Annotated in this window: 100 protein-coding genes and 7 pseudogenes (2 of these 107 running past the window's edge); 62 read left to right on the top strand and 45 right to left on the bottom strand. The window is 32.6% G+C overall.

Annotated features, from left to right (window positions below):
• Nucleotides 1-448: the 3' portion of a haloacid dehalogenase type II gene (locus FYJ81_RS06560; RefSeq protein ID WP_107384229.1), read on the top strand. 227 nt of this gene lie to the left of the window's left edge; the window shows 448 of its 675 coding nt (coding positions 228-675); its start codon lies beyond the left edge, outside the window; its stop codon occupies nucleotides 446-448.
• Nucleotides 449-697: 249 nt separating this feature from the next.
• Here FYJ81_RS06560 and FYJ81_RS06555 read toward each other — a convergent pair whose 3' ends face one another.
• A complete protein-coding gene (locus FYJ81_RS06555) occupies nucleotides 698-1,867 on the bottom strand; it encodes an ArgE/DapE family deacylase (protein WP_154409484.1) in 1,170 nt (389 codons plus the stop codon).
• A 160-nt stretch (nucleotides 1,868-2,027) separates the two neighbouring features.
• On the opposite strand from FYJ81_RS06555, the gene srtA reads away from it, so the two are divergent.
• Nucleotides 2,028-2,627 carry a class A sortase SrtA gene (srtA, locus tag FYJ81_RS06550; protein WP_107384227.1) on the top strand — a complete coding sequence of 200 codons (600 nt, stop codon included), beginning with the start codon at nucleotides 2,028-2,030 and terminating at the stop codon, nucleotides 2,625-2,627.
• Nucleotides 2,628-2,710: 83 nt separating this feature from the next.
• On the opposite strand, the gene FYJ81_RS06545 is transcribed toward srtA, so the two are convergent.
• Nucleotides 2,711-3,379: an N-acetylmannosamine-6-phosphate 2-epimerase gene (locus FYJ81_RS06545; RefSeq protein WP_107384226.1), complete on the bottom strand. Its 669-nt coding sequence runs from the start codon at nucleotides 3,377-3,379 to the stop codon at nucleotides 2,711-2,713.
• A gap of 165 nt (nucleotides 3,380-3,544) precedes the next feature.
• On the opposite strand from FYJ81_RS06545, the gene FYJ81_RS06540 reads away from it, so the two are divergent.
• The gene (locus tag FYJ81_RS06540) at nucleotides 3,545-4,342 is read left to right on the top strand and encodes a MurR/RpiR family transcriptional regulator (RefSeq protein ID WP_107384225.1); all 798 of its coding nucleotides are present in this window, start codon (nucleotides 3,545-3,547) and stop codon (nucleotides 4,340-4,342) included.
• A gap of 146 nt (nucleotides 4,343-4,488) precedes the next feature.
• Here FYJ81_RS06540 and FYJ81_RS06535 read toward each other — a convergent pair whose 3' ends face one another.
• The gene (locus FYJ81_RS06535; RefSeq protein ID WP_154409483.1) at nucleotides 4,489-5,361 is read right to left on the bottom strand and encodes an ROK family protein; all 873 of its coding nucleotides are present in this window, start codon (nucleotides 5,359-5,361) and stop codon (nucleotides 4,489-4,491) included.
• Between the two features lie 225 nt (nucleotides 5,362-5,586).
• Between FYJ81_RS06535 and FYJ81_RS06530 the strand changes: the two genes are divergently transcribed.
• The 4 genes and pseudogenes from FYJ81_RS06530 to FYJ81_RS06515 all read left to right on the top strand — a co-directional run bounded on the left by FYJ81_RS06530 (nucleotide 5,587) and on the right by FYJ81_RS06515 (nucleotide 9,904).
• Nucleotides 5,587-6,468 (top strand): N-acetylneuraminate lyase, encoded by an 882-nt coding sequence (locus FYJ81_RS06530; RefSeq protein ID WP_107384223.1) that lies wholly within the window; start codon nucleotides 5,587-5,589, stop codon nucleotides 6,466-6,468.
• A gap of 25 nt (nucleotides 6,469-6,493) precedes the next feature.
• Nucleotides 6,494-8,037 (top strand): annotated as a pseudogene (locus FYJ81_RS06525) (sodium:solute symporter).
• A 288-nt stretch (nucleotides 8,038-8,325) separates the two neighbouring features.
• Nucleotides 8,326-9,132: a Cof-type HAD-IIB family hydrolase gene (locus tag FYJ81_RS06520; protein WP_107384221.1), complete on the top strand. Its 807-nt coding sequence runs from the start codon at nucleotides 8,326-8,328 to the stop codon at nucleotides 9,130-9,132.
• A 112-nt stretch (nucleotides 9,133-9,244) separates the two neighbouring features.
• Complete coding sequence (locus FYJ81_RS06515; RefSeq protein ID WP_107386190.1) at nucleotides 9,245-9,904, top strand: NAD(P)H-dependent oxidoreductase; 660 nt, start codon at nucleotides 9,245-9,247, stop codon at nucleotides 9,902-9,904.
• A 175-nt stretch (nucleotides 9,905-10,079) separates the two neighbouring features.
• Here FYJ81_RS06515 and FYJ81_RS06510 read toward each other — a convergent pair whose 3' ends face one another.
• Nucleotides 10,080-10,889, bottom strand: a complete 810-nt coding sequence (locus FYJ81_RS06510; protein ID WP_107384219.1) for a VOC family protein — start codon at nucleotides 10,887-10,889, stop codon at nucleotides 10,080-10,082.
• A 185-nt stretch (nucleotides 10,890-11,074) separates the two neighbouring features.
• On the opposite strand from FYJ81_RS06510, the gene FYJ81_RS06505 reads away from it, so the two are divergent.
• Together FYJ81_RS06505 and FYJ81_RS06500 are read left to right on the top strand one after the other, a co-directional pair.
• Complete coding sequence (locus FYJ81_RS06505; RefSeq protein ID WP_107504917.1) at nucleotides 11,075-12,856, top strand: ABC transporter ATP-binding protein; 1,782 nt, start codon at nucleotides 11,075-11,077, stop codon at nucleotides 12,854-12,856.
• Nucleotides 12,849-14,612: an ABC transporter ATP-binding protein gene (locus FYJ81_RS06500; RefSeq protein WP_154409482.1), complete on the top strand. Its 1,764-nt coding sequence runs from the start codon at nucleotides 12,849-12,851 to the stop codon at nucleotides 14,610-14,612. The genes FYJ81_RS06505 and FYJ81_RS06500 overlap by 8 nt, the downstream gene beginning before the upstream one ends.
• 303 nt (nucleotides 14,613-14,915) lie before the next feature.
• On the opposite strand, the gene FYJ81_RS06495 is transcribed toward FYJ81_RS06500, so the two are convergent.
• A complete protein-coding gene (locus FYJ81_RS06495) occupies nucleotides 14,916-15,194 on the bottom strand; it encodes a GNAT family N-acetyltransferase (protein WP_107384216.1) in 279 nt (92 codons plus the stop codon).
• 198 nt (nucleotides 15,195-15,392) lie between these two features.
• Here FYJ81_RS06495 and FYJ81_RS06490 point away from each other — a divergent pair, with 198 nt between their 5' ends.
• Both FYJ81_RS06490 and FYJ81_RS06485 read left to right on the top strand, forming a co-directional pair.
• On the top strand, nucleotides 15,393-16,355 hold the full coding sequence (locus tag FYJ81_RS06490) for a metal ABC transporter solute-binding protein, Zn/Mn family (RefSeq protein ID WP_192942940.1): 963 nt from the start codon (nucleotides 15,393-15,395) through the stop codon (nucleotides 16,353-16,355).
• Nucleotides 16,356-16,644: 289 nt separating this feature from the next.
• Nucleotides 16,645-16,866, top strand: a pseudogene (locus FYJ81_RS06485) (transposase); the annotation flags it as partial.
• Between the two features lie 161 nt (nucleotides 16,867-17,027).
• Here the strand turns inward: FYJ81_RS06485 and aldA are convergent.
• On the bottom strand, nucleotides 17,028-18,455 hold the full coding sequence (gene aldA / locus FYJ81_RS06480) for an aldehyde dehydrogenase (protein ID WP_192942951.1): 1,428 nt from the start codon (nucleotides 18,453-18,455) through the stop codon (nucleotides 17,028-17,030).
• Nucleotides 18,456-18,646: 191 nt separating this feature from the next.
• Here aldA and FYJ81_RS06475 point away from each other — a divergent pair, with 191 nt between their 5' ends.
• From FYJ81_RS06475 to mhqD, 4 genes are all read left to right on the top strand, one after another.
• Complete coding sequence (locus FYJ81_RS06475) at nucleotides 18,647-19,084, top strand: MarR family winged helix-turn-helix transcriptional regulator (RefSeq protein WP_107384233.1); 438 nt, start codon at nucleotides 18,647-18,649, stop codon at nucleotides 19,082-19,084.
• Nucleotides 19,085-19,150: 66 nt separating this feature from the next.
• A complete protein-coding gene (mhqE, locus tag FYJ81_RS06470) occupies nucleotides 19,151-20,113 on the top strand; it encodes a ring-cleaving dioxygenase MhqE (protein WP_107384214.1) in 963 nt (320 codons plus the stop codon).
• Nucleotides 20,114-20,166: 53 nt separating this feature from the next.
• Complete coding sequence (locus tag FYJ81_RS06465) at nucleotides 20,167-21,072, top strand: VOC family protein (protein WP_107384213.1); 906 nt, start codon at nucleotides 20,167-20,169, stop codon at nucleotides 21,070-21,072.
• Nucleotides 21,073-21,097: 25 nt separating this feature from the next.
• Complete coding sequence (mhqD, locus tag FYJ81_RS06460) at nucleotides 21,098-21,691, top strand: methylhydroquinone degradation carboxylesterase MhqD (RefSeq protein WP_107386198.1); 594 nt, start codon at nucleotides 21,098-21,100, stop codon at nucleotides 21,689-21,691.
• 133 nt (nucleotides 21,692-21,824) lie between these two features.
• On the opposite strand, the gene FYJ81_RS06455 is transcribed toward mhqD, so the two are convergent.
• Nucleotides 21,825-22,886, bottom strand: coding sequence for a YkvI family membrane protein (locus FYJ81_RS06455; RefSeq protein WP_154409480.1), 1,062 nt, complete (start codon nucleotides 22,884-22,886; stop codon nucleotides 21,825-21,827).
• A 424-nt stretch (nucleotides 22,887-23,310) separates the two neighbouring features.
• Nucleotides 23,311-25,263 carry a fructose-1,6-bisphosphatase gene (locus tag FYJ81_RS06450; RefSeq protein WP_107384210.1) on the bottom strand — a complete coding sequence of 651 codons (1,953 nt, stop codon included), beginning with the start codon at nucleotides 25,261-25,263 and terminating at the stop codon, nucleotides 23,311-23,313.
• Between the two features lie 468 nt (nucleotides 25,264-25,731).
• Between FYJ81_RS06450 and putP the strand changes: the two genes are divergently transcribed.
• Complete coding sequence (gene putP, locus FYJ81_RS06445) at nucleotides 25,732-27,273, top strand: sodium/proline symporter PutP (RefSeq protein WP_107384256.1); 1,542 nt, start codon at nucleotides 25,732-25,734, stop codon at nucleotides 27,271-27,273.
• A 251-nt stretch (nucleotides 27,274-27,524) separates the two neighbouring features.
• On the opposite strand, the gene FYJ81_RS06440 is transcribed toward putP, so the two are convergent.
• Nucleotides 27,525-28,148, bottom strand: coding sequence for a DedA family protein (locus tag FYJ81_RS06440; protein ID WP_107384257.1), 624 nt, complete (start codon nucleotides 28,146-28,148; stop codon nucleotides 27,525-27,527).
• A 389-nt stretch (nucleotides 28,149-28,537) separates the two neighbouring features.
• Between FYJ81_RS06440 and FYJ81_RS06435 the strand changes: the two genes are divergently transcribed.
• The 4 genes from FYJ81_RS06435 to FYJ81_RS06420 all read left to right on the top strand — a co-directional run bounded on the left by FYJ81_RS06435 (nucleotide 28,538) and on the right by FYJ81_RS06420 (nucleotide 33,588).
• The gene (locus FYJ81_RS06435) at nucleotides 28,538-29,815 is read left to right on the top strand and encodes an MFS transporter (RefSeq protein ID WP_107384258.1); all 1,278 of its coding nucleotides are present in this window, start codon (nucleotides 28,538-28,540) and stop codon (nucleotides 29,813-29,815) included.
• A 49-nt stretch (nucleotides 29,816-29,864) separates the two neighbouring features.
• Nucleotides 29,865-30,149 (top strand): putative quinol monooxygenase, encoded by a 285-nt coding sequence (locus FYJ81_RS06430; RefSeq protein ID WP_107384259.1) that lies wholly within the window; start codon nucleotides 29,865-29,867, stop codon nucleotides 30,147-30,149.
• 388 nt (nucleotides 30,150-30,537) lie between these two features.
• The gene (budA, locus tag FYJ81_RS06425) at nucleotides 30,538-31,236 is read left to right on the top strand and encodes an acetolactate decarboxylase (RefSeq protein ID WP_107384260.1); all 699 of its coding nucleotides are present in this window, start codon (nucleotides 30,538-30,540) and stop codon (nucleotides 31,234-31,236) included.
• Nucleotides 31,237-31,671: 435 nt separating this feature from the next.
• On the top strand, nucleotides 31,672-33,588 hold the full coding sequence (locus FYJ81_RS06420; protein WP_107385962.1) for an FUSC family protein: 1,917 nt from the start codon (nucleotides 31,672-31,674) through the stop codon (nucleotides 33,586-33,588).
• A gap of 147 nt (nucleotides 33,589-33,735) precedes the next feature.
• On the opposite strand, the gene FYJ81_RS06415 is transcribed toward FYJ81_RS06420, so the two are convergent.
• Together FYJ81_RS06415 and FYJ81_RS06410 are read right to left on the bottom strand one after the other, a co-directional pair.
• Nucleotides 33,736-34,947 (bottom strand): 5,10-methylene-tetrahydrofolate dehydrogenase, encoded by a 1,212-nt coding sequence (locus FYJ81_RS06415; protein WP_154409479.1) that lies wholly within the window; start codon nucleotides 34,945-34,947, stop codon nucleotides 33,736-33,738.
• Nucleotides 34,928-36,103 carry a hypothetical protein gene (locus FYJ81_RS06410; protein ID WP_154409478.1) on the bottom strand — a complete coding sequence of 392 codons (1,176 nt, stop codon included), beginning with the start codon at nucleotides 36,101-36,103 and terminating at the stop codon, nucleotides 34,928-34,930. The genes FYJ81_RS06415 and FYJ81_RS06410 overlap by 20 nt, the downstream gene beginning before the upstream one ends.
• Nucleotides 36,104-36,282: 179 nt before the next feature.
• On the opposite strand from FYJ81_RS06410, the gene FYJ81_RS06405 reads away from it, so the two are divergent.
• The 10 genes from FYJ81_RS06405 to uidA all read left to right on the top strand — a co-directional run bounded on the left by FYJ81_RS06405 (nucleotide 36,283) and on the right by uidA (nucleotide 49,138).
• Complete coding sequence (locus tag FYJ81_RS06405; protein ID WP_154409477.1) at nucleotides 36,283-36,696, top strand: DUF2188 domain-containing protein; 414 nt, start codon at nucleotides 36,283-36,285, stop codon at nucleotides 36,694-36,696.
• Nucleotides 36,697-36,962: 266 nt separating this feature from the next.
• Nucleotides 36,963-37,658: a GTP pyrophosphokinase gene (locus FYJ81_RS06400; RefSeq protein WP_107384265.1), complete on the top strand. Its 696-nt coding sequence runs from the start codon at nucleotides 36,963-36,965 to the stop codon at nucleotides 37,656-37,658.
• A 93-nt stretch (nucleotides 37,659-37,751) separates the two neighbouring features.
• Nucleotides 37,752-38,468 (top strand): MerR family transcriptional regulator, encoded by a 717-nt coding sequence (locus FYJ81_RS06395; RefSeq protein WP_107504595.1) that lies wholly within the window; start codon nucleotides 37,752-37,754, stop codon nucleotides 38,466-38,468.
• A 166-nt stretch (nucleotides 38,469-38,634) separates the two neighbouring features.
• Nucleotides 38,635-39,315: a GntR family transcriptional regulator gene (locus FYJ81_RS06390; protein ID WP_154409476.1), complete on the top strand. Its 681-nt coding sequence runs from the start codon at nucleotides 38,635-38,637 to the stop codon at nucleotides 39,313-39,315.
• A gap of 38 nt (nucleotides 39,316-39,353) precedes the next feature.
• Nucleotides 39,354-40,904, top strand: a complete 1,551-nt coding sequence (gene gntK, locus FYJ81_RS06385; RefSeq protein WP_107385957.1) for a gluconokinase — start codon at nucleotides 39,354-39,356, stop codon at nucleotides 40,902-40,904.
• A 188-nt stretch (nucleotides 40,905-41,092) separates the two neighbouring features.
• Nucleotides 41,093-42,451, top strand: a complete 1,359-nt coding sequence (locus FYJ81_RS06380; RefSeq protein ID WP_107384269.1) for a gluconate:H+ symporter — start codon at nucleotides 41,093-41,095, stop codon at nucleotides 42,449-42,451.
• A 503-nt stretch (nucleotides 42,452-42,954) separates the two neighbouring features.
• Nucleotides 42,955-44,031 carry a YkvI family membrane protein gene (locus FYJ81_RS06375; protein ID WP_107384270.1) on the top strand — a complete coding sequence of 359 codons (1,077 nt, stop codon included), beginning with the start codon at nucleotides 42,955-42,957 and terminating at the stop codon, nucleotides 44,029-44,031.
• 136 nt (nucleotides 44,032-44,167) lie between these two features.
• The gene (locus FYJ81_RS06370; protein WP_154409475.1) at nucleotides 44,168-45,382 is read left to right on the top strand and encodes a helix-turn-helix domain-containing protein; all 1,215 of its coding nucleotides are present in this window, start codon (nucleotides 44,168-44,170) and stop codon (nucleotides 45,380-45,382) included.
• A gap of 522 nt (nucleotides 45,383-45,904) precedes the next feature.
• Nucleotides 45,905-47,308, top strand: a complete 1,404-nt coding sequence (locus FYJ81_RS06365) for an MFS transporter (protein ID WP_107384271.1) — start codon at nucleotides 45,905-45,907, stop codon at nucleotides 47,306-47,308.
• A 36-nt stretch (nucleotides 47,309-47,344) separates the two neighbouring features.
• Nucleotides 47,345-49,138, top strand: coding sequence for a beta-glucuronidase (uidA, locus tag FYJ81_RS06360; protein ID WP_154409474.1), 1,794 nt, complete (start codon nucleotides 47,345-47,347; stop codon nucleotides 49,136-49,138).
• A gap of 428 nt (nucleotides 49,139-49,566) precedes the next feature.
• Here the strand turns inward: uidA and FYJ81_RS06355 are convergent, their stop codons facing one another.
• Both FYJ81_RS06355 and FYJ81_RS06350 read right to left on the bottom strand, forming a co-directional pair.
• Nucleotides 49,567-51,291 carry a glycoside hydrolase family 3 protein gene (locus FYJ81_RS06355; protein WP_154409473.1) on the bottom strand — a complete coding sequence of 575 codons (1,725 nt, stop codon included), beginning with the start codon at nucleotides 51,289-51,291 and terminating at the stop codon, nucleotides 49,567-49,569.
• 3 nt (nucleotides 51,292-51,294) lie between these two features.
• Complete coding sequence (locus FYJ81_RS06350; protein ID WP_107504598.1) at nucleotides 51,295-52,140, bottom strand: HAD hydrolase-like protein; 846 nt, start codon at nucleotides 52,138-52,140, stop codon at nucleotides 51,295-51,297.
• Nucleotides 52,141-52,621: 481 nt separating this feature from the next.
• Between FYJ81_RS06350 and FYJ81_RS06345 the strand changes: the two genes are divergently transcribed.
• Nucleotides 52,622-53,263, top strand: coding sequence for a 2-dehydro-3-deoxyphosphogluconate aldolase (locus FYJ81_RS06345; RefSeq protein ID WP_154409472.1), 642 nt, complete (start codon nucleotides 52,622-52,624; stop codon nucleotides 53,261-53,263).
• 301 nt (nucleotides 53,264-53,564) lie between these two features.
• On the top strand, nucleotides 53,565-53,756 hold the full coding sequence (locus FYJ81_RS06340; RefSeq protein ID WP_019470083.1) for a hypothetical protein: 192 nt from the start codon (nucleotides 53,565-53,567) through the stop codon (nucleotides 53,754-53,756).
• Between the two features lie 181 nt (nucleotides 53,757-53,937).
• Here FYJ81_RS06340 and FYJ81_RS06335 read toward each other — a convergent pair whose 3' ends face one another.
• On the bottom strand, nucleotides 53,938-54,207 hold the full coding sequence (locus FYJ81_RS06335; RefSeq protein ID WP_154409471.1) for a DUF1413 domain-containing protein: 270 nt from the start codon (nucleotides 54,205-54,207) through the stop codon (nucleotides 53,938-53,940).
• A 189-nt stretch (nucleotides 54,208-54,396) separates the two neighbouring features.
• Between FYJ81_RS06335 and FYJ81_RS06330 the strand changes: the two genes are divergently transcribed.
• The gene (locus tag FYJ81_RS06330) at nucleotides 54,397-55,104 is read left to right on the top strand and encodes an SDR family oxidoreductase (RefSeq protein ID WP_107504599.1); all 708 of its coding nucleotides are present in this window, start codon (nucleotides 54,397-54,399) and stop codon (nucleotides 55,102-55,104) included.
• 73 nt (nucleotides 55,105-55,177) lie between these two features.
• Nucleotides 55,178-55,678 carry a GNAT family N-acetyltransferase gene (locus FYJ81_RS06325; protein ID WP_154409470.1) on the top strand — a complete coding sequence of 167 codons (501 nt, stop codon included), beginning with the start codon at nucleotides 55,178-55,180 and terminating at the stop codon, nucleotides 55,676-55,678.
• Between the two features lie 129 nt (nucleotides 55,679-55,807).
• Here FYJ81_RS06325 and hisIE read toward each other — a convergent pair whose 3' ends face one another.
• The 13 genes and pseudogenes from hisIE to FYJ81_RS06260 all read right to left on the bottom strand — a co-directional run bounded on the left by hisIE (nucleotide 55,808) and on the right by FYJ81_RS06260 (nucleotide 70,329).
• A complete protein-coding gene (gene hisIE / locus FYJ81_RS06320; RefSeq protein ID WP_154409469.1) occupies nucleotides 55,808-56,437 on the bottom strand; it encodes a bifunctional phosphoribosyl-AMP cyclohydrolase/phosphoribosyl-ATP diphosphatase HisIE in 630 nt (209 codons plus the stop codon).
• Nucleotides 56,434-57,192, bottom strand: coding sequence for an imidazole glycerol phosphate synthase subunit HisF (gene hisF / locus FYJ81_RS06315; RefSeq protein ID WP_154409468.1), 759 nt, complete (start codon nucleotides 57,190-57,192; stop codon nucleotides 56,434-56,436). Before hisF ends, hisIE begins: the two co-directional genes overlap by 4 nt.
• Nucleotides 57,189-57,893 (bottom strand): 1-(5-phosphoribosyl)-5-((5-phosphoribosylamino)methylideneamino)imidazole-4-carboxamide isomerase, encoded by a 705-nt coding sequence (hisA, locus tag FYJ81_RS06310; RefSeq protein ID WP_107384114.1) that lies wholly within the window; start codon nucleotides 57,891-57,893, stop codon nucleotides 57,189-57,191. Before hisA ends, hisF begins: the two co-directional genes overlap by 4 nt.
• Nucleotides 57,886-58,464 (bottom strand): imidazole glycerol phosphate synthase subunit HisH, encoded by a 579-nt coding sequence (hisH, locus tag FYJ81_RS06305; RefSeq protein WP_154409467.1) that lies wholly within the window; start codon nucleotides 58,462-58,464, stop codon nucleotides 57,886-57,888. The genes hisA and hisH overlap by 8 nt, the downstream gene beginning before the upstream one ends.
• Entirely contained in the window at nucleotides 58,461-59,039 is a 579-nt protein-coding gene (gene hisB, locus FYJ81_RS06300; protein WP_154409466.1) for an imidazoleglycerol-phosphate dehydratase HisB, read from the bottom strand. The genes hisH and hisB overlap by 4 nt, the downstream gene beginning before the upstream one ends.
• A complete protein-coding gene (locus FYJ81_RS06295; RefSeq protein ID WP_107384111.1) occupies nucleotides 59,026-60,021 on the bottom strand; it encodes a pyridoxal phosphate-dependent aminotransferase in 996 nt (331 codons plus the stop codon). Before FYJ81_RS06295 ends, hisB begins: the two co-directional genes overlap by 14 nt.
• A complete protein-coding gene (hisD, locus tag FYJ81_RS06290) occupies nucleotides 60,014-61,276 on the bottom strand; it encodes a histidinol dehydrogenase (protein WP_233422628.1) in 1,263 nt (420 codons plus the stop codon). The genes FYJ81_RS06295 and hisD overlap by 8 nt, the downstream gene beginning before the upstream one ends.
• Entirely contained in the window at nucleotides 61,266-61,883 is a 618-nt protein-coding gene (gene hisG / locus FYJ81_RS06285; protein WP_107384109.1) for an ATP phosphoribosyltransferase, read from the bottom strand. The genes hisD and hisG overlap by 11 nt, the downstream gene beginning before the upstream one ends.
• A gap of 16 nt (nucleotides 61,884-61,899) precedes the next feature.
• On the bottom strand, nucleotides 61,900-62,715 hold the full coding sequence (locus FYJ81_RS06280; RefSeq protein WP_107384108.1) for an ATP phosphoribosyltransferase regulatory subunit: 816 nt from the start codon (nucleotides 62,713-62,715) through the stop codon (nucleotides 61,900-61,902).
• A gap of 417 nt (nucleotides 62,716-63,132) precedes the next feature.
• A pseudogene (locus tag FYJ81_RS06275) lies at nucleotides 63,133-64,431 on the bottom strand (D-serine ammonia-lyase).
• A 437-nt stretch (nucleotides 64,432-64,868) separates the two neighbouring features.
• Complete coding sequence (locus FYJ81_RS06270) at nucleotides 64,869-67,028, bottom strand: RNA degradosome polyphosphate kinase (RefSeq protein ID WP_107386254.1); 2,160 nt, start codon at nucleotides 67,026-67,028, stop codon at nucleotides 64,869-64,871.
• A 67-nt stretch (nucleotides 67,029-67,095) separates the two neighbouring features.
• A complete protein-coding gene (gene ppx, locus FYJ81_RS06265; RefSeq protein WP_182478551.1) occupies nucleotides 67,096-68,625 on the bottom strand; it encodes an exopolyphosphatase in 1,530 nt (509 codons plus the stop codon).
• Nucleotides 68,626-68,790: 165 nt separating this feature from the next.
• Nucleotides 68,791-70,329: an AbgT family transporter gene (locus tag FYJ81_RS06260; protein ID WP_154409465.1), complete on the bottom strand. Its 1,539-nt coding sequence runs from the start codon at nucleotides 70,327-70,329 to the stop codon at nucleotides 68,791-68,793.
• A gap of 192 nt (nucleotides 70,330-70,521) precedes the next feature.
• Between FYJ81_RS06260 and FYJ81_RS06255 the strand changes: the two genes are divergently transcribed.
• Complete coding sequence (locus FYJ81_RS06255; protein WP_119535464.1) at nucleotides 70,522-71,340, top strand: SDR family oxidoreductase; 819 nt, start codon at nucleotides 70,522-70,524, stop codon at nucleotides 71,338-71,340.
• Nucleotides 71,341-71,456: 116 nt separating this feature from the next.
• Here FYJ81_RS06255 and FYJ81_RS06250 read toward each other — a convergent pair whose 3' ends face one another.
• The gene (locus FYJ81_RS06250) at nucleotides 71,457-72,533 is read right to left on the bottom strand and encodes a M42 family metallopeptidase (protein ID WP_154409464.1); all 1,077 of its coding nucleotides are present in this window, start codon (nucleotides 72,531-72,533) and stop codon (nucleotides 71,457-71,459) included.
• Nucleotides 72,534-72,732: 199 nt separating this feature from the next.
• Between FYJ81_RS06250 and FYJ81_RS06245 the strand changes: the two genes are divergently transcribed.
• Nucleotides 72,733-73,248 carry a thioredoxin domain-containing protein gene (locus FYJ81_RS06245; protein WP_107384101.1) on the top strand — a complete coding sequence of 172 codons (516 nt, stop codon included), beginning with the start codon at nucleotides 72,733-72,735 and terminating at the stop codon, nucleotides 73,246-73,248.
• Nucleotides 73,249-73,505: 257 nt separating this feature from the next.
• Here the strand turns inward: FYJ81_RS06245 and FYJ81_RS06240 are convergent.
• Nucleotides 73,506-75,088: pseudogene (locus FYJ81_RS06240) on the bottom strand (FMN-binding glutamate synthase family protein).
• A gap of 179 nt (nucleotides 75,089-75,267) precedes the next feature.
• Between FYJ81_RS06240 and FYJ81_RS06235 the strand changes: the two are divergent.
• The 4 genes and pseudogenes from FYJ81_RS06235 to FYJ81_RS06220 all read left to right on the top strand — a co-directional run bounded on the left by FYJ81_RS06235 (nucleotide 75,268) and on the right by FYJ81_RS06220 (nucleotide 79,011).
• The gene (locus tag FYJ81_RS06235; protein ID WP_154409463.1) at nucleotides 75,268-76,041 is read left to right on the top strand and encodes a CPBP family intramembrane glutamic endopeptidase; all 774 of its coding nucleotides are present in this window, start codon (nucleotides 75,268-75,270) and stop codon (nucleotides 76,039-76,041) included.
• A gap of 115 nt (nucleotides 76,042-76,156) precedes the next feature.
• Nucleotides 76,157-76,804 carry an ABC transporter ATP-binding protein gene (locus FYJ81_RS06230; protein ID WP_107384098.1) on the top strand — a complete coding sequence of 216 codons (648 nt, stop codon included), beginning with the start codon at nucleotides 76,157-76,159 and terminating at the stop codon, nucleotides 76,802-76,804.
• Nucleotides 76,804-77,576: pseudogene (locus tag FYJ81_RS06225) on the top strand (ABC transporter permease). Before FYJ81_RS06230 ends, FYJ81_RS06225 begins: the two are co-directional and overlap by 1 nt.
• A 256-nt stretch (nucleotides 77,577-77,832) precedes the next feature.
• Complete coding sequence (locus FYJ81_RS06220; protein ID WP_107384097.1) at nucleotides 77,833-79,011, top strand: MFS transporter; 1,179 nt, start codon at nucleotides 77,833-77,835, stop codon at nucleotides 79,009-79,011.
• 154 nt (nucleotides 79,012-79,165) lie between these two features.
• Here the strand turns inward: FYJ81_RS06220 and FYJ81_RS06215 are convergent, their stop codons facing one another.
• Nucleotides 79,166-80,536, bottom strand: a complete 1,371-nt coding sequence (locus FYJ81_RS06215) for a CitMHS family transporter (RefSeq protein WP_107384096.1) — start codon at nucleotides 80,534-80,536, stop codon at nucleotides 79,166-79,168.
• 397 nt (nucleotides 80,537-80,933) lie between these two features.
• Between FYJ81_RS06215 and FYJ81_RS06210 the strand changes: the two genes are divergently transcribed.
• The 10 genes and pseudogenes from FYJ81_RS06210 to FYJ81_RS06165 all read left to right on the top strand — a co-directional run bounded on the left by FYJ81_RS06210 (nucleotide 80,934) and on the right by FYJ81_RS06165 (nucleotide 89,382).
• On the top strand, nucleotides 80,934-81,530 hold the full coding sequence (locus FYJ81_RS06210) for a YdeI/OmpD-associated family protein (RefSeq protein ID WP_154409462.1): 597 nt from the start codon (nucleotides 80,934-80,936) through the stop codon (nucleotides 81,528-81,530).
• 259 nt (nucleotides 81,531-81,789) lie between these two features.
• Nucleotides 81,790-82,350, top strand: a complete 561-nt coding sequence (locus FYJ81_RS06205; RefSeq protein WP_154409461.1) for a TetR/AcrR family transcriptional regulator — start codon at nucleotides 81,790-81,792, stop codon at nucleotides 82,348-82,350.
• Between the two features lie 180 nt (nucleotides 82,351-82,530).
• Complete coding sequence (locus FYJ81_RS06200) at nucleotides 82,531-83,418, top strand: 3-keto-5-aminohexanoate cleavage protein (protein WP_107384093.1); 888 nt, start codon at nucleotides 82,531-82,533, stop codon at nucleotides 83,416-83,418.
• The gene (locus FYJ81_RS06195) at nucleotides 83,418-84,371 is read left to right on the top strand and encodes a 3-hydroxyacyl-CoA dehydrogenase NAD-binding domain-containing protein (RefSeq protein ID WP_154409460.1); all 954 of its coding nucleotides are present in this window, start codon (nucleotides 83,418-83,420) and stop codon (nucleotides 84,369-84,371) included. Before FYJ81_RS06200 ends, FYJ81_RS06195 begins: the two co-directional genes overlap by 1 nt.
• A gap of 12 nt (nucleotides 84,372-84,383) precedes the next feature.
• Entirely contained in the window at nucleotides 84,384-84,851 is a 468-nt protein-coding gene (locus FYJ81_RS06190) for a thioesterase family protein (RefSeq protein WP_119535460.1), read from the top strand.
• Between the two features lie 286 nt (nucleotides 84,852-85,137).
• Nucleotides 85,138-86,321: pseudogene (locus tag FYJ81_RS06185) on the top strand (betaine/proline/choline family ABC transporter ATP-binding protein).
• The gene (locus FYJ81_RS06180) at nucleotides 86,321-86,956 is read left to right on the top strand and encodes an ABC transporter permease (RefSeq protein WP_107386342.1); all 636 of its coding nucleotides are present in this window, start codon (nucleotides 86,321-86,323) and stop codon (nucleotides 86,954-86,956) included. Before FYJ81_RS06185 ends, FYJ81_RS06180 begins: the two are co-directional and overlap by 1 nt.
• Before the next feature lie 15 nt (nucleotides 86,957-86,971).
• Entirely contained in the window at nucleotides 86,972-87,913 is a 942-nt protein-coding gene (locus FYJ81_RS06175) for an osmoprotectant ABC transporter substrate-binding protein (RefSeq protein ID WP_107386343.1), read from the top strand.
• Nucleotides 87,913-88,605, top strand: coding sequence for an ABC transporter permease (locus FYJ81_RS06170; RefSeq protein ID WP_107504613.1), 693 nt, complete (start codon nucleotides 87,913-87,915; stop codon nucleotides 88,603-88,605). Before FYJ81_RS06175 ends, FYJ81_RS06170 begins: the two co-directional genes overlap by 1 nt.
• A gap of 15 nt (nucleotides 88,606-88,620) precedes the next feature.
• The gene (locus FYJ81_RS06165) at nucleotides 88,621-89,382 is read left to right on the top strand and encodes an alpha/beta hydrolase (protein WP_154409459.1); all 762 of its coding nucleotides are present in this window, start codon (nucleotides 88,621-88,623) and stop codon (nucleotides 89,380-89,382) included.
• Nucleotides 89,383-89,607: 225 nt separating this feature from the next.
• On the opposite strand, the gene FYJ81_RS06160 is transcribed toward FYJ81_RS06165, so the two are convergent.
• From FYJ81_RS06160 to FYJ81_RS06120, 9 genes are all read right to left on the bottom strand, one after another.
• Entirely contained in the window at nucleotides 89,608-90,648 is a 1,041-nt protein-coding gene (locus FYJ81_RS06160) for an acyl-CoA dehydrogenase family protein (protein ID WP_154409458.1), read from the bottom strand.
• Nucleotides 90,649-90,661: 13 nt separating this feature from the next.
• The gene (locus FYJ81_RS06155; protein WP_154409457.1) at nucleotides 90,662-91,423 is read right to left on the bottom strand and encodes an ABC transporter permease; all 762 of its coding nucleotides are present in this window, start codon (nucleotides 91,421-91,423) and stop codon (nucleotides 90,662-90,664) included.
• 5 nt (nucleotides 91,424-91,428) lie between these two features.
• The gene (locus tag FYJ81_RS06150; protein WP_154409456.1) at nucleotides 91,429-92,388 is read right to left on the bottom strand and encodes an ABC transporter substrate-binding protein; all 960 of its coding nucleotides are present in this window, start codon (nucleotides 92,386-92,388) and stop codon (nucleotides 91,429-91,431) included.
• A gap of 13 nt (nucleotides 92,389-92,401) precedes the next feature.
• Nucleotides 92,402-93,142 (bottom strand): ABC transporter ATP-binding protein, encoded by a 741-nt coding sequence (locus tag FYJ81_RS06145; protein WP_107384082.1) that lies wholly within the window; start codon nucleotides 93,140-93,142, stop codon nucleotides 92,402-92,404.
• A gap of 241 nt (nucleotides 93,143-93,383) precedes the next feature.
• Nucleotides 93,384-93,896, bottom strand: coding sequence for a DUF4242 domain-containing protein (locus FYJ81_RS06140; protein WP_107384788.1), 513 nt, complete (start codon nucleotides 93,894-93,896; stop codon nucleotides 93,384-93,386).
• A gap of 324 nt (nucleotides 93,897-94,220) precedes the next feature.
• A complete protein-coding gene (lrgB, locus tag FYJ81_RS06135; RefSeq protein WP_107384789.1) occupies nucleotides 94,221-94,922 on the bottom strand; it encodes an antiholin-like protein LrgB in 702 nt (233 codons plus the stop codon).
• Nucleotides 94,919-95,362, bottom strand: a complete 444-nt coding sequence (gene lrgA / locus FYJ81_RS06130) for an antiholin-like murein hydrolase modulator LrgA (RefSeq protein WP_107384790.1) — start codon at nucleotides 95,360-95,362, stop codon at nucleotides 94,919-94,921. Before lrgA ends, lrgB begins: the two co-directional genes overlap by 4 nt.
• Nucleotides 95,363-95,482: 120 nt before the next feature.
• Entirely contained in the window at nucleotides 95,483-96,247 is a 765-nt protein-coding gene (locus FYJ81_RS06125) for a response regulator transcription factor LytR (RefSeq protein WP_107384791.1), read from the bottom strand.
• Nucleotides 96,244-98,001 (bottom strand): sensor histidine kinase, encoded by a 1,758-nt coding sequence (locus FYJ81_RS06120; RefSeq protein ID WP_107384792.1) that lies wholly within the window; start codon nucleotides 97,999-98,001, stop codon nucleotides 96,244-96,246. The genes FYJ81_RS06125 and FYJ81_RS06120 overlap by 4 nt, the downstream gene beginning before the upstream one ends.
• A 349-nt stretch (nucleotides 98,002-98,350) precedes the next feature.
• On the opposite strand from FYJ81_RS06120, the gene FYJ81_RS06115 reads away from it, so the two are divergent.
• From FYJ81_RS06115 to pcp, 6 genes and pseudogenes are all read left to right on the top strand, one after another.
• Complete coding sequence (locus tag FYJ81_RS06115; RefSeq protein WP_107504936.1) at nucleotides 98,351-99,742, top strand: MFS transporter; 1,392 nt, start codon at nucleotides 98,351-98,353, stop codon at nucleotides 99,740-99,742.
• Nucleotides 99,743-99,973: 231 nt separating this feature from the next.
• On the top strand, nucleotides 99,974-101,569 hold the full coding sequence (locus tag FYJ81_RS06110; RefSeq protein ID WP_182474458.1) for a M20/M25/M40 family metallo-hydrolase: 1,596 nt from the start codon (nucleotides 99,974-99,976) through the stop codon (nucleotides 101,567-101,569).
• Nucleotides 101,570-101,668: 99 nt separating this feature from the next.
• Nucleotides 101,669-102,109 carry a DUF805 domain-containing protein gene (locus FYJ81_RS06105; RefSeq protein WP_107384795.1) on the top strand — a complete coding sequence of 147 codons (441 nt, stop codon included), beginning with the start codon at nucleotides 101,669-101,671 and terminating at the stop codon, nucleotides 102,107-102,109.
• Between the two features lie 306 nt (nucleotides 102,110-102,415).
• Nucleotides 102,416-103,120, top strand: a complete 705-nt coding sequence (locus FYJ81_RS06100; RefSeq protein ID WP_107384796.1) for a DUF969 domain-containing protein — start codon at nucleotides 102,416-102,418, stop codon at nucleotides 103,118-103,120.
• Nucleotides 103,113-104,039: pseudogene (locus FYJ81_RS06095) on the top strand (DUF979 domain-containing protein). Before FYJ81_RS06100 ends, FYJ81_RS06095 begins: the two are co-directional and overlap by 8 nt.
• A gap of 46 nt (nucleotides 104,040-104,085) precedes the next feature.
• Nucleotides 104,086-104,727 (top strand): pyroglutamyl-peptidase I, encoded by a 642-nt coding sequence (pcp, locus tag FYJ81_RS06090; protein ID WP_154409455.1) that lies wholly within the window; start codon nucleotides 104,086-104,088, stop codon nucleotides 104,725-104,727.
• A gap of 110 nt (nucleotides 104,728-104,837) precedes the next feature.
• Here pcp and FYJ81_RS06085 read toward each other — a convergent pair whose 3' ends face one another.
• Together FYJ81_RS06085 and yidC are read right to left on the bottom strand one after the other, a co-directional pair.
• Entirely contained in the window at nucleotides 104,838-105,338 is a 501-nt protein-coding gene (locus FYJ81_RS06085) for a GNAT family N-acetyltransferase (RefSeq protein ID WP_107384799.1), read from the bottom strand.
• A gap of 120 nt (nucleotides 105,339-105,458) precedes the next feature.
• Nucleotides 105,459-106,277 carry a membrane protein insertase YidC gene (gene yidC, locus FYJ81_RS06080; protein ID WP_154409454.1) on the bottom strand — a complete coding sequence of 273 codons (819 nt, stop codon included), beginning with the start codon at nucleotides 106,275-106,277 and terminating at the stop codon, nucleotides 105,459-105,461.
• Nucleotides 106,278-106,506: 229 nt separating this feature from the next.
• Here yidC and FYJ81_RS06075 point away from each other — a divergent pair, with 229 nt between their 5' ends.
• Nucleotides 106,507-107,319, top strand: a complete 813-nt coding sequence (locus tag FYJ81_RS06075; protein WP_154409522.1) for a metallophosphoesterase — start codon at nucleotides 106,507-106,509, stop codon at nucleotides 107,317-107,319.
• Here FYJ81_RS06075 and FYJ81_RS06070 read toward each other — a convergent pair whose 3' ends face one another.
• Nucleotides 107,320-107,931, bottom strand: coding sequence for a C39 family peptidase (locus tag FYJ81_RS06070; protein WP_119517890.1), 612 nt, complete (start codon nucleotides 107,929-107,931; stop codon nucleotides 107,320-107,322).
• 162 nt (nucleotides 107,932-108,093) lie between these two features.
• Between FYJ81_RS06070 and FYJ81_RS06065 the strand changes: the two genes are divergently transcribed.
• A complete protein-coding gene (locus tag FYJ81_RS06065; RefSeq protein ID WP_107384803.1) occupies nucleotides 108,094-108,564 on the top strand; it encodes a GyrI-like domain-containing protein in 471 nt (156 codons plus the stop codon).
• A gap of 273 nt (nucleotides 108,565-108,837) precedes the next feature.
• On the opposite strand, the gene FYJ81_RS06060 is transcribed toward FYJ81_RS06065, so the two are convergent.
• Nucleotides 108,838-110,043 (bottom strand): multidrug effflux MFS transporter, encoded by a 1,206-nt coding sequence (locus tag FYJ81_RS06060; protein WP_107384804.1) that lies wholly within the window; start codon nucleotides 110,041-110,043, stop codon nucleotides 108,838-108,840.
• Between the two features lie 260 nt (nucleotides 110,044-110,303).
• Here FYJ81_RS06060 and FYJ81_RS06055 point away from each other — a divergent pair, with 260 nt between their 5' ends.
• Together FYJ81_RS06055 and FYJ81_RS06050 are read left to right on the top strand one after the other, a co-directional pair.
• A complete protein-coding gene (locus tag FYJ81_RS06055) occupies nucleotides 110,304-110,684 on the top strand; it encodes a GtrA family protein (RefSeq protein ID WP_107504931.1) in 381 nt (126 codons plus the stop codon).
• Nucleotides 110,685-110,927: 243 nt separating this feature from the next.
• Entirely contained in the window at nucleotides 110,928-111,797 is an 870-nt protein-coding gene (locus FYJ81_RS06050) for a cation diffusion facilitator family transporter (protein WP_107385373.1), read from the top strand.
• A gap of 365 nt (nucleotides 111,798-112,162) precedes the next feature.
• On the opposite strand, the gene FYJ81_RS06045 is transcribed toward FYJ81_RS06050, so the two are convergent.
• Nucleotides 112,163-112,525 (bottom strand): hypothetical protein, encoded by a 363-nt coding sequence (locus FYJ81_RS06045; protein WP_107384366.1) that lies wholly within the window; start codon nucleotides 112,523-112,525, stop codon nucleotides 112,163-112,165.
• Between the two features lie 358 nt (nucleotides 112,526-112,883).
• On the opposite strand from FYJ81_RS06045, the gene FYJ81_RS06040 reads away from it, so the two are divergent.
• Entirely contained in the window at nucleotides 112,884-113,570 is a 687-nt protein-coding gene (locus FYJ81_RS06040; RefSeq protein ID WP_107384365.1) for a 2,3-diphosphoglycerate-dependent phosphoglycerate mutase, read from the top strand.
• 179 nt (nucleotides 113,571-113,749) lie between these two features.
• Here the strand turns inward: FYJ81_RS06040 and FYJ81_RS06035 are convergent, their stop codons facing one another.
• Nucleotides 113,750-113,854: a putative metal homeostasis protein gene (locus tag FYJ81_RS06035; protein ID WP_017722768.1), complete on the bottom strand. Its 105-nt coding sequence runs from the start codon at nucleotides 113,852-113,854 to the stop codon at nucleotides 113,750-113,752.
• Nucleotides 113,855-114,073: 219 nt separating this feature from the next.
• Between FYJ81_RS06035 and FYJ81_RS06030 the strand changes: the two genes are divergently transcribed.
• A protein-coding gene (locus FYJ81_RS06030; protein ID WP_107384364.1) for an MDR family MFS transporter crosses the window boundary here: on the top strand, nucleotides 114,074-115,343 show its 5' portion. 179 nt of this gene lie beyond the right edge of the window; the window shows 1,270 of its 1,449 coding nt (coding positions 1-1,270); the start codon lies at nucleotides 114,074-114,076; its stop codon lies beyond the right edge, outside the window.

Here is a 115,343-nt window from a genome sequence, read left to right as displayed (position 1 = left end):
ATATGATCGAGAAGATATAAATCGTTTGTTTGATGCTTTTTTAAATTTAGAATATTTTCACGAAGTACCTAAAGTACTTGCCCAGCTGAACAGCATGAATATCAATGTAGGTATACTATCCAATGGAAACGATAATATGCTTAGACCATTGATTGATAACTCTGAATTAAGTGAAGATATCAATACGGTTATGAGTGTTAATGAAATTAAGCAATATAAACCAAGCCCTGCAAGTTATGCATTGATTTTGAAATATAATCATTTGAAAAGAGAAGAAATATTGTTTGTTTCTTCTAATTCTTGGGATGTAACTGGAGCAACAAATTTTGGCTTTGATACGGTTTGGGTGAATAGACAAAAAGAACATTTTGATTATAATGGACAGAATCCTACAATAACAGTTAATAATTTAAATGAATTAATTAATTGGTTAGAGATGAAAAAATAAATATTCATGTTCATCCATAATGATTACAAGAAATCAAAAGTCTTAGTGACTTAGATGAAAAGATGGCGTACACGCTCGGATTATCATACATCATATTTCAAGCAAGCATGCTACGGTCAAATTTGTAAGGCGTTAAATCTAAAAGGACGAATCCACTTCATATGGATTCGTCCTTTATTTGAGTATGAGGTTTATATTTTAGCCTTTACTTATTGAGCTCATGGTAGTTATATTATGTGTTTTGTTATTTTATTTAGAAGTATTTAAATATTGTGGTAATAATTGGCAATATAAATCTATAAAAGCTAGATAAGTATCTTTATAAACATATTCATCAACTTGATGTGCTTGGCCAGTTTCGCCTGGACCATACATTACAAATGAGAAACGTTCATCTTTATCCTTCATTAAATATGATGCGTCTGTAGTTGCAGTAGAAGAAGTTACTTCTAGGTTTCTATCAAAATAAGAATCACCTAAAGATTTAGCCAATTTTAAGAATTCATTATCCCCTTTAGTATATACAGGGTCACGATTTACATAAGGATTAACAGTAATATCAGCGTCACTTTCTTGTTTAACTTGATCTTTTATACTGTTAAATAGTGCTTCAAATTTATTATTATCGTAATCTGGTATAGTACGCATATTAAACAATGATTCAGCATAAGCTGGTATTGAGTTGACTTGATCACCACCGGAGATAATTGTTGAATTCATTGTTGGGGTACCGAGTAATTCACTTTTAACATCTACTTTGTTATAAGCTTTGTTTAAATAATGAATAAAATCAACCAAAGGATTAATTGCATTATAACCTAATTCAGGCATTGAGCTGTGTGAAGATTTACCTTTGGATATAACTTGAATATCCATTGTACCTTTATGTGTATAAACAATGCCATCTTGTGAAGGTTCTGCAATTAATAAAGCTTCGACGTCATCCATATAACCTTTTTCATGTAATAAAGCAGCGCCATCACTCGTTACTTCTTCTCCAGCAGTCGCCATAAATCTGATTGTACCTTGATTTAATGTACCAGCTTCTTTAATTTCTATTAAACTAATTGCTAAAGCAGCTAATCCAGATTTCATATCTGCAGCGCCACGTCCATGTAATCTACCTTGATCATCTTCTGTGAGCTTAAATGGATCATAATTCCATAAATTTTCATCACCCGTAGTGACAACATCCATATGTCCTGAAACACCAACAACAGGTTTGCCATCACCAATTTCTGCCACTAAGTTAGCTCTCGTAGTTTCACCTTCAAGTTTTTCAATGTTGGTTTGAATTCCGTATTTATTAAATAAATCCTGTAAATAATGTGCGACATCAAGTTCATTTTCATTCACAGATTGAATTTCAATAATGTCAGATAATATTTTTACACGTTCATCATCTGAAAATACTGACATACAAACACATCCTTTATATATATTGAATACTTTAGTATCTACCACATTATGAAATTTTTAAAACTATAAAAGGTTTTATGGAGAAATTAACGTTGTTAGATAATGAGTTGTGCTATACTTACAATGAATATTTTGATTTAGAAAAAGGAGTATTCGTTACATGAAAAAATGGGGAAGTAGGCTTGTCACACTAATTGGTGTAGCACTCATCATAATAGCGATTTATTTATTTATAAAACCAAAAATTGATAATTACTTTGCACAAAAAGACAATGAAAATAAAATAGAACATTATGACAAACAATCTAAAACCTCTGAAAATGAGAAAGTAGAAATACCTAAAGATAAGACAAAAATGGCAGGATATTTATCAATCCCTGATGCAGATATTAAAACACCTGTTTATCCAGGACCTGCCACGCCCAAACAATTAGATAGAGGCGTAAGTTTTGTGGAATCAAACGAAACATTAGAGGATCAAAATATCGCAATTGCAGGTCATACATTAACGGGTCATTCGGATTATCAGTTTTCTAAGTTACCTGAAACAAAAAAAGGAAGTAAAGTTTATTTTAAAGTTGGAGATGAACGAAGAACGTATAAGATTACTAAAATTTATGATGTGAAACCAGATGAAGTCGAAGTGCTAGATGAACAAGCATCGAATAAGAAGCAGTTAACATTAATTACATGTGATAATTACAATGAGCAAACAGGTGAGTGGGAAGATAGAAAAATATTTGTTGCCGAGGAACTATAGCATACTAAATAAAAAATTATATAAAAACCCATATTCATTAACCATGTAGGAACCATGTATTTGAATACGGGTTTTTTAAATTATTAATTTTCAATTGCTTGAATAAATCTTTTAGTGATTTCTTTAGGGCGTGTAATCGCACCGCCGACGACTGTACAGTGAACATTTAATTCTGTAACTTGTTTAAACATTTCAGGTGTGATGACATTTCCTTCAGCTATGACTTTCGCATGAACATGTGATAGCACATCTTTTAAAAATTGGAAATTATCTTCATACAAAATATGTCCTTTTGTATAACCAGTATAGCCACGAAGGGTAGTTCCTATGTAATCAAAACCTAATTTATCAGCATATTGTGCTTCTTCAAGTGTAGAAATATCAGCCATGATTTCTATATTTGGTGCATGCTGACGTATATATGAAACAAGTTCTTTAAGTGATTCTTTAGGACGTGCTTGCTTTGTGGCATCAAGAGCAATGACTTCACATTTACTTTCTAGTAATTCATCGACTTCTTTACGTGTTGCAGTGATAAAAACATCAGAATTTGCATAATCTCTTTTTACAATACCGATGACAGGTAAATTCACTTCTTGTTTTATAGCAATAATATCTTCTTTAGAATTTGCTCTAATGCCTACAGCCCCACCTTCGTATGCAGCTAAAGCCATTTTTGACATGATAAAAGATGAATGTAATGGCTCATTTTCCAAGGCTTGACATGAGACAATTAATCCTTGTGGTAACATAATTATACACTCCGTAACTTTAGTAGATTTAATAAAATACTTTATTATCTAATAGATTTATATTTTTAATATAACACCAAGAAAATAATAATCAATATATTTCATTGTTATGAAAAACATTTTCATTTATAATATAGCTAATATTGGGATGGGAGGATGCACAAAATGAAATTCGAAAATCGCGTTCAACGTTATCATCATTTATTTACCAAAACAGATAAACAAATCGTAGCATATATTCAAAACAATGACTTTGACGACACATTTTCAACAATTAATTCATTAGCATATGCGATTGGTACTTCACCTGCAACAATCACAAGGTTTAGTAATAAATTAAATTACGAGAACTTTCAAGATTTGAAGTTTAATTTACAGCAAGAAATGTCAGAAAGAGTAATAGAAAATAGTCCATTAATTCAACGTATTCATAAATATCATCAAAATATTATTCAACAAACAGGAGAATTTATTTCTGATGAAAAAATTCAAAGTTTTGTAAACCAAATTATTCGTAGTCGGCAAATTATTTATGCAGGACTTGGTAGTTCTGGATTATCAGCTACTGAATTTTACTATCGTATGATGAGAATGGGATTGAAAGGGAATGTGTCTACAGATGCACATCAAATGAAAATATTTGCTTCTTTATTATCAACTTCCGATACATTTGTTGCAATTTCAAATAGTGGCGAAACTACAGAGCTTATCGCTGCAGCTAAAGTTGCACATGAACGTGGTGCATATGTCGTAGTGATAACAAATTATGAAGGAAGTCCAATTACAGCGTGTGCGGATTTAGTGCTTATTACTACTGATCAATCTAGGAATAAAGACACCCAATTTATCAATACTCAAATAGCTACATTATTTTTAATAGATATCGTCAGTTACTTATTATTGGACGATACGTATATGCATAATGTATATCAACATACTAAAAAAGTAGTATTAAATGAATAGAATCATTGTGAAAATAAATATTTTTGATTAAAACATAAACGCCAAATTCTATTGGGATAATTTAGAATTTGGCGTTTTTTATAGTTTTGCCTTTTAAAACGGAGTAACTTTCATTATTATGACAACAAAATGATGACAAAAACTTTTTAAAATCTAGAGACTGCTCCGTATAGTGCAGCGTGATTCTGTGTACTTGTTGTTTGTATTTGAGCATGACCGTATTGTTCAGGTAAATAACATTCGACTTTTGGTATGATGTATTTTAATAAATTTTGACCTTGTGACGAAACACCGCCACCGATCAGTATTAACCCAGGATCATAAATGATTTGTATTTGAGCGATGCCTTCTGCGATGGAATCACTCCATTGATTGAGTATGGCTAGTGCAAGCGTATCTTGTTGATCTGCTAGTTCAAATAATTTTGGCACATTGTCTTGATGAATAAACCCTTTTTCTAACATGAGTGCTTTTAAGGCAGTTGTTGAGGCACGTTGTTCAAAGGTTTTGTTTGTTTTTCTATCATAAAGCAAATAACCAATTTCATTAGCGCGATTTCTTTCGCCATTGTATAGTTGCGCGTATTTGTTATAAAAAGCGCCACCAATTCCTGTTCCCAGAGTTAAGCAAAAAATATTTTGTGAGCTGTAATCATGGAAAGCCAGTTCTCCTAATAATGCTGCATTGACATCATTAAATACATTCACCTGAGCATTTAACGGTTCAAGCAAAGATTTGAAGTCAGTTCCCTTATAATTGGGAATCGTTGGCCCAGCGTATTCAACTATACCGCGCTGTTCATCTATAACGCCTGCGCTAGAAATACCAACATAAAGTGGGTCGATTTGATAAGATTTCTGCAACATCATTACAAGCTCATAAACTTTATCCCTAATAAGCGTATCGATGTTATTTGGGGTAGGTGTTTTGATGTACTCTATAAAATTTAATGATTGATCTACCACAGCAGCCTTAATTTCTGTTCCCCCAATATCAATAGCAATCTTATATTGATGCATATTTGCACCCTCCTTAATTTCTACAAGAAAATCAATATTGAAAAAATTTTTCACGTATATCATTATAAAATGATGCATTTTTTCAAAAAGCTATTGCCACACTCTATGATAGCGTTTACAATTTGAACTGTAAATAGAATAAATAAAAGATATTTTTTAAAGCATTATATGTTTATATAAATGATTAAAAATAATAACTTAAATATATAGATGGAGGGTTATAAAATGGAAGAGAATTTAAAAGGTTTATATGCAGCATTATTAGTACCATTTGATGAGGATGGTCAGGTTAAAGAGGAAGGATTGGCGCAAATTGCACAAAATGCCATTGAAACTGAAGGATTAGATGGACTTTATGTTAATGGCAGCTCAGGCGAAAACTTCTTATTAAATAAAGAGCAAAAGAAACAAGTTTTTAAAGTTGCTAAAGAGGCAGTGAATGAGAATGTAAAATTGATCGCTCAAGTTGGATCATTAGATTTAAATGAAGCAATAGAGCTAGGTAAATATGCAACTGAATTAGGGTATGATGCAATTTCTGCAGTTACACCATTCTATTATCCATTTTCATTTGAAGAAATCAAAGATTACTATTTTGAATTAATTGAAGCGACACAAAATAATTTGATTATTTATGCAATTCCAGATTTAACTGGCGTTAACATTTCTATAGAACAATTTGGTGAATTATTTAATCATGAAAAAGTGGTCGGTGTGAAATATACTGCTCCTAACTTTTTCTTATTAGAACGTATTCGCAAAGCGTATCCAGATAAATTAATACTTTCTGGTTTTGATGAAATGTTAGTACAAGCGGCTATTTCTGGTGTAGATGGCGCAATTGGCTCTACATATAATGTCAATGGTAGACGCGCAAGACAAATTTTTGAAAAAGCTAAAAGTGGTCAAATTGATGAAGCTTATCAAATTCAGCATGATACTAACGACATTATTGAAAATGTGCTGTCTATGGGCATTTATTCTACATTGAAAGAAATTTTAGCGACACGTGGTATTGATGGTGGATTACCAAAACGTCCGTTCAAACCGTTCAATGAAAACAACAGAGCTAAATTAGAATCATTAATTAACAAATACGATTTATAGGTTACCGTATAAGGGGATGAATTAAATGGAACAAGTTGGTTTTGGTATATGGAACTGGGTGGCAGTAGTTATTTACCTTTTAGTTATGCTTTTAGTCGGTGCATATTTTACCAAACGCGCAAGCCAAAGTACAGATAGCTTCTTTACGGCTAGTGGTCGTTTGCCTTCATGGGCAGTAGGGTTCTCTATTTATGCCACAACTTTAAGTGCGATAACTTTTATGTCTACGCCAGAAAAGGCTTTTTTGACAGACTGGTCATATATTGCAGGTAATATTGCGATTGTAGCAATTATTCCTTTACTTATATACTTTTATGTACCTTTTTTTAAAAAATTAAAGGTGACGTCTGCTTATGAATATTTAGAGGCGCGTTTTGGACCTAGTATTCGTGTTATCGGTTCATTGTTATTTGTGTTATTCCATATTGGGAGAGTAGCCATTGTTATCTATTTACCTACATTAGCGATAACTTCTGTATCAGATATGAATCCATATGTAGTGGCAAGTTTGGTTGGTATTTTGTGTATTCTTTATACATTCCTTGGCGGTTTTGAAGGTGTTGTATGGAGTGATTTCATTCAAGGCGTCATTCTATTAGGTGGCGCAGCAGCAATCATTATTTTAGTGTAGTCCACATTCAAGGGGGAATGGGGACTGTTGTAAGTGATGCATTAGAACATAAAAAAATCATTAGTGCTGATAACTGGAAATTTAATACTGCAGCCGCAGCAATTCCTATCATCTTTTTAGGGAACATTTTTAACAACTTGCATCAATATACAGCAAGTCAAGATGTGGTACAACGTTATCAAGCATCAGATTCTATATCAGAAACAAAAAAATCTTTATGGACGAATGGGGCCTTAGCTTTAATATCGGCGCCGTTATTCTACGGTATGGGAACAATGATGTACTCATTTTATAGTCATGAAAGTGCATTGCCTAAAGGGTTTAATACTTCTTCTGTAGTACCATACTTTATACTTACTGAAATGCCACCATTTGTTGCTGGACTATTAATAGCAGCCATATTTGCAGCGGCACAATCAACCATTTCTTCAAGTTTGAATTCAATTTCGGCTTGTATTTCTGTTGATATTAAGCACAGATTCTTTGGCAAGAAAGATGAAAAAAGTGAAGTTGGATTTGCTAGATGGATAATTATCCTTTCGGGATTATTTGGATTCGGTATGTCTATTTATCTAATTGCAGCAGATTCTAACGACCTTTGGGATTTATTCTTGTTAATTACTGGTTTAGTAGGAGTACCATTGGCTGGTGTATTTGCGGTTGGTATATTCACACGTCGTACCAATACGTTCGGTGTACTGATGGGATTAATATTTGGAATTATTTTTGCTTATATCTTTAACGGAATGGGTGGCGGCAATTCACCATTCTATGTATCTATTATTTCGTTTATAGTAGCATTTATTTTCTCTTATATCATAAGTATTATCGTGCCAGGTAAACCAAAAGATATTACAGGTTTAACAATCTATGATATTAAAGAAAAATCTAATTATGTTTCTATTGTTCGTATGAAAGAAGACAATCAAGAAGGCTAAAGCTTTATAAAGTTAGGTAAAATGAATCGTACATTGAACTGTCATAGAACAGATTTTTTCCAATGTTAAGCTAAGATAATTTTTAGAAAATGAATACGTTATTCAAGGCAGATAGAATCAAGCATATTGCGTATGTGCTTTCTATTCTGCCTATTTTTATTTAAAACTTTAAAAATTAGATTATTCACAACTTAAAGGATATAATTCAATTTATTTATTTTAATTTAGCGATGAATATGGATATAATGAATTACAGATATAAGCAGAGCATTTGAGGGGATGATAAGTATGATAAAAGCAATCGCAGTAGATATGGATGGTACATTTTTAGATTCAAAAAAACAATATGATCAAGAAAGATTTAATCGGATATTTCAACAATTGAAAAATGAAAATATTAAATTTATAGCAGCAAGTGGTAATCAATACGCAAAATTAAAATCTATTTTCGGAGATAAAGCTATGTTTTTTGTTGCTGAAAATGGCGCGGTTATTTATGAAGGCAATACGTTATATGATTACCAAGCATTTGAAAAAGATGTTTTCCGTAATATTGTTAATTATTTAAATATCACCCGTGGTATCAACGAAATAATTGTTTGTGGATTGAAAAGTGCTTACATATTAAAAGACAATGAGCAATCATTTAAAAAAGATGCACATTTTTATTATCGACAATTAAAAGAAATTGAATCCTTACAAAATTTACCAGAAGACGAATATGTAAAAATCGCTTTAAATATAGATAGAGCAACACATCCTACACTTGATAAGGATTTGTCAAAACGCTTTTCACAAGATTTGTCACTTGTATCAAGTGGTCGAGATAGTATCGATATTATCATTCCAGGTATGACCAAAGGAAATGCATTAGCTAGATTATTAAAAAAATGGGGATTAACGGAAGACGAGCTCATGGCATTTGGAGACGCAAATAATGATTTAGATATGTTGCAATTAGCAACATATAGTTATGTGATGGAAAATTGTGAAGATGAAACATTATTCGAAATTGCAAATTATGTAGCACCATCAAATGATAAGCAAGGTGTTTTATCTATTATTGAAGATCAAGTGCTTAAAATGAATAAGTAATATCTTATATCTTAATTCGGTATTAAGCTTAAACATTTTATTTTAATCCATGTAACAACCTATCCTATACTAAAAGGTATAAGATACAAATGGAAAGGATGGCAAACAAGAAATGAATGATATGCAACAAACAATTATAAATGCGTTTAATTTTAGACATGCAACAAAAAGGTTTGATTCAAATAAAAAGATAAATGAAAGTGAATTTGACACTATCTTAGAAGCGGGTAGACTGTCCCCGAGCTCTCTGGGATTAGAACCTTGGAAATTTATCGTAATACAAAATTCAGAAATTAGAAATAAGTTAAAAGAAATAAGTTGGGGTGCAAAAGGGCAGTTAGATACAGCAAGCCATTTCGTAATTATATTGGCACGTAAAAATGTAACTTCTAAATCACCATTTGTACAACATATGATTCGAGATATTAAGCAATACAGCGAAGATAGTATACCTGCTACGGAAGAAAAATTCGATAATTTCCAAACAAGTTTCCATATTAATGATAATGCACAAACATTGTTGGAATGGGCTAAAAAACAAACATACATTGCATTAGGTAATATGATGACGAGTGCGGCATTATTAAATATTGATTCTTGTCCGATGGAAGGATTTGATTTAGATGCTGTAACGCAATTTTTAATTGATGAAGGCTTGATGGATGAAACGCATTTTGCACCATCCGTAATGGTTGCATTTGGTTATAGAGAAACTGAAGCAAAAGAAAAAGTGCGTCAACCTCAATCTCATGTTGTAGAATGGGTTGAATAATAAGAACGACCATGACTAAAATATTTAAAGTTCGTACAAAAGAAAACCATGACATTAATGTCTTGACTTAAATAAAAAAACGTCAATTTCTATAATTATAATAGAAATTGACGTTTTTATTATTATAAACTTTAATAGCATGTTGAGTTATTATACTGTGCGTGATGTTTTAGCTTTATACTTTATCAGCTATTAATGACATTTGATTGTGTAAAGTAATATTTAAACCGTCTATTAAAAAAGTTTCTTCAACTTCATTGTTTGGTTTATAAATATCGATGTGGGCTAATCCATAGCTGTTATCATTTTCAATTCTCGGTAAGCTGGATTGCCAAGTATTTACTGCAATATGATGGTGATAATATTTAGATGACATAAACAGAGCTTGAGGAAAATCGGAAATATGTTGAAGCCCTAACTTATCAATGTAAAAATGTCTAGCTACTGCTAAGTCAGATGTTTTCAAATGCATATGCCCAATCTTTGCATTATTTGGTATTTTATCCCAACCTATCTCTGTTCTTTGATTAAGTAAATCAGCTGTATCTACTTGTAACGTATCCATTTTCACTTTGTCATTTTCCCACAACCATTCAGATTCAGGTCTGTCGTAATAAACTTCAATGCCATTTCCTTCTGGATCATTAAGGTATAAAGCTTCACTCACAAGATGGTCACCGCCACCAATCGGAATGTTTGATTGTGAAATATGAAATAAGAAATTAGCTAAATCTACGCGTTCAGGTAGTAGAATTGCTATGTGAAATAAGCCTGCTTCTCTTAAGGAAGGCTGACGTCCCTCTTGAATTTCATTTAATGTAATAGTATGGTCGCTCAAACCAACTTGTAAAATAGCAGAAGTATCATCTTTTGATACAACTTTAAGTCCTAAAATGTGTGAATAGAATTCCAACATTGTTTTTAAATTTTTAACATTTAAGGTGATATTTGTTACTTGAATTGCTGCTTTATCGTGAAAAGTCATCATTTTGCTCCTTTATAGTCAGTTGTGATTTATAACTATAAGTTAATATAAAAAGTATACCAAGTCAATTTACTTGTCTCGCTATTTAGAATTACACAACGTTTAAAATCACTACTATATTTACATTTAACAACATGTGGTAATATGTGAACATAAACAATTTGGATGATGAAGTGGGTGAGTGTATGCAAGTCTTTTGGAAATTAGGGTGGTTTTTCAGACAGCATAAAGGTAGTTATATTATAGGTTTGAGCACATTATTTTTGATTGCTGTGATTGAAATTTTACCACCACAGATTATCGGTAAGACGATTGACTATATGGTGGCTAATAAATTAACACCGAAATTATTAATAATTTATCTTTCTATATTAGTGTTGGTCGCGATTTTGACTTATGTATTAAGATATATTTGGAGATTATCGATATTTGGGACAAGTCAAAAACTAGGCCAAACATTAAGAACGTATTTATATAAAAAATATACAGTTATGAGTGCTATCTTTTATCAAAATAGAAGAACTGGTGATTTGATGGCACATGCAACCAATGATATCAGAGCAGTGCAAAATGCTGCAGGCGCAGGGATATTAATGATTGCAGATTCTTTGATAACTGGTGGAACCGTAGTTATCACAATGGCTGTAACAGTAAGCTGGAAATTAACACTGATTGCAATGATACCACTGCCTTTTATGGTGTTGTTAACAAGTTTTTATGGTTCATTACTTAGTAAAGGATTTAAAAAAGCTCAAGCAGCGTTTAGTAGATTGAATGATAAGACACAAGAAAGCGTGGCTGGTATTAAAGTCACTAAGACATTTGGTTATGAGGCTAGTGATCAACAGGATTTTAAAGATTTAAGTGATGATGTAGTAAATAAAAATTTAAAAGTTTCAAAAATTGATGCATTGTTTGACCCAACAATTACATTAGTTATAGGAATGAGTTACTTTTTATCAATTTTATTTGGTGCAAAATTAGTTTTCAATAATACAATCACACTTGGTCAACTGATTACATTTACGACTTATTTAGGCATGCTTGTTTGGCCATTACTAGCACTAGGATTATTTTTTAATATCGTTCAAAGGGCAAAGGCATCTTATGAACGAATTGAAGAAATTGGAAACACCCCTAATGATATAGATACAGATTATAAACTTAATACAAGACCATATGGGGATATTGAATTTAATATTAAACAATTTAATTTCCCGGGAAATTCGGAAGAAGGCATTTATGATGTGCATTTTGAAGTGAGTAAAGGTTCTACTGTTGGCATAGTTGGTAGAACTGGATCAGGGAAAAGCACATTAATTAGATTGTTACTTAGAGAGTTTGATACAAAGGAACCGAATGAAATCAAATATGGTGACCATCCTATTCGAGATTATAATGTACAATATTTAAGAGATCAGTTTGGGTATGTACCACAGGAACACTTTCTATTTTCTACTACCATTCGAAATAATATTGCATTTAGTAATGAAAAAATAGATGACAATCAGATATTTGCAGCAAGTAAAGCAAGTTATATTCATGAGGATATTTTATCTTTCCCTTATCAATATCAAACTGTTGTAGGTGAAAGAGGCGTATCATTGTCAGGCGGACAAAAACAAAGAATATCAATTGCGAGAGCGTTATTAATAAATCCAGAAGTATTAATACTTGATGACTCTCTTTCTGCAGTGGATGCTCAAACCGAAGAAGTGATACTAAACAATTTAGAAAAATTAAGAAAAGGAAAAACGAATATCATTACTGCACATCGGATGAGCGCTGTGAAACAAGCGGATAAAATAATTGTGATGGATCAAGGAACAATTGTTGAAAAAGGTACACATACTACTTTGATGAACCAAAAAGGATGGTATTACGAAACATATCGAGCTCAAGCTTTACAACAAAAGCTCACGCGTAATTTAGATGACTTAACGAAAGGGGACGATACTAATGGCTGAAAAAGTTAATTTAACTGCGAAAGACCAAGCCCAGTCTTTGATTAGGTTATTTAAGTATACGACCCCTTATAAAGGGATTATTGCTTTAGCGTTTTTAACATTAACAATATCTACCATAGCAAGTATGTTAACACCCTATTTGGTAAAGGTATTTATCGATGATTACCTTACGCCACGTATCTTTCCTCAGCAAGCAATGATTTGGCTTATTATAATCTTTATCAGCATTCAAATAATAGGTGCAGTAACAATGTATTTAAGTCAATATCTTTTTCAATATCTTGCTTTTAAAGTGATACAACAATTAAGGATTGACGCTTTTAATAAATTAGGGAAATTGGGAATGAAGTATTTTGATAAGGTGTCAGGCGGCAGTATTGTATCTAGGTTAACAAATGATACAGAGACAATTGTTGATATGATTATAGGCGTTTTTTCAACATTTCTTATAGCTATTTTCATGATGATCTCTAGTTATATTATGATGTTTATTTTAGAGATGAAATTAGCTTTAATTTCATTGGTGTTTTTACCAGTTATCATACTCATACTTGCGAGTTATCGAAAATACTCAGCTGTTTTATTTACAAAGTCGAGACAAAAATTGTCCGATTTAAATACAAAGTTAGCAGAATCTATAGAAGGTATGAAGATAATACAGGCATTTAATCAAGAAAAAAGGTTAAACAAAGAATTCAATCATATCAATGATGAACATTATCAATATATGTTAAAAACAGTGAAACTTGATAGCTTATTATTGAGACCTGCAATAAGTTCACTAGCTATTTTTGCTCTAGTTATGATTTTAGGTTATTTTGGTATCATCAGTTTTACAACAGGTATTACAGCTGGTGTTGTATTTGCATTTGTGCAATATATGGAACGATTTTTTGAACCAATCAACCAAGTAAGTCAAAATTTAAATATTTTACAACAAGCTTTGGTTTCAGCGAGTAGGGTATTTACTTTAATTGACGATGAAACGTATGAGCCTGAACAACAACCTGAGCCATCAAATACAATTGACAAAGGAAAGATTGAATTTAAAGAAGTGAGTTTTAGCTATGATGGTGAGACAGACGTACTTAAAAACATTAATTTTACCGTTAATCCGGGGGAAATGGTAGCGCTTGTTGGTCATACAGGTTCAGGAAAGAGTTCCATCATCAATTTGTTTATGCGTTTTTATGAATTTGAGCGAGGTAGTATTGAAGTGGATGGGCATTCAATTAAAACAATACCGAAACTAGAATTAAAGCAGAAAATAGGACTCGTACTTCAAGATGCATTTATATTTTATGGCACTGTAGCATCTAATATTAAATTGTACCACCCAACGATGACATTTGAACAAGTAAAGAAAGCTGCAGAATTTGTTCATGCACACCATTTTATTGAAAAGTTGTCAGATCAATATCAACATAGAGTAATTGAAAAAGGAAGTTCATTTTCAAGTGGTGAGCGACAATTGATAGCATTTGCAAGAACAATTGCGACCAATCCCAAAATACTTATTTTAGATGAAGCGACAGCAAATATTGATTCTGAAACGGAAAAACAAATACAACAATCTTTGAATACAATGAGAAAAGGAAGAACAACTTTAGCCATTGCGCACAGACTATCTACGATTCAAGATGCTGATAAAATACTTGTATTAAATCATGGAGAAATTGTAGAGCAAGGGACACATGAAACACTAATTCAAAAAAATGGTATTTATTATAATATGTATGTATTGCAAAATGGATAAATCATGTATTTTAGTACAAAAATAATAAAGTGCGCGAATTGCTATTATTTTAAGGTTTAAATGCAGCTAAACAATCAAAACTAAAGGTCTTCAGTCAAAGAACAATTGATGTAGATTCAATTGCTATATTTATAAAAGCGGGTTTGAATTTCATTAGAATAGAATATGGATCCGAAAAATAAAAAGAAAAAAAGAGTCTGGGACATCATTGATTCGTCCCAGACTCATTCATATTTGTGATTTAGCTTGAGCTGTTTATATCCAAATTTATTTTGGAACTTAAAGAAGTTTGTAGGCAAGCAATTAACCTGCATAAACATCTTGGAATTCTGGTTTTTTCTCAATGACTGATTTAGCAAAAGGACATGTCGCAGAGACTTTTAAATTGTTGTCTCGTGCATAGTCAACAACTGATTTTACAAGTTGAGAACCTAAACCTTGGCCACCAAGCTCATCTGGTACGCCTGTATGATCAATAGTTATTTGATTATCACCTTGAGGTTGAAATGTAATCTCTGCTTGTGGATTGTCTTCGTTATCGCCTATATAAAACTTATTCGTACCTTGTTTAATTTCCGCCATTCTAACACCTCCATGTTATTAACGTCATATATATTAAATATCACATTTCACCTTAAGTTAAACAAATATTAAAAATAAGCACGTATTTTAATCATCAATGATGTCATTAAATATTGTCGAATAACAAAAAACCATTGAAAAAATGTGAAAATAAGTTTATAGTTTTAACGGAATAATTTCGATTTGGAGGGGCGTTTTTTGAAAAAAATTATGTTACTTATTCTGACCTGTATATTTATCGTATTGTTAAGTGCATGCGGAAATATAAATTCTGAAAAAAAAGACGTCAGTTCGAATAATAAATTAAAAATATATACGACAGCATTTGCATTCCAAAGTTTTACTGATCAAATCGGGGGCAAATATGTAGATGTTGATTCGATTTATCCCCCCGGTGCTGACATGCATTCTTTTGAACCTACACAAAAAGAAATGATTAATATCGCTAAAAGTGATTTGTTTATCTATTCAAATGAAGAAATGGATCCCGTGGCTAAGAAAATTGCACGTTCAATTAATAATGATAACTTGAAATTACCTGTTGCTGCACATCTTAGTCACCATGATTTAATTGCAAATCACGAAGAACATGATGAACATGACAATCACGATCATCATGAAGGTCATGATCATGGGGAACAAGACCCACATGTATGGCTAGATCCTGTGTTGAATAAAAAATTTGCTAAGGTGATTAAAAATGATTTAATCGAGAAGGATCCTAAACACAAAACGTATTACACGCGTAACTACAATCATTTGATCAAAGATATCGACGAAATTGATAATGAGATGAAGCGGATTACACAACATCCTAAACGTGATACAGTCGTAATTTCTCATGACTCTATAGGTTATCTAGCAAATCGCTATCAGTTTAATCAGCGAGGTGTTAGTGGCATGAATAATGAAGAACCTAGTCAACGTGAACTAATGAATATCGTTCAGAATATAGATAAAACTAAACAACCTTATGTATTATATGAACAAAATATCACTTCTAAAGTTACAGATGTTATTCAAAAGGAATCTAATACAACCCCGCTAAAATTTCATAATATGGCAACCTTATCAAAAGAAGAAGTAAAGGATAAACAGATTACTTATCAATCTTTAATGAAAGAAAATATGAAATCATTAAATAGAGCACTTAATCAGTAATTACAATCATATTGATGTCAGGATAACAATATTTTGTACTAAATCCTAAACGTCAGATAACATATTTGATGAAAAATTTCGAACTATCCATATAATGATTAAAGAGATTGGGACATAAATACCAGAAAAATAGCAATCAGATGATTTAATTTAATCCATCTGATTGCTTCTTTTTTATTTAATACTTCATATTGTTGGCTCGCTTTCTTAGAGAACAGCTCAACCTGTAGACTTCAGGTTGTCCTGTTCCCTCAAGCGTCTCGCCAAAATACGTCGCATTTATATGTATTTGTCACGACATGTTAATGAAATCGTTGAAGCAATCTCTGAAAATGTATTCGATGAATTCAAACATCATCGTGGTGTTACATCATATCATCCTAAAATGATATTAAAAATTATGCTATATGCCTACACACTATCCGTATGCTCTGGTCGTAAAATAGAAAAGCTGCTTAATCATCGTATCCGAATGATGTGGCTGTCACAAAAACAAACACAAAATGAAAAAGGCAATTTCTATATTATTTCGATAGAAATGCCTTTTTTAACTTGTCCAAGAACTTAATGTCCCAGACTATTTTATTTTTGTAAAAGAAATTGCTGTTACAGTTTGCTTAACATGCATTTAGTCATTTAAACATGTTGTGTATTTTTAAACATTTAACACTTTTAATCATATCTAATGTAAGACACTGTTGTATTGTAATATTCTTCAAGTCCACGAATACCGTCAGCGCCTCCGAGACCTGATTCTCTCCAACCAGCATGATATCCATTCACAACTTCTTCTGCTTCACAATTTGCATAAACTTCACCAAATTTAAGACGTTCAGTGGCTATCATTACTTCTTTTAAATCTTCTGAAAATATATAAGAAGATAAACCAGCGTTTGTATGATTGGCTTGTTCAATAGTTTCTTCAAAGTCAGAATATTGTACGATAGGTAGTACAGGTCCGAAAATTTCTTCTTTGAAAGCTTCGTCGTCTGGACTTACTTGATCTAAAATCGTTGGTTCATAAAAATAACCGGAACGATCAATTATGTTACCACCTGTAATTAATTTAGCACCGCTATGAATTGCATTTTGAACTTTTTCATCGATGCTATCTAATTGTTTTTGGTTGATAATTGCACCGAAATCAGTTTGATCATCAAATGGATTTCCTACATTTAAAGTTTCCATTTTGTCTTTTAGCTTATTAATGAACGTTTCATGGATATCATGGTGTACAAAGATTCGTTCAGGGCAAGTACATACTTGTCCTGCGTTATTAATTCTAGCAGTAACAATGTAATCAACGGCCTTATCTAAATTCGCATTTGGTGTCACTATTACAGGCGCATTGCCGCCGAGTTCAAGATTAACTTTTTTAACCGTTTGAGCACTCTTGGCATAAACAGATTTACCAGCACGCATACTACCTGTAATTGATATTAATTGTATATCTGGATGCTCTGCTAATTGTGTACCGACAGTTTCTCCTTTACCAGGGATAATTTGAATGAGACCTGCAGGGATTGTTGATTGGCGAAACAACTCTGCAATTTTTAGAGTGACTAATGATGTTTCCTCACTTGGTTTAATTACTACAGAACAACCTGTGATTACAGCAGGAATGACTTTTCTCATTAAGACCATGATAGGTGCATTCCATGGAACGATACCTGCAGTTACGCCAATAGGTTTTTTTGTTAATTGTATCGTTTCATTTTCGCGACTATTTTGAATGACTTCACCTTTGCTATTCATACTTTGACTTGTCATATAGTCTATAAAGTGTATTGCCTTGTCTATTTCACCGATTGCAGAAATGAGAGTTTTCCCTTGTTCTTGAACATATAATTTTGCAATTTCATCTTTATGTTCTTCTAATAAAGGGATTAACATTTTCACATGGTCTGCCCGTGTTGGCTGAGGGACTTTTTCCCATTCTAATTGTGCTTGTTTAGATTTTTCCACAGCCGAATTAACTTCATTTTCCGTCGCAAATGTAATTGTGTCTATGATTTCTTCTGTCGCAGGATTAATGACATTCATTGTGTCATTAGACTCACTTTCTACAAATTGATTGTTAATAAATAATTTATTCATTATGACACCTCCACATTATGATATATACCACTTATAAGAGAGAAAGAAACTGGTTGAGAAATAATGTTAAGTACTTTTAATGTTGTTGCCATTTTAATAATAAGTATATTTTTTATACCTTATTTGTTGACTTATGTCTGAAGAGATATTATAATTTATCTCGAATTCGAAATAAATTGGAAGTTGGTGATGCAATGAATCGTACTAAAGAGTCGTTGAATACTTTTATTGGTTTAAATCGAACCGTAGATCATTTAGAACAAATCGTAAGAAATGATATCCAACGTTACGGCTTGAATATAACGGAGTTTGCAGTTTTAGAGTTATTATATAATAAAGGCGACCAGCCGATACAGCGTATTGGTGACAGAGTTTTAATTGCGAGTAGCAGTATCACATATGTCGTTGATAAGTTAGAAGCCAAAGGATATGTAGTAAGAATTCGAAATGTACAAGATAAACGCGTAACCAATGCTTCAATAACTGACGAAGGTCAAGCATTAATGAATGATATATTTCCAGAACATGCGGCTACGTTACAATCAACTTTCTCAATACTTTCAAACGAAGAATTAACAATATTACAACTAGCTTTAAAAAAATTAAGTGCTCAACCTATTAATAAGTCGTAGCACTTAAAAATTTTACTCAAAATTACTTCGAAATCGAGATAAATATAATGAAAAAGGAGTTTTATTATGACAAACAATCAATTATTAGGAATACACCATGTAACAGCAATCACAGATGATGCTGAACGAAATTATAAATTTTTTACTGAAGTATTAGGAATGAGACTTGTTAAAAAGACTGTAAATCAAGATGATATATATACTTATCATACATTCTTTGCAGATGATGTAGGTTCTCCTGGTACTGATATGACATTTTTTGATTTTCCTAATGTTCCCAAAGGGCATTCTGGTACCAATTCAATTACACGTCCGTCATTTCGTGTGCCTGATGATGCAGCGTTAGCATATTATGAACAAAGATTTAATGAATATAATATTAAACATGAAGGCATTCAAACACTATTTGGTAAAAAAGTATTACCATTTGAAGAATCAGATGGACAAAGTTACCAATTAATTTCGGATGAAAATAATAAAGGCGTGGCACCTGGACAACCTTGGAAAGAAGGTCCAGTACCAACAGATAAAGCAATTTATGGTTTAGGTCCGATTGAAATAACAGTTAGTTATTTTGAAGATTTTAAAAAGATTTTAGAAAATATATTTGATATGACAACGATTATAGAGGAAGAAAACGTTGCAGTATTAGAAGTAGGCGAAGGTGGCAATGGAGGTCAAGTATTTTTAAGAAAAGATACAACTGGTCCAGAAGCGAGACAAGGTTATGGAGAGGTGCATCATGTTTCATTCAGATTAAAAGATCATGAGGCAATATCTAAGTGGTTAGAAAAATATGAACAGTATGGTATAGGGAATTCTGGGTTAGTAGACAGATTTTATTTTGAAGCATTATATGCACGTATTGGCCATATTTTGATTGAAGTTTCTACTGACGGCCCTGGATTTATGGGAGATGAGCCATATGAAACATTGGGCGAAAGTCTTGCATTACCACCATTCTTAGAAGAACAACGTGATTATATTGAATCAGAAATACGTCCGTTTGACACAAAACGTTCGCATTAAAAATGAAAGATTGTTTAAACCTTGAAATTACAAAATGAGAAGGTGGTTATTTTATGGAAGATATCAGTCATATTCATCACATTTCGGCGATTGTAGGTAATCCAGAAGAGAATATTCAATTTTATAGAGATATACTCAATTTAAAATTAATTAAGAAAACAGTGAATTTTGATGATCCTTCCACGTATCATCTATATTTTGCAAATGGCAATGTAGATAATGGAACGATACTGACATTTTTTAATTGGCCTAACAATTATAAAGGACGGATAGGTTCTGGTCAGGTTCAACGTATAGCATTTCGGGTGCCTAATGGATCATTGGAACATTGGGAAACACATTTACAATCACATGGGATAGAGACAGTGAGAACACAATTATTTGATAAAGCTACGGTCGAATTTTCAGATATACATGAGTTGCCATTAGCACTTGTGGAAGCCGATGAAGGGCATTCATATGATAATGGAGGAAATATTTTAGGTTTTCATGGTGTTAGCATGTTATCAACTGAGCCACATCAAACAGTACGAACATTGAATGAGGATATGGGTATAGAGCTAGTAAGTGAAAACGATCATCATGTTCACCTAAAAACTAAGGGTGAATGGCAACATCACGTGATAGTTAGAAAAGAGGTAGCCAATGTCCGTGTACGATGGGGCGTCGGTGTAGTACATCATATTGCGTGGTCAGTACCTAATGATGATGCTCACAAAGCTTGGCAAATGAAAATGAAAGACAAAGGCTATCATGTAACTGACATTAAAGATCGTAATTATTTCAATGCTATTTACATGAAAGAACGTGGCGGCATTATTTTTGAGTTTGCTACTGAAGGACCTGGATTCACGATAGATGAACGATTTGAAGATTTGGGTACACATCTTATGTTACCACCACAATATGAAGAACGCAGAGAAGCATTATTGAATTTATTACCACCCATTCGAATATAACTATTTTAAAAGGAGATGATGAATAATGGAACACATCTTTAAAAAAGGTGATTTAAACGGACCAACTTTTATCCTATTGCATGGTACTGGTGGCGATGAAAATGATCTTTTACCTTTAGCGCAAGCGTTAAACCCTAGCTATAATGTATTAAGTGTAAGAGGTGAAGTATCGGAAAATGGTATGAATCGTTTCTTCAAGAGATATGGTGAAGGTCAATATGATGTTGAAGATTTGAAATATAGAACAAACAATTTAATTCAATTTTTAAAAGAAGCGGCTGCAACTTATCATTTTGATTTAGCTAAGGCTGTCCCAGTAGGTTTCTCTAATGGTTCTAATATAGCTATAAGCATGATGTTACACCCTGATATTTCATTTAACAAAGCGTTACTGTATGCACCTTTATATCCTTTAGATTCAATAAATGATAAAGATTTATCTTATACCAAGGTATTATTATCAATGGGTGAAAATGACCCAATTGTTTCTGTTCAGGATAGTCAAAATGTTATTGATATATTTAAACAAAGAGGTGCAACAGTTAAGGAACTATGGGTAAACAGTCATGAACTCACACGAGAAGGTATCATTGCGGGCCAATCATTATTAGAAGATTAACCAATATCAGTTTGCTTAGCGTTTTATATAAAAGGCGTTGCTAACAAAATAGAATACCCCTAGACTCATTCAATATTTTGATCACATCTGATTAAATGAACATAATATTGAAACACTTGTCTAGGGGTTTTTATTATGATGAATGAGATTTATAAAAGATGCCTTTAATTAATATAGGTATTAACAAAATGAAACCGAAGAGTCCCATTAATGGAAATACTTTTCCAATTAACTCAATAAAGCCGATAAATGTAGTAGCAAATGTAATGATTGCGATAATTATAATTAATATATAATAGTTTTGTTGGTATGGTTCTGTGAAACGAGAAGCAAATGCATACATTAAGCCCACAACCGTATTATAAATAACTAATATCATGATAATTGCCATAAAATGACCAATCACAGGTGAAATATGGTTTGCCAATAATAATGACGGTAATGATACGTTTATTATGTTTGTGAATTCTGTTACCATTCCAAGGTTCAACATTAATAATAAAAACGTTATAATGATGCCACCTAAAATACCGCCCAAATATGTTGCCTTCTCAGATTTCATGCGTCCTCCCATTACAGAAAGAAAACTAAACGCAGCTGCAATTTGTAAACTGCCATAGTTAATTGCATCAAACCACCACCATCTATCTGTCCGATTGCCACTATTGGCGTATTGTGATGCTGAGTTAAAATCAAAGCTTCCAGTAGTGAAATAATAAATAGCAATCAATGAGACAATAATGACTAAAAATGGTGTGACCATGCCTAAAACAGTTATTAAACGGTCGAATTTTAAGAACAAAGTAGCCAATATAATAATCACTAAAATTAAAGCGCTAATGGCATATGGTATACCAAAACTTTCATGAATCGTTGAAACTCCACCAGCTGTCATAATCATTGCTAATGCAAGTAAAAACAGAGTTAATATAATATCAAAAATTGTTGCAATTGTTCGAGGAAGATAATACTTTATGGGCTCGGTATGGCTGTGAGAACGCAATCGATATCCTGTATTTAATACAAGTACACCGGCGATAGTAATTATAAGTCCGGTTATAATAACGCCTAAAACACTGTATATACCATTACTCGTAAAAAATTGAAAAATTTCTTGTCCAGTTGCAAAGCCAGCGCCCACAACAACACCTACAAACGCAAAAGCGACCGCGATACTTTCTTTTAAATTAGACATATAGTTGGAATCCTTTCTTGCCATTCATATGGTGAACATACTTATTTAATAAACATCACAATGATTTATTTTATCTTAAAAGAAAATAGAAATAAATGGAAAAGTTTATATCGAATATACATATGTATTTTTTGAAAGAACGAAAACGATAATATGGTTGAACAAGTGAAGTGAAAATAATTAAACGGTTAGCATTTAATAAAAATTAGGCTGCTAATTCCCTGTGGAATTTAGGGAGTTAGCAGCCTAGAAAATAGCATTTTTATTAGGTCTACAATTTTAGGGGACGGTGCCCATAAAAATTGACGTTTCTTTTATTTTTATGAAACATAGTAGTGTTTGCTGAGCTATTGTTTTTTGAATTTTAAGTCACACGATAATAGCATCACGTGAATAGCACCTTATGAAAAAGTGATTGATAAAATTAATTGACGAAGCGATCATGCATTAATACTTTTAAAACATCAATTTTTTCTTGTATGTCTTTGCCAGTATTGGTATCACGTATTTTTTTACGTTTTAATTCTTTGTCTACTACACGGCGTATAGAAAGCTCGTCTGCCCCATTCAGTAAGACGTGTTTTTTCGAATTAAAGTGTTGGTGTGCCACAAGCTGCATTCCAAAAGAATTATAGAGTAAAGTATAGCCAGCAATTCCAGTTGTAGATTGGTAGGCTTTTGAAAATCCACCGTCGATAACAATCATTTTTCCTTCCGCTTTGATTGGATTTTCACCATCAATTTCTTTGACTGGTGTATGACCATTGATGATATGTCCTTCTTCTGGGTCTAAACCGAAATCTTTCAACATTTTTTTGCACATATTTACGTCTTCGCGTAAATAATAATAAGGGTTTTTAGTTTCTTTGTGTGCTGATTTATCATTAATATAATAACGTTCAAATGTTGTCATTGCTCTTTTTCCAAATAATGATGAATATTTACCTGTCCATAAATACCAGACGAGATCAGTTGCTAAATCATCATGTATATCTTTATGGTCAAATGCTTCTCTTACAAAGTGTTCAAAATGATCAAGTAAATCTCTGCCATAGCATTTTTCACCATCAATAATCATAGATTCCATTTCGCCATTTTCATCCACAGGTATACAACCATGTATAAGTAGATTGCCATTATAAGGGAGATAAAGTTTGCCTTTTTGCATTAAAAATGTCATATGTCGTTTTAATTTTTCTGATTGTTGTACTGACAATAATAATTTTTCTATTACCTCGTGTTCGTCTTCAGTTAATGCGTTAGGGTTGTTTGGATCGATAGTTTGGAAGCAAGTATTTTCTAAAGTGTAAGTTTTACCATAAAGTGTTGCTGTATTATTTTCATAGTCGATACTCTCTAATACTAAGCGTTCTTCCATTTCAAAATTAGGTCTGCGCTTAATGATAGGCGCTTCCAATTTAAATTGAATGATGGCGATTGCCTGATGGATTTTAGTGATTTGCTCTATTTCAGATTGAGACAGTCCTTCAGCATTTTTAGGTTTGAAAGCGGGATTGTCACCTGAATAATACTTTTCAGCAAGTGTCAATAAAGGACGTAAATTAATACCATAAGCATCTTCTATAATATCTAAATTATCATAACGTGCACAAATTCTGAGTAAATTTGCTAAACAAACTTTAGAACCAGCATAGGCACCAATCCACAAGACATCGTGATTTCCCCATTGCACATCAACGGAAGGATAGTCAATTAAAGTGTCCATGATTTTATCAGGTTCTGGACCACGATCATAAATATCGCCTACAACATGTAAGTGGTTCACTACAAGATGTTGAATTGTAAAGGACAGGCCGATAATCAGGTCATCTGATTGTTCGAGTTCAATAATTTGATTCATTAAAGTTTGATAATACGAATGTTTATTATTATATTTATTACTTTTATATAACAGTTCTTCTATTATAAAAATATAATTTTTAGGTAAAGTTTTGCGTAATTTCGTGCGTGTATATTTAGAAGAAGCATAAGTTACTAATTTGATAAGACGATTAATCGTTGTGATATACCATTCATCTAAACGCTCTTTTGAGGTGAAACTATTTTTAATTAATTTTAATTTTTCCTCTGGATAATATACAAGTGCTGAAAACTCATTTATTTCTTGGCGTGTTAATGTATCTTGAAATATATCACTGATTTTAGATCGAACATTTCCTGAACCATTCCTTAATACATGCTGAAATGCATGGAATTCACCATGTAGGTCACTGACGAAATGTTCCGTGCCTTTAGGAAGTTCTAAAATAGATTCAAGATTTATAATTTCAGTTGCTAATTCCTCTCTGTTATTAAATTGTTGAGATAATAAATCTAAATATTTTTCTTTTACGCTTTTTTCTGTTGCATCATGCATTATTTATGTCACTCCAATTAGGTAGTTTTGTTACTCATTATATTTAGTAAAACGTTTCCATTGTATGTGTAATATTGTAGCATTAATTTTGGGGTGGGTGTCTAGTATTGATTATATTATTTAGACTATATGTTAATTAATATAAATGACTTCATTTTTTTGTCAAAAAAGCGATAAAATTCTTAAAAATAATGATGTTACTCAAATACATTAAATCGCATATAAATGTAAATATTGCAGGAAACATACATTTTTTTGAATTTAAAAAATGATTATTTAACCCTGTAATTGTAAAAATACACATATTATTTCAAACGGTAAAAATAGCTTAATAACAATTGTTCAAAGCGTGTTATAGGCGTTTTGAAATACATTTATAAAAATTATTTTTAAAATAGCAGTTTAAAAAATTTTTAACTTTTGTATAATAAGTGCATGTAACAAAATTATATAAAGGGAGTTTATTTTATGTTTACATTGGGAGCATCGTTATCGAGTCAAGTAAATCCAAACTGGCAGACATATATTATGCTTGGTGCTTATTTTGTTGTGTTATTAGTCATTGGATATTACGGCTATAAACAAGCGACAGGTAATATCAGTGAATATATGTTAGGCGGTAGAAGCATAGGACCATATGTTACAGCATTATCAGCTGGGGCCTCGGATATGAGTGGTTGGATGATTATGGGGCTGCCTGGTGAAGTTTATACGACAGGATTATCAGCTGCTTGGTTGGCAATTGGTCTGACAATTGGTGCATACATAAATTATCTCGTTGTGGCTCCACGGTTACGTGTGTATACAGAAAAAGCTGGAGATGCTATAACATTACCTGATTTCTTTAGAAATCGTTTAGATGATCAATCGAATGTGATCAAAATTATATCAGGTGGTATTATTGTCGTGTTCTTTACACTTTATACACATTCCGGAATGGTCGCAGGCGGTAAATTATTTGATAGTGCATTTGGCTTAAACTATCATTTTGGATTATTATTAGTTGCTATTATTGTAATTGCATATACTTTCTTTGGCGGCTATTTAGCCGTGTCCTTAACAGACTTTTTCCAAGGGGTAATCATGTTAATTGCTATGGTAATGGTACCAGTAGTAGCAATGATGCAATTAAGTGGGTTGGATACTTTATCGCAAGCGGCAGATTTGAAACCGACAAACCTTGATTTATTTAAAGGTACAACAGTCATTGGTATCATATCATTCTTTGCTTGGGGCTTAGGTTATTTTGGACAGCCACATATTATTGTACGTTTTATGTCTATTAAATCAGTGAAGCAATTACCGACAGCAAGACGTTTTGGTATAGGTTGGATGGCAATTAGCTTGCTAGGTGCAGTTGGAGTTGGCCTTGTAGGTATTACATTTGTCAATCGCGGTGGAGTAACACTTGAGGATCCAGAAACATTGTTTATATTAATGGGTCAAATATTGTTCCATCCACTTGTTGGTGGTTTCTTACTTGCAGCTATTTTAGCGGCTATTATGAGTACGATTTCGTCACAACTATTGGTGACATCAAGTTCACTAACCGAAGATTTTTATAAATTGTTCCGTGGTGAGGAAGCAGCAAAAAAACATGAAAAAGAATTCGTTTTTGTTGGACGTATGTCAGTTATTTTAGTTGCAATTGTATCAATTATAATTGCATGGTCACCTAATGATACAATTTTGAATCTTGTAGGTAACGCTTGGGCAGGTTTTGGTGCTGCATTTGGACCACTTGTATTAATGAGTTTATATTGGAAAGGTTTAAGTCGTACTGGTGCAGTCAGCGGAATGGTATCAGGTGCAATTGTTGTAATTGTTTGGATTGCGTTTGTTAAACCATTAGGTGAAATTAATGATTTCTTTAATTTATATGAGATTGTTCCAGGATTTTTAACAAGTTTAATTGTTACAATTTTAGTTAGTAAAATGACGAAGAAACCTCAAATTGATGTAGAAGGCGATTTAGAAGAAGTTCGTCAAATAGTAAAAGGTAATAATTAATCGTTATCAGTGTAGTTTGATAAAGGGGTAGTATTTTAATTATATAAATATTCAATGAGCACATAAATAATAGAAAATTTTCTGCTCAAAAGTTTAGGGAGAAATTAAAGTTCGTGAAAGGCTAACTTCGAAGGGGGAAGTTAGTCTTTTTTTTATAAAAAAAATCAGACAAAAACCCGTTTGGATTTTGTCTGATTGCTAAGATAGATATAAGTCATATGAGCATGTGTTGTAAAAGTTTTCTAACTACTTCAAAGCATACATTTATTGATGTGTGCGGTTTTTTTGTAGATTCGAATAAAGAGATATATCACAGCTATAGCGATGATGACATACATAATATATGAATAAGTGTGTAAGCCATTCATTAACATATCAAAACTGTTGCTCAACATGCTACCTAAGAAAATGAGTGCAATGTTCCAAATTGTAGTACCTATCAACGAAAGGATGGTAAATACAAAAATATTCATTCTATTAATGCCTGCTGGTATAGTGATTAATACACGTAAAACAGGAATAAAACGACAAACAAAGACTGCAACTGCACCATATTTTTTAAACCATTCATTGGCGCGAGCGATATCTTTTCCTTTGAGTTTGATCCATTTTCCATATTTATCTACAAAACGATATAAACGTGCTTCGGAGACAATGCTACTGATGTAATAAAGTATGATTAAACCGATTAATGATGAAATGGTAGATATGATAAAAAGTAAAGGTATAGATAAATCAGATTTAACTGTCATAAGCCCAGCAAATGTCAAAATAATTTCAGATGGAATAAAAGGTAATATATTTTCTAATAGGATTAATATTGCGATTGCAGTATAACCCCAAGCATTTATAAAGTTTGTCAGTATTTGTTCCATAGTGATAAATGTTGCTCCTTTTCATAATAAAACGTGATGATATTTTATAATTACTTCTGTATTATAATCTAAATTAATGCTTAATGCATATTTTAAGGTGGCACAAAAGTAATTAAATGATTTATTGCGGTAAAGTCACACTAAACTAGATGCCTATGAGGAACATAGTTTAACTAATGTGATAGCTAATATCGAAGATTTTTAAAAGTAGAAATGGAAGTGCTCCCAATATTTGTCACATAAACGCTATATGTTGATCACACGAATTTACAGCGTGTTATAAAAAAATGAAAAAAGTTATTGTAAGCGATTTCATATTGTGGTAATATCTAGAAACACAATAGGTCATATGATGACTAGTGATATAGGGAGAGAGTGTGGGTAAAAAAATGGAACAAAAAAGAACAAATATAAGATGGTATTTTGCTATTGCGTTTTTTATTATAGGTGTAATTGCTTATATGGATAGATCGAATATTTCAATTATTGCAGGACCTATGATGGAAGATTTACATTTGACAAAAACACAGTTTGGTTTATTAGCATCATTTTTCTCGTTAGGTTATGCGTTGATGCAAGTACCTTCAGGCTTTTTGGCAGAAAAGTTTGGCTCTAAAAAAATGTTGACAGTCGCGCTCGTATGGTGGAGTGCTTTCACGATTTTAACTGGTGTTGTTAAAAATCATGGTTTATTGTATGCTGTACGTTTTTTATTTGGTATAGGTGAAGCACCTATGTATCCTTCGAATGCAGTGTTTAACTCATTTTGGTTTGCGAAAGGTGAAAAGGGGCGTGCTTCGAGTGCATTGTTGGCAGGTTCATATTTTGGGCCAGTGATTGCACCTGTAGTTACGATTGCTATCGTTAATATGTTTGGATGGCAAGCTGTATTTTATATTTTTGGTGCTATTGGTATCGTCATTGCATTATTATGGATTATTATTTCAAAAGATTTACCGGAACAACATAAAATGGTTAATGAAGCAGAAAAAAGATATATTATGGAAAATCGTGATATCATTAAAACAGAAAAAAGTAACGCTCCGTGGAATATTTTCCTAAGAAGATTTAGCTTTTATGCATTGGCAGCACAATATTTTGTTGTTCAATTTGTTGTGTCACTATTCTTAATATGGTTACCTACATATCTAACCGAACAATATAATGTTAAATTAACTGATCCTGATATGGCTTGGGCAGCGGGCGCACCTTGGATTGCTATGTTCTTGTTAATATTATGTGGCGGTGCTATCTCTGATAAATTATTACAAAATGGAAAATCAAGATTTGTTGCGAGAGCGTCTATTGCGATTATTGGGTTTGTGGTATTTTGTATCTCATTATTCATGTCAATTCAAACAAACAATTTAGTAACAAATGTGCTATGGCTGTCATTATGTTTAGGCGGAATAGGAATTGCTACAGGAATGAGTTGGGCAGCAGCTACAGATTTAGGACGTAATTTCTCTGGTTCAGTATCTGGATGGATGAATTTATGGGGAAATATCGGTGCATTACTGAGTCCTTTATTAGCAGGTATGATGGTTGATATTGTTGGCTGGACAGTGACGTTAGAATTAGTTATTATCCCAGTAGTATTTGCAATAATTATGTGGTTTTTTGTTAAACCAGATCAACCGCTAATCATTGAAAAAGAAGAACTTTAATATCTCTAAAAATTAGTTTTGCAAAAACGATTATCACAGGAGGTTATACATGATTCTAGTAACTGCAGTAATGAAGATTAAAGTGGAGCATAGAGAAAATTATTTAGCAGAGGTTGAACGTTTAGTCATTGCAGCAAATAAAGAAGAAGGCGCATTATATTATGATCACTTTGAAAATACGAATGAACCTCAAACTTTTGCTTTTATAGAAAAATATAAAGATGAAGCTGCTTTGGAAGCACATAATCAATCTGAACATTTTCAAACATTTTTTAAAGAAATAGAAAATTATTTACTTGAAGCGCCTAAAATAGAAGTTGCTTCAATTAAATAATTATGAAAATAAGCCAATAGAAGATAATCATCTGTGAATAACGCATAAGCGTCCATTTCTAATTCAATTGAATAGAAAAGGACGCTTTCATTTTTTTGAAATATTGTAGCGTAAGGATTGAACTTGTGGGCATCATCTTGGCGAATCGAAGTTTGTGTTTACTTATTTAGTATTTGAATGTATATAATTAGTGAAATCAAAGTTTATTTTTATCATAATTTTAAAATAAGCATATAAGATTGATATCGATAAATATTCAGGGTTCACATAACACTATGTGAGCACAAAGATATTGAAAAATGCAATTATATTGTATAACAATATGTTGTGAATAATTGTAAAGAGCGAAATATTTAAAATTAATATTGATATAAGGAGAGAAAATATCATGCTATATCAACATGGCACGCTTGGTACTTTGATGGCTGGATTATTAGAAGGCACTATGGAAATGAATGAAATTTTAAAACATGGTGATTTAGGTATCGGCACGTTAACAGGATCAGACGGTGAAGTTATTATATTAGATGGTGTCGCTTATCATGCTGATGCTCATGGTAATTTCAAACAGTTGGATGGTAGTGAAATGACACCTTTTTCTACTGTGACACCATTCAAACCAGATGTAAGCTTTGATGTGAGACACATTACCGATTCTGAAAATTTATTAAATAAAACAAAAAGCCACGCTGCCAGTGAAAATTTATTTTTTGCAGTTAAAATATCTGGGAAATTTGAAAATGTACATGTCAGAATGATGCCAAAGCAAGAAAAGCCATATACTAAATTAATTGAATCTGCTAAACAACAACCTGAATATCATTATGACCAAATTGACGGTACAATAGTAGGTTTTTATGCACCAACACTTTTTCATGGCATAGCTGCTGGAGGTTTCCATTTGCATTTTGTAGATAGAGATAAAACAGTAGGCGGGCATGTTTTAGATTTTGAAATGAATCATGGCGATGTAGAAATAAGCAATATTGAAACACTTGAACAACATTTCCCAGTAAATAACGCAACATTTTTAGAATCTGATATTGATTATTCTACAGTGCATGAAGATATCAAACAATCAGAATAAAAATACGAGTTATAGCAGAATATAGTCATGATTTAACATTTTCATTTAAACGATTTGTAGGAAATGCTCTAGCAGAATTCAATAAAAGTGTTAAAATAGTTTAGTAATCGTTAAATAAAATGTATATGATTTCTCAACCAAAATTTGTGAAATGAACAATTTTACAATTAACTTCCCCATTTGTAGATACATGTATTCGTTAAAGTGAGCTGAAGGATAAATTAAATATCTATAATATTGTATAGCAACAGTGTATTCATATTTAAATCTATGTATAATAAGCTTTTCACAAAATAAAATGACCTTAACGGGGACGGGACTATGAAATCGAAATATAAATTTTAGATTTCTAACACCCGTCTTTTTTATGTTTTGCTATTATTTCATACGCTATATCATTGCTAAAATAAAATGAAAAGGAGATGTGAACCGCCATTGATTAAATATTTAAAGTCACTCACAAAATTTAATGCAATGAAAATCGATGTTGCTAAAGGTATTAGACAGGCTATATTAATGTTTTTGCCTTTAATGATTGGCTATTTAGTCGGTTATTTTTCAATCGGTCTATTAATTTCAACAGGTACGTTAGCACATATTTATGTGTTTGGCGGTACGGCAAAATCTAAACTTCGTACGGTATTCTTTACATCAATCGTATTTGCAATATCGATGATGTTAGGTACGTTGACTGTCAATCAACCAATCATATTTGGAATTTTGTTATTGATTGTAGCAGTAGTACCATATTATGTATTTAGTTCATTAAATATTCCTGGACCTTCGTCAACTTTTTTCATTGTGGCATTCAGTTTGCCAATCAATTTACCAGTTGCTCCAGATGAAGCAATAACAAGAGGTATTGCAGTATTTATTGGAGGTTTATTAGCAACATTTGTAGTAATTGTTGTGATTTTACTTTCAAAAGAATCAGCTGAAGTTAAATCAATTAAAAATGACTATAATATTATAAAACAGTTAGTTTATAATTTTGATGATCCAAAAGCATTTTCAAAAGCATCTCGGTTTGCGGTGACGGCTTTTAGAAATACAGATAACCAGCTCATCACTGCAAGTTCTGCCAAATCTCAAAAGTCACCGCAATTCCAGCGGTTAATCTTGTTACATAATATTGCGCAAGGTATACATTCAGAATTACTGGAATTAAATGAAAAAAATGTGCGCCCTTTACCTCAAGATATTAAATTGATGGTGGACTATGTTATCAATTTAGTATATACGCAAGGTAAGACAAATAAAACATGGACACAACAAGTTGATATTGATGAAGCTTATCAAAAACTTGTAGATAATATATTTAAAGTTGATGCTATTATGAATGCAAATGATGCACAGCTGGAACACGAAGTAGATATACGTGTACCTATTTACGGTCATCGCTTAGTTACAAATTTGACAATAGATTCATTTGTCTTTAGAAATACAATCCGCTATATCGTTATCATGGCAATTGCAATTTTTATCGCATTGATGTTTGATTTTGACAAAGCATATTGGATTCCGCTTAGTACACATACAGTATTATTGGGCTCAACAACATTACACAGCTTTGAACGTGCAGGATCAAGAGGCATTGGTACGATTATTGGTGTGCTTGTACTGTCATTAATATTATTATCTACGCCACCTGTACCTATCGCTATCATACTCCTTGCGGTTGCAGCAGGGGTAACAGAAATGTTTGTAGGTGCAAATTATTCATTTGCAGTTATATTTATCACAATCCAAGTTATATTATTAAATGGCTTAGCATCAAACCATCTTTCAATTTTAATAGCACTTCCAAGAATTATCGATGTGATTGTTGGTATTATTATTGCCGTTATTTTGTTACTTGTAATAGGTAGAAAGACTGCATCTTCAATGTTACCGGGCACGCTTGCCACAGTGGCACGTAATGAAGCGGTGTTATTTCATTACTTGTTTTCAAGCAACAAATACTCATCCAGAGAACGTGATAAAACAAAAATGTTGCATTTAAGTGTCCAACTAAATAATATGAAACAAATATATAACAGTGCGAATGGTGAAGTATTTAGTAATAAAATGGTTATACAATATTATTATCCTAGTATATATGCATTAGAAGAAATTAGCTTTATGCTGACGAGAGCGTTAAGTAATGAGAAACGTTACCATATTGATGATGAAACCATGGGAGAATATTTATTAGTATTTGAAAATATAGCAAAACATTTTGAAATTGGTTCTAATATCAATGTTCAAGAAATTACAACTTTACCACAATACACGCACATTAGAACTTCTTTAATGAGTATTCAACATAATTGTCAAAATGCTAGACAAGCAATTAAATTATCTTATGAATAATACAATATAAGCCAATGTCACGATAGTTAAAATCGATGACATTGGCTTGTTTTATATTTAAATCTTATAATTTAATGTAGTTTTTGTGAAGTCGCTATAAATTTGAAAAATTAATAGTAGCATAATAAATATTTCTACTTTTTATATCTAGTTGGAATCTTGTTGTTTTCTAACTTTTTGTTCTTCTTCTTGTCTTTTTTCCTGTATATCTGCTTGCGCTTTTCTTTGTTGTTGTTCTTGTTGCTGTTGTTCTTTGTGTAATTGCTTGTATCGTTGTTTTTGTCTATATCCATAAGTACTTTCAAGTATGAGTGTTTCATTATTTAGACCAACACCTATTGCACCTGCTACTGTCGAAATTGATGCAGCAAACCAAGCTAAATTTATGTAAGTTATTAAGCTTGCAGATGTCTTAAATTGTAATGCTTGGCCTAAATAGTCCGATGGGAGTACGATTAAACTTGCGACCAAAAAGAGCGAGAATAAGATGACATAATAAATCATAACAGAAACAGTTAAAGTCATCGTTGTAGTTAAGTTATATAAGGTGGTAATCTGCTTATTCGTGCTCTCTTTTTTGGACTCCCATAAATTATGTGCAATAATCATCCAAATCATCATACCAAATATGGCTACAAGCATCATTAATAACAAGCGCCACTCAGAATATACAAAGCTTAAATTCCACATAGTCGTAAAGATAATTCCGAAAGCACCAGTAGTGAATGCAATTGCCACAACATTACTTAAGCTTTTTAACATATTAAATGGGTTATTCGCAAATGTCATGCCACTAACCAGACGAAATATACCTTTTGATCTTGAAGACACATAGTATTGTGTATGTTGAGAGGTAGTATTTTCAAAATAAACAGTTCGAGATTGTAAATTGGTTAAAGGAAACTGTGCATTCATCAGTGACATTGCATGATTGTTATTGTTACTTTTTTCTGAACGCTTAAATTCATCTATTGCTGTTAAAATAGCCAATATAGAGTTTTGAATTCTTTTTTTAATTGGGCGCCATCCATAAGCAGGGATAGAAATTAAACTAGCACCATTTTGTCTATTGATATCAAAGGCAACTACTTTTTGTTGTTCAATCATCGGTAGGTCAGTGAGTCCGATTGTAAAATGCCAATGATTATGTTCTTGATAATCAGCTATTTTACTAAAAATTTGTTGGACGCTTTCAGCTGAACCAGTTAAAGGGTCAATAATTGTATCAATTTCCCATTTAACTGAATGATCATATCGCTCACTAAGAATATTAGGTAACTCAATTTCAAGGTTACGAGCAATTTTTTCAGTTACTCCCGGTGCAGCAATGATACCTATTTTAGCTGTTGTTGTGTTCATTTAATCCCTCCTCGTGATGTGATTGTTTTTCGCCTTCGTAGTAATCAGCTTTAGCATAGGCACTAGAGCTGTCTTCATCTTCTTGTTCCAATGATTTAGATCTATAGTATTGTCTGAAAGAATAAGTCACGCGTTTAATTTTTTCAGCGTTTTCAACAGTGGATCCCATAGCTCCAGCAAGAATACCTAATGATGTAATAAACCAAATTAAATTAATATAGTTTAAAATAGTTGGATGCTTACTGTTTAACGATGTCCAATTTGAAAATAACTCCGGCGGTACAAATAGTATTGTACTTAAAGATAGTAAAATATATAGTACTATAAAATTTAAAAAGGTAATGGTCAATAAGGTTGTAAAAGTCGTAATGTTATAAATAAAGCGATAAAGTTTTTGTGTATTAGCACTAGGTCTTTCCCATAATTTATAAGAATAAATTAACCAACCAACCATGCCTAATACAGAGAGTAGCATCAGTAAAATAAACCGCCAATAACTATAATCTAGACTGATATCCCAAGGTGTAGAAAATATTGCAATATAAGTTCCTGTGGCAAATGAAACAGAAATGATTTTTTTGAAATCAAAAATTGCAGACCAAGGTTCATTGGCAAAAGTCATGCCGCAAATTAAATGGAGCCAACCTAAAAATGTAGATTTGGCGATAATGCGAGATCTATGATTTTCATTATGGTCCTTAGGAATAACTTCTTTAAATTGAGTTAATTTAAAATGTTTAAAGTTTAAAGTGCTTTTGTTTCTACCAGAAGAATGCAAGTATTCAACAATAAATATTAAGCATTGTCTTAATTTCTCTTTTAACTTAACTGTTCCTAACGCTGGTAATGATAAAAGCGCTGTTTTAGTATCAAAATCAATATCACATAATGCACTTTTATTTTTAGAAAAGTTAGGTAAATCCGTAATACAAATTGTATAATCCCAATTTTTTTGCTGTTTCATATTGGATGCAATATCCAAAACTTTATCCATATGTTCTGCAGTCCCAATCATAGATGCAACATGTATGTCGAATTGCCATTCCACGCCATTATCTACATGTTTTGTGAAATCTTTTGGAAGTTCTGAATAAATTTTATTAATTAATTTATGAGGCATATCAGGAGAAGGGATTAATCCAATAGATAGATTCATGTTAGTTAAACCTCCTTTTACTTAACACTGATTCTTACTCATCATTCCCTTTCAATTAAAGAACAAATCATGGTTAACTTAAATAATTATATTATTTTTTGTGAATTTATTTAGTTTGTTAAAGGGAAAAGGTGGTAAAAGAGAATTAATATAAGTTATGAAGATGGAGGTTTTATCACATGCCTTGGACAATGGAAGATTATCCGCAAAGTTGGAAAAATATGGAAAAATTGGAAAGAAAAAAAGCAATCGACATTGGAAATGCGATGCTTAAAGATGGATATCAAGAGGAAAATGCGATTCCAATCGCTACCAAACAAGCTGAAAATTGGTATGAGAATGCGACTGAAGATGAATTGAAAGCGCTAAAAAATAAAAAAATCACGATACATGAACGTGATCAATCTGCGAACCCACAATTAAATCACAAAGATGTTCATGTCTATTATGAGAATGAAGAATGGAAAATAAAATCTGATGGTGCCAAACAAGCTACAGATAGCTTTGATAAAAAAGCAGATGCTATGAAGCGGGCGCGTAATATTGCTGATAATAGAAGGACTCAAATTATTGAACATAAAATGGATGAATAGCGTAGAAAATCATTGTGAAGACGAAGTTAAAAGTTTTTTATATAAATAAAAAAGTGGCACGCAATTGAAATAGTTGCCTATTCCCTAATGTTAGGCAACTATGGATTTTTGTGAGCTGAAATAACCAAAACCAAAAATGTCATTGCCATCACACAAATAACTTCTGAATCGTGTAATGCATTGTAAATATCTACTGTATTATTTCAAGTATCCTTTTAATTTAGCTATAATGTTTGAAGAGAGAAGAATTATTGGAGGTACGATTTATGTACATTGAACGTAAACCAACGCTGAATATGGATGATTTGAAAGAAGAATTTAAAGAGAGTTTATCTTATATAAATAATTACGAAGAAGCATTCGAAATGGTCATTGATTTTGTTGCTTTAGAGCAACTCTATTCTTCTGCACTAAAAGAAATTAGCACTAAGCTCGATATTTTAGACGATCATTTTCAACAATTATATAAACACAATCCAATTCATCACATGGAACGTCGTGTTAAGGAAATGAGAAGTCTGATTAAAAAATTAGATAGAAAAGGTTACCAAATCAACACAGCATCAGCGAAAACATATATATACGATATTGCAGGTATAAGAGTTATTTGTAATTATATAGATGATATTTATGTCATTGAAGAATTATTGTTAAAACAAGCAGATGTGCAGTTATTAAAACGAAAAGATTATATTATGAATCCGAAAGATAACGGTTATAGAAGTTTGCATATTGTAGTGTCAATACCAGTATTTTTAGCGAATTCTGTAGAAAAAGTACCAGTAGAAATTCAAATTAGGACAATAGGTATGGATATGTGGGCGAGTTTAGAACACAAAATACGTTACAAAAATAATAAAAATACAGAGGACTATAGAGAAGTTTTAAAACAATGTGCCAATGAAATTACAACTGTTGAAAGTAAAATGCAAAATATTCATTCCGAAATTTTTGATAATTAGAGGCACGAACAAATATCCCGCACTAAAAACGATTGTTATACTTGCTCGTTACGTTAGGTCACCATGTATGATTAACGTCAAGGAGGTTATTTTATGACACTATATCAAACAGGAGAACTAGCTAAACATTGCAATGTAACAGTAAGAACAATTCAGTATTATGATAAGAAAGGATTGTTACAATCGGTACCATCATCAAGTAATGGTAGACGTCTATTTGATGAACAAAGCAAAGTAAATTTAGAAATTATCTTAATATTGAAATCGATGGGATTTTCGTTAAAAGATATAAAAAAGCTATTAACTGAAGACAAAAAATTACAAGCAGTAAAATTCATGTTACATCAAAAGAGATCTGAGATTACTGAAGAAATTGATAAAATGAAGCTTACTGCTTATGAAATCAAACAACTGGAAAACAGTATCAGTGACAATACGCAAGCGCCGATTGAAAAGTTGGTTAACACACATAAATATACCATTCAAAATCAGCGTGGCACGGCGTTATACATGTCGCTACTATATAAATTAAGTCCAGCCATCATAATACAGTATACATCAATCATGGCTAGTATATTACTAAAAAAATGGGTTCCATTTTTAGTAACATTACCTATTTTAGTGGCTTATGCTGGGGTTATGACAAAAGCGATATATCAACGCGTGAATTATTTATGCCCGAATTGTCAACAAATATTCAAACCTAAATTGGCGACGTGGATGTTTGCAACACATACACCTAAAACCAGAAAATTACAATGTCCGTATTGTCATCAAACACATCATTGTGTATCGACGGTAAAAATATAAAACCATTAAAATAAAAAATTTCGGTATGTCTAGTGAAAACTTGGCATGCCGCTTTTTTATGGAATTAAAAGGATATCTATACAATTGCAAGCGCTTGCAATTAAGCGGAATGTATATTACTATACTTGTATACAAGTATATCGATTAAGTGGAGAGGTGAAGTCGGTTGGAATATATTTATCCAGAACAATGGCTTGAAGGTGTTTCTAAAGGTGAAATGATTGCTTCAGAAATACGCTTAAGGATTGTTGATGGGATGATTACACCAGACACATTGTTAACTGAAAACCAAATTGCTCAAGAATTTAATGTGAGTCGTTCTCCAGTAAGAGATGCATTTAAATTATTAAAACAAGATCAGTTAATTCATTTAGAACGTATGGGTGCCTATGTCTTACCTTTTAAAGATAATGAAAAAAAAGAACTGTATGATTTAAGAATTATGTTAGAATCATTCGCTTTTAATAAGATAAAAAAAGATAATCATAAGCAAATAGTTAAAGAAATGCGAAAACAACTAGAAATGATGAAAGTTGCTGTTAAATTTGAAGACGCTGAGGCATTTACAGAACACGACATGAAATTTCATGAAGTGACGATATTAGCTTCAAAACATCAATATTTAAAAACATTTTGGAATAATTTAAGGCCAGTAATGGAAGCGCTTATTTTATTATCTATGCGCAAGCGCATGAATGAAAACCCAGTGGATTTTGAACGAATCCATCATAATCATGAAGTGTTTATCGATGCAGTTGCAGAGCAAAATGCAACAAAACTAAGAGAAGCATTTCATTTGAACTTTGACGATGTTGGCGAAGATATAGATAGTTTTTGGATGAAATAATAACTGTCAAGCAAGAGGTATAAATAGGAGGCAAAACCATGAAATACATGATAGGCGTTGATATAGGTACGACAAGTACGAAAGCTGTGCTTTATGATGAAAAAGGGCAGTTTATTATGAAACATAATATTGGTTATCCTTTGCATACACCAAATGTAGAAGTGTCAGAAGAAAACCCTGATGAGTTATTTGATGCAGTACTGATGACAATTAAATATGTTATGAGAGAAGCGAATATTCATAAAAATGATTTGAAATTAATTTCATTTAGCGCTCAGATGCATAGTTTGATTTCAATGAATGCTAGTCATCAACGATTAACTGAGAATTTGACATGGGCAGATAATCGCGCGACTAAATATGCAGAAATGATTAAAGACAAGTATGACGGTGATGCGATATACAGTAGAACAGGTACACCGATTCATCCAATGTCACCTTTATCTAAAATATTTTGGATGAAACATGAACAACAAGAAATATACAATCAAACAGCGATGTTTGCAGACATTAAAACGTATATTTTTTATCAGTTATTTGAGACATATGTAATTGATCAATCGATGGCTTCATCTACCGGTATGTTCAATCTAGAAAATCTAGACTGGGATCAAGAAGCATTAGCATTGTTAGGTATTCAATCATCTCAATTGCCTGAAATTGTGCCGACAACACATATATTAAAAGGGATGAAACGTCGCTATGCAACATTAATGGGTATAGACGAAAATACACCAATTGTGGTAGGCGCTAGTGATGGCGTATTGTCAAACCTAGGTGTAAATGCGTTTAAAAAAGGTGAAGTTGCTGTAACAATTGGAACTTCTGGTGCAATAAGAACCGTAATAGATAAGCCACGAACAGATTATAAGGGAAGAATTTTCTGTTATGTTTTGACTGAAGATCATTATGTCATTGGAGGACCAGTGAATAATGGTGGTGTGGTATTACGATGGTTGCGTGATGAATTGTTGGCAAGTGAAGTGGAAACAGCAAAACGTTTGGGCGTTGATCCTTATGATGTACTGACTAAAATTGCTAATCGTGTCAAACCAGGTGCAGATGGGTTGATATTCCATCCGTATTTAGCAGGTGAACGTGCACCATTGTGGAATGCAGATGCAAGAGGCTCATTCTTTGGATTAACCTTAGCTCACCAGAAAGAACATATGATTCGAGCAGCATTAGAAGGCGTGCTATATAACCTTTATACAGTCTATCTCGCATTAATTGAAGTAATGAATGAAACACCGTCAACAATTAAAGCAACGGGTGGTTTTGCTAAGAGTGAAATGTGGCGCCAAATGATGGCGGATATCTTTGATACGGATTTAATCGTCCCAGAGAGTTATGAAAGCTCATGTTTAGGTGCTTGTGTACTTGGTATGAAAGCACTTGGTGAAATTGAAGATTTTTCCATTATTGAAGAGATGGTAGGTACAACAAATCAACACCATCCAAATCCAGATAATGTGAATGTTTATCAAAAACTAATATCAATTTTCATCAATTTAAGTCGTTCTTTAGAAGAGCGCTATGCTGAAATCGCTACGTTTCAGCGTGAACATATGGTTAAAGATAAAGCATAGATACTGTTGATACAAATTGAGTGAATGACAAGCTATAAATAAAAATATGCAATTTTCATTTATAGCTGTATATTCATTCAAGTTAAAAAAATTAAATTTTTAGACATTTAAGTAAGCGTTATCATGATGAAGGTAATACCTTTTGAAATTATGAACGGTTATGCTAAATGTTGAAGGGGAGAACAATTATGTTTGAAACAATTTGGCCGTTAATTACAGTGGTTATAGGTATCGTCGTATTACTATCACTGATTATTTTCTTGAAGTTAAATACATTTATATCATTGATTATTACATCTATTGTCACTGCTATTTTACTAGGTATGCCTTTAGATAAAATTATAGAAACCATTGAAAACGGTATGGGAAGTACTTTAGGTCATATCGCTTTAATTTTTGGCTTAGGTGCGATTTTAGGTAAACTATTGGCAGATGGTGGAGGCGCTACACGTATTGCTGATACACTTATTAAAAAGTTTGGACATAAACATGTCCAATGGGCAATGCTAATTGCAGCCTTTATTGTAGGTATAGCGTTATTCTTTGAAGTAGGATTAGTACTATTAATCCCATTAGTATTTACGATTGCAAAACGTGCTAATGTCTCACAATTAAAACTAGGACTTCCTATGGTTGTAGCACTATCTGTGACTCATGGTTTCTTACCGCCACATCCAGGACCAGTTGTCATTGCTAAAGAACTACAAGCTAATTTAGGTCATGTGTTACTTTACGGTATTATCATAGCCATACCTGTTACTATTATTGCAGGTCCATTATTTAATAAAGTGGCACAAAAGCTTACGCCAACTGCTTATCAACGCGAAGGGGATATATCAGCTTTAGGCGCACAAAAAGAATTTTCAGAGTCTGAAATGCCTGGATTTGGCATCAGTTTACTCACAGCAATTTCACCAGTTATTCTTATGTTACTTTCTACAATTGTTCAGTTAGTGACAGGTAATGAAGAAGCGACGAATGGCTTTGAATCATTCATTTACTTTATTGGTACTGCTGGTACAGCGATGTTAATTGCTGTGCTATTTGCGATTATAACAATGGGTGTAAGACAAGGTAGAAAAAATGCTGAAATCATGGATTCTGTATCAAACGCGATCTATCCTATTGGAATGATGATTTTGATTATAGGTGGTGGCGGTACGTTCAAACAAGTACTTATAGATGGTGGTGTTGGTGACACTATAGCTAAATTGTTTGAAGGCACTGAAATGTCTCCTATATTACTAGCATGGGTAGTTGCAGCTGTTTTAAGAATTGCATTAGGCTCATCTACAGTAGCAGCTATTTCGTCAACAGGTATTGTATTACCATTACTACAATCATCAGATGTAAATGTTGCATTAGTAGTATTAGCTATTGGAGCAGGAAGTGTTATCTTGTCTCACGTGAATGATGCAGGTTTCTGGATGTTTAAAGAATACTTTGGATTAACTGTTAAAGAAACATTTCTAACATGGTCATTACTTGAAACGGTTATTTCAGTTTCAGGATTAGTATTCATCCTTATACTAAGTATCTTTGTATAATAAAATAACATAGAAGCATATATATCATTGAGTGTGACTCAATGGCATATGATTATAAAGAGGCTGAGACATAATGGATTCGCCCAACCTCATTTCATATTGTCAGTAGATGGCTTTTAATTATTAATTTTAAAAATATATGTCATTTATATCTATATAATTGTTAGTAAAAGACTAGCTTAAAGGTAATAATAATAATTCGTTATCAATCATATGTGCAACAAACTGTATGCTTAATAGACAGGTAGATGAAATCAAACGGAATATATTTGATTTCAACTACCTGTCTTTTTTATTTACTACTTAATACAATCAATCAAAATATGAGCTAGCGCTATAATACTTCTTTAAGGTATTTCAACATAACTTATGGATAAAATGATAAAATTAAGTAACTATAATGGTTTTAAGTATTTCATATAACAAATGTAAAGTAATCATAGATATTATGATTGAAATTTTACTTGAGTTGTATATAGTAGATTCAATAAGGGGGTAAAATGATGAAAAGAATATTACTGATTGCTAGTGCTTTTATCGGTGTCATCGTTGGGGCTGGCTTTGCTTCTGGACAAGAAGTGCTGCAATATTTTACTAGTTTTGGTATTTTGGGTACTTTGGGTGCTATCATTACCACGGCATTGTTTGCTTATGTTGGGATGATGTTAGTTTGGTTAGGGAGCAAGTTTGATACAGACTCACATAAAGTAGTTATACATAATATTACTGGTGAATCACTATTTGGAAAATTATTGGGATGGATTATTGATTTAGTCATTATCTTTACTTTGTTTGGTGTTGGTGTAGTGATGATTGCAGGCGCTGGGTCAAATTTAAATCAACAATTCGGCGTACCATCGATCGTTGGTACATTACTAATGACCATACTAATCATACTTGCAGGTATGTTGAAGGTAGAAGGTGTAGTGAAAGTTATTGGTAATATCACGCCATTTTTAATTGTGTTTATATTAATTATTTCGGTTTATAGTTTCATGACTACGAATGTACCTTTTTCAGAATTAAATACAATTTCAGATGCAAAACCTTCAACATTGCCTAATTGGTTTGTTGCAGGCATCAATTATGCTTCGTTTAATACTGCAGTAGGTGCATCAATGGCTATTGTTATGGGGGGAGCAGAAAAAAATTCGAAAGTGGCAGCAATTGGTGGTTTATTAGGTGGTCTGATTTTAGGCGCTATGATTGTGTTAAGTCATTTAGCAATTTTTACACAAATCAATATTGTCGGTAATATGGAAATGCCAATGTTAGGTATTGTAAATCATATATCACCAATCCTAGGTATCATCATGGCACTTGTGATCTTTGGCATGATTTTCAATACAGGGTTGGGCATGTTTTATGCCTTTGCCACACGTTTCACCGTAGTTGATTCTATACGTTTTAAAATATTTTATACGCTTGCAATCCTAGTAGGGCTTTGCTTAAGTTTTGTTGGATTTACGGATCTAGTAGCAATCTTTTATCCTTTAATCGGTTATTTAGGTTTGGTACTTATCTTTGTCCTATTTTATGCACCGTTTAAATTAAAATTCGGTAAGAAACATAAACAATAGATATATGGCCATGAAGCGTCTTGTAGGTCTAAATATATAAAATCTAAAAAACAAATTAAATATTTTTTATTCATTTGATACTCTATTCCTTAATATTTAGATATAATAAAAATATAAGGAATGGGGTGTTTTTTTTATGAAAAATGAAACGCTAGAAATATTGCAAATGCATGCTATACAATTATTAGGTATTCAGTTGGAAGGTTATGATATGGACGACATAAAAGCAATTAGTAACCATATTAAGACACCGTTTATGAATACTACTAGAAAACAATATAAAAATGAGTTAAAACATTTTATTGTGCATATGCAGAGTAACAAAATTTACCATTATAAAAATAGTTTTAATGTTAGCTTTTTGATTTTTAAATTTAAAAAATATAGAAAGATTTATATTATTGGGCCTTATATGGATAAACGACCCAATGAGCGACAATGTAATGAGATGTTACTTAATTTAAATATTAAAATTTCTAAGTTGCCCACATTGAAACAATATTTACTTAAAATTCCGGTATGTCATCATGTTAAAGCGCAAAAAATGTGTCGTTTAGCAATTCGTTTTTTGAAGAATAGAAACATCGTCTATGAAACGGTGGATATTGACTTCAGTTTTCATGCAAATGAAGCATTTTTAGCTGATTCTAAGCTTCAAAGTGATTACACACTACAAGAAATAGAGTATAGATATAATTTAGAAAATCAATTGTTGACTGCGGTAGAAAACGGAAATGTTGAAGAAGCATTATCTATTTTAAAAAAGATGAGTTTGTCTGTGACTGGTTTACGTCGAGTGAAGGATGATCTATCAAATGAGCAATATAAAGCATATTTAATCAATACTTTATGCCGCAAAGCTGGAGAAAAAGCTGGTGTGAGTCTCATACATATTGATGAAATATCCGCTAAATATGCTGCGATGATTGATCGGACACTGGATGTAGAAGTACTAGAAGAATTAACGTATGCAATCGTTAAGGAATACGCAGAAAGAGCTATGAAAATAAAAGCGAATGCCTTTAGCCCTAAAGTAAGTAAAGTGATTCAATATATTGAAAGAAACTTAGATAGTAATTTAACATTAGAAGAGTTAGCGAATTATGTTGATTTGGCACCTAGCTACCTATCAAGAATTTTTAATCAAGAATGTCATCAATCTTTATCTCAATTTATTACATCGTTAAGAATAAAAAAAGGACGTGACTTAATAGCACGGACAAAAATGACTGTAGCGGAAGTTGCAAAATATGTCGGTTTCAGGGAACAGAGTTATTTCGCACAATGCTTTAAAAAGCAATATGGTAAGACACCATTGAAATATCGGACTGAACATAAAGAATTTTATTAGTTGATATAGTATAAAAAATCAGAAAATTAAATATTCAATATAAAAATTGTAAATAAAATTAGGAAAATATCAAAAAAATCATAATATCCTCTAAAATTAATTGAAATATTACCAATTCACATTAAATTTAGACTGAATTTGTGATTTTTAGCTAAATCGTATGTAGTAAAGTATTGTATCAATTTGAATTGGCGTTATTACAGACTTTAGCAATAGTTGAAAAAGAATAACATAAAAGAGAAAAGTGCTTTGTTTTTTAACAACGTTGTTATTTTTTGTTGACTGTTGCTATTATAAAAATATAATAAAAGTAAGAGCTCTATCAAAAGTGTTAAGGGTGTATGCACGTGAAAATAATAAGCGAATCTATTTTATAGGGTAAAAATTTTTATGCATGGAAGAAAACGCTTTCAATTCTATGGATAATGTAATGATTGATGGCCACATTCAATAAAACATACTATGAAACTACAAAGATGAGGTGCACAAATGTTGTTTCGATAGTGGAAAGAGGTAATCCTTATGGTTACAGCCAGATTAAAACCGGCAAATACGAAATTGAAAAAGTTTAATGAAATTGAATCACCGAAATTGAAATTTAAAGAAAAATTAGCTTATGGTTTTGGGGATTTAGGGAACGGATTAATGTTTGATATGGGGCAAATTTATTTATTGCTTTTTTATACAGATATTTTAGGAATTCCCTCTGCTATAGGTGGGCTAGTATTTTTAGTTGCTAAATTTTTCGATGCATTTGTAGACACGGGTGTAGGTACCCTTGTTGATAATCAGAAAAATTTTTCAAAACGAGGCAAATTTAGACCATTTATATTATATGGAAGTATTCCTTTGGCAATATTGACTGTCTTAACCTTTATTTCACCTGATATCAGTGAGACTGGTAAAATTATATGGGCATTTGGAACATATTTACTCTTTAATGCTGCTTATTCTGTCGTTAATATACCTTATGGTTCATTGTCTGCTTCAATGACAATTAATGCAGATGATCGTACGCAACTATCAGTATTCCGTAATTTAGGTTCACAAGGTGCTATGTTTATTTCGGGTATAGTTATTATTCCTTTAGTAAGTTTATTTCCGAATCATGCGATTGGCTATCCGATTGCAGTAGGTATACTTGCAATTGCAGGTGTGACACTACATATGTTGTGCTATAAAGGAGTTAAAGAGCGTCATACAATAGAACGTCCACAAGTAAAAGGTTTGGGACGTAAAGCGTTTTTTAATTTACTGAAAAATAGACCATTTATTATTTTAGCAATTTATACATTGTTAACGATTACTGCTTTATTTTTACAACAAGGTGCACAACTTTACTATTACAAAAATGTACTTGGTTTCGATAATTTAATAGGTATTGTAAGTACATTGAATTTTATTGTTTTAATACCAGCATTATTCCTTACTACTTTCTTAAGTAAAAAAGTAGGTAAAAAAATGACGGCAGTCATAGGCGTAAGTGGTTTTATTATTTTCCAAATCGTAAACTTTTCATTATTTTCAGAGCAAATTATTCCGTTCTTAATCATTAACACGATTGCACAATTATTCTTGGTTATTCCTAATACAGTAACATGGGCATTTATAGCTGATGTTGTAGAATACGGACAATGGCAATCAGGACTTAGATCTGAAGGTATTATTTATGCAAGTTATAGCTTCACTAGAAAAATATCACAAGGCTTAGCAGGTTTTATACCAGGTATGGCATTAACAATTATTGGTTATGTACCTAATGCGGCACAAACGCCTGATACAATATTCGGTTTAAAAATATTATTCTTTGTGGTACCCGCAGTCATTTGTTTAATTGCGGTGATACTTTTCTTCTTTGCATACCCATTAACAGATCAGAAACATAAACAAATTGTTAAAGAGTTGGCACTTAGAGAGGAATTATAATTATTTTGTATTTCATTTTATCAGAGGAGCATTTATATGCTATATCCAGTAACAAACGAACAGAGAAGTATTATAGACTTAAACGGTGTCTGGCAATTCAAACTAGAAGAGAACCATGATCAAATCGATGTAACGAAACCTTTAGACACTGATTTAGTTATGGCAGTGCCAGGTTCATATAATGATCAAGGCGTAACTGCTAACATACGTAATCATGTAGGGAACGTATGGTATGAAAGAATGTTTACGATACCTAAAGTACTATCAGATGAACGAATTGTATTGAGATTTGGTTCTGCTACACATAAAGCAACAGTATATATCGATGGTCAAGAAGTCACATCACATCAAGGGGGATTTTTACCGTTTGAAGTGGAATTAGGGGAAAAATTCAGTTCAGGACAACATCGCTTAACTGTATGTGTAAATAATATATTAGACGAAACGACGTTACCTGTTGGTAATTATAGCGAAACAACGGACAAAGAAGGCAATTTGATTAAAAGAAATAAACCTAATTTTGACTTTTTTAATTATGCTGGTTTGCATAGACCTGTAAAAATTTACACAACACCACAAATATTTATTGAAGATATTGAAATTGTTCCGGAGGTTAAAAATGATGTAGCAGACATCAATTATAATATTTCTATCAATGAGTCGGTGGATGATATTTTAGTTAAATTGATAGATGAAGCGGGAGAGGTTGTAGCAGAAACTTCTGGTGCTAATGGTTCTATCAAGATAGAACAGCCTCATTTATGGCAACCATTGAATGCTTATTTATACCATTTAGAAGTAACGTTAATAGATAATAACCAAGTTGTAGACAGCTATGCTGAACGTTTTGGTGTACGTTCTGTAGAAGTGAAGCAAGGACAATTTTTAATCAATGAACAACCATTTTATTTTAAAGGTTTTGGTAAGCATGAAGATACCTACTATAATGGCCGAGGATTAAACGAAGTAACGAATGTTATGGATTTCAATCTTATTAAATGGATTGGCGGTAACTCATTCAGAACTTCACATTACCCTTATTCTGAAGAAATGATGCGATTGGCAGATGAACAAGGTATTGTTGTCATAGATGAAACAACTGCTGTTGGTGTGCACTTAAACTTTAGTACAATATTATCTGGAGTTGAGGCAAGAAATACATTTAAAGAAATTGGCACGAAAAAAGCACATGAATCTGTGATCAAAGATTTGATTGCTCGAGATAAAAACCATGCCTGTGTAGTTATGTGGTCAATAGCTAATGAACCAGCTTCTACTGAAGAAGGCGCAAAGGAATACTTTGAGCCATTAATCAACTTAGCACGTTCTTGCGATCCACAAAACAGACCTGTAACCATCGTAACTATTTTAATGTCACAACCAGATAATTGCCAAGTTCAAGATTTAGTAGATGTATTATGTCTGAACAGATATTATGGTTGGTATACACAAACAGGTGACTTGGAAGCTGCTAAAGAAGCTTTACGAGCTGAGTTAGATGGTTGGAGTGAAAAACAGCCGCACAAGCCAATTATGTTTACAGAATATGGTGCAGACACTGTAGCTGGCATGCATTCATTAAATGACGAATTATTTACAGAAGAGTACCAAATTCGTTATTATGAAGCAAATCATGAAGTCATTGATCAATATCCGCAATTTATTGGTGAACAGACATGGAATTTTGCAGATTTTGAAACTTCTACCGATATTATACGTGTTCAAGGAAACAAAAAAGGAATATTCACGCGTGAACGTCGTCCTAAAGCGGTAGCACATTACTTTAAGAAACGTTGGGAAAATATTCCTAATTTTGGTTATAAATCATAATTATATAAGAACAATGACAAGTATATTCACCCTGAAGCCCATACCAAGCTTTAGGGTTATTTTTAATTTGTAGAAAGTGATATTAACCTATACCAACTTTAATATAAAAATTTTCTTGTAATGGTAAGCGAGTTATATTATAAATTAGTTCCTTTATTTGGCTTAAGGGCAGATATTAAATAAGACGAAAGTGTTTAATGATGCTATTCTAAACATTTCTATTCATTACGATTTTGTATCATGTTAACACCATAACAATGAAGTATGTGAGAGACAACAAGCTCAACCATGCATCTCCAAGTAAATACATACGATTTAAAACAAAAGCACTGCAAAATAAAAAGGACTAATCCTTATTTGATAAGGATTAGTCCTTTGTTTGAGCATGGGTTTTATAACGATAGATTATATTGTAAAACGTGGTTCATTTATAATTTTGCTTGCCATTTATCTGTCCAAACTAAATCATTATATTGCCCTTTAAATTCACTTTCTCCCATGATTTTATCAATGGTCTGTTTAATTGTTTCTTTATTAGAATGATAAGCGTTTATATAAGCTTTAACCATTGTTGCATCATGCAAATGAGTGGTGAAATTGGTAGAAATAAATACGGTTGGTACTTCATGTACATACCATGGTATTTCATTACTCATGGCAGTACCCCATTTAATACGATAGTTATTTTCTGCAGCATAACCGATAATGTTTGCAAATACTAACGCGGCATCTACTTTTTCACGATATTCTAATGTTTTACCTTTAATACGTGTTGAACCATCATTCAATGTGACATTGAATCCACGTGATTCAAGTTCATTTATAATATCATCTGTGACGTTATTAGCAGATTTATAGATACCATCTTTTTCACCTTCTATCACATAAAGCATAATATTTTTATGTGTTTCAGGTCGGATAGGTAACTGATTTAAAGTGTTTTTCACAAGTGTGATCCCCATATCGGCTGCTTCTGCACGCATTTCTAAATGTTCTGTACAACCGATGATATCTAATGCTTCTTGTGGTTGAATAATTGAACCATCTTCTTGTTTAATGTGTAGATTGAGTTGTGCTTTTAAACCTAAGATACGTCTTACGGCATCATTTAATCTCTCTTCTGTTATGACGCCGTTTTTATAACCATCGAGCATAAATTGGTAATCTTCTTCTAAATCATTAAAGAACAAGAACATATCACAGCCAGATGCAATGGCTAATGGAACATAATCTTCACGACGCATAGAAGCAGTCATACCTAACATATGACTAGCGTCGGTAACGACTAAACCGTTAAAATGCATATCATCTTTTAGTAAATCAGTTATAAGTTCAGAAGAAAGTGTTGCAGGCAAAATGTCTTTATCTTCCAGACTAGGATTTAATTTTTTAGAATAAGCAGGTTGTGCAATATGTCCTGCCATTATCATTTGTACACCACGATCGATATGATGTTGATAAACTTTACGGAAGCTATCGTCCCATTCTTCGGTAGATAGTTCATTTACGCCGAGCACTAAATGTTGGTCACGTTCTTCCGTACCATCACCGGGGAAATGTTTGATACATGTAATCATATCGCGTTCTGCATTAAAGCCGTCAATAAATGCACTTGAATATTTAATAACTGTTTCAGCATCTGTGCCATATGCACGTGTATTAACGATTGTGTTGCGCCAATTTTTAAGTATATCTACACAAGGATCGAAATTAATATGAACACCTAGTGCGAATGATTCACGTGCTGATACAAGACCAGCATTATATGAAACTTTTGTATCTTGAGCAGCTTCACATTGTGCAGCACTTGCGATATAAGTGCCATCTTTACATGCACCATTTCCACCAGAATCACAGTTTGCTGCTACAAGTACGGGAACTTTAGTATGTCTTTGTAAATCATTGAGTAAGTTTTGAACATCTTCTTTGTTCCCACCTTCATATCGTGCGCCTCCAATGTGATAACGTTCAAGTATATCTTTATTAGTTAAGTCTGCATCAAAGAATTTTTTACCACCCTCTAAGGAAAATAAGTTGAAAAATAATTGACCAATTTTTTCTTCGTCTGTTAATTTGCCAAGTGTTTCTTCTACCCATGTTATTTGATTGTCATTTAAATGATATGGTGATGCTGTCAAATCTACTTTAACCATAGTTTATGCCTCTCCTTCAAAATTATTAAAAAATATTTGTTTTAAAGTGTCGTGTGTGTATTGGTTGAATTTACCATCTTTAAACAATTTTAAATATTTATTGTTAAAGTCTAGCCATGATTGATTTTCATGGCCTGCTAATATTGGATAAAAGTACATATTATGCGATTCTGCTGCTTCTAAGTCTCCTTTGGCATCTCCTAACATGATGATGTCTTCTAAATTGTAATATTGTTTTAAGTGCTCTAAACAGTGCTCTTTTGTACCTGCTTCTTGCGCAAACATGCCACTTAAATAGTCTGTTAATTTGTATGTGTTCCATTCATATTCAACTGCTGCCAAATTTGCTGATGACACTATTGCGATATCAGCAAAAGTTGAAGCGTTTTTTAGAGATGCTTGTACATATTTAAATGGTCCAATACTTGGTAAGGTTTTGATAATATCATTCACACGGTGTGACCAAGATAATGCTTTTTGTAATCCAATTTGTTGTGGATAGTTTGATATGGCTTTTTCCAGTGCTGGGTTAGAGAAAGCATCTGTTGTTTGTACCCAATGCTTAATATGTTCATAGCCCTCAATTTGAATGCCTTGTTCAACAAGTTCACTTAACATACGTTCTAACCCTTTAAAGCGATTAATGCCTCTAGTGATTTCATATAAGTTTATATCATTCCAGCGCTTTAATAGCTTGGACTCTATATTTTGTAATTGCCATTCTTCAACAATAGCTGGACCAAACGCACGCTCATGCTTTATAGTCATCGAATCGATGGCACACCCGTCAGAATCAACACAAATTAATTTTTTAAATCTAGGTTTATAAAGTGATAAAGAATCAATCATTTAATCTGTTCCTCTCAAGTTAAATTACAATCTTAATGATTATTTAATTAAAAATATGTGTGCTTTATCATAACCATCGCTTTACTTAGGATTGTATTTTAAGCAAAGTTTACGAATATAATAAAGCGCTTTCTTTATACTATTAAAGTTAGCATTCATAATAGAAAAAAACTAGCACATTTCGTGTAACTTTGTGAGTTTAATCACAAAGTTAATGTTTTATGTCATTTTATTAATAAAACTATTATCTATTTGATTGAAGTACGTAATCAGAGGTGCGTACGTTCCTTCTTTGGTGTATAACATCTCTGGCATTCGTTTTGTGAATAAAACACCAATATGCTACATAGAAACTAGTGTTTGAGCAAATCCGTCAACGGAATAAAATGTAGCATCGTATTAAAGGTTCGTTTAGTATTCATTGACGAAAATGATATAAAAATTACAATGAAATAAAATGACGTAGAAAGGACAGGCGCTAATGGATAAATTGCTTACTTTGGAACAATTACATCGTAATTACTTGATAGGAGTAGTGAAAGGATGTACTTGTGAAGATGCTATATTGAAAAGTGAAAAAATGATTGAGAGTGGTATCAAAAATATTGAAATAACATTTAACACGCCTTATGGAGAATTAGCCATAAAAACGTTAACGCAAAAATTTGATAAATCAATTATTGTTGGTGCAGGTGCGATTCAAAATGCTGTAACAGCACGTGTAGCGATTATAAATGGTGCCCGCTATATAGCAACTCCACATTTAGATGTCCAAATAGCGCATATTTGTAATGTATACCAAATACCTTACTTGCCAAGATGCGGTTCGAAAGATGAAATCATACAAGCGATGCAATATGAAGTAGAAGTGATTAAACTGTATCCTGCAAATATATTAGGAGTGAATTTTATGGAAAACATCTATGGAAGCATTCCAAATATAAATATAATACCTTATGGTGGCGTGTCATTAGAAAATATAGATCAATGGTATAAAAACGGTGCATTTGCTATTGGGATTGGTAATGCATTAACTAAAGGGGCTCAAAAAAACCAGTTAGATACGATTATTAATCAAACACATGCGTTTGTAGAAAAGCTAAATTCAATGCGTTTGCACTAAAGTGATTAGCTGAAATATTACAGAACTACTTACTATAAACGATTAAGCAAAATATTGAAGAGACAAACAGCTTAAACGTAAAGTTCTCACTGGCCTATGCGGAATATTTAGAAAAGCATTCATTTTTAAAATTAAACAATTTGTCAATCTAAAAATATGTGAAATATATTAAAAAAGGCTAAAAGTGAGTATTTTGTGAAATTAATCACAAAATACTTTAAAATTCTATTACTTTCGATTATGATAAGAGTGTAGAAGATAACAATGCCTAGCGAAAGAAAAAATACGGAGTGATTATTAAATGAGAAAAGTAATTGAAGAAGTCATTTTTTCAAATGAAAGTAGTTATGACATATACACACATACTGGTGTGAATCAAGGCATTATTAATGACATTAAAGATGGATACAGAAGTATTGATTATATAGCTTATATTGACGCAGAAAAACTATACAACTATGGATTAGAAAAAAAGCTACTAGTAAGTAATTAATACACTGTATTCATCTAGTAGCATCGAAGTTTGTGCACACATATTTCATCGTGTGTTGTGCATAAAACTTCATGTATATTATTCTCCCTAGTATCACCTTTCATGATTTATTTAGAGCCCTTACAAAGTGGAAAAGCCTATGTTACTGTTCGTCCAGTAATGTAGGCTTTTCTCATCATTATTAAACATATGATTTAAAGTTTTGTTTGATTTCATTATAGTTATAAACAGAGTTATACATGCGCATGCGAATGTGATCTTGTGAAGCATATGAGATACGTAATTGCTTACTTTGGCTCACAAATCTACGAAATTCACGCTCATATCGTTGGCGCTGGTTAAGTGATAGTCCGAGCCATTCTGCTTCATTAAACAATTGTTCAAAACGAAAATCGAAACTTGTGCTATCTATATTATTTCTTAAATTTTTAATTCTTTTATGAAAGTCCATAAGTCATCCTCCTAAATTATAAAAGGTAAGTTAGTTATGTATTATATACCCACTCTATAATTATTTATTGTTTATGACAAGTATGCAAATTCATGAGCTGACTCATTGTTTCAAGATGGAGGGCACATGGTATAATCTGTGTGGATAGGGTATAAAAATATGAAATACGTTTGATGAAAGGAAGATTTGATGGTTAAATTAGAGCACAAAGTTGCAATCGTTACTGGTGCTAGTAGTGGCATTGGTGCTAGCATAGCAGAGGAGCTATCTAGTCATGGTGTACAATTATTATTAGCTGGTCGTGATGAAACACGACTTAAAGATGTTGTAAATCGTATTCGTTCAAATGAATATCAAGCGAAGATTGAATTTTTAACAGCGGATGTGACACAACAACAAGAAGTTGAACGTCTAGTAGCATATGCAAAAGAGCATTTCGGTCGCTTGGATATACTCGTAAATAGTGCCGGCCAAATGATTTCTTCTGCTGTTACTGATGGAGATGTAAAGGCTTGGGAATCAATGATTGATACAAACGTAAAAGGGACACTGTATGGCATTAATGCTGTCATACCAACATTTTTAGATCAATCTAGTGGCCATATTATTAACATTGCTTCTATCTCAGGTTTTGAAGTGACGAAAATGAGTACTATATACAGTGCAACGAAAGCTGCGGTGCACACGATTACGCAAGGATTAGAAAAAGAGTTGGCTAAAACTGGCGTTCGAGTGACAAGCGTTTCACCGGGTATGGTAGATACGCCTTTAAGTGGTCAGACAGATTGGGGAGAGCGCAAAAAGCTAGAACCCAAAGATATTGCTGAAGCAGTAGTTTATGCATTACAACAACCTTCACATGTAAATGTAAATGAAATTACAGTCAGACCAGTTTGATACGTCCTTCTTATATTTAGTTTAAAATAAAGTTAATGGTAAAGTGAAAATATACTTTGAAAGTAGGCAAAACATGGAGTTTAGATATCTTAAGAAAGGTGATGTAGAAGTGTATCGTTTATTGCGCTTACAGTCTCTACAAACTGATCCTACAGGTTTTGCTTCAACTTATCAACGCGAGATTCATTTGCCTATTGAACGTTTTGAAGATAGGATAGGGATGAATGAAAGACATTTTACAATGGGTGTATTTGATGGTGAAAAATTGATTGGCTATGCAACTTTTTATCGAGAAACTTTAGAGAAAATTAAACACAGAGGTAATTTAGTCGGTGTATATTGCGACCCACAATATAGAAGACGAGGCTTTACACAACAATTAATTCAAAAAATGATAGATATTGTCAGTGAACAAGGTGTAGTTAAAACTATAGGTTTATCGGTACTTGCGGAAAATCTAAGTGCTATTAAATTATATGAAAAATTAGGATTTCAAAGATATGGCACAGAACCTAAGGCACTTTATGATGGCAAACGGTATTATGATGAAGATCTGATGGTGTTATTTTTATAAAAATAAAATGAATCAAACAATTTAGGCTGAAACAGCGATTAGCTGTTTCAGCCTAAATTTTGTTATGTGGCTATAGATTGGTGGAAATATCTTAATATAGAAAATTATTGAATAATCAGTGAGTGCAATTTACCAATCTTTTATATCTGATCTTTCGCCTTTAAAGTTATTAGAAACTTGATGACGTTTTGCCAAAATTGCCTCTATATCTTCAAATTTGATATTCAACGCATGCAAGAGCACAAAGAGATGATATATTAAATCAGCAGTTTCATTTGTTACCTCGTCGCGGTTCGATTTCATAGCACCGATTACAACTTCAAATGCTTCTTCACCAAATTTTTTCGATATTTTTTCTAAACCTTCATTCAATAAATATTGTGTGTATGAATTTTCTTTATTTGACTTAGCACTTGAAGTTACTGTGTCTTCGAGCTGTTGAACATAGAAGGGAACAGTGGTGTTGAAACAGCTCTGGCTTCCAGTATGACAAGTTGGACCATTAGGGATTACATCTATCAATAAGGTGTCTTGATCACAGTCTAGGTGTATGTTTTGAACGGCTTGGGTATGACCAGATGTTTCACCTTTTGTCCATAAGCGGTCTTTAGAACGTGAATAAAAACAAACCATGCCATCAGCTATTGTTTTGTTGTAAGCATCTTCATTCATATAGCCAAGCATAAGCACTTGCTTTGTCTGAACATCTTGCAATATTGCGGGGATAAGCCCTTTACTAAAATCAGGTTGTTGTGTCATCTTATTGGAATACCTCCTTGAGCCATCGTTTGTTTGATTTCATTTACTGTGGTTTCTTTGTCATGAAGTATGCTAGCAGCAAGTCCTGCCGAAACATTCGTTTGTTTGAATAAATCTACAAAATGATCAGGATTGCCGCCGCCACCAGAAGCAATAATAGGGATGTGCACAAGTTGTTCAATCTCATGTAAATGGTTGACGTCAAAGCCTTCTTTCATGCCATCGTGTGTCATGCTCGTTATTAATAGTTCGCCTGCACCTAAAGATTCTACTTCTTGAACCCAATCATAGACACGCTTATTTGTACGTTTTTTTCCCCCATGAGTATAGCAAAAATAATCGTTTAATTCTGTATCATAGTTACTATCTATAGCAATACAAATACATTGGTTTCCAAATTTTTCACTGGCTTCTTGGATAAATGAAGGGTTCTTTAGAGCACTAGAGTTTAGAGACACTTTATCAGCACCATGATTTAGCAACTGCGATATATCATCGATTGTGGAGATACCGCCACCTACAGTAAGTGGAATAAACAATTTTTCAGCAGTTTCCTCAATGACATCTAACATAAGCCCATGGCCAGCTTCAGTGCGGGATATATCTAAAAAGACTAATTCATCTGCGCCTTGTTCATTGTAATAAAGTGCATAATCCACAGGGTTTCCAAGGTCACGTAGTCCTTTAAATTGTATTCCTTTGACAACGCGCCCATCTTTCACATCTAAACAGGGGATAATTCTTTTTTTTATCATGATAATCCCTCCCAAAATGCAGGATTGTGTGCTGCTTTACCAACAATTGCTGCATAAACACCAGATTTTTCTAATTGTTCTAAGTCTTGTTGATGACGAATGCCACCAGAAGCAATGACAGGTTTTTGTGTTGCTTCGACAAGTTGCGTTGTTATTTCAAAGTTTGGACCAGATAAGCGTCCATCTTTCGAAATATCCGTATAGATAATGCCACCCAAAGGTAGTGATTCAATTTGCTGAACGAAATCAAATAAATCTAAATGTGCATCTTGTTCCCAGCCATTTATTTTTATCTCACGCTGATAAGCATCAACCGATAGATATAATTTGTACGGAAATTGATGAGACATTTTGGCCAACCATTCAATATCTTGAATACCTTTAGTCCCAATAATACAATAATCTATGCCATCAGCAAAATATGCATTAATTGTTTCAAGACTACGTATGCCACCACCGACTTCCATCGGTTTGTTGGTCAGGCTTCTCAGTTGCTTGATATAGTCCTTTTCAATAGATGTTTGCTGCTTTGCACCGATTAAATCGACAATATGAATACGTTCTACACATTTAAACTTGTTATAATAAACGACACTATCTTCAGCGCTGCGAGTCATTTTTTCTTCTGAGTCATATTTTCCTTCCGTCAGTCTCACACTCGTTGCATTAATTAAATCAATAGCTGGCCAAATATTAATCATTTAAGAAACCACCTTTCAGAGCTTGATTAAGTATTGCTAAACCATCTTCACCACTTTTTTCTGGATGGAATTGAATGCCTATAAGATTTTTATATTGGACAATTGCAGGAATCAATGTGCCATAATCTGCATACGCAACAACATGTTCTGACATTTCAGCTTGATATGAATGTACAAAATATACATCCTGTGTTAATTCTGTAAGGTTGCTGATTAAATTGTTCCAACCTAAATGGGGCACCGGATAAGATGTTTGGATAGGTATGATATTTCCAGGGAAAAGTTGTAAGCCATCTACATCACCTTCTGCGCTGTGTTCGTATAGCAAGTGCATACCTAGGCAAATGCCTATGATTGGTTTATTTGTTATCGTTTTTAAAATGGATTTTAATCCCCGTTTTTCAATCGCTTGCATAGCATCTTTAAAATGACCTACACCAGGTAATATGATGACATCTGCTGCTTTAATATCGTTGGGACTATCCGTTAAAATCGCATTAAAACCTAAACGATTAATCGCACGTTGTATGTTTTTAATGTTCCCTAAACCATAGTCAATCACTGCAATCATTCAATCACGCCCTTAGATGAAGGGGTGATATTCGTGTCATTCGATGCTAGTGCATCTTTAAGCGCTCGAGCAAAAGATTTAAATATACTTTCGATCTCATGATGTGTGTTTCCACCGCGAATTAAGTCAATATGTGTTGTTAGGCGAGAATTGATAACAAGTGCTCTGAAAAATTCCTCTACGAGTTCTGTATCAAACGTACCTACTTTTTCTTTACTGAATTGTGCATTAAATGATAAATAAGGTCGACCACTAATATCAATGACTGTACGTGCAAGTGTTTCATCCATAGGTATGTAACTAAACCCATAACGCTGAAAGTATTTGCGTTCCTTCACTAAGGATAATAGTAGCTGACCGAGAACAATACCAATATCTTCGGTTACATGATGATCATCTACTTGAACATCTCCATTTGCTTCTATAGATAAGGATAATTGGCTGTGAAAAGTAAAGAGCGTCAACATATGATCCAAAAATCCAACGCCTGTATTGATATTACTTTCACGATGATCATCAGCTAGAGAAATAGTTAATTGTGTTTCAGCTGTATTGCGTGTTTTATTTACTATCATATTGTGACCTCCAATTTTTAATAAGTACAAATAATTGATCTAATTGTTCATCTGTAGCAATAGAGTATCGGACATAGTCAGACATTTCTGGTTCGTCATATAATCTTGGAAGGAAACCATTGGACTTAATATAAGCGCCTAAACTTTGTGCAGCTTCTCCCTTTGTTAACACGAAATTTGTAGCAGAAGGGAAGACTACCATGACATCTGAGACAAGTTCATGAAACATATTTTTAAGTTTGTGAGCAAGCTGTCGTTGTTGCTTTACAAACGCGCGAGTCATTGCTTGATTTTCAAACATATAAATCGCAATATGAAGCGTAATTGTATTCAGAGGATACGGGTGCTCGATGCTTTGGATGAGTTTGATGGTATCTTTAGTGCCAATTAATACACCTAATCTTAGGCCAGCAATGCCAAATGCTTTTGAGAGCGTGCGCATTTGAATAATATGCGGTTGCATCTTAATATCATAAGCTTCACCAAAATCTAAATAAGCTTCATCTATGATAAAGTAGCCACCAAGCGTCTGCATCTTATCCGCGATAGCCATTAAAAATGTCGTACTATATTGTATGCCTGATGGATTATGTGGATTGCTCATAATAAAGAATGCAGGTTGTACTTCATCAATGCGTTTTAAAATCGTCTCTAAATCAAATGTTAAATCTGAATTTGCTGGTACAAATTTAATAGGGCGAGCGACTTGATTGGCATATGCTTGATACATAAAAAAGTCAGGGTCTAGCGTTAAAGCTGGGCCTTCTGGCATGATTAACATTAACTTTTGAATAAGTTCATCAGAACCATTACCTGCAATGACTTGGTCAGGTGAAATATTATGAAAAGCTGCATAAGCTTGTTTGAAGCGTTCATATTCATCATCAGGATAAAGATTGAATGCTGCTTTTTGAATAATTGTAGCGAGTTGTTCATTAGATAATGGTTTAAGTGGACTTTCATTTTTATTAATTCTAATCATTGTGTGGCTCCTTTGTTGTTCGAATTTCTATTGATTTTTCATGATTATACAAACGCTCGATATGTGCTAACTTACGTGCGGATTGTTCAATATTATTAAATGTTTGTTGAGATAAATCGATAACAGAATGTCTCGTTAAGAAATCATTCACTGATAGACCATTGGTGAAACGTGCAGTCTGATTTGTAGGTAAAACATGGCTTGGTCCAGCAACATAATCCCCGATAACTTCTGGAGAATAATGACCCAAGAAGAGCGCGCCTACATATTTCACATGGTTGACATAGTCTTGGGGACATTGTGTTTGTATAGATGCATGTTCCGGTGCAATTTGATTCATCAAATCACAAGCTTCTGTAAAGTTTTCTACTGAAATTAAGAAATGGTTATGTTTCAAACTGGCATCAACAATAGGTTGTCGTTTGATTTGTGTCATTGTGTGTTGGATGTTATTTTCTAATTGTTGTAACAAGTCTTTATCCTCACTGATGACAAATGTTCTAGCGAGTTCATCGTGTTCTGCTTGTGCAAATACATCATACGTAATTGCCTCTATGTCAGCTGTTTGGTCAATAATTAGCGCAATTTCACTCGGACCAGCAATTTGATCAATGCCAACTTGACCAAATAAATATTTTTTAGCATATGCAACATATTGGTTGCCAGGACCAACAATTTTATCCACTTTAGGAATTGTCTCAGTACCATACGCAAGTGCAGCGATACTTTGTGCACCACCAACTTGGTAAACCTGATCAACACCAGCAATATAACAAGCAGCAAGTACAATATCAGGTAGACCTTCAGGTTGAGGTGGCGTAACGGCCACTATATTTTTAACGCCTGCAACTTTGGCAAGTGTTACAGTCATTAACACAGTAGAGGGATAACTAGCTTTTCCACCAGGGACGTAGACACCTACACGCTCTAACGCATGATATAATTCGTAACATTCTGAATGAACTTGTTTATGATCTTGTTTAATAGAAGTTTGATATGCTTTAATCCTGTCATGACTTTGTTCGAGGGCTTCCCGTGTAGATGAGTCAATGCGTTGATAAGCAGTAAATAAGTCTTCTTTAGGTACTTCTAATTGTGATGTTTCTACTTTATCTAATTGTAAATTATATTCTTTTAAAGCAGCATCACCTCGAAATTTCACCTGATCACAAATTTCTTTTACGATTGGATATAAATCTTCATTTAGTGCAGATTGATTCAGGTAGTTATTTAAAAATGTTTCTTTATTTGTAATCAATGAGAGACACCTCCAAAGTTTTAATTAAATCTTCAATTTCAGTTGATTTTTTAAAATATGAGGCTTTATTTGTAATGAGCTTTGCATTGATGTTTTTAATTTGCTCTTTTTCAATTAAGCCATTTGACTTTAAGGTAGTCCCTGTTTGAACGATATCAACAATGCCATCTACCATATCAACCAAACAAGCCAATTCTACTGAACCAGATAGTTTTACAAGCTCAACATCCAAACCTTGTGCTTCAAAATATTGACGTGCTGTTTGTGTATATGAGGTAGCTACTTTTTTAAATTGATAGGCCTCTGGTTTAGCAGCAAGTGAAAAGTGACATTCGCCAAATGGTAAATCTAGTAAGTTGTTAATAAAATAATTGCCTTCTTCTAAAATATCACTACCGACGATTCCAATATCTGCAACGCCTTGTTCAACATATATTGGTACGTCACTACCTTTGACTAAAATAAATTGTATTTCATTAACTGTTATAAGTAATTGACGTTCTCTATGTTCAAGCGCATATGCTATTTCAATTTCTTTTATTTCATTTAGATAATTAATAAAACTTTTAAGTAATCTACCTTTTGCTAATGCGACAGTAAGCATGGTTTTCACTCCTTTTTTATAGTATAAATCCGAGTCCAAAGCCTTCTAATTTCCCTTTGTAAAATCCACCAGTTAGACGCTGAGTTTTATTGTTTTTTAAATGGCATTTCATGAATGATCCTTTGTAATAAGAACGTGGTGGTCTAGGGGTTATATCAAGGTGAATTTCAGTAATATTTTGTGATTTAAACCATTGCTCCCACCGATGTAATGACTGGATAGTACGATGATCATGCGGAAATAAATGGGTTAATAAATCAAGTTGTTCCGTAGTTTTAGTTGTGAGTAACTGTACCACAGGATGTGCAAGTCCTAACTGTGCAGTTAACTCTGAAATATTACGTTCTTGTATAAGGTTTAATATAGTTTGATTTTGTTCGTTAGCAGCTAATAATAAATCTATTAATTGATAATGCCCTAAAATGACAAAGTCGATATCATCATTCAACGTATACTTAATAAAGTTATAAAACGTTTTAAAATCGTTTTGCATATCTGTAATTGTTGGGTTGTAATGTTCGATACCTAACTGAGTGTAGACTTCGTTATTTCTGACGATGGGACCAGTATATGCTAAACGTTGCTGTTCAGGTTGATAGTTACTGTAGTAACGTAATAATTGATCTGTGAAATCATTACGCAAAGCAAAAATATGATGGTCATGTTGCCAAAAACTACGTTCCGTCATTTGTTGTAAATCATCAGGTGTAAGTGATTGCCAAGATAATGATTCTATAAAACTAAAATCAACAAGTTTAAAATCTGCTTGTTGAAAATGTTTTAAAAAAGCTAGTTCTTGTTCTTTATTATTAATAAGTGCTTTCGTATCCATAATATAATGACCATCCTTTATTAAATACTTTGTTTCTCTACCGAACTAAAGTAAATTGATAAAACATACTTTAACACAGTTGATTTTAGAATTCAATAAATATTCAGAAAATAATCTTTGCAAAGTGATTAAAATGGCTTTTATATCATATTTATGTGTATAAAAATAAAACCTAAAATTTTGCTTTAGGTTTTAGATTGAAAATAGTATTAGATGATACCACTTTAAGTCCATTGTATTGATAAAAAATAGCATTACATTCATGTTTAACGTCATCAATTTATATAGCAGATTATATATGATTTGATTTAGAGAAGACGTCGAACAACGCATAAAGTAGGGTGAAACTTTAAATATGAATGATTTAAATATTATCATTCGAGTGCCTGGTCAGATGTGATTCTAAATCGCTTAAGTTTATGATTGTTTGCCTTGAGCCACATACTTTAACATTTCTTCCTTAGGTACCATATTGCCACCAGTTGCCTATACGATATGATTTGCATCGGATAAATTAAAATGGTTTTTATCAGCATGTTCCAACACTGCTTTTAAACCTGCGAAACCAGATGCTGCAGAAGGTTCGACAAAGATACGTTCTTTTTGGCTTAGCTGATATAAATATTGGTACATTTGTTGATCTTCTACAGTAAAAGCACCATATAATAATGAATTCATTATATGACCAACGAGTTTTGAAGGTCTAGCAACAGCAAGACCATCTGCATCAGTACGGCCGTCTAATCCAATATCTGTTACAGCTATTTGGTCATGAAGTTGTGTCATCATACCTAATGTCATGCATGGCGCATGTGTAGGTTCAGCGAATAGACAATACACATGGTCACCAAATACTTGATTTAATCCAAAGGCAACACCACCTGGGCCTCCTCCAACACCACAAGGCAGATATACAAAAAGAGGATGTTGAGCGTCTACTTGTATGCCTTCATTATTAAGTTGTGTTTTTAACCGTAATGCAGCAACAGTATAACCTAAGAATAGATCAGCAGAACCCTCGTCATCTACGAAATGACAAGTAGGATCATTTTCTGCAGCTTTTCGTCCTTCAGCAACTGCGTATTGATAATCGGATTGGTGTTCAACAACTTCAACACCACGTGAACGAAGTAAGTCTTTCTTCCACTGACGCGCGTCACTAGACATATGTACGATGACTTGAAAGCCTAATTGTGCGCTCATAATGCCAATACTTAAACCCAGGTTACCAGTTGAACCGACAGCAACGGTATATTTACGAAAGCACGCTTTATATTTTGGTTCAGATAAAACTTTATAATTATCCGTATATTTTAAACCACATTCTTTTATAGCGATAGATTCAGCTAGTTTTAGAACTTCATATATACCACCTCTTGCTTTGATAGAACCTGAAATAGCAAGATGACTATCACATTTAAGCCATAATTTACCACTTTGTTCAAGTTGTTCAGAGTCAACTAATGATTGTTGCATAAAAGGAATTGCTTTTAGTGGTGATTCAATGAGGCCATGGTCTTTTTCAGTTTCAGGAAAAACATTACGTATATAGCTGCTAAAACGTTCTAGTCTTGTTGCAGCGTCTTCTATATCATCTAATGAAAATGGTAAAGTTTCATCATTACGGAAATTTGGATTTTTCCAAAATATCGGTCTATACTGTTGCATGTCATTGAGTAGGGGAAAGCTACTTTTTAATGTTTCAACATTTATCATAAATGACCACCTCATAAATTAGATTGTATTTAGTCATCATTATAGCAAAATTTGATACTTAAGATGTTATATACCTTATATACAAAAATAATATAGGATTAGAATGGTATGGGTCTATTATATTTAAAAATGGTTACGTCGTTTGAAAACGGCAAAGATGACTAGGATTTAAGGATTACCTGAGCTGTAGCTCATGCATAAAGTCCCACTAACTCAATAAATTGAGAAGTGGTATTAAGGATTACCTGAGCTGTAGCTCATGCATAAAGTCCCAGAAACACAATAAATTGAGAAGTGGTATTAAGGATTACCTGAGCTGTAGCTCATGCATAAAGTCCCAGAAACACAATAAATTGAGAAGTGGTATTAAGGATTACCTGAGCTGTAGCTCATGCATAAAGTCCCACTAACTCAATAAATTGAGAAGTGGGACTTTATTACCGTTTAAACGTATCTTTAAGTTTAGAAAACCATCTATTTTTATGTTGTATTGGTACTTGTTGAGGAATGGTAGAAGCCTCTTTTAATTTTTGGCCAAATGTTATCGCTTCTTTCATTAAATAAGCCTGTGAATTTAATGGTGATAAATTATTATGAATGTAATGGTAATAACCTTGTTGGTCCTGATAACGACCCTTTTGATTATCTGATAATTGTAAATTCATATAATCTAATAAACGTTTAGCAATGTTTTTATCATCGACAGGGAATAAGATCTCGACACGTTTAATCATATTACGTGTCATCGCATCAGCTGAAGAGAGATAGATTTTTTCATCACCATTATTATGGAAATAATAGATACGAGAATGTTCAAGGAAACGGCCAACGATACTTACTACTTCAATATTATCACTGACATCTGGTATACCTGGTTTTAAGCAACAAATACCACGGATAATTAATTTTACTTTTACACCGGCACGAGAAGCTTCAAATAATTTAAGAATAATATCTTTATCTGTTAATGAATTCATCTTCATCATTATTTTTCCATTTCCGTTTTCACGATGTGATATGATTTCTTTATCTATTCGAGCTAAGAATACATCACGTATGTCGTATGGGGCTACAATGAGTTTATTATATTTAGGTTTCAGTGTATATCCACTTAGATAGTTAAAGAAGTTAATAGCGTCTTCTGCTATTTCTTGATTTGTTGTGATAATCCCCATATCTGTGTATAATTTTGCTGTTTTATCGTTATAGTTTCCAGTGCCTAAGTGTACAAACGACGTAAGCTGATGATTGTTTCGTTTGACCACAAGTGAAATTTTACTATGTGTCTTCAGATATGTCATACCATAAATAACATGACAGCCTGCATCTTCTAACATTCTTGCCCAGTGAACATTATTTTCCTCATCAAAACGGGCCTTTAATTCAACAAGAACAGTCACTTGCTTGCCATTTTCTGCAGCAGTTTTCAAACTATTAATTATAGGTGAATCTTTACTTACGCGATATAATGTTTGTTTAATAGCAATCGTGTTCGGATCATTTGCGGCGTCACGAATGAAATCTACAATTGGTTCAAATGATTCATACGGATGATGGAAGAAAATATCACGTTTTAATGATAGCTTGAAAATGTCTTCATTACCCAAGGATTGAGGTGGCTGTGGTAGATACTTATTATATGTTAAATGTTTTAAACTGTTAGATAAATGGTCTACAAGATCGAATAGCAGTGTTAAATCTAATGGGCCATCTACAAAATAAACATCATTATCGTGAACTTCCAACTGATTGATAATCCAAACGACATCTTCATAGGTTGCGTGTCTTCCATCTATCTCTAAACGTACTGCTGTTCCTCGTTTACGTTCTTTTAAAAAGCGTTCTATTTCAATTAACAAATCTTCGGCACCATCTTCATGGATGGTTAAATCGGCATTACGAGTGATTCTAAAGGTGAAGGTATTTAACACTTCATAGCCAGTGAACAATTCATTAATGTAATATGTGATAATATCTTCCAACATTACAATATATTGAGTTTGACCTTGATTTAATGTATAAAATCTTGGAATTAATGATGGTATTTGTACAATAGCTGAATTAATTGAATCATCTGTATCAATATCTACAAATATATTCAAACTCTTATTGTTTAATTTTGGGAAAGGATGATAAGCATCGATACCTAATGGTGTTAATGTAGGTAGGATGCCCGTTTTAAATTCACGCTCTAACTGTGGTAATAAAGACTCTGGTAAAGATTCAGGTTTTGTCACTTCCACACGATGTTGTTTTAACAGCTCTACTAATTCGTTATAACGTGCATATTGTAAATCTACATACTTTTTATTTTTTATTTTAATTTGCTCAAGTTGTTCTTTCGGTGTGAGTTGCGCTTTGTTTTCAGGTTTATCATAGCCCATTTTAACTTGATCTTGCAGGCCAGCTACGCGCACCATAAAGAATTCATCCAAGTTAGAACTAAATATAGAAATAAATTTTAACTGTTCCAATAAAGGATTATTTTTATCTTCGGCTTCTTGTAATACACGATAGTTAAAATCTAACCAACTGAGCTCTCTATTATTATAATATTGTGGTAAATTTAAATCTCTCTCTCCCAATTTCTTTTGCATAATTCTAATTCCACCTTATTGTAGTCTTGTTAACATATTTTGCTACGTACAATTTATCATATGAATTTTAAGATTTTGTAAAGATGATAGAAAGATTCTCTTTTAAAATTTTCTCGATATGCTTTTTCTGTCTATGAGATTGATATTCTTCAGCAATCGGTTCACCAATGTAACGGACATATAAAGTATATGCGCCATCTTCTTCTTGTAATTCAACACTTTCTACTGGGCTGGTATGTGATATATTTAGCGCATTTACAAATTTGATGATACCGCCTAAAAATTGAACATGGTCCAATTCTTTGCCACGTAACCATTCGGTTTCTTGGCTATAAAATTTTAAAAGTGATTTATTTTTAAAACTTGCTAACATTGCGAGTTTGACGCGATCTTCATGTGGAAAACCATCAATCATTGAATTAGCTATAATGTAATACGTATGTGGTGAACTAGAATCAGCGTCAATAAATCTTCCTAAATAATATAAATATGCGCCTTCCGCAAAAAGTTCTTGTTCTTTTTTAGTAACTTGAATCTTATCTAAATCAATCAGTTGTGACAACAATGATTGAGCCAATTTAACACGTTGTTTTGCACTAGATTCTTCGATGCTATATTCATTTGCCAAATGATATAATGCATCTTTTCTTATATTTTCTTTTTTAAATTCTTGGGGATGACGTTCAGATATCAGCTTCATTATATAGCCTTCACGTAACCCTTTACGTGAGAAAGTGAAGTGGGTTGCATTGATTTGTTCAAATAAAGATTTGAATACAGATACTGCTGGAAGTATGATGTCTATACGATCTCTACTTAATCCATCAATATCTTTTAAGTCATCGCGTGAACTTTTTTTAATGATTTTATATACCTCATCCATATCTTCCTCAGACATCGAATAGTTATGAACACCGCCAATAGGATAGGAATGTTCTGACTGGTGAATGCGTGCAACGTTACGCGCTGATCCACCAATGCCGACTAAAGCGATTTCTTGGTCTTGCAACCATGGCAGTTGTTCGAATTGTTTAGATAAAAATTTTTCCATTGCCTTAATTGCAGATTTATCATTATGATCTTTATCTTCAAAGAACTTTCGCTTTAAAGTTACAACACCGAATGGAAAACTATGAGCCTCGATGATGGTCTTATCTTTGAATAAAGTAACTTCTGTAGAACCACCACCGATATCGATAGAAACACCATTTTCTACATCGGTAGTGTGGGTGATTGCATAAAAACCATAAAAAGCTTCTTCCTGTTCAGGAATAATTTTGATATTGATATTAAGTTCACTTTTAATATGGCTGATAATTTCTTTTTGATTCGTAGATTGTCTAATAGCAGCTGTCGCAACAGGATGTAATTCGTTGACTTCAAATTTATTAGCGACACTTTTAAAGCTGTGTAACGTTGTCGTCAACACCTCGATACCATCCTGGTTCATCGTTAAATCATCTGTTAAATATTGACTTAAGCGTGCTGGTGTTTTGATATTTAAAATTTCATTTAATCCTGTTTTAGCATCGAACTCAAAAATAACTAATCTAATTGTATTTGATCCGATGTCTATTAATCCGATTCGTTCCATAATCTCCTCCTGTACATATGAGGTAAATAGTTATTATAAAGTTTATTTACCCACTTTCATCTTTAATATTACAATAAATAGCATGATTTGTGATATTTCAATTAAATATTGTTCAATCAATGACTGTGTTGTTTATATAGGTTAAAACTTAATCGTGTTTATGTCATATTATTTGACGTTTAAAGGTCCTCCTGGGCCTAATGGCCAGCCTAGCAGGTACCATATAATCATGAATATTGGCCATACGATACTCAGAATAATCGTATAAGGCATTAAACTAGATAATAACGAGCCTAACTTCATATTTTTATCATATTTTTGAGCATAAGATAAAAGTAGTGGCAAATAGGGCATCATTGGTGTAATAGGGTTACTAATTGAATCACCGATTCTATACAACATTTGTGTGAATGCAGGATGAAAGCCAACAATCACCAACATTGGAATAAATATAGGAGCAAGTATTCCCCACTTTGCAGATGCACTACCGACTAATAAATTAATAAGCGCGCCTAAAAAAATCACACCTAAAATAAGGACGATTCCGTTTTGACCTTGAAGTACCTCAGCACCTTTTACTGCTACGATCATACCTAAATTACTCCATTCTAAAAATGCCAGTAATTGTGCTGCAAAAAAGACGATAACGATAAAAGATCCCATGGAAGCCATTGAATCAGAGAGCATTTTACCTAAATCTTTCGAACTGTTAAATTCTTTCATTATTATGCCATATACCAAACCAGGCACTAAAAAAATAAGCAAAATAATCAGCCCAACGCCATTGATAATAGGGGAGTCATTCAATAAACTACCAGTTTTAGCATTTCTTAAGAAACTATTTTGTGGTATTGCCATAACGATAAGTAAAATAAGCGTTGTGATAAAACTTATATTTGCCCAAAACACAGCCTTACTCTCTTTAGACGTTAGACCGTGATTGTCATCATCAATTTTAATATTAGACTGCGTATCATCATATGATCCTAAACGTGGGATGACAAAGCGCATTGTCACCCAATAAACTGCTGGTAATAAAACAGCAACACTAGCTGCAATAAAGTACCAATTCATAGCTACATTAACTGTGATTTTATCAGAAACGATTTTTGTTGCTGGTTCTGTAAAAGCATAAAGCAATGCATCTGACATTCCTATCATGACGTTCGCAGAAAATCCACCAAGTGCTGATGCGTAAGCCATCGCTAACCCAGCAATAGGGTGATATCCTAATTTAATGAAGACCATAGCAGTTAATGGTGGCAAAACAATTGGTGCTGCATCACCAGCAGCATTACCAATAATACCTATGAGTATAATTACTGGTACAATAATTTGTTTCGGTGCTTTATGAACAATTTGTACCATTAATTTATCAAAATAACCTGTTCTTTCAGCTATGCCAACCCCAAGCATCACTGACAATACTAAACCAAGCGCAGGAAACTCAGAGAAGTTTTTGATCGCATCATTTAATATCATAGAAATACCATCTTTGCTTAAAATATTTTTGATAGCAATGGTATTTCCTGTACCAGGATGTTTTACAGTGACGTGAAAAAGTGAAACAATCCACGTAATGATTGCAAGTCCAAGACACATTAGAAAAAACAATATACTTGGATCAGGTAATTTATTTCCAATTTTTTCTACAATGTTCAAGAATTTATTTATCATTGTCGGTTTTTCTCTAATATTCGACGCCATTTTTATTACCTCCCCAATAAGTTATCGAAATTATAACAAACTCATTTTGAAATGAGTATGATAAATTTTGAATTTCTATAGAAAAGCATCTATGAAAGCTTTATATAAAGGTTTTAAAAGTGGTTGAAAAAGGAAATGCATTACAGAGTAATTAAATTAAAAAGAAGAGAAATAAAAGGAGATATGTTATAGATGAAAAGATTAGAAAATAAGATTGCTGTAATAACAGGCGCAAGTACTGGCATTGGAGCTGCTTCTGCCCATATATTGGCTGAAGAAGGGGCACATGTTTTAGCTATTGATATTTCCGATTCTGTACATGATACTGTAAAAGCAATCAATCAGACAGGTAATAAAGCATCAGGATATATTGTTGATGTATCAGATGCACATGCAGTCGAAAGACTTGCACAATCTATTCAAGAAGATTATGAACACATTGATATTTTGTTTAATAATGCTGGTATTGATAATGGTGCTGGACGTATTCATGAATTTCCAATTGATGTGTTTGATAGAATTATGAATGTTGATTTAAGAGGGACATTTCTAATGACTAAATTCTTTTTACCATTAATGATGTCAAACGGTGGCTCCGTCATTAATATGGCGTCATTTTCTGGAAATGCTGCAGATTTAAATCGTTCGGCATATAACGCTGCAAAAGCAGGTATCATCAATTTCACTCGATCAACAGCGATAGAATATGGACGTGAACATATAAGAGCGAATGCAGTCGCACCAGGTACGATAGAAACACCACTTGTAGATAAATTGACGGGTACCAAAGAAGATGAACAAGGGCAAATATTTAGAGAAAATCAGAAGTGGGTTACACCTTTAGGACGCTTGGGAACACCTGATGAAGTAGGTAAACTCATTGCTTTCTTGGCTTCTGATGACAGTTCGTTTATAACAGGTGAAACCATTACAATTGATGGTGGTGTGACGGCATACACTTGGCCGGGAGAAATGTTAAGTGATGCGCGTTGGAAAAACTCTACGGAATAATTCGTATTAAGAATGATATAATTTGAAATTAATTGTTATTAAATATCATAAAAAAAGCCGTAAACAAAGTGATGTCACTCATGTTTACGGCTTTAATTTTTATAGATTTGAGTTGTTTACCAAATGATGTTATCTACTGCATCGTCGCTTAAAGATTTAACGATTTCAGTTACTAAGGCTACGGAATTTTTATAATCATCTGTATGCAATACAGAAACATTTGAATGCATATAACGTAGAGCTACCCCAATAGAAACTGTAGGAACACCTTCATTGGCAACATGAATACTTCCAGCATCTGTACCACCGCCAGGCGTAGAATCTAATTGGATATCTATATTATGTTTTTTAGCTACTTTTTTAATATGATTAATAAAACCAACATGACCAACATTTGAAGCATCCATAATAATGACTACAGGTCCTTGCCCAATAGCTGTCTCACTCGTTTGACCAGACATACCTGGTGTGTCATAGGCAACAGCAACATCGACAGCAAGTGCTAAGTCAGGTTTGATCTTATTAGCTGCAACTTTAGCACCACGAAGACCCACTTCTTCTTGTACGTTGGCGCCTGAAACTAAATTAATATCAATGGATTCTTTTTTTAGGTTGTTTAAAACATCAACAGCAAGTGCACAGCCGTAACGATTATCAAAAGCTTTAGCGGTTAAGTACTTGCTATTTGCCAGTGTTTCAAACTCACTGTATGGTGTGATCATATTGCCGATTTCGATGCCGAATTGTTCAGCCTCTTTCTTACTTTTAACTCCAATATCAATAAACATATCTTTAATTTCTACATTTTTTTTACGTTCCTCCGGTGACAAGGCATGCGGTGGTTTGGAGCCGATAATACCTCTGATTTTCTTACCTTCATCAGTTGTGACAGTTACTTTTTGAGATAACATCACTTGATTCCACCAACCACCAATCGGTGTGAATTTTAAAAATCCATCTTTATCAATTTGAGTAACCACAAAACCGATTTCATCTAAATGTCCTGCTACCATTAATGTCTTATTACCAGTAGATGTAGCTTTTTTACCGAAAATACCACCCAGATTGTCTTCAACAATTTCATCACTTACCGGTGACAAATAATCACGCATAAGTGTTTTTACTGCTTTTTCATGTCCTGCAATACCGTCAACATTTGTTAATGATTCTAATAATTTGATTGAATTGTTCATGTTATACCCCCTAATAAAAATATTTATATTCATTTTATCATGAACTACTTTATAAACTAATTGATTGAGCTTTGTTTTATTAATTTAATAGATTATATACAGCTGAAATTTGCATTGAATGATTTAGTAAGACTAAACGTGTGCATTCACTAACTGTCCATGATTCAATATAATTATAAACAAAGTGGAGGGATAGACAATGACAGAAATTAATTATTTAACAATAGGCTCAGAATCAGCACCTATAAAAGTAGAATCATTTATCAATTTCGCTTGTCCGTATTGCAAAAACTACTTTTTCGCTGCAGACACTGTATTAAAGCCATTGATTGATCAAGGGAAAGTTCAACATACAATCAAACATTTTGATAAAACTAAACAAGGATTATTAAAAGGAACTGTAGCAAATATATATTTAAACTACCAACAACCTGAAAAAACTTTAGACATTATTCGTGAATTGTATAATACGCAAGCGCAATGGAAAGTTAACTTTGCGACAATTGAAACAAAAATGGAAGAAGAATATAATCTTGTACCACGTAAAGAAGCTGACGATCGTTCGTTAGCAATCAATGAAGAAGCATTTGAAAGAGGGATTAAAGGCATTCCGACCGTTTTTATTAATGGTAATTCATTTGAATTTAAGCCACTTGAAGATAAACAAGAAACAATAGAAACTAAGCTAACAGAGCAATTGAATAGTTCTATTTAAAAATGGAACTATTGAGAGATAAATATTTGCAAAATGAAGGCGTCGGGGACATCATTGATTCGTTCCAGATGCCTTCATTTTGTCATTATAGGTAATCATTTTATACTTTTTTCAATTCTAGTCCTTATTGTCACGGTGGGGCGACGAAAAAATTTAAAATAAAATTAGATTTCTGTTCAATGTATCTTTCTAGATGTTGTTAAAATTTATTTTTTAACCAAAGATGTTTGTGTGCTTGTCTGCTTTAATATTTGCAGTTAATTATAGTTTAGTAGTTTTAATTTATAATCATGTATGGATTGAATATTACCATCTTTCTTTTTGATAATAATATGTTCTTTCGATATCTGAGTCGGGGAGGTTACACCTACAGCGGCAGCAATATTAAATAAACCTTCATGCAAGCTAGTTACAAAATTAGTGACGCGATATTTTTTTCATCTATAATCAATCCTTTTTCACGCTTTGGATCTGTCGTTGCGACACCTACAGGACATGTGTTCATGTGACATTGTCTACTCATAATACATCCGACACTAATCATCATACCGCGTGCAACATTGACTAAATCAGCACCTAGACCTAATGCAATAGCAATTTTATCAGGTGTTACAAGTTTACCTGATGCAAACACTTTAATTCGATTGCGTATACCATACTTCTCGAGTACACCAGTTAAAATTGGTAAAGCAGTGAATAAAGGCAAACCTAGGCCATCTTGCAATTCTTGAAATGTTGCGCCAGTGCCACCTTCGCCTCCATCAATAGTAATGAAATTCGGAAATTGATTTGTTTCAATCATTGTTTGTGCGAGCGCTTCAACTTCTGATACTTTACTGATTACAATTTTAAATCCAACAGGCTTTTGACCAACTTTTTGTAATTGTGTAACCCAATTTAATAAATCGGTTGGATCATCAATAGAGTCAAAGCGGTTAGGTGAGTTAATCGTCTTCCAAGGTTCAACATTACGAATGTCAGCTATTTCCTGTGTTACTTTATTACCTTGCATATGACCGCCTCGTGTTTTTGCACCTTGTGCTAATTTGATTTCAAAAGCTTTAACAGCATCTTTATTTGCTAACTCTTGGAAAGCATTGATATCAAATTGCCCTGACGCATCTCGTACACCAAATAAACCGGGCCCTATCTGGAAGATGATATCTGCATTACCTGATAAATGATGTTTTGATAATCCACCTTCACCTGTATTCATCCATGTTCCAGCTTGTCCTAATCCTTTTGATAGCGCCGTAATCGCATGACTCCCTAAAGCGCCATAACTCATTCCTGATTGACCAACCAGTCTTTTAAGTTTGAAAGGATGTTCCAATTCAGAACCCAAAATAATAGCATCTTCATCTGTTAAATAGAATGGATCTATCTCTGTTTTTGTACGGTGTTCATCACGATTAAATAGTCTTTCATTTTCAATTGTATAAATGAATGATGAAATCAACGGTGCCTGTTCAATATGTAATTCTTTAGATTGCAACGGAAACATAGTATTTTGAATGTAAAAACCATCTTCATAATCTTTTTGTGTACCGAAACTAGTCATTCTCGAATTATATTTCCCAGCTAATACAATATTCGTGAAGTCATTACGAGAAAAAGGTTTACCCTTGGTATCTGCTAAAAATAAATATTGACGTAACTCAGGCCCTATTTTTTCTCCAAAATATCGAATGCGTGCGAGTAATGGATAATTGCGTAAAACACTATGTTGCTTTTGTCGTTTATCTTTAAAAAGTAATACTGCCCCTAAAACAAGTACGCTTATTAAACAAACAACAATGATTACGTTGACGATGAACTGTAAAATAGTCAAAATAGTCATGTAACATTCCCCCTTGATATAGTTATATAATACAACAAATTATACAATTTACAATGCGTTCTATAGTTATGGGGACAGAATGATTTATTCTTTTTTCAAAAAGAAAAGGTAAATCAACTTATAAAAATGATAAAGCATTGTGTTATATTATGGTTAAATAGCTACAAGGAAGGTGACATATGACTGATAAGCCATTAACAACACAACTAACTAAAAAGAATATTTGGCAGCATCAGAAGATTGTTAAAAGGGACTTTTGGTTAATCCCTATTTATATCATTGCCAATTATCTTATACCGCTTATATTAGCGCTGCTTTTAATCACATCATATGGCATTTTTAACATAGGTAGCAAATATCATTTGAGCGATATGAATATACTGATTTTTGGTGGTGTTATTGCTGAAATATGTATCATATTAAGTTTTTATGGAATGCATATTAAAGAAAATGTTACAGCAATTGCGATCGATAGGTTTAAGGCAGTACGCAAATATATTTTGATTATTTTTATGGTATACATATTTACCCTCGTATTTAATAATTTATATGATTGGCTTATGACTTTGTTACCTAAGTCATTACAGTATAATGAAACGCAAAATCAATTGATTTTAGAAGCGCTGTTTCGAGACAATTGGATGCTCCCGTTTTTATTTTTAGATATTGTTATTTTGACGCCGATTATTGAAGAGTTATTATTTAGACATCTAATCATTCATGAATTAGGTAAGAAAATCACATATGCTGCTGCAAGTGTATTATCTGTCATATTATTTGCAGGTATTCATGTATTAGGGGCTACATCACCATTTGAAATAGGAAGCTATATTTTTATTGCGATTGGATTGGTGTTTGTGTATTTGAAAAGTGGGCGAAACCTAGCTGTATCAATTTCATTGCATGCTTTTAACAATTTTATCTCTTTTATTGTGATTGTATTTTTAAAATAATGTTAGCGTATGATATTTAACGTGTGTTTTTGAATAAAACGGTTTAACGAAATAATGACAAGATATTAAATCGTCGTAATAGGGTATAACCCATATATTATTTAGGAGGTTCAAAATGTTAGAGCTCAGAAATGTTTCATATCGGATAGATAACCGACAAATTATTAACAGTATTAATTTGAAAATCAAAGCTGGAGAAACTATTGCGATTGTTGGGCCTTCAGGAAGCGGCAAAAGTACATTGTTACGTTTGATAAATAATTTGATAAGTCCTACAGAAGGAGAACTATATTTTAATAATCAAGCATATGAAAATATTAATCCAGAAAAGTTACGAATGGAAATTAGTTATTTATTACAAGAAAGTGATTTGTTTGATAGTACCATTGGTGATAATTTAGCTTTCCCTGCACAAATAAGAAATGACAAGTTCAATCGTAAAAGAGCCAAATCACTTTTGAAGTCGGTTGGGTTAGGTCATTATAGCTTTGATACGAGCGTAAATCATCTTTCTGGTGGAGAACGTCAACGTGTAACGATAGCGAGACAGTTAATGTATAAACCCAAAGTATTATTGTTAGATGAAGCAACAAGTGCATTAGACGTACATAATAGTGAGAAAATTGAATCTTTAATCTTTAAACTTGCAGATGAAGGTATAACAATTTTATGGATTACACATAGTAATGATCAAAGTATGAGACATTTTCAAAAACGCATTAGAATTGTGGATGGACAGATTGAGAAGGAGGAGGAATTATGATGAGTACCACTGCATTAGTGCTTACTGCGACACTCCTTCTTTTTCCAATCATTGTATCATACAAAGAAAAGTTGCATATCATTAAAGATTTACTCATTGCAACGTTAAGAGCAGTTGTTCAATTAGTTATTTTAGGTTATTTACTGCATTTTATATTTGATGTAAACCAAACATGGTTGTTGCTTTTATTTGTATTAATCATCATCATCAATGCATCATGGAATACGATAAGTAGAGCTTCACCCGTTATGTATCATGTGTTTTGGATTTCTTTTATCGAATCTTTATTGGCGTAGCCTTACCATTAGTGGGTATTGTAGTCACGGGCGCAATTGAATTCAAACCTAATGAAGTGATTCCAATTGCAGGGATGCTTGGAAGCAATGGTTTGATTGCAATCAATCTTGCGTATCAGAATTTAGATCGTGAGTTTGTTAAAGAAATGAGTCAAATCGAAGCCAAATTAGCATTAGGTGCAAATCCAAAACGCGCTTCCAAAGGAACAATACGTGAAAGTATCAAAACGGCAATTGTGCCAACGATAGATTCAGTAAAAACGTATGGTATTGTTTCGATACCAGGTATGATGACAGGGTTGATTATCGGTGGTGTAGATCCATTGGAAGCTGTAAAATTTCAGCTATTAGTAGTATTCATTCATACGACAGCCACTATTATGTCAGCGTTGATTGCAACATATTTAAGTTATCGTCAGTTCTTTAATGAACGAGATCAATTAATTGCGCGACATATCCCTAAAGACAATCGCTAAACGTATTTTATACATGTTTGTTATCATGAATATTATTTTAATTTCTATAGTCAAATCTATTTTATGCGAAATTTTAAGCTAAGATTGGCAGGGAACGTGAAGAGGTATCAAAATGGTTTTTGATGCCTCTTCTGTTTCCTGTTTTTTGAAATGAATTTAAGAACATGTATTGCTAAGTATTCATATATATTGACGAATGGTTTATAATGTAGCAGTTATAGAATTTTGAAATCACATAAAAGAGAGGAGGATATTTATGTCAGTCATGCGCATATTTACCTTTATACTAAGTATATTTATTGTTGGAATGGTTGAAATGATGGTTGCTGGTATTATGAATTTGATGAGTAGTGATTTGCATGTTTCTGAAGCAATTATCGGACAATTAGTTACATTATACGCAATTACTTTTGCAATAGCAGGACCTATTTTAGTTAAGTTAACGAATCGTTTTTCACCACGTATGGTTTTATTATGGGCGCTGTTTGCATTTGTTGTAGGCAATATTATTATTGCAATTGCGCCTAATTTTTCTATTTTAGTTATTGGACGTATCTTATCATCTGCAGCTGCAGCTTTAATCGTGGTTAAAATATTAGCTTTAACTGCATTATTAACTGCACCACAACACCGAGGAAAAATGATCGGCATTGTCTATTCTGGCTTTAGCGGTGCAAATGTTTTTGGTGTGCCGATTGGGACAGTGATAGGTGATTTAGTGGGTTGGAGATATACGTTTTTATTTATTGTAATTATTAGTTTGTTCGTAGGCATCTTAATGTATATCTATATTCCAAAACTAAGTGATCATCTGTCATCAAATACTGAGACAGACACAGGATCAAGTCGTTCAAATACTTATTCCAAAGTGTTAAGACCTGTTGAAGTTACAAAATATTTGGGCATCACGTTTTTATTATTAGTAGCCAACTCAGTTACTTTCATTTATATTAATCCTTTAATCCTTTCCGGTGGACATCAATTATCATTTGTTTCAATTGCATTATTAATCAATGGTATTGCAGGAGTAATCGGAACATCAATGGGTGGCTTTTTATCAGATAGACTTACAAGCAAACGTTGGTTGGTTATTGCGACAGCTGTGTTTATTGTTATGATGCTACTGCTTAATATGTTTTTACCAGGAACTGGTTTGTTACTCATGATTATCTTTATCTGGAATATTATGCAATGGAGTACTAATCCAGCTGTACAAAGTGGCATTATAGAGCATGTTGAAGGTGATACGAGTCAAGTGATGAGTTGGAATATGTCTAGTTTAAACGCAGGTATTGGTATCGGTGGTATTGTAGGTGGATTAGTAGTATCGAATTTAAATGTTTACGCAACCACTTATTTTTCAGCTGCAATTGCATTAGTAGCATTTATTTTAGTGATTAGCCTTAAAAATGTCGCAAAGTACAATAAAGCATAGTAATTTGGAGCATTGGTCAATCATTATGTATGACTCCAAAATAAAGCTATATATAAATAAAAAATGGGAGTGGAACAATGAAATGTAATTTCAGTTCCACTCCCATTAATCATTTTTGCGCAAATGTTTTTACTAAATTAACACAGTTCATAAATTAAAATGTTACTACACCGATGAACATAGCGATAATTAACATGACGATGGCAAATCCCCATATCCAAAAGAAAGCATATTTAATATATGTTCCCATATTTGCTTCGGCAAGCCCAATCGCTAACCATAACGCAGGTGAAAATGGACTGACAAACGTACCGATAATATTTCCAATTAACATTGCATATGCTGTTGATACAGACGATACACCAAACTGACCGGCTGTTTGTTCTACAATAGGTAAGATAGCGAAATAATAAGCATCCGTACTTGTTAATAGATCTAGTGGAACACCGAAGATACCGACAATAATGTGTAAGTATGGTCCAACGGCATTTGGAATAATATGGATAAAGCTTACTGCTATTGCTTCAAGCATACCAGTTTCATTCAATACGCCTAAGAACATACCAGCAGCGATAATTACGGCTGCCATCATAAGTGCGTTTGGCGCATGTGCCTTAAGTCTGCTCATTTGTTCGTCTACATTTGGGAAGTTAATAATTAAAGCAATCGCAACACCAATCATAAATGCAAATTCGGGCGGTGCGATATTAGCTAGCATTGCTACAATGATAGCAAGCGTGAGTATGACGTTGATCCAATTAATCCAAGGCTTAGTAACAGCAACGCCACGAATCGGAAATTTAATATCTTGATCTTGTTCATATATTTCAACCAATTTATGTATATCTACGTCTTGTGTATTAGATACCTCTCCTGAATTGATTTTACGTTGTATGATTGCTTTTTCTCGAAAACCCAAAAATACAGCGAATAGTAAAACTAAAACAAAACCGATGATTTGAACTGGTATGACACCATACCATAATTCGTTTACATTTTTAATATTAATCACTGAAGCTGTACGAGCCATAGGGCCACCCCATGGCACCATGTTCATAATCGATGCACTCAGTCCGAGCAATAAAAGTAATAGATAACGATTCATATTTAGCGCCTTATACAAAGGCAATAATGCAGGTATTGATAATAAAAATGTTGTTGCGCCAGCACCGTCAAGTTGCGCGAATATTCCGATAATTGCGGTTGCAATACAGACAACTACAACATTACCTCTAGTAAGCAAAATTAAACGTTTTACTAACGGCTTAAATAACCCAGCGTCACTCATGATACCGAAGAATATAATTGCAAATATAAACATGATGACGACGTTGATAACTTGATCTAAACCACTATTAAAAAATTTTACTAAATCACCAATATTGTAACCTAATATTAATGCACCCAAACTTGGTATTAAAATCATACCCACAACTGGACTAATACGTTTAGCAATTAGTAATCCAACAATGGAAATAATAATAATTAACCCCATAATTGTTAGCCAAACACTCTCTTGTTGCATAAAATATCCCCTCCAAGAATTAAAGCGCTTACAAAAAATTGAACAAAAAAATTGTTCACACTTCAAAAATGATTAATTATAAGTGTAACAGAGAAAATAGGCGTGTATAAGTTATATATATAAATAATTATATAATTTTACTTATATTAAATTATAAGTAAAACAAATGTGCTTTTTGAATTGTATTATTATGCTAGTGAATAGTTTTTATCAGGTACGAGTAAAAATGACGATAAATAATTGTTCTAATTTTAAAAGGGGATGAAGCAATATTTTAAATTCTGAAGAGCATCAAATCGTTTTATATTTTAGGAAATTAGGATATAACATAATATAAAAGAATGTATAGATTAAATGTATATGTTTATAGTAAAATTAAAATAAAAGGCGGTATGTTATGAGTGAATCAATTAAAAACGATAAAGTAGATGCGTTTATTGAGCGCTTAGATCAGTGGCAAGATGCATTTAAAGTACTAAGAAATATAATCAGTCAAACAGAATTAACAGAGGATTATAAATGGATGCACCCATGTTATACCTTGGACAATAAAAATATAGTTATCATTCAAGATTTTAAATATTATTGTGCATTATTATTCGAAAAAGGCGCTATTATGGAAGATCCATATCATATTTTAATCCAACAAACGAAAAATGTTCAAGCTGCTAGACAATTAAGATTTGAAAGTTTAGAAGAAATAGAACAACGTAAAGAGGAAATTGCTTGGTATGTTGAAGAAGCTATTAGAGTAGAAAAATCAGGTAAAAAAGTACCGATGAAAACGACGGAAGATTTCGATATGCCAGAAGAATTGAAAAATAAATTAGAAGCGTCGTCAGAGTTAAAAGAAGCATTTAATAATTTAACACCAGGAAGACAACGTCAGTATATGTTTTATATTGGTGATGCTAAACGTGCTTCAACAAGGGAAAATAGAGTCGAAAAATATATCAATCATATCTTAGAAGGTAAAGGCATGAATGATAAGTAGCCAATTTTAGCTATAGTGTAACTTAGGGTATCAATGACAACAAAAGTGCCTGTGATTATCAAAATCTTTTAAGCGTATTTTCAAAAAACTTGAAACATATTTTTGTTTAACCAAACCTTCGTATTTCTGTAAAAATGGACAAAACGTAGTTTGTAAAAATTATAATAATGTTGCAACTTTATCATTTATCGTTTATAGTTTGCTCGAATATAGAAATAGCAGATGAACAAAGTAATATTTTGTAAGAGAAGGTGTAGATATGGCAAGAGTGTCTAAGCGTATTCAACTATTAGAAGCAGCAGCGGCTATCGTAAATGAACAAGGTAGTGAGTATTTAACACTTGATGCAGTTGCTAAAAAAGCTGGTGTTAGTAAAGGCGGTTTACTGTATCATTTTAAAAATAAAATCGCATTGATACAAGGACTTGTGGATCATGCAGATGAGTTGTATCGAAATAATGTGAATGAACATGTTAAAAACGAGTCACAAGAAGTTGGCAAATTATTGCGCGCATTTATTGAAGCTACTAGAGAACACCGTTCAGAAAATGCATCAATTACTTCTGGCATGCTAGCTGCACAGGGTATAAATAGTAATTTATTGTTGCCGCTACAAGATACCTATAAAGATTGGCAAGATAAAATTGAAAATGATGGTATTGATAAAGTCGATGCAACAATTATACGATTAGCAGTGGATGGCTTGTGGTTATCGGAAATATTTGGATTAGATGCATTAGATGAAACAATGAGAGCAAAAGTTTTAGAACGATTAACATCTTACACAGAAAACAAGCAAATTGAATTAAGAGATGCATGAAAAAATTAAAATTATAAAAAAATAATTAAATTTCTAATTCGTTGAAAGCGTTGATAATATAGGGATAAGTGATGGTACATCATCACTTATCCCTTTTTTTTAGGTGTTTCAAGGGTTGAAACTAAACCGTCCGGTTGGTACACTATCAATTGTGATCAAAACTCTGTTGGAGGTTTATATATGAAAAAAGTTATGCTAACAGCAGCTTTAACAGGTGCTGGAGATACTGTAGAAAAAAATAAAAGTGTTCCTGTAACACCTCAAGAAATTGCAGATTCAGCAATTAAATGTGCAAAGGCAGGCGCTACTGTTGCACACATTCATGCGCGAGACCCAGAAACAGGCGGCATCAGCCATGATGTTGAATTCTTTAAAGAAGCAGTAAGATTAATAAGAGAAGCTGATGAAGATATTATTATTAACATTACTTCAGGTGGTGGCGGAGATTTTATTCCTAACCTTGAAGATCCATATACAGCAGGTGAAGGTTCAGATATGCAAACACCTGAAGAAAGACATGAAGCAATTGGCGCATTATTACCAGAAATGTGCACACTTGATTGTGGTAGTGTGAATATGGGTGACGCTGTTTACTTAAGTCCAGCTGATTGGTTAAGAAAACAAGCGCAATTAGTAAAAGATGCAGGTGTAAAGCCTGAATTAGAATGTTTTGATAGTGGACACATTTCATTTGCAAAACAATTAATTAACGAAGGTCTTATTGAAGGAGAACCAATGTTCCAATTCTGTCTCGGTATCCCATGGGGTGCTGAAAACGATGCAGAGACAATTGAATACTTTAAAACACGTATTCCTGAAAATGCACATTGGTCAGCATTTGGAATTGGAAGAATGCAATTACCAACTGTAGAAGAAGCGGCGAAACGTGGCGGAAATGTCCGTGTAGGTTTAGAAGATAACTTGTATTTATCAAAAGGCGTAAAAGCCTCTAATGAACAACTTGTTGAACGTGCAGTAGAAATATTAAAAGAATTAGATATCGAACCGATGACGCCAGCTGAAGCGCGTGAGCAATATCAACTTAGAGATCCAAAAGGAGGCAAATAATGAAATTTGCAGTTGTAGGTACAGGCGTTATAGGTAGTGGCTGGATTACGCGTATTTTAGCGCATGGGCACGAAGTAATCGCAACAGATCCAAGTGAAGGCGCTTATGAAAGAATGTTAAAACAAGTGAAACAAAATTGGCCATATGCTGAGCAATTAGGTTTAGCAGAGGGCGCGTCTTTAGATAATTTGTCGTTTACGGTAAGTTTAGAAGAAGCTGTTAAAGATGCAGATCATATTCAAGAAAACGTTCCAGAAATTGAAGATCTGAAAGCACAGGTATTAACAGAAATCGATACCTATGCCCGTCAGGATGCCATTATTGGTTCTAGTACTTCTGGTATTATGCCTTCAGAATTACAACAAAATTTAAAACATCCTGAACGTTTAGTTGTTGCACATCCGTTCCATCCTGTATACATTTTACCATTAGTTGAGATTGTGCCTGGTAAACAAACAGCTGAAGCTGTCACAGTAAAAGCAGAAAAAGTATACGAAAGTATTGGTATGGATGTACTACATGTCAGACATGAAATTGAAGGACACATAGCGGATAGATTGATGGAAGCGTTATGGAGAGAATCTCTACACATCGTTAATGAAGGAATAGCGACTACTGAAGAAGTAGATAAAGCATTTACACATGCAGCAGGACTACGCTATGCACAATACGGACCATTTATGACATTCCATCTTGCTGGAGGAGAAGGCGGCATGCGCCATATGTTAAAACAATTTGGTCCAGCATTGAAAAAACCATGGACAAAATTAATTGCGCCTGAATTAACACAGGATTTATATGACAGTGTAGTAAATGGGTGTGAAACAGCTTCCCAAGGACAAACAATGTCAGAACTAGACCAAAAACGTAATGAATTCCTAGTTAAAGTGAAAAAGTTAGCAGAAGGATATTGGCCTGAAGATACTGCATCGATGAAAAAAAGTTCTAAATAAATGGAGGATCATATGTCTCAATTTCAATATCAAACCACGGTTAAAGATATTTGGGTAGATCATAATCAGCACATGAATGATGCTGAGTATAATCGAGTATTTAGTGATGCTACAGATGCGTGGCTGGCATCATTAGGTTTAGATATTAATACAATTAAAAAATTGAATTATACAGTGTTCACTTTAGAAAATCATGTGGTGTATTTAAAAGAAATAAACGTAGATGAACTTATTACTGTCAACGTAAGCTTATATGATTATGATACCAAGCGTTTGCATGTTTTTATGACTTTAGTAGATGCTCAAAATAACCGTTGCGCAACATATGAAGTAATGCTTATGGGAATGGACACTACAATAGGAAGACCAGCAGCTTTCCCTGAACAAATAAAAAATGCTATAGATGATTATGCTAAAGTTGGAACGATTCATGAAGCGCCAAAAGAATTAGGTCGATTAATTGGCATAAAACGAAAATAATATTTTTGAAACATTGTTTTGAGCTATTGAATTGATAATTAATTTCAATAGTTTAATTAACAAAACTTGCGGTTATAAATTGTTTATTTTCATTTGTTGAGTTATCTTAATATATAGGATGAAAAAATTAGTCAAAATTGATATTTTTGACCAATACATGAATAAAGTAGGGCTAGTTGTGCTACATGTTTTTACTTATTTTCGGATTTGTATAACATCCACAGTTAGCCCTATATTTATAAATGAAATATTAAATGAAAATACAAATATAGAAAGGAATTAACACATGTTAAGTATAAAAAACTTATCTAAAGTCTATGGTGGAACAAAAAAAGCCGTAGATAATATTTCATTGGAAATCGAATCTGGTGAATTTATTGCATTTATCGGTACAAGTGGGAGTGGGAAGACCACTGCTTTAAGAATGTAAATAGAATGATTGAAGCTACGGAAGGTGAAATTGCAATCAACGGTAAAAATGTTCGCAAAATGAATGCCGTTGAATTACGTAGAAAAATTGGTTATGTGATACAACAAATTGGATTAATGCCTCATATGACAATTAAAGAGAATATAGTCTTAGTACCTAAATTATTAAAATGGTCTGATGAAAAGAAAGAGAAAAAAGCTAAAGAATTGATAAAATTAGTAGATTTACCAGAAGAATACTTAGATAGATATCCTTCACAACTGTCTGGAGGACAGCAACAACGTATTGGTGTTGTGCGTGCTTTAGCAGCTGAACAAGACGTCATTTTAATGGATGAACCATTTGGTGCGCTAGATCCAATTACGAGAGATACATTACAAGATTTAGTTAAAGAACTGCAACAAAAATTAGGTAAAACATTTATTTTTGTCACACATGATATGGATGAAGCGATTAAATTGGCAGATAAAATTTGTATTATGTCTGAAGGAAAAGTCGTTCAATTTGATACACCAGATAATATTTTACGTCATCCTGCAAACGATTTCGTACGTGATTTTATCGGTCAAAACAGATTAATCCAAGATAGACCAAATATGAGAACTGTAAAAGATGCAATGATACGACCAGTAACCGTTCATGCGGATAATTCATTAAATGAAGCGGTTAAAATTATGAGAGATCGACGTGTCGATACATTATTTGTCGTTGGTAATAATGATAGATTACTTGGATATTTAGACATAGAAGATATTAACCAAGGTTTGCGTGCTCATAAAGAACTCATTGATACGATGCAGCGTGATATATACAGAGTAAGAGTAGATAGTAAATTACAAGATACAGTGCGTACCATCTTAAAACGAAATGTAAGAAATGTACCAGTTGTAGATAGTGATGAAGAGACATTGATTGGACTAGTTACGAGAGCAAACTTAGTCGATATCGTTTACGATAGTATTTGGGGCGAATTAGATGAAAATGTCAGTGCACAAAAAAATGCTATTGTTGAGCCCGATAATGTAGGAGCTGATAAGTAATGAAAGACTTTGTAGAGCAGTATGGTGGGCAACTGATATCGAAAACAGTTGAACATTTCTATATCTCAATCATCGCTTTGTTAATTGCTATCGTCATCGCTGTACCATTAGGTATTTTATTATCAAAAATGAAAAGAACATCTAATGTTGTGCTGACCATTGCTGGTGTGTTACAAACGATACCAACATTAGCAGTATTGGCAGTAATGATTCCAATTTTTGGTGTGGGTAAATTACCTGCAATTGTAGCATTATTTATTTATGTATTATTACCAATATTAAACAATACTGTATTAGGTGTACAAAACATAGATGACAACATTAAAGAAGCAGGCACAAGTATGGGTATGACACGCTTTCAATTAATGAAAGATGTGGAATTACCGTTAGCCTTACCGCTTATATTAGGAGGTATTCGTTTATCTTCTGTTTACGTAATTAGTTGGGCAACTTTAGCCAGTTATGTAGGCGCAGGCGGTTTAGGTGACTTTGTATTTAATGGATTAAACTTGTATGACCCACTAATGATTGTAAGTGCAGCAGTATTAGTTACTGCTTTGGCGTTAATCGTAGATTTCTTACTATCACTGGTAGAAAGATGGGCTGTACCTAAGGGATTAAAAGTATCCAGATAATTTGAGGAGGACATTATGAAGAAATTGAAACAATATGCTATTGTGCTTGTGTTGTGTCTGACGGTCTTATCTGGATGTAGTTTACCGGGATTAGGTGGCAACAGTTCAGAACAAGATGTCAAAATCACAGCACTTGCAACAAGTGAATCACAAATTATGTCTCATATGCTGAGACTATTAATAGAACACGATACAAATGGCAAAATTAAGCCAACATTAATTAATAATTTAGGATCGAGTACGATTCAGCACAATGCATTAGTAAATGGTGACGCGAATATGTCAGGTGCTAGGTATAATGGCACAGATTTAACTGGTGCGTTAAATGAAGATCCGATTAAAGACCCTAAAAAAGCTATGAAAGCAACTCAAGATGGTTTCCAAAAAAAATTCGATCAAACGTTCTTTAACTCTTATGGTTTTGCTAACACTTATGCGTTTATGGTCACTAAAGAAACAGCAGAAAAATATAATTTAGAAACTGTATCTGATTTGAAAAAACATCCAGAACTTAAACTTGGTGTAGATAGTTCTTGGCTAAACCGTGAAGGTGACGGTTATCCTGGATTTACAAAAGAATATGGTTTTAAGTTTGATACTATCAGACCAATGCAAATTGGTTTAGTATATGATGCATTAAACTCTAATAATTTAGATGTAGCTGTAGGTTATTCAACAGATGGGCGTATTGCAGCATATGACTTAAAAGTATTAAAAGACGATAAACAGTTTTTCCCACCATATGATGCGAGTGCAGTTGCTACGAATGAATTGTTAGATAAACATCCAGAGTTAAAACCAATCATCAATAAACTAGACAAAAAAGTTTCGACATCTGAAATGCAAAAACTTAATTATCAAGCAGATGGTGAAGGACAAGAACCAGCAGTAGTTGCTGAGAACTTCTTAAAAGAACATAATTATTTTGAAAATGATAAGAAAGGTGGTCAAAGCTAATGGAAGGTAATTTATTACAACAATTAGTAGAATATTATTCAGTCAACTATGGCTACCTTTGGGATTTATTTTTAAAACATTTATTAATGTCTGTTTATGGTGTGTTATTTGCATCTATTGTTGGTATTCCAATTGGTATCCTGATTGCACGATATAGTAAATTTTCTGGCGTTATTATTACCATCGCTAATATTATTCAAACCGTTCCAGTTATTGCAATGTTAGCGATACTCATGCTCGTTATGGGATTGGGTACCACTACGGTCGTAGTAACAGTATTTTTATATGCACTATTACCGATCATAAAAAATACCTATACAGGTATCATGGGTGTTGATGCGAATATTAAAGATGCTGGTAAAGGTATGGGTATGACGCGAAACCAAGTGCTAAGAATGATTGAGTTACCTTTATCACTCTCTGTAATATTGGGTGGATTAAGAATAGCACTTGTTGTTGCAATTGGAGTTGTAGCAGTCGGTTCATTTATTGGTGCACCTACATTAGGTGACATCGTTATCCGAGGTACAAATGCTACAGATGGTACAACATTTATTTTAGCTGGTGCGATTCCAATCGCATTAATTGCTATCATTATTGATGTAGGTTTAAGATTATTGGAAAAACGTTTAGACCCATCGCATAAAGCAGAAAAAAGAAGTAAACAAAAACCACAAAGTATTAATGAATAGAAGGTCGTGAAATCATTGGCATTATTATCGATTAATTATAATTCAAAAACAATAGGTATGCATCATCATTTTATGGTGATTCTTCCAGAAGATGAAAGTTATTTCAAAAAAAGTACGCAACCTAAGCCATTAAAAACGCTTTTATTACTACATGGATTATCCAGTGATGAAACTTCATATATGCGTTATACAAGTATCGAGCGCTATGCGAATGAACATCAACTTGCAGTTATTATGCCTAATGCAGATCACAGTGGTTATAGTAATATGGTTTTTGGTCATAAGTATTATGACTATGTATTAGAAGTACTTGATTATGCGCATCAAATTTTACCTCTGTCACAAAAGAGAGAAGATAATTTTATCGCAGGTCATTCTATGGGTGGTTATGGAACGATTAAGTTTGCATTAGCTAAAGGACATCGATTTGCTAAAGCTTGTCCCTTATCGGCTGTATTTGATGCTCAGGCGTTTATGGATTATGATTGGTACGATTATTCCGGAGAAGCTATTGCAGGCGTCTCTAAAAACGCAACAGATAATGAACTGGATCCGTATTATTTGGTTGATCAGGCTATTCAACAAGATAAAAAGATACCAGATTTATTAATCATGTGTGGTACAGAAGATGCGCTACATGAAGATAATAAAAAATTCATTAAATATCTAGATGAAAAGCAAATTTCATATTGTTTTGAGGATGGACCTGGTGAGCATGATTATGCTTATTGGGACTTTGCCATTAAACGTGTTATGGACTGGTTAGTTAAAGCATAGTATATGGTAAATAACATCTTTAAATAATGAATAAAATCAGAACGATGAAATCAGTTTAAATATAAAAAGGGCTAATCCACTTGATAGGGATTAGCCCTTTTGTACTGTACTAGGTGATTAATTTGTAATATTGTCGTATTTTTGATGTAGTCATTTGTTTTTGAAAAGCATAGATAACTATAATAAATCTGCTGCTTCGATTTTTTGATTTTTCTATATATACGTTTACTGAGCTGTAGTGCGGTATTCTTCCTCTAATTTTCCTAAATGTCTCAATGTAGGTGTAAGTGCTGCAAAAAAGAATCCTTCTTTTAATTTACGTGCTTGTGGTGCACGTGGAGAGTATGCTCTAGAACCACCGTTGACCATTGAAGCTTGGTTTACTTCTAATAATAGATAACCAGCTTCTTTTTTAATTTTGATCAGTTGGGCAAAATCATCGTCCAGATGATTGTTGTCAATAATATGATAAAATGCGCTTTTAAGTTGTTTATATTGTTGTTCATATGCATTGATATCAAATTCTAAATATTTATTGATGCCATTTTGTGCGTCGGAAAATTTATGAATTAAATCTAACGAATCTCTGATTGAGCCGAGTGCTATAGGAATTTGTAAAGCTACAAATTGTGGTCGAATAGCAGAAGCAAAGCTTTTAGCTTCTTTTGTTATAATTTGTGATTCAGGAATCTCTACGTTATTCATTTCAATAGAAAACGTAGCTGACCCATTGACACCTAAGAAATTTGATTTTTCATCTAAAGTAATACCTTCTTGGTTGGCTTTTACAATAAGCATGACTAATTCATCTGTATCATTTGCCTTAGAAATTGCTCCGAAATAATGATCGGACGCAATATTACTTATTGCAGGCAATTTACCATTAATAATTAATGTATTGTCATCATAATGATGTGATAAATTAAATGATTCCAAATCGTTGAAAGATTTCATAGGGTTAGATAAACCTGTTGCTCCTAAAATTTCTCCATTTAACAACTGTTTTTGTAAAGTTTTATTTAAATGTGGTTGATTTGCGTTTTGTAAATATGTTGAAAAAGCTAATTGGCACCATAAACAAAAGCCTGTAGTTAAACAAGATTTTGAGACTTCCTCAATAACTTCTGAGTTGTTTTTTAAGTCATTTTCAGAAAAATAGCCATCTTTAAATAAACCTTGAATAAATGGTCTTGGGTAATAACTTCCCTCGTCAATTTCAATAACATAGGGATCTAATTCTGTTTCAATACGTTTTTGTAAAGTCATATAAATTACTCCTTTATTCTCCAAATCTAATTAAAATTAATTTTTCTAAATAACTAATAATTCTATCTATAATAAATCCAAAGAGTCCAATAAAGAAAATAGCTGATAATACATCTTCTAAATTTAACATATTGCGTGCATCTACGATTAAAAATCCTAGACCAGATTGGGCTCCAATCATTTCACCTGAAACTAAGAAAATCCAACTTGTTCCCACTGCCATGTGAATACCAGCCATAATATGTTTAAATGAAGCGGGGAATAAGATGTTACGGTACAATGTCCACCCAGTTAAATTCATATTTGATGCTATTTTTAAGTATTGAGGCTCAACATTTCTAACGCCTTTAATCGTACTAAATACGATCGGGAAAAAAGCAGCGATAAAGATGATAGCCATTGCTGGTAAACTTCCAATGCCAAACCATAAAACGACAAATGGTGACCAAGCAATAGGTGAAATAGGTCGTATAAGTTGAAATAATGGTTCTATTGCAGTGTGCAATAAACTACTGCGTCCTAAAAGAAAACCTGTCGGAACACCAATTAAAATTGCGATACTAAATCCAACGAAGAATCGAAACAAACTGATGCCCAAGTGTGTGAATATTTCCCCGGTAATAATAAAATGCCAAATACTCTGTGCTACTAAGATCGGCCCTGGAAGTAGTATAGGTTTATAATTCCCAACCCAAATGACGCATTGCCAAATAAATAAGAAAAGTATGAATGTTAGTATAGGTAAAATTTGCTTTTTAATTAAATTGACTGACATGCTGCCTATGCCTCCTTATATAATGTTGGATCAACGAATGATTTATACGATGGTGTTTTAAATAACTGATGTTGGTTAACCAAATGTGTAATTTCTTGATAACCATCTTTTTTAATAGATAAATCTCCATATGCTGTCCATTCTGCAGATTGTGTCAATACTTTTTTGTCTTGTTTAAAGTGTTTAGACATAATATCAACGCTTTTTGATTTATCATCCATTTGATATCCAGCTTTTTTATAATCAGCCATAAAACTTTGAGCAACATGTTTTTGATTTTTTATTAGGTCAGTTCTAAGTACTAAAGCACAACAGTATGCATCGGGAATCACTTCATTACCATGTTTTAAAGTTTTTCCACTGCCCAACTTTTCTCCTAATGCGCCGAAAGGTTCAGCCACAGAATATCCAGAGATTCTATGTTCATTAAGTGCAGCTGGCATTTCTGCTGGAGCCATTTCATGATAACTGAATGTTTGATTATTTAAATTTAATTGTTTTCTCATTTCTTCCAATAATAAGTAATGTGTTGAATAACGATGGGGGATAGCAAAACGATATTGACTCCCATTATTAAAGTCATTCACTGTTTCACCTTTTTGTCCCATAATGACATTACCTTCATGATGTCCTAGCGCAACTGCTTTAATATCGGCACCTTTTTGTTTGGATTTCATAGCTAATTCTATCAAAGTTGATGCGCCATCAATCCTTCCGCTATTTAATGCATCCATAAGATCTGGCCAATTATTAAACTTAATTAATTTTAATTTGTAACCATTATGTTTGGCTTGTGCTTTTACTTTTTGAGTCATCATTAAGTTAGCAGAATGTGTAATTGGCAAGTAACCAATTTTTAATGTCTTTTGATCTTGACCATGGTTATTATTCTTCTGAACAGATTGATTACTACATGCACTTAATATAAGGATTATAATTATTGGAAAGATGATTATTTTTTTCAATAGTTACAACTCCTTATATGTAATATTCGGGTTCTGCTTGATGATGATTTAATGCGAATTTTTCCATAATGTTATTTCTTAATGTTAATAAATAACTATCATTTCTATTTCTCGGATGTGATTGTTCAATTGAATATTGGCTTATAATATTACAACCATCTCCGAGTAAGATAATGTGGTCAGAAAGATAAATGGCTTCATCGATGTCATGCGTAACTAGAATTATCGTAGCTGTAGAACGTTTTTGGAGTTGTACAAGTTGATCTTGTAATTTATAACGTGTAAAAGCATCAAGTGCGCCTAATGGTTCATCCATCAATATGACTTTTGGTTGATGTACCTGGGCACGACAAAGTGCCACACGTTGTTTCATTCCTCCAGATAATTGCTCAGGAAATGTCTTCCCTTTATGATCTAAATCAACATATTTTAAATAATTATTGATTTCATCATCACTAATTTCATGATTTAATCCTAAACGAATATTGTCATTTATATTTTTCCAAGGTAGTAAATTATGATGTTGAAAAATCATTAAACAGTCAGGTGATGGATTTTGCTTTAATTGATCTTCAATTGTAACAGTGCCTGATGAAGGTGTTAAAAAACCGCCTATAATGTTCAACATGGTAGACTTACCACAACCACTTTTACCTAGAAAAGTTATTATTTTGCCTTTTTCAATATTTAAATTGAAATCATCGATTACACGATGGTCTCCAAATTGATGTTGGATGTGATTAATGCGAATCATGACAACACCTCTATTATTCCTATCTATTTAGTAAGTTTTTTGATAAAAAAAAGAGCGGTAGAAATCTAAAATGTATCATTTGATTTCATATTGCCGCTCCTTGAATAGTCTTAAGGTGATTTATAAGTTTGATCAAATCATCAGTTCAAATTGGTATGACTGTTTTCATTGATACTTATAAATAACTTTTGCTAACTAAATCTGCGCAATTATAAATTTTAATTATAAAGAAAAGATTTAGTTATAATTTTTCAATATCGTCAATAGGTGTATCTACAGCTTTTCTTGCACGACGAACGGCATCTTCATCAGGTGCATCATATAAGCAGATACATTTTGACATATCTTCACATACATAAGTACGTTGGAATTGAACTTCAGGTACTTCTTCATAGTGGACAGAATTTTTCTTTTTACGCGCTAAATATTGGTCCATTGTAATACCTTCTGGGATATTCCACGTAACTAGGTAATCAACATGTGCATCGCCTTTTTTAACTTCTTCTAAATCTTTACCTACTAAGCGAACTTCTTTAACTAAATTAATATTGATAGATGCATCTTCAAGAAATTGTTTAGCTTCTGTGTCATTGTTAGCTTCTACAATAAAATAACCGTGTGTTAAGTCTTCTGTTGCTTGAACTTCAATCAATGTTGGTACTTCACCTGTAGTAAGTTTTGCTGCTTTATCTTCTAAGTCTTTTTTAGACTTTGCGAAATCAAGATTATTTGCTTCGAGTAAATATAATGTCATTTAATAGAACCTCCAATGTTAATAATAAATGTATAATACAATAATTCTTATCAAAATACAAGGATATAAAAGTATATTATTTTAATTTTCTGATAATTGTTTAAAATATTATTCTATGAATAGGACACTTTACAATGAGTTTGAACGGGTGTGTACATTAAATGTAGTAGACACAACTGAAGTGAAATAGTAGGGGGGAACGAGTAACTAAGTTTTGTAAAACTAAAGAAAACGTCAATTTTCTATATTTATAATAGAAATTGACGTTTAACATTTAGCTCGACTTGTTTATGTTTCAAGCGTTTTTAGTTTTGAGCTTAGATATTATAGTAAAACTGTTGCTAAAATTGGTGCGACAACGACTACGATAACACCTACGATTACAAGTGAAATAGAGGCCATTGAAGCTTCTGTCTCACCAAATTCTTGTGCGGATGACACTCCTAATGAATGACCACTTGTACCAAGTGCTAGTCCACGAGCAATAGGGTTTGTAATGTTAAATAACTTAATGAGTTTGGAACCTAAAGCATAGATAATGACACCATTTAAGATAACTGCTAGTGATGTTAATTCTTTGATACCACCAATATCAGCTGATACTGGTAATGCAATGGCAGTTGTAGCACCTTGTGGTAACATAGATGCAATGATTTCATTTGAAAATTGGAAAGCATTTGCAATGAAATAGATAAATACCAACGCAGCTGTTGTTCCAAAAGCAATGCCACCAAGTATCTGTTTCCAATATTTCTTAAGTACATCGCGTCGTTTATATAATGGAATTGCAAAACAGATAGTTGCAGGTTCTAAAAAGAAATTGATAATGTCGCCACCGATTTTATAATTGGCATAGTCTATGCCTGTTAATTTTAGGAAAGCAATACCAAAGACCATGCTAACAAATAATGGGGTGAATAAAAAGAAGCCATTTGTCTTCTTGAATAAAATCGTCGCTATGATAAAAGGTATAATTGATAATAAAATTCCGAAATAAGGTGTGTTAATGCCCAAATGATCTATCATAATTTTTCCTCCGCTAACTGATTAGGTTTTCTTTTCTTAGGTATAAATGATTTCGTAATTAGCATTTGTGAGAAAAATCCTGTGCATAGTAATAACAAGATTGTAGAAATGATAATTAGTAATATAATCAGAATAGGACTCTGACTTAATACGCCTAATGAATTAATAACTGATATACCTGCAGGTACAAATAAGAAACCAATATTATTTGTTAGCGTCGTACCAACTTTTTCAACTTCCCCAAGTTTAACAATCCCTGTACATAATGCAATAAATAATAAGACTAGACCTATCACTGATGCTGGCATAGGAATAGGCATAAAACTTTCGATGATATTTGATAAAAGCATGATGATTGCCAACACTAGTACTTGATGAAAAAAGTTATATGTTTTTGAATGGTTTGGCTGTTTCTCAGCTTGTTTTATGTTTGTTTCCATATTGTATTTCCTCCCGAATTAATCTTGAGTTAATTATAATATGAAAACGGTTACTGATAGTCGTTTTAAAGGTGAATTACGAAACGTATATGCTGAGTTGCATTAATTACGACGTGACACTCAAATTAATCCCATATCTTGCTTGAATGTTTTCATATATGAACGACTAACTTGGAATTTTAATGCATTTGTCATAGTGAGTTGGTAGGTATAGTTAAACCAATGTTCAATTGTTTGTATGTGTACTTTATTAACAAGAGTGGCACGGTGAATTCTCATAAACAAAGGGTTTGCAATTTTTTTCTCGTAATGATTAAGTGGCTCAGTTGTATGATAATTTTCTTGTAAGGTATTGATTGTGGTAATACCGTTATTGACAGAAATAGCAATAATATCTTCTAAATTAATGATATGAATACGCTCATCTACTTCAATAGGTAATACCATTTGTGATGTTGGTGCATTATCTTTTTGTGTGTCATTTGGATGCTGAATCACTTCAGTTGCTTGTTTGTAACTGTCATGATCTAGTGCAATTTCAACTTTGTGAATAGCTTGGGCAATACGTTTTTGTTCGAATGGCTTTAAAATATAATCCGTTGCATCTAGTTCAAATGCTTTAACAGCGAAAGTATCATGCGCTGTAGCAAATATAATATGTGGTGGGTTTTGCATTTTATTAATTTTATTAGCTAAATCTAGTCCACTCTCTTCCATTAAATTAATATCTAAAAAGATTACATCATAATGATCATAAAGTAAGAGTTCTAATGTCTCTGAAACATTTTCTGCTTCATTGATTACCTCAAAGGTACGAATTTCATTTAATAAGTAATGTAGTTCGTTACGCGCTAAAGGTTCATCATCTACAATAATTGCTCTCAATGTTTATCTTCCTCTCTTATATAAAATGGAATTATATAACTCACGTTAGTACCGTCTTTGCTAGAATGAATATGCATTTTAGCCGTAATGCCAAACAAGCCTTCTAATCTGTGGTTTAAATTTTCTAATGCGCTACCTGTGCCTAAATCCGAATAAACACGTGTTTTGCCTATGTTATTAATTTTATCATCCGGGATGCCTGAGCCATTATCTTCAACTGATATATATAATCCATCTTCTGTTTTATAAGCAGTTACGATAATACGATTGTTATATTTACGATTTTTAAAGGCATGTTTGATTGCATTTTCTATAAGTATTTGTATCGCAAATGGTGGAACAAGCGCACCATAACATGAGTCTTCAATATTAAATGAAACATCAAAACGATCTGGATAACGTGCTTGTTCAAGTGATAAATAAGCCTCGACTTGTTGTAATTCCTTCTCAAGTGAAATGGTATTATTCCGTGCACCTTGCAAATTTGAACGGAAAAATTGACTGAGTTGTAACAGTAATTTTCTCGCCTTTTCACTATCAATTCTGACTAAGGCAGAAATTGTGTTGATGGCATTGAAAAAGAAGTGTGGATTTACTTGTGCTTGTAGTGATTTGATTTCAGCATCTCTAACCAAAGCACTTTGTGTTTCAGCTTGTCCTAATTCAAGTTGACTAGAAAAAATCTCTGCAAGACCAGAAGCTAATTGTTTATCGGAATGAGAAACATCATGCTTATTTGTAAAATATAGTTTTAAAGTTCCAACAACATCATTCTTAACGCTTAGTGGAACGACAATGGCTGCTTCGAGTGGGCATTCAGGGTGATTACAACCAATATCTTCCCTTGAATATGCTTCTTTTAAAGTACCTGCTTGAATTGCTTGTTTAGAAAGATTAGTAATGATTTGTTTTTGCGCAACATGATGATCACTCGCCGCACCCACATGCGTTAATATATCTTTTCGATTGGTGATAGCTACTGCCGAAACACGCATAAGATTTAAAATAATGGTAGCTGCTTGTTTGGCAGAATGTTCATTTAATCCTGACCGGAAAAATGGTAATGTTTCATTTGCTAGTTGTAGGACATCATGTGTTTGTATTGCGCGTGTTTCTTCTTCTTGCTTAATTGTTGATAATATAATTGATAAAAAAATTGCAGTTCCGATTGAGTTGATTGAAATCATAGGTAAAGCAATGAGTTTAACTAAAGACCAAGCATGCTCTGTATTATCAGAAAAAATTAAGATACAAATCATTTGAATAACTTCTGTAGTACCGCCAATGATCGTACCTTTAACAATAGTAGGATACTGTCGTGCACGCATTGCTCTATAACCAAAATAACCTGATACTAGTGCGATAAATATAGATGAAATTAGATAGATATAAGCATCTGCACCACCAATATAAACACGGTAAATGCCTGAAATCATTGCTACAAAAATAGCAACGAATGGTCCTCCAATTAAACCTGAAACGCCGATAGTAAGCACGCGCGTATTTGCGAGAGAAGCTTCAGGATCTAAATGATTATAGACACTGCCATTAACGACTTCATTACCGTTAATTTGTATGCCTGTAAAGTTTGAAATCATAGAGAAACATCCGAAGATAATGATGAGTTGCCATTGCGAACTTCGTTTATCTCTTTGGTTCATCATTGTTTTAAAATGATTAATATTCATTAATATATAAGCGATAATAATAATAAGACCTACACGTTCTAGTAATAAAATAAATAAATTTAACATCTCATACACCTTTATAGATAATTTGTCTATCTAGTATAATACATATATTTGATAATGCATTAATTATTCTTTTAGAAAGGATTAGAAATTTTAAAAGGTGTCAATATATTTTGTGGAATAATCAAAAAAAGACACTTAATACACTTTGCGTGCTGTTTTTTAGCAATAAATTGAAGTAAATGTTATTTTTATCTTATTGACTTTTTCAAAAAAATATTTTGAATTTTAAAAAGTCATATTTACTATGTAATCATTATTATAAGGCAAGAGGAAATGTTTTGAAGCTTGAAGCGTTAAATCATTGATAATGATTATAGTTGTTTCACGGGGATTTAGGAGGCAAAATTATATGGAATCAGAACAACCATTTGAAGGAGATAACAGACTTCTTTTAGGTATTTTTTTAAGCGTAATAACATTTTGGTTGTTTGCTCAATCGCTCGTTAATATCGTTCCCGCATTAGAATCATCTTTCTCAACTAGTTATGGAACAATTAATGTAGCTGTAAGTTTAACCGCACTTTTATGTGGTTTGTTTGTTGTAGGTTCAGGAGGTCTTGCTGATCGGTACGGTAGAGTTAAAATGACTTATATCGGTTTGACTTTAAGCGTTCTCGGATCATTACTTATTATCATCCCGGGATTTGTCCCTTTACTTGTACTTGGGAGAGCAATACAGGGATTATCTGCGGCATGTATCATGCCTTCAACATTAGCAATTATAAATGAATACTATATTGGAAGAAGGCGACAACGCGCGTTAAGTTATTGGTCTATTGGTTCATGGGGTGGTACTGGCATTTGCTCATTCTTTGGTGGTATCATGGCTACATTTGTTGGATGGAGATCTATATTTATTATTTCGATAATGGTAGCTTTAGTGTCTATGTATTTAATAAAACACACACCAGAAACAAAAGCAGTTCAAACTGAGTCATCAAAGCGTGCCAAATTTGATTTTGTAGGGCTAATTATATTAATAGTTGCAATGCTGAGTGTCAATTTAATCATTACACAATCTTCAAATTATGGTTTCTTTTCGCCACTTATTTTGATGTTAATTGTGATATTCATCATTTCAATTATTGTATTTGTATTATTTGAAAACAAAGTTAAAAACCCTTTGATAGATTTTAAACTTTTTAAACACAAAGCATACAGTGGTGCTACAGTTTCAAACTTTTTATTAAATGCTGTAGCAGGGACACTTATTGTTGCGAATACTTATTTTCAATCAGGATTACATTTCACATCGTTTCAATCAGGGATGATGACCATTACTTATTTAATAGCTGTTTTAATCATGATTCGCGTTGGAGAAAAGATTCTTCAGGAGGTAGGTCCTAAAAAACCTATGCTTATTGGTGCAGGACTTAATGCGATAGGTATTCTATTAATCTCTTTCACATTTTTACCAACGCCTGTTTATGTTATCAGTTGTGTGTTAGGTTACTTAATTTATGGTGTAGGCTTAGGTATGTATGCAACACCTTCAACAGATACAGCTGTTACTACTGCGCCGGAAGATAAGGTAGGTGTCGCATCAGGCGTATATAAAATGGCATCTTCACTTGGTAACTCATTTGGAGTAGCAATTTCAGGTACAATATTTTCTATTATGTCTACTAGCGCTAATATTCATGTTGGTGCCATGTATGGACTATGGTTTAATGCTGCACTAGCAATCATTGCATTTATATTTGTATGGATATTAGTTCCGAAAAAACAATTCAACAATTAGTATATAGTAATAAGATTTATGAAATTAATAACAAAATGAAATGCATCCTTAATGCCAGGTTAAATCTCTAGCATTGAAGGGTGCATTTTTAAATTGGTCTATAAGTCATAAACCAGAGGAATAAACGCTAATAGTATGAGTAAGTTAGTACGGAATATATAGTGATATTATTGGTTATCATTAGAAAATCATATTATAATTTAGTAAACGCTTACAAGGAGGTTTGGATTGATGCAAACTTTATGGCAAAATGAACAAAACCGTTTAGCTTTACTAAAACAACTTGTAAATCACCAAACAATTACGAATACACAGGGAGAAAAAACATTTCCGAATCTGGTAAAGCAACTGTTATTACAGCTTGATTATTTTAAGACTAACCCTAAGCAAATACAAAAAATATTGACGGATGATGATAAAGAAGCACTAATAGCCTTTTATCATGGTTCTCAATCAGGTAAAACCATTGTACTCGTAAGTCATTATGATACGGTTGGCATATCAGAATTTGGTTTAGCTCATGATTTAGCTTGTAATCCTGACAAATTAGAACAATACTTTTTAGAAAATCAAAACTATTTGGATGAAGGCGCAGTGCAAGACCTACACAGTGGAGACTATTTATTTGGTCGAGGCATCATGGATATGAAAGCAGGTCTCATGCTACATATGTCTTTAATTGAATTAGCATCGATTGAGCAATGGGATATTAATCTTATTTTAGTTACGGTTCCAGACGAGGAAGTAAATTCTTCTGGTATGAGAAAAGCAGTAGAAAAATTAGCGGAATTAAATGCTACTTACGATTTGGATATACAATTACATTTGAATAGTGAACCTACTTTTCAGCAAGCTGCATCGGATGAAAAACATTATATATACTCTGGCTCAATTGGTAAAATCATGCCAGCAGTACTGTGTTATGGAAAAGAAACACATGTTGGCCATCCTCTTGAAGGGATGAGTGCTAACTTTATGATGAGCTATATTACACAAGCAGTAGAGTATAATACACAGTTAAAAGAGTATTTTGAAAATGAATCCACTCCAGTACCTGTTACATTAATGATGAAAGATATTAAAGATACATATGATGTACAAACGCCATTTAAAACTATAGGATTATTTAATTTCTTTTTATTCAATAAAACGCCTAAAGATGTTTTTAGAGAATTTATAAATACAGTCATCACTGCTGTTGATCGTTGTGAATCAGATTGGTTGTCTGTATTAGAGGCAGAGGATTACCAATTTGATAAAAAAATTAATGTTTTGACATATGAGCAACTTAAGCAATACGCCATCAAAAAATATGGTGAGAAAACAATAGTTAATATTATAGATCAAACATTACAAGAAACGCCAGAGTTGCATTTGCAGAATATTCATATTGCCGATAAGTTGATGCAAATATGTAAAAATATTGCTCCTGCTGTAGTGACATTTTTTGCCTCACCTTATTATCCTGCTGTCAATGCTTCATATGACAAACGCGTAGCATCAACTATATCATTAGTGAAACATACATTAAACGAGCAATTTCAACGTAGCAGTGAACAAGTTCATTATTTTAATGGTATCAGTGATACAAGTTATCTAAAGTTTGATGGGGATATGGAACAGATGGCTATATATGAACAAAATACACCTAATTACAATCGAACTTATGTCATTCCTTTTAAGTCAATAAAAACCATCAGTGCACCTACATTGTTGATAGGGCCAATCGGTAAAGACGCACATAAATTGAGTGAGCGATTGCATAAGCAGAGCGCATTAATAGAATTGCCTGTAGTACTAGAAAAAGTTGTTAAATCATATATTTAAAGTAGATAAATAGTTACTACTTGTTAGAGGGTGAGTTATTACGCTATTATGAATTATAAATGTTAAAATAACCTTAATTGAAAAAATGGAGTGTCAAATATGATAGAGGCGTACAAAGAATTTTGGAAAAAATATATAGATTTTCAAAGTAAATCTAATAGATTAGAGTTCTGGACACCAGTACTGATTCATATTGTTAGTATATTTATAGTAGCTATTATTGGTGTTATTGCTTTTATTTCAGGTGCTTTTATTGTTGCTACAATTTTGTCAGTATTGGTTGGGATTTTTGTGTTGGCGATGATTATACCAATGTTTGCTGTAACTTTGCGACGGTTTTATGATGCAGGAAGAAGAAGAACTTCTGCCATTATTCTTATTGCTGTGTCCATTATTGTAAACATTTCATTTGATATGATTCAAATCAATAGTATCGCTATTATACTGAATGTGATTGCATGGATTTGTACGATTATACTAATTATTGAAACATTACTACCTTCTCGTAGTGAAGCGGATGCTAACTTAAAATGGTTATAGCATTTTAAATTCGGATGAACAAATGAGAAATAAATATTTATATGTATAATTTATGGTAGTATCCAAAAGTTTAATGTGATAGTGGAGAAATAAGTTGAGGTTGAATACGCTTGTTTTAATAAAATTAAATCAATATAAAACTTGTTTTTTATTGATTATAAGCCGATATCATTGATAGTCTGAAACATTTTTAGATGTTTCAGACTTTTTTTGTTTATTTTAGAAAATTACAAAAAATATTATCTGAAAATTCATTGTATTAAAAAAAGTAAACCTTTAATATAAAAGAAGAAAGGAGGAGATAACATGGAATGGTTGAAATTGATTGGAATTTTAATTATAGTACTTGGCTTTTTATTCAAGATTGATACGATTGCTGTGATTTTAATCGCTGCTGTAGTGACAGGACTTGTATCAGGTTTGAATTTGTACGTTATTCTTGAAACATTAGGAAAAGCTTTTGTCGATAATCGTTTAGTAACACTTTTTATTTTAACATTACCTATGGTGGGGTTAATTGAGCGATTTGGTTTGAAAAAGCAAGCCTCGAATATGATTGGTAAGGTGAATAAAGTTACGAGTGGGCGATTAATGACCATATATTTATTCATTAGAGAGTTAGCAGGTGTTGCTTCAATACGTATTGGCGGACATCCACAGTTTGTGCGTCCATTGATTAATCCAATGGTACAGGGTGCGTTAAGAACACGTTATAATTTGCAAGAACATGAAGTAGACGAAAAAGATATCGAAAAGATTAAAGCGCAGACTTCTGCGATGGAAAATTATGGTAATTTCTTCGGTCAAAATTTGTTTGTAGGGGCAGCAGGTGTATTGCTAATGGTTGGTACGTTTCAATCTTTAGATATTAAGGTGAATGCCATTGATCTTGTATTAGCGTCATTACCTATAGCTGTTATTGTCTTTTTCATTGTGTGGATAAATAATATCAGATTTGATAAATATTTAGATCGGAAATACGGTAAAAAGCAGGTGGATAGACATGAGTGAGCAAACATTAAATCAAATTTTAGAACTATTTTACATATTAATTGGTTTACAATTACTTTATACCGCATATCGCGTGTTAAAAGCATAAACAAATAGCAAAAAATATGGTACAGCTTTATTTTGGATTTTATTAGCCATTTTATTTATTGCGGGTCCATATATCCCCAATGTTATCAACGGTATATTTATCATAGTTATGGGTATACTGACACTTTGTAAACAAGTGGTTATTAAAAATATTATAGATGTTAACGAAGAGCAAGGTAATGATGGTTCACAAAAATATGGGAATAAATTATTTATACCAGCTATTGTTTTAGCTGTAGCGGCGATTATCGTTTCTAACTGGACGCCACTAGGTGGGGCAATAGTTTTAGGTGTTTCTTCGATATTAGGCTTACTTGCCGCATATATCGTCATTAAGCCAAATGGTAAATATATACTTTACGACAGCGACCGTCTAACACAACAAATTGGAACAGTTGGTATATTGCCACAATTTCTTGCTGCGCTAGGTGTACTTTTTACAGTAAGTGGTGTGGGTGACGTCATTTCGAAAGGCATATCTTCTTTTTTACCAGAGGGCAATCATCTTATAGGTGCAGCTGCATATGTCATTGGCATGGTACTTTTTACAATGTTAATGGGTAATGCATTTGCTGCATTTACAGTTATCACAGCGAGTATCGGTATCCCATTTGTTATCGCTCAAGGTGGGGACCCTGTTATAGCTGGTGCGCTTGCTATGACTGGTGGATTTTGTGGTACGTTATTGACACCTATGGCAGCTAATTTTAATACTTTACCAGTTGCGTTATTAGAAATGAAAAGAGAATTCGGCGTGATCAAAGCCCAAGCGCCAATTGCACTTATATTAATTTTGGTACATATAGGATTAATGTATGTTTGGGCGTTTTAAAGCATAAAAAGTATGTCTTAAATAAAATGAAAAGGGGATGTTAATGATGAAAATTTTAGTAACAGGATTTGATCCTTTTGGTGGAGAGAAGATTAATCCAGCACTGGAAGCCGTTAAATTATTGCCGAATGAAATTGAATCACATCAGATTGGGAAGTTAGAAATACCTACAGTTTTTAATAAAAGCAAAGAAACTATAGTTAATAAATTAAAACAAGAACAGTATGATGTTGTATTAGCAATTGGACAAGCAGGTGGAAGATTTGAATTGACGCCAGAACGTGTAGGCATAAATATTGATGATGCACGTATACCTGATAATGAGGGTAATCAGCCGATAGATGAAGTTATTCAATCATCAGGTGATGCAGCTTATTTTTCAAACTTACCAGTTAAACGCATGACAGAAGCAATTAAGTCTGCAGGTGTACCAGCGAGGTTGTCCAATACAGCAGGTACCTTTGTATGTAATCATATTTTGTATCAACTTGGATTTTTACAAGCAACACAATTTCCAAACATTAAATTTGGTTTTATACATGTGCCTTTTATTCCGCAACAAGTAACAGATAAACCTGAAAAACCATCTATGTCTATTCAAACTATTGCAGAAGGTTTGGAAGCTGCGCTCAAAGCGATTATAGAATCAGATGAGGACATCAAAATTGCTTTAGGTGAAACACATTAAGTTACTTATAGAATAGTGCATTGAAATGAAAAAGCAGTGACATGCTATGATGATAGCTGGTATCACTGCTTTTTTAGCGCATAAAACTGTGCTTATGTTTCATTGGTTTTTTAATAATCATGCTCATTTCTTGAATAATTCATACGAACTTCATAATAAGTTTTTCCGAAATAAGTAGCTTGTTTATCATTGCTCATTTTAAATCCAATTTGTTCATAAAAATGGATTGCATTTTTATTTTCTTCGACTACCCATAGGGTTACATTATCAGGATAAGATAATTCCAAAGCGCGCTGTGTAAGTGCATAACCAATCATATGACGCTGATAATCTTCCAGTAAATAAAGTGCGAATATTTCGCTCCAGTCGTCAGAAGAAGATGAGGATTCTGTTTTACCATAAGATATGAAACCTACTACTTCGTTTTCAACAAGCGCAACTAATGTTGGAACATCGTGTAAATAAGACTTCCTGATAAACTGCACTTTGTCTAGGTTTTCTAAGTAATTATTTTTTGATAAATGATCATAAGTTTCTAACCAACTTTCATAATGGACAAGTGCTTTACCGTATTTATCTGCTTCAGTTAATGTTCTTATCGTAAATTCCATACATCTTCCCCCTTTGTTTATCAAATTGTAAATATTATAGCATCTAATTATGCGTAAAAGAAATTTTTGAATTCAAATCAGGTAAATGAAAGTTTTACAAAATTCAATATAACGACATGACTAATTGTTTAGTTCAGTGTTAGCTTTATCGAGAGAATGCTCTAATTTTAAAGCTTCTTGTTTTGCTTGTTTAGAGTAATATGAATGGGCAAAATGCATTTGTAAAATTAAAAATAACCCACTAAATGTCCAATATAAACCGAGTGCTGCTGCAGAATGTAAGGATATGTAAGTTATAAAAATAGGTGACAATATCATCATTATATAATATGTTTTGCGCTGATTTTTAGGGTAATGCATTGCATTTACAAGAGGTTGTATGAAATAAATAACAGCTGCAATTAATGATATCCATAGATCTGGTTTTGTTAAATTGAACCATAAAAAATGGGGGAATTGATCTATTCCACCACTGCTAGGAAATTTAAGTGTCACGATTAAACCAAATAATATGGGCAATTGTATTAAAATTGGTAAACAACCGATAACACTTTTAATTGGATTAATATCATAACGTTTATAAATAGTCATCAAAGCCTTATTAGCTTCACGCTTTTCTTCCTGTGTTTGTGCATCACTTACGCGTTGTTTTATATTATCAATTTGTGGTTGTACTATTTTTGTTTTTTCTCTCATCAGATGCATGTTTTTAACTTGTATTAACATAAACGGCATCAAAATAAGGCGAATCGTCAGTACAATCATGATGATTGCTAAGCCATAATTATTACCAAATAACTGTCCTAAACCATGCAAAAACATATCAATAGGTTTTACAAATATATAATAAAATAAGCCATTTCTATCCTCTTGTTTTGAATAATCACAAGCAGTTAAAATTAAAGGTAGAAATATTAAAACAATCCATTTTTTATTCATGTATTATTTCCTCCTGCTCGAATTGTGAACAATGTAACTTTAACATATTGCATACAATGTTTAAATATTATTTAATTTGTTTCAAAAAACATTTATATGAAGCGTATACATGCATTAAGACAAATCATTTATTGAGTGATATTTAAATGAATACAAGCTGAACATTTAATGAATAAATTGAAGTTATGTCATAATGAAATTGTTAAAAGAGAAGAGGAAAGTGATAAATATGTTAATAGGCATGATTTCAGATTTACATATCGATAGACATAATAAGCTGACGCCTAAAGATTATGAGCAAGCACTAGTTGCAGTTATTAAGCAACAAAAAATTGAATTATTACTTATTGCTGGTGACGTTTCAAATCATTATAAATTAACACAATCATTTGTGAAGGAAATCGAGATGCAAACAAAGATAAAAGTACTCTTTATACCAGGAAATCATGACTTTTGGTCAATGGATACTGACGCGACTTCTTCTGAGATTTTAGATACTTATATCGAAATGGATAATTGCTTAATTGATGAACCGTATGTCATAAATGATGAGTGGGCGATTGTAGGTAATACAGGCTGGTATGACTACACTTATGCGCATTCTAAATTCTCTTTAGAACGCATTGCGCACAGGAAGTATTATGGTGCAACATGGCAAGATAAAGTGAAAATAGATTGGCAGATAGAAGACAAAAAATTGTCAATGATAGCTGCCAAACAGGCGATGAAAGATATTGAAAAAGTAAAAGACAAAAAAATTATATTAATGACACATATCGTGACACATCGTAAATTTGCGGTACCAATGCCACATAGAATATTTGATTATTTTAATGCATTTATAGGTACTTCAGATTTTGATGAAATTTATACGCGATATGATATTAAATATAGTATTATGGGGCATGTTCATTTTCGAAATGCTTTTGAAGAAAACGGAGTGACATATATTTGTCCGTGTCTAGGTTATCAACGAGAGTGGCGTACACCATATATAGAACAGGAAATTAACCATGCGTTACATAAAATAGAAATTAATTAATCACTCTTGAAAATGAATACTCATGCGCCCAGGTGCATTATAACTGTTTTCTAGTTTCTGTTTTTTAATTTTTATAATTTGATATTTATTTGGAAAAACAGCAGGTAGAACAATTGATTTTCCTAAATTAGACCATAATGGATCGATATAATAATAATGGTTGTCATCATAACCAATAAGCACTGTAACATGAATATTTGATACTAGTTGATGATGTGTATTATCAATTTTAAATGTTTTGCTAAAAGGTTTTTGTCCTAAAACAGTGTGATAAATGATGACAGGTTGGTCTTTATCAATGATGTCACATAATGCATTTAGTGATTTTCCAGTACTATTAACAATACGTTTATCATACGTTTGTAAATAAGGTACTAAGGCAGTAGGGAAAATTGTTTGATGATGACCCCATTTCACCCATAAGTGATGACCTACATAGCCTTTGTATGGATTATTCGCATGTTTAGGCCAGTGTTTCATGATATGTGTTGCTGGTATATTGTGATTATTGAATTGTAATATCATTGCACTTGCAATGCCTTCGCATCCCATAATCATGGGAATCGGAAATAATTGACTGATTGGTTTAACGGATAATATTTTTTTGTTCATAGGTAGAGACTCCTGTATCAATTAGTAAGAAAGATTAACATTAATTAATACGTTTATTATATATCTATATCAGTTTAAGTACCTACAAAGATGCTTGAATTATAGTTAATATTAGATATAATTTTATGAAATTGGTTATAATGTGCGAAAGGGGTTGAAAACATGGATTATAGAATAGAAACATTATCTGAAAGACCAGTACCAGTTGTAGGGGTAAAAAAGAAATATGCAACTGGACAAAAAGCACAAGAAAATATTTTTAAGTTTTGGATGGAATTTGAAGCAATGGGCTACAAAGATCGCTTGATATCACAAAGCAATCAATATCTAGAGGGGTTATTAGGTGTTTGTTTACCTAAAGAAAATGGTGAAATGCATTATTTAATAGGTGTGACAAGTGATGAACAGCAAAGTGAGTGGGAACAAGTTGATTTAGTAGAGGGTAGATATTTAGTATTTGATGCTAAAGGCCCTGTTCCGGAATCGATTAAACAAGCAATGCAAACTATTCATAGAAATATCTTACATACTTTAGATTATGAATTGCGGAGTGCTCCTTTTTTTGAATTATATAAACCAGGTGAACTACATTCAAACGACTATATCACTGAAATTTGGTTCCCAATAAAATAGTAAAGAATAAATTTTAAAACTAAAATATAAAAAATATCGCTAGTAATGCATAAACGTCCATCTCTATAACAATTCAAATAGGAATGGACGTTTTTTGCGTTTATAGAATTTTATAAATCGATAAGCTGAAGCAACCTAAGATAAAGAAACCTCTAAATGTATGCTTGGACACGCATTTAGAGGCTTCTATATTAGGGGAGAATTCAAGTTCATACACTACTTAATCATTTGTTAGTATTGATAACGGTATGAATTGTATTTTTTAACAGTGATTCATGTTATTCGCTTATTTATAAGAATAGACTTTAACACGATTTCTAACACAATGATTAGTACAGCAGTAATAATCAAAATAATTGTATATGGTAAGATGCTGTATTCACCTTGTAATCCCACTAATGGTGACATGATACCACCAAGTATAAATTGAAATAGACCTAGTAAACTTGAGGCATTGCCACTACCGCCAGTACGAGATTCCATCGCTAATGCAAAACTTAATGGTCCGATACCAGTTACAGGGCATACATTTAAAAAGAATGCGATAACTAATACCCATAATGGTAAATGAAGCATTAATGTCACAATAATTAGCACAACGCCCATTAATTGAATGATTGTTAAAATAATTAGCAAAAAGTATCTATTCATATATGCGACAAGTTTGGCTGTAAGTTGACTCATAATAATAAGACCAATACCGTTAAAGGCAAACAAATAACTAAATTGTTGAGGTGTCATGTCATAAATTTTTTGCGTAATGAACGGTGCCGCAGATGAGAAACTAAATAGCATTACGTAAGTTAAACCTTGTAAAATCATTGGAATAATAAATGCAGGTCTTTTTAATAAATGAGCAAAATCTTTAAAAATAACTTTAAAATTGAGTTTAGCTCGATTTGGTGTATGCGTTTCTTCTAAATAGCGGATTGATAAAAATAAAATAATAACACTTACGATTGTCAAAATTACAAATATTGCTTTCCAATTAGATATCGTTAATGCATAGCCGCCTATGATTGGTGCAATAATGGTAATGATTCCGTTGATTACGAGTAAAGATGCTAGTCCTTTAGCTAACGCTTTACCTTCATGTTGATCTCCCATAGTAGCTTTAGCAATTACTATAGCACCTCCGCCAGTTAAACCTTGAACTAGACGCAAAGTGAGTAATATACTCATGGAAGCAGTGAAAACCGCCAGTAAAGAAGCTAGTGCATAGATTGAAATGATAAATAACGCCACTTTTTTGCGTCCATATGCGTCTGACAAAGGACCGAAAATAAATTGACCAATAGCAAGACCAATCATTGCAAACGATAAAGTAAGCTGTGATTCAGATACAGATGTATTAAAGTCATGTTGCACATTGGGTAATGATGGCACATACATATCTATGGTTAAAGGGCCAAATGTAGTCATGATACCCAACACAATAATGACCATAGTTGGTAGTTGGCGGTTTGAAATCTTGTCCATGTGTGAAACTCCTTTAAAATTCTCTCTAATGTTTAATTATAAACATGTTATCTCGTTTTGTAATTACAAATGAAACTAATATGTTAATTACCATGTATTTTAGAAAAATAGAGCAATTAAATTTAGCTACTTTTAATTATTTATATAATACAAAACATACATATATATGATAAAGTATTATACTAGATATAGCGCATTAATTATATGTTTTTTGATAGTAATCATATAAAATTATATGGGATTTTACTAAGGAGTAAAAAATGAATTTAACTAAAACACACTATGAAGTGATTAAATTTGTGATTGTAGGCGGTATGAATACTTTAAATTATTACATTGTCTATCTTTGTTTATTGAAGTTATTAGAAGTGAATTATTTAGTTAGTCATATCAGTGGATTTATCATTAGTTTTGTCATTTCTTACTATTTAAATTGTTACTTTGTTTATAAAGTGACACCAACTTGGCGTAAATTCTTAAAGTTTCCATTAACTCAAGTTGTCAATATGGGCATGCAAACGTTATTATTGTATATTTTTGTACAATGGTTTGGTATATCATCTGTGATAGCACCTTTTGCAGGGCTTATCATTACAATACCTATAACATTTGTCCTTTCTAAATATATCCTAAGAGATTAGTAAAATTTTTAATAAACCCACATTTTAAATATATTTATTTTATGAGAGCAAGTTTCAGAATCAAAAATATGATTTGGTTCAAACTTGGTCTCTTATTTTTTCTCAATTTTATAATTAATATTAGGATTGGCTAAAAAAATAATTAGTTTATTTATATTAAATAATTTTTGAATAAAAATCGTTGTAAATATGTTTGTGATGAGTCATAATAAGTATTCAATCATACTGAAGGTGGAAAGTAAGATGAGTCAAAAAGAAAAATTGGAAACAGCGCAAAAAGGTGCTTTTTTAAGTTTAATCGTCTACATCATATTATCGGTGACTAAATTTATCGTAGGGTATTTATATAATTCTGCAGCTGTAAAAGCAGATAGTTTAAATAATATGACGGATATTATTGTTTCTTTGGCAGTAATTATTGGTTTGAAAATTTCTATTAAACCTGCAGATCAAAACCATCCATATGGACATTTGAAATCTGAAAATATTTCATCATTACTCGTGTCATTCATTATAATGTTTGTTGGTATTCAAGTCATTATAGAGAATGTTCCTGAATTATTCACAAATGAACATCATACCCCTAATATTATAAATATTTATGTCAGTGTCATCAGTGGTTTGATTATGCTAGTTGTATTTTATATTAATCAAAGCATTGCTAATCGTACGAAAAGTAGTTCATTGAACTCCGCAGCTAAAGATAATTTGTCAGATGCGTTAGTGAGTTTAGGTACTGCAATTGGTTTAATTTTTACACAATTTGGATTTCCAGTAATTGATACGATATTAGCCATTATATTAGGCTTACTCATTATATATACTGGTTTTGGTATCTTTAAAGAATCAATTTTTACATTAAGTGACGGTTTTAATGAGCAAGAATTAGAAGCTTATAAAAATTATGTGTTAGAAATTGAAGATGTAATCGAAGTACAAAATATTAAAGGTCGTTACCACGGAAGTAGTGTTTTTGTAGATGTAACGATTGTAGTAAAATCAGATTTATCTTTGGAAGAAGCACATCACATCTGCGACAAAGTAGAACAACATATGCACAGCAAAGGCATTTCTTCAGTTTATGTACATCCTGAACCACAGTCAATACAATAAATGCGATGTCGAGAAAGTATATGATTGTGATTATTATCATGGTTTTTATTTATATTAAACTAATAAACTATCAAATGATAACTTGAATTAAGGTATTTAATGAGTATTGATATACAAATATAATATGTTTCAGTTAAAATTTTATTAACTTATTTTAGAATAAAAAAGTCCGAGACATTTTTGTCTCGGACTTTTAAAATATAAAGCAAGTCAGAAGATGGTTGAAGGGCATATATGTTTTAACTCCTTCAAACCATCTATGTTTAATTTAATAATTTATAGCGAAATAGGTTAGCATCGTTTTTAAAAAGTGATTTCTAGCCTATTTTTTATCATACATTTTGGGTTAATGTATAAAATTAGTCTTACCACCAACCATTTGCAATACGGAATTCGATTGCTGCATCAATTGAGCCATAACGATCTTCAGCGTATTGGATCATACCTTTTGTTTGTTCAGTTACAGATCCAGTACCCCAAGCTTCTTTCGTTTGTCCTAAACCTCTATATCCTAATTCATTTACCGCATCTGGATTTCCACTTGATTCTGGCATTACAATGTTATCCCAAAGCGCTTTTGTACCACCAGCAGCAATAAATTCACTATACACGTCATTGTTTGCTTGAGTAGTTTCTGCAGCATCAGCTGTAGAAGTATTTGAAGTTAAACCAACACCAGCTGTAGCGATTGTTACTGATGCGAATGAAGCTAATAATAATTTTTTCATTTGAAAAATCCTCCTAATAATTGTTTGTTTTAAACAGTTTCAAATTGTATTTGTTAATTAGCATGGATGTTTTTAAAATATTTTTGTTTGTCTATCGTATTGCTCCGTTCATCAACGTTTACAACTATAACATCATTTTTTTATAGGTAGGTTACAGAAAAATAAAAATAAAAAGTCATTTATGAATAAATGAATACAATCATTTCAAAATCAAGTGTAAATTGTTATAATTTTAATGTATGGCATGAGAAATTATAGATAAAGTATTGTCGTAACAGGATTTATATCTGTGTATCACTGTAATATTTTTGTAAAAGTAGTGATAATATCATTTTATTCAATGGAAAGAAGGAATATTATGCCAAAACTAATTTTATGCAGACATGGTCAAAGTGTTTGGAATGCTGAAAATCTATTTACAGGTTGGGCTGATGTAGATTTATCAGAACAGGGAAGAACTGAGGCAGTGACGTCGGGAAAAAAATTAAAAGAACAGGGTATAGAGATAGATATCGTCTTTACATCTTTATTGCAACGCGCCATTAAAACTACGTTTCACTTATTAGATGAATCTCAACAGTTATTTATTCCAGTTATTAAATCTTGGCGCTTAAATGAGCGTCATTATGGTGGATTACAAGGTTTAAACAAAGATAAAGCTAGAGAAAAATTTGGTGAAGAACAAGTACATATATGGAGACGTTCATATGATATAGCACCACCTGCGCAAAGTGATGAACAAAGAAAAGATTACTTAAATGATAGAAAATATGAACATTTAGATAGAAGAGTTATGCCTGAATCAGAAAGTTTGAAAGATACTTTAATTAGGGTGATTCCTTATTGGAACGACCAAATCTCACAACAGTTATTAGATGGAAAAACTGTGCTTGTTTCTGCGCATGGTAATTCATTGCGTGCATTAATTAAGTATATAGAAGATGTATCAGATGAAGATATTGTAGGATATGAAATCAAAACAGGGGCACCTTTAATATATGATTTAACGGATGATTTAAAAGTGATAGATAAATATTACTTATAATACTTTTATAACTGTACAAAAAATGAAATGACGTAGTAAAGTAATAAATAACTTAAATAAAATGATGGCTGATTCTGAAATATATAAATGTATATTTTCAGGAATCAGGCCACATCTTAGAAGTGATATGACAAAACCAAAGATAAAAAACATTTGGTTTTGAAGTATTACTTCTATTTTTATTTATTGCGCTTATGTTGTTGGATAATTTTGCGTGCACGCTTGCGTGTTTTGATATTAGGACTATTTAAATTACGGCGTGCTGTTTGTAAATCTAATTTCATGGTGATGACCTCCTTTATCTATAGATATTATGTAAGAAAAAACTTGGAATGTAAATAGTAATTATTACGATTTGTAACATTTTTTAAATCTTACAAAATAAAAGTTTAAAATATAACTAATATTTTAAGTATTTTTAATGATAAATTAAACTAAAATATGTATAATGCAGAAATGCGACTAAAAAGAGTTGATAAATTATAGAATACAGGAGTACAAAAATGGATCAAAAGACGAAAATTATAATGATTTTGATGATGTTGTGTGGTGGGTTTTTTGGATTATTAAATGAAACCTTATTAACAACAGCATTACCAAGCATAATGAAAGATTTTAAAATAGATTACACACAAGTACAATGGCTTACTACAGCCTTTTTATTGACTAATGGTGTAATTATTCCATTGTCAGCAATGATAATTCAAAGATATTCAACAAGAAAAGTATTTTTAACTGCAATATTTATCTTTTTTATAGGGACTTTAATCGCAGGATTTAGTCCAAACTTTTCTGTTTTATTAAGTGCACGAATTGTTCAAGCACTTGGTTCTGGTATTATGATGCCACTGATGATGACAACAATATTAGATATATTTGAACCTCATGAAAGAGGTAAATATATGGGGACATTTGGTTTGGTTATTGGTTTAGCACCGGCAATTGGACCGACACTATCAGGTTATTTAGTAGAGTATTTAGATTGGCGTTCATTATTCCATGTGGTTGCGCCAATTGCTGCACTTACTTTTATAGGTGCGCTTAAATTCGTCAAGAATGTCGGTACTAATCGAAAGACACGTATTGATATTTTATCAATTATCTTATCCGTGTTCGGTTTTGGTGGTTTGCTTTATGGTACAAGTTCAATTTCCCGTGATGGCTGGAACGATCCAATCGTATTGACTACTGTTATAGGTGGCATTATTTTAGTTGCGGCTTTTATTTTCCGTCAAACACGTTTAGAAAATCCACTCCTTGATTTTTCAGTGTTCAAAGATAGTCAATTTGCTGTAGGTATTATCATAATGGCTTTTACTATGATTTCAATGATTGGTTCTGAAACAGTGTTACCAATGTTTGTACAGAATATTATGAATGACTCAGCACTCCAATCAGGATTAATTTTATTACCTGGAGCTATCGTAATGGGGATTATGTCAGTGATTTCAGGTTTACTCTATGAGAAATATGGCGCTAAAATATTAGCATTTATTGGAATGTTTATTGTAGTTGTAACAACTTCTTATTTTGTAATCATGGATGAACATACCTCACCAGCGATATTAGCAACAGTATATGCCATTCGTATGATTGGTATCGCACTTGGTTTGATGCCATTAATGACACATACAATGAATCAGCTAGCACCGGAAATGAATGCACACGGTTCTTCGATGACAAACACTATACAACAAATATCTGCATCTATTGGTACAGCAGGTTTGATCACAATTATGAGTCAAGTTGCCAAGAATTACACACCAAATATGT

It is taken from the genome of Staphylococcus sp. McC-251-APC-3A2, from assembly GCF_009695665.1.
GTDB classification, from domain to species: domain Bacteria; phylum Bacillota; class Bacilli; order Staphylococcales; family Staphylococcaceae; genus Staphylococcus; species Staphylococcus cohnii.
This window is presented reverse-complemented; position numbering and strand designations above follow the sequence as displayed.

Bases quoted from the DNA above. Each gene is read 5' to 3' on its own strand.
- FYJ81_RS06555 (WP_154409484.1), bottom strand. From the start codon at position 1,867: ATGTCAGTATTTTCAGATGATGAACGTGTAAAAATATTATCTGACATT.
- srtA (WP_107384227.1), top strand. From the start codon at position 2,028: ATGAAAAAATGGGGAAGTAGGCTTGTCACACTAATTGGTGTAGCACTC.
- FYJ81_RS06545 (WP_107384226.1), bottom strand. From the start codon at position 3,379: ATGTTACCACAAGGATTAATTGTCTCATGTCAAGCCTTGGAAAATGAG.
- FYJ81_RS06540 (WP_107384225.1), top strand. From the start codon at position 3,545: ATGAAATTCGAAAATCGCGTTCAACGTTATCATCATTTATTTACCAAA.
- FYJ81_RS06535 (WP_154409483.1), bottom strand. From the start codon at position 5,361: ATGCATCAATATAAGATTGCTATTGATATTGGGGGAACAGAAATTAAG.
- FYJ81_RS06530 (WP_107384223.1), top strand. From the start codon at position 5,587: ATGGAAGAGAATTTAAAAGGTTTATATGCAGCATTATTAGTACCATTT.
- FYJ81_RS06520 (WP_107384221.1), top strand. From the start codon at position 8,326: ATGATAAAAGCAATCGCAGTAGATATGGATGGTACATTTTTAGATTCA.
- FYJ81_RS06515 (WP_107386190.1), top strand. From the start codon at position 9,245: ATGAATGATATGCAACAAACAATTATAAATGCGTTTAATTTTAGACAT.
- FYJ81_RS06510 (WP_107384219.1), bottom strand. From the start codon at position 10,889: ATGACTTTTCACGATAAAGCAGCAATTCAAGTAACAAATATCACCTTA.
- FYJ81_RS06505 (WP_107504917.1), top strand. From the start codon at position 11,075: ATGCAAGTCTTTTGGAAATTAGGGTGGTTTTTCAGACAGCATAAAGGT.
- FYJ81_RS06500 (WP_154409482.1), top strand. From the start codon at position 12,849: ATGGCTGAAAAAGTTAATTTAACTGCGAAAGACCAAGCCCAGTCTTTG.
- FYJ81_RS06495 (WP_107384216.1), bottom strand. From the start codon at position 15,194: ATGGCGGAAATTAAACAAGGTACGAATAAGTTTTATATAGGCGATAAC.
- FYJ81_RS06475 (WP_107384233.1), top strand. From the start codon at position 18,647: ATGAATCGTACTAAAGAGTCGTTGAATACTTTTATTGGTTTAAATCGA.
- mhqE (WP_107384214.1), top strand. From the start codon at position 19,151: ATGACAAACAATCAATTATTAGGAATACACCATGTAACAGCAATCACA.
- FYJ81_RS06465 (WP_107384213.1), top strand. From the start codon at position 20,167: ATGGAAGATATCAGTCATATTCATCACATTTCGGCGATTGTAGGTAAT.
- mhqD (WP_107386198.1), top strand. From the start codon at position 21,098: ATGGAACACATCTTTAAAAAAGGTGATTTAAACGGACCAACTTTTATC.
- FYJ81_RS06455 (WP_154409480.1), bottom strand. From the start codon at position 22,886: ATGTCTAATTTAAAAGAAAGTATCGCGGTCGCTTTTGCGTTTGTAGGT.
- FYJ81_RS06450 (WP_107384210.1), bottom strand. From the start codon at position 25,263: ATGCATGATGCAACAGAAAAAAGCGTAAAAGAAAAATATTTAGATTTA.
- putP (WP_107384256.1), top strand. From the start codon at position 25,732: ATGTTTACATTGGGAGCATCGTTATCGAGTCAAGTAAATCCAAACTGG.
- FYJ81_RS06440 (WP_107384257.1), bottom strand. From the start codon at position 28,148: ATGGAACAAATACTGACAAACTTTATAAATGCTTGGGGTTATACTGCA.
- FYJ81_RS06435 (WP_107384258.1), top strand. From the start codon at position 28,538: ATGGAACAAAAAAGAACAAATATAAGATGGTATTTTGCTATTGCGTTT.
- FYJ81_RS06430 (WP_107384259.1), top strand. From the start codon at position 29,865: ATGATTCTAGTAACTGCAGTAATGAAGATTAAAGTGGAGCATAGAGAA.
- budA (WP_107384260.1), top strand. From the start codon at position 30,538: ATGCTATATCAACATGGCACGCTTGGTACTTTGATGGCTGGATTATTA.
- FYJ81_RS06415 (WP_154409479.1), bottom strand. From the start codon at position 34,947: ATGAACACAACAACAGCTAAAATAGGTATCATTGCTGCACCGGGAGTA.
- FYJ81_RS06410 (WP_154409478.1), bottom strand. From the start codon at position 36,103: ATGAATCTATCTATTGGATTAATCCCTTCTCCTGATATGCCTCATAAA.
- FYJ81_RS06405 (WP_154409477.1), top strand. From the start codon at position 36,283: ATGCCTTGGACAATGGAAGATTATCCGCAAAGTTGGAAAAATATGGAA.
- FYJ81_RS06400 (WP_107384265.1), top strand. From the start codon at position 36,963: ATGTACATTGAACGTAAACCAACGCTGAATATGGATGATTTGAAAGAA.
- FYJ81_RS06395 (WP_107504595.1), top strand. From the start codon at position 37,752: ATGACACTATATCAAACAGGAGAACTAGCTAAACATTGCAATGTAACA.
- gntK (WP_107385957.1), top strand. From the start codon at position 39,354: ATGAAATACATGATAGGCGTTGATATAGGTACGACAAGTACGAAAGCT.
- FYJ81_RS06380 (WP_107384269.1), top strand. From the start codon at position 41,093: ATGTTTGAAACAATTTGGCCGTTAATTACAGTGGTTATAGGTATCGTC.
- FYJ81_RS06375 (WP_107384270.1), top strand. From the start codon at position 42,955: ATGAAAAGAATATTACTGATTGCTAGTGCTTTTATCGGTGTCATCGTT.
- FYJ81_RS06370 (WP_154409475.1), top strand. From the start codon at position 44,168: ATGAAAAATGAAACGCTAGAAATATTGCAAATGCATGCTATACAATTA.
- FYJ81_RS06365 (WP_107384271.1), top strand. From the start codon at position 45,905: ATGGTTACAGCCAGATTAAAACCGGCAAATACGAAATTGAAAAAGTTT.
- uidA (WP_154409474.1), top strand. From the start codon at position 47,345: ATGCTATATCCAGTAACAAACGAACAGAGAAGTATTATAGACTTAAAC.
- FYJ81_RS06355 (WP_154409473.1), bottom strand. From the start codon at position 51,291: ATGGTTAAAGTAGATTTGACAGCATCACCATATCATTTAAATGACAAT.
- FYJ81_RS06350 (WP_107504598.1), bottom strand. From the start codon at position 52,140: ATGATTGATTCTTTATCACTTTATAAACCTAGATTTAAAAAATTAATT.
- FYJ81_RS06345 (WP_154409472.1), top strand. From the start codon at position 52,622: ATGGATAAATTGCTTACTTTGGAACAATTACATCGTAATTACTTGATA.
- FYJ81_RS06340 (WP_019470083.1), top strand. From the start codon at position 53,565: ATGAGAAAAGTAATTGAAGAAGTCATTTTTTCAAATGAAAGTAGTTAT.
- FYJ81_RS06335 (WP_154409471.1), bottom strand. From the start codon at position 54,207: ATGGACTTTCATAAAAGAATTAAAAATTTAAGAAATAATATAGATAGC.
- FYJ81_RS06330 (WP_107504599.1), top strand. From the start codon at position 54,397: ATGGTTAAATTAGAGCACAAAGTTGCAATCGTTACTGGTGCTAGTAGT.
- FYJ81_RS06325 (WP_154409470.1), top strand. From the start codon at position 55,178: ATGGAGTTTAGATATCTTAAGAAAGGTGATGTAGAAGTGTATCGTTTA.
- hisIE (WP_154409469.1), bottom strand. From the start codon at position 56,437: ATGACACAACAACCTGATTTTAGTAAAGGGCTTATCCCCGCAATATTG.
- hisF (WP_154409468.1), bottom strand. From the start codon at position 57,192: ATGATAAAAAAAAGAATTATCCCCTGTTTAGATGTGAAAGATGGGCGC.
- hisA (WP_107384114.1), bottom strand. From the start codon at position 57,893: ATGATTAATATTTGGCCAGCTATTGATTTAATTAATGCAACGAGTGTG.
- hisH (WP_154409467.1), bottom strand. From the start codon at position 58,464: ATGATTGCAGTGATTGACTATGGTTTAGGGAACATTAAAAACATACAA.
- hisB (WP_154409466.1), bottom strand. From the start codon at position 59,039: ATGATAGTAAATAAAACACGCAATACAGCTGAAACACAATTAACTATT.
- FYJ81_RS06295 (WP_107384111.1), bottom strand. From the start codon at position 60,021: ATGATTAGAATTAATAAAAATGAAAGTCCACTTAAACCATTATCTAAT.
- hisG (WP_107384109.1), bottom strand. From the start codon at position 61,883: ATGCTTACTGTCGCATTAGCAAAAGGTAGATTACTTAAAAGTTTTATT.
- FYJ81_RS06280 (WP_107384108.1), bottom strand. From the start codon at position 62,715: ATGGATACGAAAGCACTTATTAATAATAAAGAACAAGAACTAGCTTTT.
- FYJ81_RS06270 (WP_107386254.1), bottom strand. From the start codon at position 67,028: ATGCAAAAGAAATTGGGAGAGAGAGATTTAAATTTACCACAATATTAT.
- FYJ81_RS06260 (WP_154409465.1), bottom strand. From the start codon at position 70,329: ATGGCGTCGAATATTAGAGAAAAACCGACAATGATAAATAAATTCTTG.
- FYJ81_RS06255 (WP_119535464.1), top strand. From the start codon at position 70,522: ATGAAAAGATTAGAAAATAAGATTGCTGTAATAACAGGCGCAAGTACT.
- FYJ81_RS06250 (WP_154409464.1), bottom strand. From the start codon at position 72,533: ATGAACAATTCAATCAAATTATTAGAATCATTAACAAATGTTGACGGT.
- FYJ81_RS06245 (WP_107384101.1), top strand. From the start codon at position 72,733: ATGACAGAAATTAATTATTTAACAATAGGCTCAGAATCAGCACCTATA.
- FYJ81_RS06235 (WP_154409463.1), top strand. From the start codon at position 75,268: ATGACTGATAAGCCATTAACAACACAACTAACTAAAAAGAATATTTGG.
- FYJ81_RS06230 (WP_107384098.1), top strand. From the start codon at position 76,157: ATGTTAGAGCTCAGAAATGTTTCATATCGGATAGATAACCGACAAATT.
- FYJ81_RS06220 (WP_107384097.1), top strand. From the start codon at position 77,833: ATGTCAGTCATGCGCATATTTACCTTTATACTAAGTATATTTATTGTT.
- FYJ81_RS06215 (WP_107384096.1), bottom strand. From the start codon at position 80,536: ATGCAACAAGAGAGTGTTTGGCTAACAATTATGGGGTTAATTATTATT.
- FYJ81_RS06210 (WP_154409462.1), top strand. From the start codon at position 80,934: ATGAGTGAATCAATTAAAAACGATAAAGTAGATGCGTTTATTGAGCGC.
- FYJ81_RS06205 (WP_154409461.1), top strand. From the start codon at position 81,790: ATGGCAAGAGTGTCTAAGCGTATTCAACTATTAGAAGCAGCAGCGGCT.
- FYJ81_RS06200 (WP_107384093.1), top strand. From the start codon at position 82,531: ATGAAAAAAGTTATGCTAACAGCAGCTTTAACAGGTGCTGGAGATACT.
- FYJ81_RS06195 (WP_154409460.1), top strand. From the start codon at position 83,418: ATGAAATTTGCAGTTGTAGGTACAGGCGTTATAGGTAGTGGCTGGATT.
- FYJ81_RS06190 (WP_119535460.1), top strand. From the start codon at position 84,384: ATGTCTCAATTTCAATATCAAACCACGGTTAAAGATATTTGGGTAGAT.
- FYJ81_RS06180 (WP_107386342.1), top strand. From the start codon at position 86,321: ATGAAAGACTTTGTAGAGCAGTATGGTGGGCAACTGATATCGAAAACA.
- FYJ81_RS06175 (WP_107386343.1), top strand. From the start codon at position 86,972: ATGAAGAAATTGAAACAATATGCTATTGTGCTTGTGTTGTGTCTGACG.
- FYJ81_RS06170 (WP_107504613.1), top strand. From the start codon at position 87,913: ATGGAAGGTAATTTATTACAACAATTAGTAGAATATTATTCAGTCAAC.
- FYJ81_RS06160 (WP_154409458.1), bottom strand. From the start codon at position 90,648: ATGACTTTACAAAAACGTATTGAAACAGAATTAGATCCCTATGTTATT.
- FYJ81_RS06155 (WP_154409457.1), bottom strand. From the start codon at position 91,423: ATGTCAGTCAATTTAATTAAAAAGCAAATTTTACCTATACTAACATTC.
- FYJ81_RS06145 (WP_107384082.1), bottom strand. From the start codon at position 93,142: ATGATTCGCATTAATCACATCCAACATCAATTTGGAGACCATCGTGTA.
- FYJ81_RS06140 (WP_107384788.1), bottom strand. From the start codon at position 93,896: ATGACATTATATTTACTCGAAGCAAATAATCTTGATTTCGCAAAGTCT.
- lrgB (WP_107384789.1), bottom strand. From the start codon at position 94,922: ATGATAGATCATTTGGGCATTAACACACCTTATTTCGGAATTTTATTA.
- lrgA (WP_107384790.1), bottom strand. From the start codon at position 95,362: ATGGAAACAAACATAAAACAAGCTGAGAAACAGCCAAACCATTCAAAA.
- FYJ81_RS06120 (WP_107384792.1), bottom strand. From the start codon at position 98,001: ATGTTAAATTTATTTATTTTATTACTAGAACGTGTAGGTCTTATTATT.
- FYJ81_RS06115 (WP_107504936.1), top strand. From the start codon at position 98,351: ATGGAATCAGAACAACCATTTGAAGGAGATAACAGACTTCTTTTAGGT.
- FYJ81_RS06110 (WP_182474458.1), top strand. From the start codon at position 99,974: ATGCAAACTTTATGGCAAAATGAACAAAACCGTTTAGCTTTACTAAAA.
- FYJ81_RS06105 (WP_107384795.1), top strand. From the start codon at position 101,669: ATGATAGAGGCGTACAAAGAATTTTGGAAAAAATATATAGATTTTCAA.
- FYJ81_RS06100 (WP_107384796.1), top strand. From the start codon at position 102,416: ATGGAATGGTTGAAATTGATTGGAATTTTAATTATAGTACTTGGCTTT.
- pcp (WP_154409455.1), top strand. From the start codon at position 104,086: ATGAAAATTTTAGTAACAGGATTTGATCCTTTTGGTGGAGAGAAGATT.
- FYJ81_RS06085 (WP_107384799.1), bottom strand. From the start codon at position 105,338: ATGGAATTTACGATAAGAACATTAACTGAAGCAGATAAATACGGTAAA.
- yidC (WP_154409454.1), bottom strand. From the start codon at position 106,277: ATGAATAAAAAATGGATTGTTTTAATATTTCTACCTTTAATTTTAACT.
- FYJ81_RS06075 (WP_154409522.1), top strand. From the start codon at position 106,507: ATGTTAATAGGCATGATTTCAGATTTACATATCGATAGACATAATAAG.
- FYJ81_RS06070 (WP_119517890.1), bottom strand. From the start codon at position 107,931: ATGAACAAAAAAATATTATCCGTTAAACCAATCAGTCAATTATTTCCG.
- FYJ81_RS06065 (WP_107384803.1), top strand. From the start codon at position 108,094: ATGGATTATAGAATAGAAACATTATCTGAAAGACCAGTACCAGTTGTA.
- FYJ81_RS06060 (WP_107384804.1), bottom strand. From the start codon at position 110,043: ATGGACAAGATTTCAAACCGCCAACTACCAACTATGGTCATTATTGTG.
- FYJ81_RS06055 (WP_107504931.1), top strand. From the start codon at position 110,304: ATGAATTTAACTAAAACACACTATGAAGTGATTAAATTTGTGATTGTA.
- FYJ81_RS06050 (WP_107385373.1), top strand. From the start codon at position 110,928: ATGAGTCAAAAAGAAAAATTGGAAACAGCGCAAAAAGGTGCTTTTTTA.
- FYJ81_RS06045 (WP_107384366.1), bottom strand. From the start codon at position 112,525: ATGAAAAAATTATTATTAGCTTCATTCGCATCAGTAACAATCGCTACA.
- FYJ81_RS06040 (WP_107384365.1), top strand. From the start codon at position 112,884: ATGCCAAAACTAATTTTATGCAGACATGGTCAAAGTGTTTGGAATGCT.
- FYJ81_RS06035 (WP_017722768.1), bottom strand. From the start codon at position 113,854: ATGAAATTAGATTTACAAACAGCACGCCGTAATTTAAATAGTCCTAAT.